Origin of the sequence: Geobacillus stearothermophilus ATCC 12980, from assembly GCF_030369615.1 — a bacterium.
Classification (GTDB): Bacteria; Bacillota; Bacilli; order Bacillales; family Anoxybacillaceae; genus Geobacillus; species Geobacillus stearothermophilus.
In genome coordinates, this window is the sequence record NZ_CP128494.1 from 1363310 (window position 1) to 1478652 (window position 115343).

The 115343-nt window shown below is 53.2% G+C and carries 107 protein-coding genes, 11 tRNA genes, 1 rRNA gene, 13 pseudogenes and 2 riboswitches (2 of these 134 running past the window's edge); of the genes and pseudogenes, 50 read left to right on the forward strand and 82 right to left on the reverse strand.

From position 1 onward, the window contains the following. The 9 genes and pseudogenes from QSJ10_RS07320 to QSJ10_RS07360 form a co-directional block, all read left to right on the forward strand. On the forward strand, positions 1–424 hold the 3' portion of the coding sequence (locus QSJ10_RS07320) for a thioredoxin family protein (protein WP_033016730.1). 140 nt of this gene lie to the left of the window's left edge; only the last 424 of its 564 coding nucleotides appear in the window; its start codon lies off the left edge, out of view; the stop codon is at positions 422–424. A gap of 259 nt (positions 425–683) precedes the next feature. Then, the gene (locus QSJ10_RS07325; RefSeq protein ID WP_033016731.1) at positions 684–1073 is read left to right on the forward strand and encodes a gamma-glutamylcyclotransferase family protein; all 390 of its coding nucleotides are present in this window, start codon (positions 684–686) and stop codon (positions 1071–1073) included. Positions 1074–1264: 191 nt separating this feature from the next. Beyond that, positions 1265–2623, forward strand: a complete 1359-nt coding sequence (gene glnA / locus QSJ10_RS07330) for a type I glutamate--ammonia ligase (protein ID WP_053532803.1) — start codon at positions 1265–1267, stop codon at positions 2621–2623. A 263-nt stretch (positions 2624–2886) separates the two neighbouring features. Next, on the forward strand, positions 2887–3774 hold the full coding sequence (locus QSJ10_RS07335) for a sulfite exporter TauE/SafE family protein (RefSeq protein WP_053532804.1): 888 nt from the start codon (positions 2887–2889) through the stop codon (positions 3772–3774). Between the two features lie 287 nt (positions 3775–4061). Continuing rightward, positions 4062–5022 (forward strand): annotated as a pseudogene (locus tag QSJ10_RS07340) (MBL fold metallo-hydrolase). Between the two features lie 355 nt (positions 5023–5377). After that, the gene (locus QSJ10_RS07345; protein ID WP_231107629.1) at positions 5378–5611 is read left to right on the forward strand and encodes a transporter suffix domain-containing protein; all 234 of its coding nucleotides are present in this window, start codon (positions 5378–5380) and stop codon (positions 5609–5611) included. Between the two features lie 17 nt (positions 5612–5628). Beyond that, positions 5629–6426, forward strand: coding sequence for an SGNH/GDSL hydrolase family protein (locus tag QSJ10_RS07350; RefSeq protein WP_053532805.1), 798 nt, complete (start codon positions 5629–5631; stop codon positions 6424–6426). Then, positions 6423–7337, forward strand: a complete 915-nt coding sequence (locus tag QSJ10_RS07355) for an ABC transporter ATP-binding protein (protein WP_053532806.1) — start codon at positions 6423–6425, stop codon at positions 7335–7337. The genes QSJ10_RS07350 and QSJ10_RS07355 overlap by 4 nt, the downstream gene beginning before the upstream one ends. Then, positions 7330–8310: an ABC transporter permease gene (locus QSJ10_RS07360; RefSeq protein WP_033016739.1), complete on the forward strand. Its 981-nt coding sequence runs from the start codon at positions 7330–7332 to the stop codon at positions 8308–8310. Before QSJ10_RS07355 ends, QSJ10_RS07360 begins: the two co-directional genes overlap by 8 nt. A 270-nt stretch (positions 8311–8580) precedes the next feature. On the opposite strand, the gene QSJ10_RS07365 is transcribed toward QSJ10_RS07360, so the two are convergent. After that, the gene (locus QSJ10_RS07365) at positions 8581–9129 is read right to left on the reverse strand and encodes a hypothetical protein (RefSeq protein WP_230581392.1); all 549 of its coding nucleotides are present in this window, start codon (positions 9127–9129) and stop codon (positions 8581–8583) included. 191 nt (positions 9130–9320) lie between these two features. Here QSJ10_RS07365 and QSJ10_RS07370 point away from each other — a divergent pair. The 11 genes and pseudogenes from QSJ10_RS07370 to QSJ10_RS15635 all read left to right on the forward strand — a co-directional run bounded on the left by QSJ10_RS07370 (position 9321) and on the right by QSJ10_RS15635 (position 13892). Beyond that, positions 9321–9397, forward strand: a tRNA-Pro gene (locus QSJ10_RS07370). A 10-nt stretch (positions 9398–9407) separates the two neighbouring features. Continuing rightward, positions 9408–9480: transfer RNA gene (locus QSJ10_RS07375), tRNA-Ala, on the forward strand. A gap of 9 nt (positions 9481–9489) precedes the next feature. Beyond that, positions 9490–9579, forward strand: a tRNA-Ser gene (locus QSJ10_RS07380). A 239-nt stretch (positions 9580–9818) separates the two neighbouring features. After that, a complete protein-coding gene (locus tag QSJ10_RS07385) occupies positions 9819–10088 on the forward strand; it encodes an AbrB/MazE/SpoVT family DNA-binding domain-containing protein (protein ID WP_023634676.1) in 270 nt (89 codons plus the stop codon). Continuing rightward, positions 10088–10417, forward strand: coding sequence for a type II toxin-antitoxin system PemK/MazF family toxin (locus QSJ10_RS07390; RefSeq protein WP_033016743.1), 330 nt, complete (start codon positions 10088–10090; stop codon positions 10415–10417). Before QSJ10_RS07385 ends, QSJ10_RS07390 begins: the two co-directional genes overlap by 1 nt. A gap of 186 nt (positions 10418–10603) precedes the next feature. Beyond that, a pseudogene (locus QSJ10_RS07395) lies at positions 10604–10804 on the forward strand (pirin-like C-terminal cupin domain-containing protein); the annotation flags it as partial. Between the two features lie 95 nt (positions 10805–10899). Next, positions 10900–11649, forward strand: coding sequence for an oxygen-insensitive NADPH nitroreductase (nfsA, locus tag QSJ10_RS07400; protein ID WP_033016745.1), 750 nt, complete (start codon positions 10900–10902; stop codon positions 11647–11649). Between the two features lie 73 nt (positions 11650–11722). Continuing rightward, entirely contained in the window at positions 11723–12466 is a 744-nt protein-coding gene (locus QSJ10_RS07405) for an NAD-dependent protein deacylase (RefSeq protein ID WP_033016746.1), read from the forward strand. 27 nt (positions 12467–12493) lie between these two features. Next, a pseudogene (locus QSJ10_RS07410) lies at positions 12494–13168 on the forward strand (branched-chain amino acid ABC transporter permease); the annotation flags it as partial. Continuing rightward, on the forward strand, positions 13168–13296 hold the full coding sequence (locus tag QSJ10_RS07415; RefSeq protein WP_259463347.1) for a hypothetical protein: 129 nt from the start codon (positions 13168–13170) through the stop codon (positions 13294–13296). The pseudogene QSJ10_RS07410 and the gene QSJ10_RS07415, both read left to right, overlap by 1 nt. Positions 13297–13439: 143 nt before the next feature. After that, positions 13440–13892, forward strand: a complete 453-nt coding sequence (locus QSJ10_RS15635) for a multidrug resistance efflux transporter family protein (RefSeq protein ID WP_053532807.1) — start codon at positions 13440–13442, stop codon at positions 13890–13892. A gap of 425 nt (positions 13893–14317) precedes the next feature. Here the strand turns inward: QSJ10_RS15635 and QSJ10_RS07425 are convergent, their stop codons facing one another. After that, on the reverse strand, positions 14318–14824 hold the full coding sequence (locus tag QSJ10_RS07425; protein ID WP_033014176.1) for a QueT transporter family protein: 507 nt from the start codon (positions 14822–14824) through the stop codon (positions 14318–14320). A gap of 549 nt (positions 14825–15373) precedes the next feature. On the opposite strand from QSJ10_RS07425, the gene QSJ10_RS07430 reads away from it, so the two are divergent. The 3 genes and pseudogenes from QSJ10_RS07430 to QSJ10_RS07440 all read left to right on the forward strand — a co-directional run bounded on the left by QSJ10_RS07430 (position 15374) and on the right by QSJ10_RS07440 (position 19700). Continuing rightward, entirely contained in the window at positions 15374–17491 is a 2118-nt protein-coding gene (locus tag QSJ10_RS07430; RefSeq protein WP_049625462.1) for a YhgE/Pip domain-containing protein, read from the forward strand. Between the two features lie 298 nt (positions 17492–17789). Continuing rightward, a complete protein-coding gene (locus QSJ10_RS07435; protein WP_080997640.1) occupies positions 17790–18917 on the forward strand; it encodes a nitric oxide synthase oxygenase in 1128 nt (375 codons plus the stop codon). Beyond that, positions 18914–19700: pseudogene (locus QSJ10_RS07440) on the forward strand (ABC transporter ATP-binding protein). The gene QSJ10_RS07435 and the pseudogene QSJ10_RS07440 overlap by 4 nt, the downstream one beginning before the upstream one ends. 152 nt (positions 19701–19852) lie before the next feature. Here the strand turns inward: QSJ10_RS07440 and QSJ10_RS07445 are convergent. Continuing rightward, positions 19853–20059: a hypothetical protein gene (locus QSJ10_RS07445; protein ID WP_033014172.1), complete on the reverse strand. Its 207-nt coding sequence runs from the start codon at positions 20057–20059 to the stop codon at positions 19853–19855. A 153-nt stretch (positions 20060–20212) separates the two neighbouring features. Here QSJ10_RS07445 and QSJ10_RS07450 point away from each other — a divergent pair, with 153 nt between their 5' ends. Further along, complete coding sequence (locus tag QSJ10_RS07450; protein WP_033014171.1) at positions 20213–20479, forward strand: hypothetical protein; 267 nt, start codon at positions 20213–20215, stop codon at positions 20477–20479. Positions 20480–20509: 30 nt separating this feature from the next. Beyond that, positions 20510–20752 (forward strand): hypothetical protein, encoded by a 243-nt coding sequence (locus tag QSJ10_RS07455; protein ID WP_049626149.1) that lies wholly within the window; start codon positions 20510–20512, stop codon positions 20750–20752. A gap of 180 nt (positions 20753–20932) precedes the next feature. Here the strand turns inward: QSJ10_RS07455 and QSJ10_RS07460 are convergent, their stop codons facing one another. From QSJ10_RS07460 to QSJ10_RS07470, 3 genes are all read right to left on the reverse strand, one after another. Next, entirely contained in the window at positions 20933–21760 is an 828-nt protein-coding gene (locus QSJ10_RS07460) for a serine/threonine protein kinase (RefSeq protein ID WP_033014158.1), read from the reverse strand. Next, complete coding sequence (locus QSJ10_RS07465) at positions 21760–21957, reverse strand: hypothetical protein (protein WP_053532404.1); 198 nt, start codon at positions 21955–21957, stop codon at positions 21760–21762. The genes QSJ10_RS07460 and QSJ10_RS07465 overlap by 1 nt, the downstream gene beginning before the upstream one ends. A gap of 120 nt (positions 21958–22077) precedes the next feature. Further along, positions 22078–24171, reverse strand: a complete 2094-nt coding sequence (locus QSJ10_RS07470) for a DNA topoisomerase III (protein ID WP_033014155.1) — start codon at positions 24169–24171, stop codon at positions 22078–22080. A 216-nt stretch (positions 24172–24387) separates the two neighbouring features. On the opposite strand from QSJ10_RS07470, the gene QSJ10_RS07475 reads away from it, so the two are divergent. The 5 genes from QSJ10_RS07475 to QSJ10_RS07495 all read left to right on the forward strand — a co-directional run bounded on the left by QSJ10_RS07475 (position 24388) and on the right by QSJ10_RS07495 (position 28142). Next, positions 24388–25761 carry a sensor histidine kinase gene (locus QSJ10_RS07475; RefSeq protein WP_053532405.1) on the forward strand — a complete coding sequence of 458 codons (1374 nt, stop codon included), beginning with the start codon at positions 24388–24390 and terminating at the stop codon, positions 25759–25761. Between the two features lie 2 nt (positions 25762–25763). Then, a complete protein-coding gene (locus QSJ10_RS07480; protein ID WP_033014152.1) occupies positions 25764–26444 on the forward strand; it encodes a response regulator transcription factor in 681 nt (226 codons plus the stop codon). Between the two features lie 31 nt (positions 26445–26475). After that, positions 26476–27033, forward strand: a complete 558-nt coding sequence (locus tag QSJ10_RS07485) for a TVP38/TMEM64 family protein (protein WP_033014150.1) — start codon at positions 26476–26478, stop codon at positions 27031–27033. Positions 27034–27159: 126 nt separating this feature from the next. After that, positions 27160–27726, forward strand: a complete 567-nt coding sequence (locus QSJ10_RS07490; protein ID WP_033014148.1) for a YdhK family protein — start codon at positions 27160–27162, stop codon at positions 27724–27726. A gap of 227 nt (positions 27727–27953) precedes the next feature. Next, positions 27954–28142 carry a hypothetical protein gene (locus QSJ10_RS07495; protein WP_236930948.1) on the forward strand — a complete coding sequence of 63 codons (189 nt, stop codon included), beginning with the start codon at positions 27954–27956 and terminating at the stop codon, positions 28140–28142. Positions 28143–28193: 51 nt separating this feature from the next. Here QSJ10_RS07495 and QSJ10_RS07500 read toward each other — a convergent pair whose 3' ends face one another. Continuing rightward, positions 28194–29558 (reverse strand): amino acid permease, encoded by a 1365-nt coding sequence (locus QSJ10_RS07500; RefSeq protein ID WP_033014144.1) that lies wholly within the window; start codon positions 29556–29558, stop codon positions 28194–28196. 159 nt (positions 29559–29717) lie between these two features. Between QSJ10_RS07500 and QSJ10_RS07505 the strand changes: the two are divergent. The 5 genes and pseudogenes from QSJ10_RS07505 to QSJ10_RS07525 all read left to right on the forward strand — a co-directional run. Beyond that, positions 29718–30308: pseudogene (locus QSJ10_RS07505) on the forward strand (PH domain-containing protein); the annotation flags it as partial. Positions 30309–30442: 134 nt separating this feature from the next. Then, entirely contained in the window at positions 30443–32647 is a 2205-nt protein-coding gene (gene katG, locus QSJ10_RS07510; protein WP_053532406.1) for a catalase/peroxidase HPI, read from the forward strand. An 857-nt stretch (positions 32648–33504) separates the two neighbouring features. After that, complete coding sequence (locus QSJ10_RS07515; protein ID WP_289493487.1) at positions 33505–34383, forward strand: IS982-like element ISGsp1 family transposase; 879 nt, start codon at positions 33505–33507, stop codon at positions 34381–34383. A gap of 60 nt (positions 34384–34443) precedes the next feature. Further along, entirely contained in the window at positions 34444–35040 is a 597-nt protein-coding gene (locus QSJ10_RS07520) for a hypothetical protein (protein ID WP_230847148.1), read from the forward strand. Positions 35041–35203: 163 nt separating this feature from the next. Beyond that, a complete protein-coding gene (locus tag QSJ10_RS07525; protein ID WP_015374844.1) occupies positions 35204–35629 on the forward strand; it encodes an NUDIX hydrolase in 426 nt (141 codons plus the stop codon). Positions 35630–36068: 439 nt separating this feature from the next. Here QSJ10_RS07525 and QSJ10_RS07530 read toward each other — a convergent pair whose 3' ends face one another. The 7 genes from QSJ10_RS07530 to hmpA form a co-directional block, all read right to left on the reverse strand. Continuing rightward, positions 36069–36263: a hypothetical protein gene (locus QSJ10_RS07530; RefSeq protein WP_053532746.1), complete on the reverse strand. Its 195-nt coding sequence runs from the start codon at positions 36261–36263 to the stop codon at positions 36069–36071. Between the two features lie 229 nt (positions 36264–36492). Then, positions 36493–37731 carry a DHH family phosphoesterase gene (locus QSJ10_RS07535; RefSeq protein WP_053532747.1) on the reverse strand — a complete coding sequence of 413 codons (1239 nt, stop codon included), beginning with the start codon at positions 37729–37731 and terminating at the stop codon, positions 36493–36495. Positions 37732–37748: 17 nt separating this feature from the next. Next, positions 37749–39659, reverse strand: coding sequence for a nitric oxide reductase activation protein NorD (locus QSJ10_RS07540; RefSeq protein ID WP_053532748.1), 1911 nt, complete (start codon positions 39657–39659; stop codon positions 37749–37751). A 9-nt stretch (positions 39660–39668) separates the two neighbouring features. Then, positions 39669–40544 (reverse strand): ATP-binding protein, encoded by an 876-nt coding sequence (locus tag QSJ10_RS07545; RefSeq protein WP_033014130.1) that lies wholly within the window; start codon positions 40542–40544, stop codon positions 39669–39671. A 198-nt stretch (positions 40545–40742) separates the two neighbouring features. Continuing rightward, positions 40743–41117 carry a replication termination protein gene (locus QSJ10_RS07550; RefSeq protein WP_033014127.1) on the reverse strand — a complete coding sequence of 125 codons (375 nt, stop codon included), beginning with the start codon at positions 41115–41117 and terminating at the stop codon, positions 40743–40745. A 109-nt stretch (positions 41118–41226) separates the two neighbouring features. Continuing rightward, complete coding sequence (gene purU / locus QSJ10_RS07555; protein ID WP_033014125.1) at positions 41227–42129, reverse strand: formyltetrahydrofolate deformylase; 903 nt, start codon at positions 42127–42129, stop codon at positions 41227–41229. Positions 42130–42341: 212 nt separating this feature from the next. Beyond that, positions 42342–43577: an NO-inducible flavohemoprotein gene (gene hmpA / locus QSJ10_RS07560; protein WP_049624284.1), complete on the reverse strand. Its 1236-nt coding sequence runs from the start codon at positions 43575–43577 to the stop codon at positions 42342–42344. Positions 43578–43749: 172 nt separating this feature from the next. Here hmpA and nsrR point away from each other — a divergent pair, with 172 nt between their 5' ends. The 3 genes from nsrR (at position 43750) to speE (ending at position 45490) form a co-directional block, all read left to right on the forward strand. Continuing rightward, positions 43750–44196: a nitric oxide-sensing transcriptional repressor NsrR gene (gene nsrR, locus QSJ10_RS07565; protein ID WP_033014120.1), complete on the forward strand. Its 447-nt coding sequence runs from the start codon at positions 43750–43752 to the stop codon at positions 44194–44196. A 161-nt stretch (positions 44197–44357) separates the two neighbouring features. After that, positions 44358–44567, forward strand: a complete 210-nt coding sequence (locus QSJ10_RS07570; protein ID WP_033010925.1) for a hypothetical protein — start codon at positions 44358–44360, stop codon at positions 44565–44567. Positions 44568–44596: 29 nt separating this feature from the next. After that, the gene (gene speE, locus QSJ10_RS07575; RefSeq protein WP_033014118.1) at positions 44597–45490 is read left to right on the forward strand and encodes a polyamine aminopropyltransferase; all 894 of its coding nucleotides are present in this window, start codon (positions 44597–44599) and stop codon (positions 45488–45490) included. A 102-nt stretch (positions 45491–45592) separates the two neighbouring features. On the opposite strand, the gene QSJ10_RS07580 is transcribed toward speE, so the two are convergent. The 5 genes and pseudogenes from QSJ10_RS07580 to QSJ10_RS07600 all read right to left on the reverse strand — a co-directional run. Continuing rightward, the gene (locus QSJ10_RS07580) at positions 45593–46783 is read right to left on the reverse strand and encodes an acyl-CoA dehydrogenase family protein (protein ID WP_053532749.1); all 1191 of its coding nucleotides are present in this window, start codon (positions 46781–46783) and stop codon (positions 45593–45595) included. A 71-nt stretch (positions 46784–46854) separates the two neighbouring features. Next, on the reverse strand, positions 46855–48354 hold the full coding sequence (locus QSJ10_RS07585; protein ID WP_053532750.1) for an aminotransferase class V-fold PLP-dependent enzyme: 1500 nt from the start codon (positions 48352–48354) through the stop codon (positions 46855–46857). Positions 48355–48476: 122 nt separating this feature from the next. Beyond that, positions 48477–48920 carry an acyl-CoA thioesterase gene (locus tag QSJ10_RS07590; RefSeq protein WP_033014112.1) on the reverse strand — a complete coding sequence of 148 codons (444 nt, stop codon included), beginning with the start codon at positions 48918–48920 and terminating at the stop codon, positions 48477–48479. 184 nt (positions 48921–49104) lie between these two features. Then, complete coding sequence (locus tag QSJ10_RS07595) at positions 49105–50517, reverse strand: Na+/H+ antiporter NhaC family protein (protein WP_049626147.1); 1413 nt, start codon at positions 50515–50517, stop codon at positions 49105–49107. Positions 50518–50738: 221 nt separating this feature from the next. Further along, a pseudogene (locus tag QSJ10_RS07600) lies at positions 50739–50989 on the reverse strand (alpha-amylase family glycosyl hydrolase); the annotation flags it as partial. A 175-nt stretch (positions 50990–51164) separates the two neighbouring features. Between QSJ10_RS07600 and QSJ10_RS07605 the strand changes: the two are divergent. Next, positions 51165–51884, forward strand: coding sequence for a MerR family transcriptional regulator (locus QSJ10_RS07605; RefSeq protein WP_033014107.1), 720 nt, complete (start codon positions 51165–51167; stop codon positions 51882–51884). A 200-nt stretch (positions 51885–52084) separates the two neighbouring features. Here QSJ10_RS07605 and parC read toward each other — a convergent pair whose 3' ends face one another. The 5 genes from parC to QSJ10_RS07630 all read right to left on the reverse strand — a co-directional run bounded on the left by parC (position 52085) and on the right by QSJ10_RS07630 (position 60002). Continuing rightward, positions 52085–54529: a DNA topoisomerase IV subunit A gene (gene parC, locus QSJ10_RS07610; protein WP_033010911.1), complete on the reverse strand. Its 2445-nt coding sequence runs from the start codon at positions 54527–54529 to the stop codon at positions 52085–52087. Between the two features lie 61 nt (positions 54530–54590). Continuing rightward, on the reverse strand, positions 54591–56528 hold the full coding sequence (parE, locus tag QSJ10_RS07615; RefSeq protein WP_033014105.1) for a DNA topoisomerase IV subunit B: 1938 nt from the start codon (positions 56526–56528) through the stop codon (positions 54591–54593). 175 nt (positions 56529–56703) lie between these two features. Next, a complete protein-coding gene (locus QSJ10_RS07620; RefSeq protein WP_053532751.1) occupies positions 56704–57123 on the reverse strand; it encodes a CoA-binding protein in 420 nt (139 codons plus the stop codon). Between the two features lie 851 nt (positions 57124–57974). After that, on the reverse strand, positions 57975–59651 hold the full coding sequence (locus tag QSJ10_RS07625; RefSeq protein ID WP_053532827.1) for an ABC1 kinase family protein: 1677 nt from the start codon (positions 59649–59651) through the stop codon (positions 57975–57977). Positions 59652–59702: 51 nt separating this feature from the next. Further along, positions 59703–60002, reverse strand: coding sequence for a phasin family protein (locus QSJ10_RS07630; protein WP_033014101.1), 300 nt, complete (start codon positions 60000–60002; stop codon positions 59703–59705). A 180-nt stretch (positions 60003–60182) separates the two neighbouring features. On the opposite strand from QSJ10_RS07630, the pseudogene QSJ10_RS07635 reads away from it, so the two are divergent. Further along, positions 60183–61031: pseudogene (locus QSJ10_RS07635) on the forward strand (MBL fold metallo-hydrolase). A 229-nt stretch (positions 61032–61260) separates the two neighbouring features. Here QSJ10_RS07635 and QSJ10_RS07640 read toward each other — a convergent pair. The 9 genes from QSJ10_RS07640 to QSJ10_RS07680 form a co-directional block, all read right to left on the reverse strand. After that, positions 61261–61334, reverse strand: a tRNA-Ile gene (locus tag QSJ10_RS07640). 18 nt (positions 61335–61352) lie between these two features. Further along, positions 61353–61434 (reverse strand) — tRNA-Tyr (locus QSJ10_RS07645). Positions 61435–61444: 10 nt separating this feature from the next. Next, a tRNA-Thr gene (locus QSJ10_RS07650) sits at positions 61445–61517 on the reverse strand. 148 nt (positions 61518–61665) lie between these two features. After that, positions 61666–61758 (reverse strand) — tRNA-Ser (locus QSJ10_RS07655). Between the two features lie 17 nt (positions 61759–61775). Further along, positions 61776–61858: transfer RNA gene (locus QSJ10_RS07660), tRNA-Leu, on the reverse strand. Between the two features lie 6 nt (positions 61859–61864). Further along, a tRNA-Ala gene (locus QSJ10_RS07665) sits at positions 61865–61936 on the reverse strand. Positions 61937–61940: 4 nt separating this feature from the next. Next, positions 61941–62015: transfer RNA gene (locus tag QSJ10_RS07670), tRNA-Val, on the reverse strand. A gap of 9 nt (positions 62016–62024) precedes the next feature. Continuing rightward, a 5S ribosomal RNA gene (gene rrf, locus QSJ10_RS07675) occupies positions 62025–62141 on the reverse strand. Positions 62142–62483: 342 nt separating this feature from the next. Then, positions 62484–62573 carry a putative holin-like toxin gene (locus QSJ10_RS07680; RefSeq protein WP_021322622.1) on the reverse strand — a complete coding sequence of 30 codons (90 nt, stop codon included), beginning with the start codon at positions 62571–62573 and terminating at the stop codon, positions 62484–62486. Positions 62574–62937: 364 nt separating this feature from the next. On the opposite strand from QSJ10_RS07680, the gene QSJ10_RS07685 reads away from it, so the two are divergent. Further along, positions 62938–63123: a hypothetical protein gene (locus QSJ10_RS07685; protein WP_033014099.1), complete on the forward strand. Its 186-nt coding sequence runs from the start codon at positions 62938–62940 to the stop codon at positions 63121–63123. Between the two features lie 52 nt (positions 63124–63175). On the opposite strand, the pseudogene QSJ10_RS07690 reads toward QSJ10_RS07685, so the two are convergent. The 4 genes and pseudogenes from QSJ10_RS07690 to QSJ10_RS15570 all read right to left on the reverse strand — a co-directional run. Further along, positions 63176–64851, reverse strand: a pseudogene (locus tag QSJ10_RS07690) (DUF6044 family protein). A gap of 229 nt (positions 64852–65080) precedes the next feature. Further along, positions 65081–65311: pseudogene (locus QSJ10_RS07695) on the reverse strand (hypothetical protein); the annotation flags it as partial. A 52-nt stretch (positions 65312–65363) separates the two neighbouring features. Then, positions 65364–66011, reverse strand: a complete 648-nt coding sequence (gene pcp / locus QSJ10_RS07700; RefSeq protein ID WP_033014097.1) for a pyroglutamyl-peptidase I — start codon at positions 66009–66011, stop codon at positions 65364–65366. A gap of 72 nt (positions 66012–66083) precedes the next feature. Beyond that, positions 66084–66511: pseudogene (locus QSJ10_RS15570) on the reverse strand (5-oxoproline transporter, DUF969 family subunit); the annotation flags it as partial. 310 nt (positions 66512–66821) lie between these two features. Between QSJ10_RS15570 and QSJ10_RS07715 the strand changes: the two are divergent. Beyond that, positions 66822–67436: a sulfite oxidase-like oxidoreductase gene (locus QSJ10_RS07715; protein WP_033014096.1), complete on the forward strand. Its 615-nt coding sequence runs from the start codon at positions 66822–66824 to the stop codon at positions 67434–67436. Between the two features lie 42 nt (positions 67437–67478). Here QSJ10_RS07715 and QSJ10_RS07720 read toward each other — a convergent pair whose 3' ends face one another. Further along, on the reverse strand, positions 67479–68063 hold the full coding sequence (locus tag QSJ10_RS07720; protein WP_053532826.1) for an ECF transporter S component: 585 nt from the start codon (positions 68061–68063) through the stop codon (positions 67479–67481). A 560-nt stretch (positions 68064–68623) separates the two neighbouring features. Beyond that, positions 68624–68756: riboswitch (FMN riboswitch) on the reverse strand. A gap of 82 nt (positions 68757–68838) precedes the next feature. Beyond that, a pseudogene (locus QSJ10_RS07725) lies at positions 68839–69078 on the reverse strand (threonine synthase); the annotation flags it as partial. A 195-nt stretch (positions 69079–69273) separates the two neighbouring features. Between QSJ10_RS07725 and pepT the strand changes: the two are divergent. Continuing rightward, positions 69274–70509, forward strand: coding sequence for a peptidase T (gene pepT / locus QSJ10_RS07730; RefSeq protein WP_033009995.1), 1236 nt, complete (start codon positions 69274–69276; stop codon positions 70507–70509). Positions 70510–70838: 329 nt separating this feature from the next. On the opposite strand, the gene QSJ10_RS07735 is transcribed toward pepT, so the two are convergent. Next, on the reverse strand, positions 70839–71264 hold the full coding sequence (locus tag QSJ10_RS07735; RefSeq protein ID WP_033009997.1) for an OsmC family protein: 426 nt from the start codon (positions 71262–71264) through the stop codon (positions 70839–70841). 195 nt (positions 71265–71459) lie between these two features. On the opposite strand from QSJ10_RS07735, the gene plsY reads away from it, so the two are divergent. Both plsY and QSJ10_RS07745 read left to right on the forward strand, forming a co-directional pair. Next, positions 71460–72053, forward strand: a complete 594-nt coding sequence (plsY, locus tag QSJ10_RS07740; RefSeq protein WP_053532657.1) for a glycerol-3-phosphate 1-O-acyltransferase PlsY — start codon at positions 71460–71462, stop codon at positions 72051–72053. 29 nt (positions 72054–72082) lie between these two features. Further along, positions 72083–73447, forward strand: coding sequence for an RsmF rRNA methyltransferase first C-terminal domain-containing protein (locus tag QSJ10_RS07745; protein WP_033014088.1), 1365 nt, complete (start codon positions 72083–72085; stop codon positions 73445–73447). 127 nt (positions 73448–73574) lie between these two features. On the opposite strand, the gene QSJ10_RS07750 is transcribed toward QSJ10_RS07745, so the two are convergent. From QSJ10_RS07750 to QSJ10_RS07835, 18 genes and pseudogenes are all read right to left on the reverse strand, one after another. After that, the gene (locus tag QSJ10_RS07750) at positions 73575–74150 is read right to left on the reverse strand and encodes a YpmS family protein (RefSeq protein WP_033014084.1); all 576 of its coding nucleotides are present in this window, start codon (positions 74148–74150) and stop codon (positions 73575–73577) included. Positions 74151–74187: 37 nt separating this feature from the next. Further along, complete coding sequence (locus tag QSJ10_RS07755; protein ID WP_033014083.1) at positions 74188–74958, reverse strand: SGNH/GDSL hydrolase family protein; 771 nt, start codon at positions 74956–74958, stop codon at positions 74188–74190. A 74-nt stretch (positions 74959–75032) separates the two neighbouring features. Beyond that, entirely contained in the window at positions 75033–75605 is a 573-nt protein-coding gene (locus QSJ10_RS07760; protein WP_049624106.1) for an SCO family protein, read from the reverse strand. 53 nt (positions 75606–75658) lie between these two features. Beyond that, positions 75659–76519, reverse strand: a complete 861-nt coding sequence (locus QSJ10_RS07765; RefSeq protein ID WP_053532656.1) for a DegV family protein — start codon at positions 76517–76519, stop codon at positions 75659–75661. A 106-nt stretch (positions 76520–76625) separates the two neighbouring features. Beyond that, positions 76626–76877, reverse strand: coding sequence for a YpmP family protein (locus tag QSJ10_RS07770; protein WP_033014079.1), 252 nt, complete (start codon positions 76875–76877; stop codon positions 76626–76628). A 96-nt stretch (positions 76878–76973) separates the two neighbouring features. Beyond that, positions 76974–78245 (reverse strand): threonine ammonia-lyase IlvA, encoded by a 1272-nt coding sequence (ilvA, locus tag QSJ10_RS07775; protein WP_033014077.1) that lies wholly within the window; start codon positions 78243–78245, stop codon positions 76974–76976. A gap of 262 nt (positions 78246–78507) precedes the next feature. Beyond that, entirely contained in the window at positions 78508–78951 is a 444-nt protein-coding gene (locus tag QSJ10_RS07780; RefSeq protein WP_033014076.1) for a YndM family protein, read from the reverse strand. Between the two features lie 90 nt (positions 78952–79041). Further along, positions 79042–79542 carry a dihydrofolate reductase gene (locus QSJ10_RS07785; protein ID WP_033010007.1) on the reverse strand — a complete coding sequence of 167 codons (501 nt, stop codon included), beginning with the start codon at positions 79540–79542 and terminating at the stop codon, positions 79042–79044. Positions 79543–79555: 13 nt separating this feature from the next. Beyond that, entirely contained in the window at positions 79556–80350 is a 795-nt protein-coding gene (gene thyA, locus QSJ10_RS07790; RefSeq protein WP_033014075.1) for a thymidylate synthase, read from the reverse strand. A gap of 125 nt (positions 80351–80475) precedes the next feature. Continuing rightward, positions 80476–81723, reverse strand: coding sequence for an RNA-guided endonuclease InsQ/TnpB family protein (locus QSJ10_RS07795; RefSeq protein WP_289492944.1), 1248 nt, complete (start codon positions 81721–81723; stop codon positions 80476–80478). Between the two features lie 157 nt (positions 81724–81880). Then, a complete protein-coding gene (locus QSJ10_RS07800) occupies positions 81881–82585 on the reverse strand; it encodes an anthrax toxin lethal factor-related metalloendopeptidase (protein WP_053532307.1) in 705 nt (234 codons plus the stop codon). Between the two features lie 91 nt (positions 82586–82676). Further along, positions 82677–83267, reverse strand: a complete 591-nt coding sequence (locus tag QSJ10_RS07805) for a YpjP family protein (RefSeq protein ID WP_033014071.1) — start codon at positions 83265–83267, stop codon at positions 82677–82679. A 15-nt stretch (positions 83268–83282) separates the two neighbouring features. Continuing rightward, positions 83283–84466: pseudogene (locus QSJ10_RS07810) on the reverse strand (LL-diaminopimelate aminotransferase). A gap of 252 nt (positions 84467–84718) precedes the next feature. After that, positions 84719–84850: a YuzL family protein gene (locus QSJ10_RS07815; RefSeq protein WP_080706497.1), complete on the reverse strand. Its 132-nt coding sequence runs from the start codon at positions 84848–84850 to the stop codon at positions 84719–84721. A 71-nt stretch (positions 84851–84921) separates the two neighbouring features. Further along, positions 84922–85359 carry a BrxA/BrxB family bacilliredoxin gene (locus QSJ10_RS07820; RefSeq protein ID WP_033010047.1) on the reverse strand — a complete coding sequence of 146 codons (438 nt, stop codon included), beginning with the start codon at positions 85357–85359 and terminating at the stop codon, positions 84922–84924. Positions 85360–85657: 298 nt separating this feature from the next. Next, positions 85658–86287: pseudogene (locus QSJ10_RS07825) on the reverse strand (HEAT repeat domain-containing protein); the annotation flags it as partial. A gap of 23 nt (positions 86288–86310) precedes the next feature. Beyond that, on the reverse strand, positions 86311–86787 hold the full coding sequence (locus QSJ10_RS07830; RefSeq protein WP_033014177.1) for a glutathione peroxidase: 477 nt from the start codon (positions 86785–86787) through the stop codon (positions 86311–86313). A gap of 59 nt (positions 86788–86846) precedes the next feature. Then, a complete protein-coding gene (locus tag QSJ10_RS07835; RefSeq protein ID WP_049624522.1) occupies positions 86847–87362 on the reverse strand; it encodes a hypothetical protein in 516 nt (171 codons plus the stop codon). A gap of 119 nt (positions 87363–87481) precedes the next feature. On the opposite strand from QSJ10_RS07835, the gene metA reads away from it, so the two are divergent. The 3 genes from metA (at position 87482) to QSJ10_RS07850 (ending at position 88965) form a co-directional block, all read left to right on the forward strand. Beyond that, entirely contained in the window at positions 87482–88390 is a 909-nt protein-coding gene (gene metA / locus QSJ10_RS07840) for a homoserine O-acetyltransferase MetA (RefSeq protein WP_033014069.1), read from the forward strand. Positions 88391–88562: 172 nt separating this feature from the next. Further along, positions 88563–88661, forward strand: coding sequence for a YjcZ family sporulation protein (locus QSJ10_RS07845; protein ID WP_011231280.1), 99 nt, complete (start codon positions 88563–88565; stop codon positions 88659–88661). Positions 88662–88815: 154 nt separating this feature from the next. After that, on the forward strand, positions 88816–88965 hold the full coding sequence (locus tag QSJ10_RS07850) for a hypothetical protein (protein WP_011231282.1): 150 nt from the start codon (positions 88816–88818) through the stop codon (positions 88963–88965). A gap of 41 nt (positions 88966–89006) precedes the next feature. Here the strand turns inward: QSJ10_RS07850 and cobO are convergent, their stop codons facing one another. The 21 genes from cobO to QSJ10_RS07955 all read right to left on the reverse strand — a co-directional run bounded on the left by cobO (position 89007) and on the right by QSJ10_RS07955 (position 107735). After that, a complete protein-coding gene (gene cobO, locus QSJ10_RS07855; protein ID WP_049624523.1) occupies positions 89007–89552 on the reverse strand; it encodes a cob(I)yrinic acid a,c-diamide adenosyltransferase in 546 nt (181 codons plus the stop codon). After that, positions 89533–90303 (reverse strand): uroporphyrinogen-III C-methyltransferase, encoded by a 771-nt coding sequence (gene cobA, locus QSJ10_RS07860; RefSeq protein WP_033014067.1) that lies wholly within the window; start codon positions 90301–90303, stop codon positions 89533–89535. The genes cobO and cobA overlap by 20 nt, the downstream gene beginning before the upstream one ends. After that, a complete protein-coding gene (cobT, locus tag QSJ10_RS07865; protein ID WP_049624525.1) occupies positions 90300–91355 on the reverse strand; it encodes a nicotinate-nucleotide--dimethylbenzimidazole phosphoribosyltransferase in 1056 nt (351 codons plus the stop codon). Before cobT ends, cobA begins: the two co-directional genes overlap by 4 nt. A gap of 236 nt (positions 91356–91591) precedes the next feature. After that, positions 91592–93094 (reverse strand): cobyric acid synthase, encoded by a 1503-nt coding sequence (locus QSJ10_RS07870; protein ID WP_053532308.1) that lies wholly within the window; start codon positions 93092–93094, stop codon positions 91592–91594. Then, positions 93087–94451, reverse strand: a complete 1365-nt coding sequence (locus QSJ10_RS07875; protein WP_053532309.1) for a cobyrinic acid a,c-diamide synthase CobB — start codon at positions 94449–94451, stop codon at positions 93087–93089. Before QSJ10_RS07875 ends, QSJ10_RS07870 begins: the two co-directional genes overlap by 8 nt. Next, positions 94397–95581, reverse strand: coding sequence for a cobalt-precorrin 5A hydrolase (locus tag QSJ10_RS07880; RefSeq protein ID WP_033016960.1), 1185 nt, complete (start codon positions 95579–95581; stop codon positions 94397–94399). The genes QSJ10_RS07875 and QSJ10_RS07880 overlap by 55 nt, the downstream gene beginning before the upstream one ends. A 1-nt stretch (position 95582) precedes the next feature. Beyond that, a complete protein-coding gene (cobM, locus tag QSJ10_RS07885; RefSeq protein WP_049624529.1) occupies positions 95583–96356 on the reverse strand; it encodes a precorrin-4 C(11)-methyltransferase in 774 nt (257 codons plus the stop codon). Beyond that, a complete protein-coding gene (gene cobI, locus QSJ10_RS07890; RefSeq protein ID WP_033016964.1) occupies positions 96353–97054 on the reverse strand; it encodes a precorrin-2 C(20)-methyltransferase in 702 nt (233 codons plus the stop codon). Before cobI ends, cobM begins: the two co-directional genes overlap by 4 nt. Then, entirely contained in the window at positions 97051–98256 is a 1206-nt protein-coding gene (locus QSJ10_RS07895; protein ID WP_033016966.1) for a bifunctional cobalt-precorrin-7 (C(5))-methyltransferase/cobalt-precorrin-6B (C(15))-methyltransferase, read from the reverse strand. The genes cobI and QSJ10_RS07895 overlap by 4 nt, the downstream gene beginning before the upstream one ends. Then, positions 98222–99340, reverse strand: a complete 1119-nt coding sequence (locus QSJ10_RS07900) for a cobalt-precorrin-5B (C(1))-methyltransferase (RefSeq protein WP_033016968.1) — start codon at positions 99338–99340, stop codon at positions 98222–98224. The genes QSJ10_RS07895 and QSJ10_RS07900 overlap by 35 nt, the downstream gene beginning before the upstream one ends. A gap of 6 nt (positions 99341–99346) precedes the next feature. Further along, positions 99347–99994: a precorrin-8X methylmutase gene (locus tag QSJ10_RS07905; protein ID WP_033016969.1), complete on the reverse strand. Its 648-nt coding sequence runs from the start codon at positions 99992–99994 to the stop codon at positions 99347–99349. Between the two features lie 56 nt (positions 99995–100050). Next, positions 100051–100827: a precorrin-6A reductase gene (gene cobK / locus QSJ10_RS07910; RefSeq protein WP_033016970.1), complete on the reverse strand. Its 777-nt coding sequence runs from the start codon at positions 100825–100827 to the stop codon at positions 100051–100053. Positions 100828–100849: 22 nt separating this feature from the next. Then, positions 100850–101674, reverse strand: a complete 825-nt coding sequence (locus QSJ10_RS07915) for a sirohydrochlorin chelatase (protein ID WP_033016971.1) — start codon at positions 101672–101674, stop codon at positions 100850–100852. Positions 101675–101711: 37 nt separating this feature from the next. Further along, positions 101712–103493 carry a precorrin-3B C(17)-methyltransferase gene (gene cobJ / locus QSJ10_RS07920; RefSeq protein ID WP_080997631.1) on the reverse strand — a complete coding sequence of 594 codons (1782 nt, stop codon included), beginning with the start codon at positions 103491–103493 and terminating at the stop codon, positions 101712–101714. Between the two features lie 21 nt (positions 103494–103514). Beyond that, positions 103515–104354, reverse strand: coding sequence for an energy-coupling factor ABC transporter ATP-binding protein (locus QSJ10_RS07925; RefSeq protein WP_033016974.1), 840 nt, complete (start codon positions 104352–104354; stop codon positions 103515–103517). Continuing rightward, entirely contained in the window at positions 104351–105076 is a 726-nt protein-coding gene (locus tag QSJ10_RS07930) for an energy-coupling factor transporter transmembrane component T family protein (RefSeq protein ID WP_011231297.1), read from the reverse strand. The genes QSJ10_RS07925 and QSJ10_RS07930 overlap by 4 nt, the downstream gene beginning before the upstream one ends. Beyond that, a complete protein-coding gene (locus QSJ10_RS07935; protein WP_011231298.1) occupies positions 105060–105353 on the reverse strand; it encodes an energy-coupling factor ABC transporter substrate-binding protein in 294 nt (97 codons plus the stop codon). The genes QSJ10_RS07930 and QSJ10_RS07935 overlap by 17 nt, the downstream gene beginning before the upstream one ends. Positions 105354–105357: 4 nt before the next feature. Continuing rightward, complete coding sequence (locus QSJ10_RS07940) at positions 105358–106074, reverse strand: energy-coupling factor ABC transporter permease (RefSeq protein WP_230581405.1); 717 nt, start codon at positions 106072–106074, stop codon at positions 105358–105360. 27 nt (positions 106075–106101) lie between these two features. Beyond that, a complete protein-coding gene (locus QSJ10_RS07945) occupies positions 106102–106500 on the reverse strand; it encodes a (2Fe-2S) ferredoxin domain-containing protein (RefSeq protein WP_033016979.1) in 399 nt (132 codons plus the stop codon). 185 nt (positions 106501–106685) lie between these two features. Further along, positions 106686–106879: riboswitch (cobalamin riboswitch) on the reverse strand. A gap of 60 nt (positions 106880–106939) precedes the next feature. Beyond that, entirely contained in the window at positions 106940–107425 is a 486-nt protein-coding gene (gene rraA, locus QSJ10_RS07950; protein ID WP_033016984.1) for a ribonuclease E activity regulator RraA, read from the reverse strand. Positions 107426–107663: 238 nt separating this feature from the next. After that, a tRNA-Gln gene (locus QSJ10_RS07955) sits at positions 107664–107735 on the reverse strand. Positions 107736–107908: 173 nt separating this feature from the next. Here QSJ10_RS07955 and QSJ10_RS07960 point away from each other — a divergent pair. Together QSJ10_RS07960 and QSJ10_RS07965 are read left to right on the forward strand one after the other, a co-directional pair. Further along, positions 107909–108790 (forward strand): glycerophosphodiester phosphodiesterase family protein, encoded by an 882-nt coding sequence (locus QSJ10_RS07960; protein ID WP_196332688.1) that lies wholly within the window; start codon positions 107909–107911, stop codon positions 108788–108790. Positions 108791–108946: 156 nt separating this feature from the next. Further along, the gene (locus QSJ10_RS07965; protein ID WP_011230510.1) at positions 108947–109825 is read left to right on the forward strand and encodes an IS982 family transposase; all 879 of its coding nucleotides are present in this window, start codon (positions 108947–108949) and stop codon (positions 109823–109825) included. Between the two features lie 54 nt (positions 109826–109879). Here the strand turns inward: QSJ10_RS07965 and pflA are convergent, their stop codons facing one another. The 3 genes from pflA to QSJ10_RS07980 all read right to left on the reverse strand — a co-directional run. Beyond that, complete coding sequence (pflA, locus tag QSJ10_RS07970) at positions 109880–110629, reverse strand: pyruvate formate-lyase-activating protein (protein WP_033016988.1); 750 nt, start codon at positions 110627–110629, stop codon at positions 109880–109882. A gap of 58 nt (positions 110630–110687) precedes the next feature. Then, entirely contained in the window at positions 110688–112937 is a 2250-nt protein-coding gene (pflB, locus tag QSJ10_RS07975) for a formate C-acetyltransferase (protein WP_033016989.1), read from the reverse strand. 288 nt (positions 112938–113225) lie between these two features. Continuing rightward, positions 113226–115343: the 3' portion of a DNA topoisomerase III gene (locus QSJ10_RS07980; RefSeq protein ID WP_049625997.1), read on the reverse strand. 39 nt of this gene lie beyond the right edge of the window; 2118 of the gene's 2157 nt are visible here — the last part of the coding sequence; the start codon falls outside the window, past its right edge — the gene reads right to left on this strand; the stop codon is at positions 113226–113228.

Consider the following 115343-nt stretch of genomic DNA (forward strand, 5'->3'; position numbering starts at 1 on the left):
TCACTGCCCATTTGTCAAGCATGTCCAGCACGAGCTTGTTCGCCTCGCGAACGATTATATGCCCAAAGGGGTGTCGTTTGTCGCCATCAACTCCAACGATGCGGAACAGTATCCAGAAGATTCACCCGAAAACATGAAAAAGGTGGCGGAAGAGCTCGGCTATCCGTTTCCGTATTTGTACGATGAGACGCAAGAGGTGGCGAAAGCATACGACGCCGCTTGCACCCCGGACTTTTACATTTTCGACCGGGATCTGAAATGCGTCTACCGCGGCCAGTTGGACGACTCGCGCCCGAACAACGGCATCCCGGTCACCGGGGAGTCGATCCGCACCGCGCTGGATGCTTTGTTGGAGGGCCGCCCGGTGCCGGAAAAGCAAAAGCCGAGCATCGGCTGCAGCATTAAATGGAAACAAACACTGTAACAATGTGCTTGACTTTTCATTGTGAAGCGGGTATGATGGAAAAAGCATCATTCGTTCGTTGCGGAATCGCCACCGCCGTGCCGTTGGCTTGCGAGTGCAGCCGGCACGGCATTTTTGTGGCCGCGATCTACTGAACAAATTCACACTGGCGCCGCCTCGGAGCGGCAAGGATGGATGAGAGGAAGGGCTTCCATTGTTTTTGTTTCCTTTCCTTGAGTTTTCGTAATTTATGTTATGTAAACAAAAGGAGAACGAGGAGATGGCGGAAGGGCGATATTGGGTGTTTGTGTATGGAACGTTGCTGACTGGCGAAGAAAACCATGAAGTGGCCGCTCCATACTTTCGCGCCGCGTGTCCAGGGAAAGTAAACGGCCGCTTATACAATGTCGGTCCGTACCCCGCGCTTGTGCTTGGAGAAGAGGGGGAAGTGGAAGGGGAGTGGCTGACGGTGACGGAAGAAGGGCTCAAGGCAATGGATGAGCTCGAGGATTACGTTGAAGGGCGGTGCGATAACGAATACGAACGGGTGTGGGTTCGCGACGCGTGCAAACCGATCGAAGGATATGTGTACGTCTATCCGCCGGAAAAAGCGGCCGGCTTGCCGCTTATTCCGTCCGGATCATGGCGGCGGCGTGAGGAGAAAATGTAACATCTAGAAACAGCCTGTGAGGAACGGTCATCCTCTGGGCTGTTTATTTTTTACATGAATATGAAAACGGTTGTAAAAAATCGTTATAAAAATACAGAAAAATTGCTAAAAAAGTGTTGCCAAACGGCCACTCTTTTTCTATAATAAAAGCATGTTAGAAAAATAAACGTACGAATGTGAGGTAATGTTACATGTCGAAAACGTTCGTTTCCTCCACCCAAACGGGATTGCTCGAACAAATTAAAGAAACGATCCAACAAAAGAACGTTGAGCTTCTTCATTTGCAGTTTGTCGACATTGAAGGGATCTTAAAGCACGTGACCGTGACGGCTGAACAGCTTGATGATGTTGTCGAAGGGAAAATCATGTTTGATGGTTCGTCGATCAAAGGCTTCTCGCCGATCAACCGTTCCGACTTGTATCTTCTTCCGGATTTGAATACGTTTGCTGTTTTGCCGTGGACGGTCGAGGAAGGCTATGCGGAAGCGCGCTTTCTCTGCTCGGTGACCAATCCGGACGGCACGCTGTTTGAAGGCGACCCGCGCAACGTGCTGAAAAAAACGATCGAGCGGGCGGCGGAAAAAGGATATACGATCTCGGTCGGTCCGGAGCTGGAGTTTTTCCTGTTCAAAGCCGATGAAAACGGCAATCCGACGCTCGAGCTCCATGATGGCGGCGGTTATTTCGAACCGTCTCCGAAAGACTTGGGCGAACGCGTTCGCCTTGAAATTTACCGCGCCTTAAAAGCGATGGGCTTTACGATTGAAGCGTCGCACCATGAAGTGGCGGAAGGCCAGCATGAGATCAACTTCAAATATGCCGATGCGCTCGGTGCGGCTGACAATGCGACGACGTACAAATGGGTTGTCAAAACGATTGCCAGCAAGTTCGGCCTCCATGCGACGTTTATGCCAAAACCGGTGTTTGGCATCAACGGTTCAGGCATGCATGTCAACATTTCCCTCTTCAAAGATGGGGAAAATGCGTTCTTTGATCCGAACGATGCGAACCAGTTGTCAGAAACAGCGTACCAATTCATCGCGGGCTTGCTGAAAAACGTAAAACACTTCGCGGCGGTTACGAACCCGCTTGTCAACTCGTACAAACGGCTTGTGCCAGGGTATGAAGCGCCTTGCTACATCGCTTGGTCCGCTTCCAACCGTTCGGCGCTCATCCGCATTCCGGCCAAACGCGGCGTCGCGACGCGCGTTGAGCTCCGTTGCCCGGATCCGTCGGCCAATCCGTATTTGGCGTATGCCATCATCGCTGCCGCTGGCCTTGACGGTGTCGAAAAAGGTTTAACCGCTCCGGCGCCGATTGATGAAGACATCTTCCATATGTCGGAAGAACGACGTGCGGAGCTTGGCATCGACAACTTGCCGGAAAACTTGGGCGAGGCCATCGCAGCGCTAGAAAGCGGAGAAATCGGCCGCGCGACGCTTGGCGAGCACGTATTCAACGAATATGTCGCGTTGAAAAAAGAGGAATGGAACAGCTACCGCACGGCGGTTCATGCTTGGGAAGTCGAGCGGTATCAAGGAAAGTTCTGATCGAAAGCCAGCATTCAAAAGGTGTCCCGTCGCCATATTCGGGGCGCCTTTTTTCTGCAGGCAGCTGTTTGTCTTGATGGACGGCCGCGCGGCGCCTTCCGCCCGTCGGCCGCCAAGCTGCCGGCGTTCGCAACGTCATCTTGCGCGTGGGGAGGAAAAGATGACTGCATTTTTTTATTTTTTAAATTCATAGTTGACATCTATGAATAATGGGATTTAAATTATAAGTAACACGCTCAACTATTGCAAGCGGAGGGAAACCAATGAAAAAACTGATCGTTTTTGTGTTTGTAGGATTTATCGCCCAGTTGATCGACGGATCGCTCGGAATGGCGTACGGCGTCACCTCGTCGACGCTGCTGTTGACGTTTGGCATCGCTCCAGCTGTTGCCTCGGCGTCCGTTCATTTGGCGGAAGTGGTGACGACAGCGGCGTCCGGCGCCTCTCACTGGAAATTTGGCAACGTCGATCGCGCCATGGTCGGGAAGCTCATTATTCCTGGGTCGGTCGGCGCGTTTATCGGAGCATGCTTTTTAAGCAACTTGCCAGGGGATTTGATCAAACCGTATGTATCGTTGTTTTTATTGGCGCTTGGCTTTTACATTATTTATCGATTTTTAGTGTTGAACGGCCGCGCGCCGTCGGCGTCAGGAAAACAGTGGTCCAATAAGCAGCTCGTCCCGCTCGGCTTGGCGGCCGGTTTTCTTGATGCGACCGGCGGTGGGGGCTGGGGGCCGATTGCGACGCCGGTGTTGTTGGCCAATAAAAGCACGGAAGCGCGCAAGGTGGTCGGCACCGTCGATACATCCGAATTTGCCGTCGCGCTGTCGGCGACGCTAGGATTCGTCATTTCGCTTGGTTGGGAGCAAGTGAACTGGCACTGGGTGCTGACGCTCATGGCTGGCGGGGTCGTCGCTGCACCGATCGCCGCTTGGCTTGTGCGCAAACTGCCGTCCCATTTGCTTGGAGTGTTGGTTGGCGGATTGATTATTTTGACAAACGTTCGCACGCTTCTGCACGCTTGGGAAGCCCCGGCGCCGGTTTATCCTGCTGTGTACGGCCTCATCGTCATCGGCTGGGCGGCGGCAGTATGGGTGGCGATCAGAAATGGACGGAAAGGAAAAACAGCTAGTGGGGAGTTGGCGTCGTAAGCATTAGGGGGCGCTTGGCAAACGACAGTGTCTTTCCGTTGGCGGCAGCGTTGGATGCGATCGGGTTGAGCATCAGGGAGCTTGTTCGTGCTGCAAAGGGCAACGGTCGACAGCGCCTGCCCTCAAAAATAGCGCGCGGATCAGTTGTTGCCCCGTTGACGACAGTTGAAACGAGAAGGTGGCTCTTGCCCTCTGGGCAGGGGCTGCTTTTTTATCAACCCCTGTAGCGGGAAGCCGGTTTCTATGTTAAAATATTCTGCATCATCAACCAAAGGGGGAGAGGGAACATGGCACAGCCGCTTGATCTCGGCCGCCGCATTTCACTCATCGATTTGTATGATTTTCGCATGCCGCGGCGCACCGGTACATACGTGCTTCACGAAGAGAACTTGGCGATCGTGGAAACAGGGCCAAGTCCGTCGGTGCCGCATTTGCTTGCTGGGTTGAAAGCGCTTTATATTGATCCGTCTGATATTCGCTATATCATCGTTACCCATATTCATTTGGACCACGCCGGCGGTGTAGGGCTACTTCTTCAGCATTGCCCGAATGCGATGGTTGTCGTCCATCCGAAAGGGAAGCGGCATTTGGCTGATCCATCGCGCCTCATCGCCGGGGCGAAGGCGGTCGGTGTACGGCGCGCAGTTTGAGTCGCTCTTTGATCCGATTCTTCCGGTGCCAGAAGAGCGATTGATTGTGAAAGAGGACGGGGAAACGTTGGCGTTGAGTGTGGAGCGGACGCTCACGTTCTATGATACGCCGGGGCATGCGAACCATCATGTTTCCATTTATGATTCGTACAGCCGCGGCGTGTTCACCGGCGATACGATCGGCGTTTTTTACCCGCAGCTGCAAGAAGCGGGGCTTACGTTTTGCCTGCCTTCAACATCTCCGAACCAATTTGACCCTGAAGCGATGGAGCGGTCGGCTGAGCGGCTCGAGAAGTTGAATCCGTCGCGCATCTATTTTGGTCATTTTGGCATGCTCGATGACCCGCAGGAGGCGTTCCGCCAGCTTCGCGTTTGGCTGCCGAAGTTCGTGGCGGCAGGAAAAGAAGCGATCGAGCGAAATCCGGAAGCATCGCCCGCAGAGCAGGCGAAAGTCGCTGCACAACGGTTGCGCCGCGATGTAGAAGCGTTTTTGAACGAATATGGCGTCCCGTCTTCGTCGCCGGTGTATGCGGCGATCGAGCTGGATTTGCAAGTGTGCGCGATGGGGTTGATCGATTACTGGCATAAGCGGCGGTGATAGGGGTGAATGAACGGTGTCCCAAGCATAAAAGGGACACCTTTTCTTTGTTAATACGTATAACGATGATGATGACGAATCCGTCTGCTTGGTTTCATGCCATGAGGCCGGTTTTTCTCCTTCCAAACGGTGCGTTTTGCGGTTCAAGACAGGCGTTGGTTGGCGGCGAAACGCACGGCTTCAGGCGCGCCGTTTCGTGAACGGGAGATGGATATGGTAGAGTGGGAGTGCAGAATCCCAATCTTCGTTCTCAACCACGACGCCATAAGGAGGTGGGGACGCGAAGCAAGAGAAACCGTTTCTGTATCGCATTGGCATTGACCTCATCATCGCCTCGTTCGTCGTTTGGGTGGCGGTGCCGATCGCGCCGTTTCTGCCGTTTTCAGCCGCTGTCAAGGCAACGATTGTCGCCACGGTCATTGCGGCGGCGGAAGTCATGTTTTGGCTTGGGGTGCTGCTGGCTGGAAAAGAAGCAGCGAGGAAGCTGAAAGCGTATTGGAATCCGAAGCATTGGCGCATAAATCGGCAACGGTTGGATCAAACCAATGATGTTAAGCAAAAAGAGGAACGGTTGGAAGAAAGCCAATAAAGAGATGAGGTGGTGGCATGAGACGGAGAGCTGTTTCGTTTCTCATCGTTGTTGCCGCTCTGTCCGGAGCGCTTTGGCTTGGCGGCCTGGCATTGGCGGTGCAAGACCAGTTTTTTTCGGTCGCCAAGCCGCCGACGAAAGAACAACGGCCGCCGACGGCTGAAACAAGGCAACATGACGAGAAAATGGATATTGTTGCTCTTGGCGATTCGTTGACGAGAGGAACGGGCGATGAAAGCGGAAAAGGGTATGTCGGCTATATGGTCGATGAGCTTCGCCGGAAAACGGACAAACCGATCCGTGTGACGAACTTGGCCATCCGCGGCCTTCGCTCTGACGGACTGCTTCGCCAGCTTGGCCAGCCTGAGATTCAGCGGCAAGTCGCCATGGCGGATCTTATTGTGATGACCATCGGCGGCAACGACTTGTTTCAAGGCGGGGAAGCGTTGAAACTGGATCGAAAGCAGCTGAATGAGGCGAAACGGCGATATGTAGCCAACCTAGACCGCATTTTCGCCGCGCTGCGCCGCTTCAACAGCGAAGCGGTCATTTTTGCGATCGGTTTGTACAACCCGTTTGGCGATTTAGACGATGCCAAACGGACGTCGGCGGTTGTGCGCGATTGGAATTTTGCATCAGCGGAAGTGGCGGCCCGCTATCCGAACATCGTCGCGGTGCCGACGTTTGATTTGTTTGCCCTCCATGTCAACGACTATTTGTACAGCGACCATTTTCATCCAAACGCGGCAGGCTACAAGCGGATTGGAGAGCGCGTCGCCTCGCTCATCACGTTGACGGAGGAGGGTGAGCAATGACCAAACAGGTGACGTTAGCGGTCAAAGAGCTGCGGAAAACGATTCGCGGCAAGGAAATTATTAAAGGCATTTCGTTTGAGTTGCATGAGGGGGAAGTATTCGGTTTTTTAGGGCCGAACGGCGCGGGAAAAACGACAACGATCCGCATGCTCGTCGGGCTCATTCGGCCGACGTCGGGGACGGTGGCGATTTGCGGGTATGATCTTCACCGCCAGTTTACCGACGCGATCCGCCAGATCGGCTGCATCGTCGAAAACCCAGAAATGTATCCGTATTTAACAGGATGGGAAAACCTTGAACATTTCGCCCGCATGATACCGGGAATTGGTGCAGATCGGATCATGGAAGTGGCGAAGCTCGTCGGCCTTGAACAGCGCATCCATGACCGAGTGGGCACGTATTCGCTCGGCATGCGGCAGCGGCTCGGCATCGCTCAGGCGCTGCTTGGAAAGCCGAAGGTGCTCATTTTGGACGAGCCGACCAACGGCCTTGACCCGGCCGGCATTCGCGAAATGCGCGCCTTCATCCGCTTTTTGGCGGAAACGGAAGGGTTGAGCGTCCTTGTTTCATCGCATTTGTTAAGTGAAATTCAATTAATGTGCGACCGCGTCGCCATTATGGCGAAAGGACGGCTCTTGGCCGTGGACACGGTTGAGCGGCTGTTAAACCAACAGGCGCGCGTCGTCTGGAAAGCCGCTCCAACGGATCGGGCGCGGGCGCTGTTAGCGGCGGAAACCGAGGTGTTGCGCGCCGATGAAGAGACGATCGTCACGCCATATGAGCCGTCGAGACTAGCCGCTTGGAACGCCAAGCTTGTCCAAGCCGGCGTCTCGGTTTCGGAAATTGAACCGCGGCTGCCGACGCTCGAGGACTTGTTTATCGAGCTGACAGGGGGCGAAACGATTGAGTAAGCTCGTGTATAATGAAATGTTGAAAATCGTCCGCAAAAAGCGGCTATGGGTGATCGCCGCCATCATTGTGGTGCTCGTCGCCTTGTTTACATACGCCCAATACCGCGAGACGGAAGAGTTGAGAAAACGGCTTGGCACGACCGACTGGCGGACGCAGCTGCAGCAGCAAATCGTCGATTTGCAAAACCGCTTGCAGTCGCCGAGCATGTCTGAGGAATGGCAGAAATACTTGCAAATCCGCCTCAAGCAGCAGCAGTACTACTTAGAGCACAACATTAATCCGTCCGCCCCTGGAGCGCCGACGTTTATGCGCACGTTTATCGAAAACGCCATCGACTTGTTTTTGCCGCTTTTAGTGATGGTGGTTGCGGCCGATTTAGTGTCGTCCGAGGCAAGCGCTGGAACGATCAAGCTGCTTCTCGTTCGGCCGGTGAAGCGGTGGAAAATTTTGTTGAGCAAATATATCGCGTTGCTCCTGTCGGTGTCGCTCATTATGCTGATGGCGGCGGTGCTGTCGTATGCCATCTCCGGACTCGTGTTTGGATATGGCGGCTTCCGTCTGCCGCTATTGACCGGATTTGTCCAGCAAGGAGAGGATCTCAATACAGCGAATGTCCACATGATTCCGCAATGGAAATACATTTTGATCGAGCTCGGGCTGGCAGCGTTTGTGAGCGTTGTCGTCGGCACACTGACGTTTATGTTTTCCGTGCTGCTTAGGAGCACGGCGGCGGTGATGGGCATCATGCTGGCAGCATTGATTTCTGGCGCGATTTTGTCGAACATGGTGTCGTCGTGGCATTCGGCAAAATATTTGTTTATGGTCAATTTGCGGCTGACGGATTACATAAAAGGAGCGGCTCCGCCGATTGAGGGGATGACGCTTGGCTTTTCGATGGCCGTGCTGGCTGTCTGGGGGCTTGCAGGGCTTCTTGTCGCTTTTTTTGTCTTTATGCGGCGAGATGTCTATTGAAAACGGCAGAGCGGCGAAAACCTGAGGGGGTGTTCCCTCGGGTTTTTTAGTGAAAGGGGATGAAATGCCTATCTATTCGGCTGCTTGTCGTGAACGCCGGCGAGTCCAAGCGCGTGATGGCCCCGCAGCAACTGTATAGATGCAATTTAAAGCTTTAACATTTTTCGTCTTTGCCGGTCATTGCATCCGACTGTCGAGTGACCGAACAACGCTGCTTAAAGACCCATGAATGGGTCTGTGAAGCGAGTCGTTGTTCGGTCTTCCGTCACGCTAAGGCGTGACGGAGGCAAGCCACACGCTTGCCTTCGACAGTCGAAAATGGGCAAACCACTTTTCTGTCAAGGATATGTTAAACTTCTTTGTTGCATCTATATGCTCCACGGCCGGCCATTGCTGTTCATCGCAACGGATGAGAAGCACGATCCCATTCGGTATGGAAGAGATCGGCGCATCTTCGCGGTCGGCGAGCAAATACAGCTTGTTCATGTCGACTGAGCCGCGGTAGCTGTCCCAAATGCTGTACATGTAGATGGCCACATAAAACATGAGCCATCGTTCGTCAAGAACGGCTTTTGCCTTTTCAAAATCGCCAAGCAGCGAGTATAATATACCTGTATTGATATGGGCTTTTGTGTTGATAAACAGCTCCCAGAGGATTAACATAAAGGCCGTGGCGTAGCGTTGCTGCATCAAATTGCCGAAACCCGGAAACGAAAAGGAAAAAAAGGCGACGACAAGCGGATGACGCAAATGGAAATGGGTGGTTGTCAATTGCGACAAATGCGCCCGTTTGCGCCGCGCCGGCGGAATGAGTTTCACAAAGCGCCCCCTTTCCTTTACACGGTTGCTGTGTTTTTAGTAGTAGAAAAAAAGGAGCGGCAGCTATGCAGGTCGTTTCAGAAAAAAGATCAATTTTCATCCGTTATGGCGAAAAAAAGATAAAAAAACTATTGACTTTCCTTTGAGGTTCATATAGAATATGAATTGTCGCAAGGTAAACCAGCATATGTCGGGAAGTAGCTCAGCTTGGTAGAGCACACGGTTCGGGTCCGTGAGGTCGCAGGTTCAAATCCTGTCTTCCCGACCATTATAGACATGGGGCCTTAGCTCAGCTGGGAGAGCGCCTGCCCCGCACGCAGGAGGTCATCGGTTCGAATCCGATAGGCTCCATTTTCATACGGAGGAATACCCAAGTCTGGCTGAAGGGGGCGGTTTCGAAAACCGCTAGGGGTGTCACAGCCCGCGGGGGTTCGAATCCCTCTTCCTCCATTTCTAATATCCATCCTGTCAAATTGTAAATCATGAACCCCTTGATACGACTGCGTTGGCAGTCGTTTTTTCATTTTTTCGGAATCCTTTTGACTTTTCTTCAAATCTTTTAACATGTTCAGCGTCTTATCATCAATCGTAATCGTTCGTTTCGAATCGAAAACACCGTCTCGATGGCATCTTTTTTTTTGAATTTATGTATATACTATGTATATACGAAATGAAAGGAGAGAGGTATAGTGGAATTAAACAAACAGAAAGGAGTGTCAATCATGACAATAACAGTTCAAAAATGGGGAAACAGCCTTGCGGTTCGTATCCCAAGCGTGATTGCTGAACGTTTAGCGCTTCATCAAGGATCAGAAGTGGAGGTGATCGTTGAGAACCAAGCGATCAAGTTGATCCCGAAAAAGAAAAAGCCGACATTGGAGGAACTTTTGGCTAAAATCACGCCGGAAAATCGCCATGCTGAAATTGATTTTGGAACAGAAGGGAATGAATTGTTCTGATGCAAGCGCCGGATCGTGGGGATCTTGTTTACGTCAATTTCAATCCACAAGCAGGGCATGAGCAGGCAGGAAAAAGGCCCGGCATCGTTCTATCACCAAAGCGGTTCAATCAATTGACAGGGTTTGCGGTGCTTTGCCCGATCACCCAGCAACAAAAAGGATATCCATTTGAAGTGGAATTGCCATCAGGCTTGGCCGTTGAAGGCGTGATTTTAACCGATCAGGTCAAAAGTTTAGATTGGCGCGCCCGACAGCTTCAAATAGTAGGACGGGCGCCCAATGAAGTTGTTTCGGATTGCTTGGATCTGATTCATACTTTTCTTTCGTGAAAGGCCATTTATATTGGCCTTTTGTTCACTTTTAGCATACTTTTTGCGTACATTTTTGCCCTTCACGCTCCTTGAGGCGGGAGACTTCCTTCGGATGTTTTGTTAAAAAGGCAGAATCGAGCAACGAAAAGAAGGCGGATCGTCCCGCTTTTTTGCATGGATTGACACACTGGAGATTATTTTGCACAAATGCTGTTTTTCAGCCGCCACAACCGCGGCGAGGAAACGGAGCTAAACGTGACCGCCCGCGAAAAACTCCGCCTTCTTCTTTATGCCGGCGAGCCGGTGAACGAACCGGTCGTCGCCTACGGGCCGTTCGTCATGAACACGCCGGAACAAATCCGCGAGGCGATTCGCGATTACCAGGAAGGGCGGTTTGGGCGATAATGGAAGGGAAAGAGCCGATTCGTTGTATGGCTCTTTCTTTTTTGTTATCATGTTCACAAAAAGAAGCCGTTGGGTTGTTCAAGGAGGACATAGTCATGAACCAAGTCATCGAAACGATTCTCCAGCACCGTTCGATCCGCCGGTTTGAAGACAGGCCGCTCACGGATGAACAAATCCGCACGATCGTCGAATGCGCCCAGGCGGCATCCACTTCAAGCTATGTTCAAGCGTACTCGATCATCGGGGTGAAAGATCCGGAGAAAAAACGGAAGCTCGCCGAGTTGGCGGGAAATCAATCCTATGTCGAGCATAACGGCCATTTCTTTGTCTTTTGCGCTGATTTTCACCGCCATGAGCTCATTGGCGAGCTAGAAGGAAAAGACGTGCTTCCATCGCTTGAGAGTACGGAAAAGTTTATGGTTGCGCTGATTGACACGGCGCTTGCGGCGCAAAACGCCGCCATTGCCGCGGAGTCGATGGGGCTTGGCATCTGCTACATTGGCGGGCTGCGCAACAACTTGCCGGAAGTATGTGCGCTGCTAAATGTGCCGAAGCGGGTCATTCCGCTGTTTGGGCTTGCCGTCGGCTATCCTGCACAAACGCCGGATCAAAAGCCGCGGTTGCCGTTTGAACACGTTTATCATGAGGACGAATACAACCAAGACCGCGCCCGATTCCTCGAACAATTGCAACGCTACAACGAAACGGTTTCGGCGTATTATGAGCAGCGGACAAACGGCCGCCGCCGCGACACATGGACCGGGCAGATGGCCGATATGCTCAGCCGCCAAGTCCGGATGTACATGAAGGAGTTTGTGGAAGGGAAAGGGTTCAATTTACGGTAGCCTCGCTGCAGGCGGGAGCCCCCAGCTCCCATTCCCGAAGTCCAAGAGGTTCGTAAGAAAGGAGAGAACGAGAGTGGACAAAATCCGGCAACTGGCGCAATGGATCAAAGAGGCGAATACAATCGCCGTCCTGACCGGGGCCGGGATGAGCACGGAGTCTGGCATTCCTGATTTTCGCAGCGAAAACGGCCTTTACGCCCAAGAGGACCATGTCGAATATTATTTGTCAGAGCATTATTACAAAAAAGATCCGATTGATTTTTGGCGTCGATTCAAGCGGATGTTTTCATTAAAAATGATGGGCGGCTTTGCCCCGAATGACGGGCATCGGTTTCTCTGCTGGCTTGAGGAGATGGGCAAGACGGTGACGATTTTGACGCAAAATATTGACGGGCTGCATACGAAAGCAGGAAGCACGAATGTCATTGAGCTGCACGGCACGCTGCAGACGGCGACATGCCCGTCATGCGGCAACAAGTATGATCTGTCGTTTATCAACCGTCACGAGGTGCCGCGCTGTGAAAAGTGCCAGACGATTGTCAAACCGGATGTCGTTTTGTTTGGCGGGCTCGTGCCGCGCATGGAAGAAGCGTTTGCTGCGGCGGCCGCCAGCGACTTGCTTCTGGCGATGGGAACAAGTTTGGAAGTGGCGCCCGCGAATCAAATCCCGTTTTATGTCGCCGCCGAATCGCCGGCAACAAGGAAAGTATTGATCAACAAAACAGCGACAAGAATGGACGGGATGTTTGACCTTGTCATTTATGGCGGAATCGGGGAAACGGTCGCTAGCGTGCGCAAGCAAATACAGGCGGAATAGATCGATAGATTCCATGACACGAAAGAAATGCCGATCGTCGCATCGATGGCGGCGGTCGGGCTGCTTGGCGTCTTGATGGAGCGGCTCGTGTTTTATCCGCTTCGCGACGCATCGCCGCTCCATGACAAAATTGCGGCGATTGGCATTTTGTTGTTTTTGGAGGCATTCGCCCAGTTCGTCTGGGGGCGGACTATCAGACGATGCCGACTCCGTATGGCGATGTCGTCACGTTGTTCGGATTCACATTGACCATTCAACGCATCCTCATCATCGCATCCGCTGTCATCATCATGATCTTGTTTACCTCTTCTTGAAAAAGACGTTCATCGGGTCTTCCATCATCGCGATGGCGCAAAACCGCGAAGGGGCGAATTTGGGCGGCATTAACACGAATAAAGTCGCCATGCTGACGTTTTTCCTTTCCGGCAGTTTGGCAGCGCTCGCCGCGTCGCTCGCTTCGCCGATCAACCTTGTGTTTCCCGGCATGGGGCATCTCGTCATCTTGAAAGCGTTTGGCATCATCATTCTCGGCGGCATGGGAAGCATTCCCGCGCCATTGTCGGCGGCTATATTTTGGGATTCAGCGAAAGCTTGGGAGCGACGTATGTGTCGAACGACTACAAAGACATTATCGCTTTTGCCATCCTCGTCATCATTTTAACGGTCAAACCGAACGGACTGTTTGCCAAGGAGGGACATTGATGGCTGTATTCGCCAACCGGCGCTTATGGATCGCCGTTCTTGCGGCGCCGGCTGACATCGTTCGCATTATGACGTTTTTTGATTCGTTAATGATAGAATTGCCGCCTGGAAGCACTGTTTCGGGTTGATCAATTCTTATTGTGTACTTATTATCATAAAAAACTATGTTCTAAATAATCAAATAAACAAATAGAAAAATTTTCAATAATGAAATAAAATAAAACTGCCCTGCCACATGATGAATCTAATCACAGGAGAGGAGAGACCGACCATGCGGGAAATGGCCCTCGGCCTTGCCGCCTCGTTCTTTTTTGCCGTTACGTTCATATTGAACCGGTCTATGGAACTAGCTGGCGGGAGTTGGACATGGAGCTCGTCACTTCGTTTTTTCTTTATGGTTCCGCTGTTGTTTGTCATTCTTCTTGCCCGCCGCAATCTCGGTCCGGTTTGGCGCGACATGAAGCGCCATCCATGGACATGGATCGTCTGGGAGACGGTCGGTTTCGGCTGTTTCGAAGGCCCAGCCTTCGTATCGGGTGGAGGGAGAGCGGTGAAAACGAGCATCTATATAGATGCAACGAAGAAGTTTAACATATCCTTGACGGAAAAGCGGTTTGTCCATTTTCGACTGTCGAAGGCAAGCCTATGGCTTGCCCCGTCACGCCAAGGCGTGACGGAAGACCGAACAACCACCTGCTTCACAGATCCATATATGGGTCTGTGAAGCGGCGTTGTTCGGTCGCCTGACAGTCGATAAAAGCTGCAAATGGTAAATCTTCAAATTGCATCTATATACGCGCTGCTGGCCTGCCATGCGGCTGTGATTTATCTCTGGATTAGCGACTGGGACGTGCTTATGACGCCCGTGGGTCTTGTCGTATGGGGCGGAGGGGTTGCTGTCAGCCTCACCATCCTTCACTTTCGCCCCCGTATTCATCCCAGTTTGCCGCCTGCTTCCTTCAGATTCTGCGTCGCCGCAGACACCCTTGCGTTAAGCTAACTGCTACTTCTGCCTTCGCAGTTCGGGACTTTCACCCTATAGACTGCACCCGTGCCGGGCGCACACGATGACGGCGGCGTCGATGCTTGCCGCCGTCTGTTCATTGATCATCGAATGGGCGGTGCGCTCGATGCCGTAGGAACACTTGGTTAGTCGTTGCGGCCGTCAGCGGCCCGGAAGGCTTCTGGAGCGATCCGGCGGCCAACCGCATACATGATCGGTGCGCCGATCGCCATGACAACAAACTCGCCAATGGCCGTCGTCAGCCATGTGAGCCAAAACGGAAAGCCGAGCGCGAGCTTTAGTTCAAAGGCGATGATGGCCATGGTCACGGTAAACGACAACGTATTGATCGCCATACGCGCCCAAATGTTCTCGACATAACGCATAGAAACAATCGTGATGAGAAGCGCCAGCACCGACTGGCCGACGCCGAATACAAGATCATACGCGACAATCGGCGAGAAAAACAAATTGGCCAAAAAGACGCCGAGCACGATGCCCACGGCGTATGTTCGGCGGAATACGACTAGGTGGTTTAACATTTCTGAGACGCGAAACTGAATGTTCGTAAAGCCAAACGGCTGGATGAACGCCGTCACGGCGATATACACGGCGGCGATCAAACCGTTTGTCGCCATCGTTCGAACGTTCATGGTATTCTCTCCTCTCGTGCATGATGATATGATTGTAGCATACCACTCTCGTGAACGAAAGGAGCGGGATCCATGGCTGCAAAGAAACAAGCAGCAGACCGATACGGTTCCGTCTGGGAGGTCGCAATTACGGCGCTTCGCCTCGGCTTGACGTCATTTGGCGGACCGGTCGCATAGGTTGTAATAAAGAATTTCCGACCTCCATGTCCCGTCTTTACTTTATCACCTAACAAGCTGGCACGGTGACAAGAAGAGCGAACAATGCCATGTAAAACAAAATTGCAACTTATATAGATCGATCAACAGCAGCGCCAGCCAAGAGAAACGCTATGAGAAAATGGATGGTCACAATAGCAGGCGGGAGGTCAAACCAGACAACAAGGGGCCGAGTGCGATCTGCGCCGCAAGCAATCCAGCCGCCGCCGACCATCGTGGCGAGCACGATGGCGTCGATCGTCAACCTCGTTAGGACTGGCCAAGTTGGTTTAGTTTTCCGTGATCCGCTCATACTAACAACAGCATGATCGACTTGAAAGGAAGTGGATCAAAGTGAAACAGGCATGGCGCATTTATATGAGCGATTTGAAACATCTCACGACCAACTGGGCCGCATCCATATTGGCTCTCGGTCTGATCGTTCTTCCATCGCTTTACGCTTGGATCAATGTAGAGGCTTCGATTGACCCTTATGCCCATACAGAGGATTTACCGGTCGGCGTCGTGAACGAAGACCGAGGGGCGGAGCTCGCCGGTCACCGGTTTCACGCCGGCGATGAGATCGTCAAGACCTTAAAAAACAACCACCAGTTGGGATGGCGATTTGTCACGCGGAAAAAAGGAATGGAAGGCGTTCGGAGGGGAGACTACTTTGCGACGATCGTCATTCCGGCTGATTTCTCGGCTAAATTAGCCACTGTAGTGCAGAAACGTCCGAAAAGGGCGGTTATTTACTATTATGAAAACGACAAACGGAACGCCATCGCTCCCAAAATCACGGAGCGCGGAGCAAGTACATTGTCAGCGCGAGTCAGCGATGAGTTTGTGAGGGTGGTCAATACCGCATTGTTTTCCTTGTTCCACCAAGCGGGAGTGACGCTCGAACAGCAGCTTCCTACCATTCGCCGCGTTGAAGCGTTCGTGTTTCGTTTGGAAAACGAATTGCCAACGATTCAACGACAATTGAAAGCCCTAGATCGCGATGTGGGAGAGGCAAGATCACTAGTTCGTACAGGCCGCGAGCTTCTGCCGGCTGCCAAAACAACGGTGCGGCGCGGTTTAGAATGGACAGGCCGCGTTGAGAAGTTGTTCATGCAAGTCAATGCTTCATCGCACTTATGGGAAAAGCCGGTGGAAATGGCGGTTCATGCGCTCTATTCCTTTGCAGAGCAGACGCCACAGTCCCTCGATACACCGGAAAAGCAAGCGCGTTGGGCGGCTCTCATCCAACAGGCGGCAACAGACGCGAGCCCATTGGTTCAGCAATTGCGCCGAACGTTGAGAACATGGGAGGGGACGATTGATTCCTCTTCGCTTCAACCTGTGCAACGCACAGTCAGCCGTATCGAGCAGACGCTAGCGTCTATTCAAGAAACAGCGGCGCTAGTGAAACAACATCCAACAGGCGTCGAAGGGAAGATCACTCACCTGCGTGAACAAATGGCCTTATTGGACGCACAGGCGCAGCAACTTGATCAAGCATATCGCCAACGGCTGCTACCTATGCTGCGGGCAAAATGGAATCAAACAGGGGAACAGGTGCGCCAAGCGAAACAAACGCTTCTTCGCATGGATCAAGCGTTACATGAGGCAGAGCAATGGTTGTCAAACACAGATCGTGATTTAGCGGCCGCGCAACAAGCGCTAAAGACCGCACAGGCTCAATATCCATTTCTCTCCCGCCAGGTCCGCGAGCTGGCCGCCTTCCTATCGAAAATCAAAAGAGAAACCGACATCGACGAACTGATTCGCTTGTTGAAACAAGATCCACAGGCGAAAGGGGCGTTTTTTGCTCACCCGGTTGACGTCAAAACGTTCCGCCTTTTCCCGCTGCCGAACTATGGTTCGGGCATGAATCCATTTTACACGGTGCTGGCCATATGGGTAGGATGTTTGTTGCTTGTTTCCGTCTTGTCGACCGATCCTTCTTCGTTTTCGGAAGCGAATGAGCGGGAACAATATGTCGGACGGCTGTTGACCTTTTGGACGCTGAATGCTTTGCAGGCGATGGTCGTGACAGCTGGAGCGGCTTTCATCTTGCCGAATATTTTCGTCCGTGAGCCGGGATGGTTCATGACGTTCGGCCTTTTGTGCAGCTTTGTCTTTATGGCGGTGGTTTTTTCGCTTGTTTCCTTGTTCGGCAATGTGGGAAAAGCGATGGCGATTGTGTTGCTCGTCTTGCAAATTGCCGGAGCGGGAGGCACGTATCCGATTGAGCTGATTCCTCCGTTCTTTCAGCAATTAAACCCTTGGCTGCCGTTTACCTACGCCATTGACATCATGCGCGAGGCAGTCGGCGGGATCGTATGGGAAAATGTTGAGCATGACGTCAAGCGGCTTCTCTTGTTTGCCGTTGCCGCCCTTTTGGCTGGGCTTGTGTTGAAAGGCCCGTTAAGCACGTGGATGCGCGTGCTGAAGGAAAAAGCTGTTCAAAGTGGTTTGTTTCATTGAAAATTGTCTGTTCTCTTTATGGAAGCATCTGTTACAATAGGGACGAGAGCGTTGCTTCATTCTCAATTGCCCCGTAGGATAGACGTCTCCCAAGCATTGTTCACTGCTGCTTTTGCGCGATGGGAGAGCGCTCGATGGCGGGGAAAAGGGGAGAGAATCATGTCGATCCGTCGACTGCTTGGTTTTGCGCTCATTTTTTTGGCGATTTCGATGTTTATCGAGCAAATGTGGTGGGTCGGGGGAATTTGCCTCTTGATTGGAATTGGAATGACGGCGAAGTGGAGGAAAAGAAGCATATATGGTAACGATCGAGAGCGATAAGCTCAGACAGCACGATGAGCAGTTGATGACAAAAGCAGAACAGTTTATCATAGCAAGCTATCGGGAGCTTGGAAAAAGTGAGCAAGAAATAAAGCGGCGGGTGAATGAAATCCGTTGGGAAGTGGAACAAACCGGAACATACCGCCATACGTACGAAGAGTTAAGCTATGGGGCTAAGATGGCTTGGCGCCACAGCAACCGCTGCATCGGCCGCTTGTTTTGGCAATCGCTCCATGTCATCGATGCGCGAGAAGCGGTCACCGAGGAAGAGGTGTTTTCGTATCTATTCCATCATATTGAGGTTGCAACCAATGGCGGGAAAATCCGACCGACGATCACGATCTTCCGTCCCAATGGGGAAGTGCGCATTTGGAATCATCAACTGATTCGTTATGCCGGTTATGAAACCGAAGAAGGGATTATCGGCGACTCATCCTCCCTCACGTTCACCCGCGCCTGTGAACAGCTTGGGTGGAAGGGGGAGAAAACGCCTTTTGACGTGTTGCCCTTGGTGATCCAGGTAGGCGGCCAGAAGCCTGTTTGGACGCCGATCCCTAAAGAATTGGTGCTTGAGGTGCCCATTGAACATCCGGAGTTTCCGTGGTTTCGCGATCTGCAGTTAAAATGGTACGCGGTCCCGATTATTTCAGATATGTGTCTAGAAATTGGCGGTATTCGCTATATGGCAGCACCGTTTAACGGGTGGTACATGGGTACGGAGATTGGAGCCCGCAATTTTGCCGATGATTATCGCTACAACATGCTTCCGAAAGTGGCCTCTTGCATGGGGCTTGACACCAACTCCAACGCATCATTATGGAAAGACAAGGCGTTGGTCGAATTGAATATCGCTGTTTTGTATTCCTACAAAAAGGCGGGCGTCAGCATCGTTGACCATCATACCGCCGCGCGCCAATTTCAGTTGTTTGAACAGCAAGAGAAAGCAGCCGGCCGCCATGTCACCGGCGATTGGACATGGCTGATTCCGCCTCTTTCTCCGGCAACAACGCACATTTTTCATCGGTCGTATGACAACACGATGATGCTGCCCAACTTTTTCTATCAGGACCGTCCATACGAACCACAAAGGGGAGAGGAACAATGACCGTCATCATCCGCATGCGCGATGTGTCATGGGCAAGAGGAGAGCGCATGATTTTGCGCGATATAAACTGGGAAGTAAAAGAAGGCGAGCAATGGGCGATTCTTAGACTAAACGGCTCCGGGAAAACATCGCTTCTCAATATCGTCACCGGCTATCAGTACCCGACGAGCGGGGATGTTGAAGTATTGGGCTATCGGTTTGGACAGGCGAGTCTGCCGGAGTTGCGCCGGCACATCGGGTTTGTCAGCAGCGCGCTCCTTGATCAATTTCACGACACGCTGCAAACGGAAACAGTTGAAGATGTCATCATCAGCGGCAAGTTTGCAACGATTGGCCTGTATGATGCAGTAACTAGCGAGGATCCGGGATCAAGCGGAGGCATTGATGGAATCGTTCCGCCTGCAAGCGGTAAAAGGGAAGCGATACGCGACGCTGTCGCAAGGAGAAAAGCGAAAAACATTGATCGCCCGAGCGTTGATGGCGAATCCGAAGCTGCTGATCTTGGACGAGCCGACCGTTGGCCTAGACTTATTGGCGCGTGAAGAAGTGCTTTCCTTGATCGAACAGGTCGTGTCCCGTCCGTGCCATGTATTATACGTCACCCACTATATTGAAGAGATTGTGGGATCGATCACCCATGTGCTGCTCTTGCAAGACGGGCGCATTGCCGCCGCTGGGCGAAAAGAGGATGTGCTGACCGATGAGCGGCTTTCAGCGGCGTTTCGCCTCCATATGCGCGTTCATTGGGAGAACGGGCGGCCGTGGGCGTCTGTGCGCCGCTGAGCCGGCCGATTCCTCCACCGCTAGGAGGTTGGTGATTTAGTACAAAATAATGGTAGCTCCACCTGTTTCTCAATTTTCAACCCGCATAGCGCCATCAACGCATAGAGGATGTCCGCCAAGCAGCGTGACATCCTCTTTTGTGGCTCGACGTTTCAAAACGCCCGGTCAACGGGCGGAAAATCGATATCGTCCGCTTGTTGGCGGCCGTCAGCGGGCGTGATTTCAATGACCGGCGGCCGTCCGTTTTCAAAGCCGCGGGCGATATCGCGAATCGGACTCATTTCATCGGGAACGCCGATTCCCGGGGTATAGCGCGGCAGGTTGGAAGCGGCGCTGCGTTCTTCCCAAGGTTCTCTCATGAACCAACACCTCCATATTCTCAGTATGGCCATTGATGGATGCCGTACAAATGGAAATCAAATCCTTTCCCGCCAATTTCTTTTGTGGAGCCCTGTCATCTGTTGTAGGCATACTATGGATGACAATATGGGCAACAGGAGGGAAGGAACTCAATGCAATTTGGGAAAGATGCGATCGAAGCGATTTGGCGCCGCCAGTGCGGAGCGTGGGAGTGGAGCGATGTGGCATGTGTCCAATCATTTTTGGTGGAATGTTTACAACATAACCTTGATCCGCAAGACGGGCTCAATTGGATCATTGAGCACCGCACCCAGCTTTCTGACGCCGATGCAGTGGTGGACGCGGCACTCCGTTGGGTGAATGAACATACGTCCACTGGCTCCCCGGTGTCAGGAATCGGGGCGGAACAACAAGAGTGAGGCGGCGAACAGGAAAGGGCGGAACAAAGGATGGTATGGGTCATCAAAACAAAACACGAAAATGACCAAGGGGAGACGGTCGGGCTGGAGCTCGAGAGCGAAGATGGGTGGCTTGACGCCAACGTTCGCTGGGACGGATGCATGGAAATTCACTTGTACTTGGTGACGGAGGAAGGCCGCGAACTGAGCGATACGCTCCATACGTGCGATTTGCAGGGGCTGATCGAGCGGTTGCAGTCATTGGATTCCGTGTGTCGATCGTTCTTTTTCTAAATTTCAAGACAGGGGAGATGATGAAGGCCGAACCACCAGTAGCGCCGCTGACCTTATCGATGGATAAACGAGGAGCCAAAACTGCGGCTCCTCTTTTTTCCTTAACAGCATGGTGTTGAAACAGCCCCCTTTCCAAATGGGGAAAAGGGGTGGCTGGTCGGGGAACGGTGCGATCAAACGTCAAAGCGCCCCTGCTTGATTCCGGATGGGTTCTGCGAGCAACTGATCCACGTCGTCGATCAACTCGTCAACATGGTCATACGGCGCATCCAGCTGCAGCATTTTCCGCAAGATCCGACGAGCGTTTGGCGATAAATCGAGCTCTTCTTCCCAGCTTTTTTCCTCGTCACTTGTCGGTTCATAGGCAGAATACAATAAAAACAAGGTGAAGTGTCCAAGGGCATAGAAATCGCTTCGTGGATGCGGTTCGCGCCGCAGCCGTTTCTCAAGCGGGTCGTCATCGCGGAAATCCACCGGTTCGCCGATGCGGCAGGCCAAGCCGAAATCGATGATCGCCGCCGTTCCATCGCGCCAAATGATGTTCGAGATGCGCAAATCGCGGTGGACGATGCCGAAAGCATGGACGTGCCGGACGACCTCAAGCACCTTCTTTAACAATCGAAACGCCTCTTGTTCCGTGTACTTGGCTTCCAGCTTGAAAATCTGGTCTTCCACCGTTTCTCCGTCGATATACTCCATCACGAGATGCGGCTGTCCGCGCTCCACAAACCGATCATACAGCCTCGGAATTTGCGGGTGGCGCAGGTGGGCGAGCACGTCAGCTTCGCGTTGAAGCAAGCGGCGGCCGTCTTCGCCTTTTGTCCGCCGCGCTTGTTTGATGACGACAAGACGGCCTGTCAGGTGATCGCGCCCTTTGTAGGCGATGCCGTAGCTTCCCATCCCAAGCTCTTCGATGATTTCATAGCGGCCCAAAAGCACCTTCCCGCCCCGATGCGGCCGATCAACCCAGCGGGAAACGAACGGATGGCGTTCAAAAAACCGTTTCATCAGCTGCCGAAAAAGCTTGAGAAGAAGCTGCCGCTATGATGTTTCTTTTTGTAGTGATGATGCCCGTACTGGGACGGGTAGTGGTGCGAATGATACGTCGGGTTGTAATAATGGTGGTCGCTGCTGCTGTAATGTTTATGGTAGTGCGACGGATGATGGGGATGGCCGAAAAGGGATTTTAGCCATTTTTTCAACATCGTGATCGCTCCTTTGTGATAGATTTATCTATATATACGAGGCAATGAGAGGGAGGTTTCAGATTCAAAGATGAAAAAGAAACCGCCAGGGGCATTAGCCCCTAGCGCGGTGCGGCAACCTCATTCCTTTTTTTCGTTCAACGCCTGCTTGAGCAGCTCCCCTAAACTCGTGCCAAACGATTCGTTGGCCGGGCTGTATTTTTTCAGCAGCGCCCGTTCGCTGCCTTTGGCGGCAATGCGTTTGGTCTCGTCCGCTTTTTCGACAATATTGCACGGGCGGCATTGGAAATAAAGTCCTGCTTTTCCTTCATGCATTTCCATACGCCGGTGGCATTGCGGGCAACGGCGGTTCGACAGTTTCGGATCGCGCCGACGGCGGTAGCGGCATTGTAAGTTCGAGCAGACAAGCATCCGTCCGTCTTTCGTTTTCCGCTCTTTTAAAAGCGCGCCGCATTCTGGACACGTCAGATTCGTGAGGTTTGGCGCTTTGTATACCTGCTCGCTTTGCTTAATTTCGGCAACGAGCTGCTGCGTTTGCCGGCGGATGTTGGCCAAAAATTGTTGTGGATTTCCTTTCCCGCGGGCGATCGCCTCCAGCTCCCGCTCCCAGCGGGCGGTCAATTCCGGCGATTTCAGCTCTTCATTGACGAGCTCAATCAGCTGTTTCCCTTTTTTCGTCGGATAAAACCGTCCGTCTTTTCGCTCGACCACTTCGGTTTCAACCAGCCGTTCGATGATGTCCGCTCTTGTCGCCGGCGTGCCGAGCCCGTATTTCTCCATTTGCGCGAGCAAGTCAGCTTCCGAATAACGGGCAGGCGGTTCCGTGAACGATTGTTCCAGCTCAAGTTGCACTGATGGGAGCGTCTGGCCTTCCGCGAGATGCAGCAACGTTGGTTGGGCCTTGTTGTCTTCTTTGCTGAGAACGGCTTGAAATCCGGCGTTGACAACCGCCGTCTCCTTGGCGACAAACGTTTCGCCGCCGATGTCAAAGACGGCTGTCGTCGTTTCGGATTCATGCGGCGGGTAGAAAAGCGCCAAAAAACGGCGGGCGATGAGATCATACAGCTTGCGCTCATCAGTGGACAGCCTGCTAAGGTCGAGCCGCTCATCCGTTGGAACGATGGCGTGATGATCGGTCACTTTGTCATCGTTAAATACCCGCTTGGCTGCTTTGGCTTTGCCTTTGGCGAGAAGCGGAGCGATGACGTCCTCATAACCGGATTTCATCGCCAACAACCGCTCGGTCATCGTCGCTTCCATATCGCTTGGCAAATAACGCGAATCGGTGCGCGGGTACGTGACAAGCTTGTGTTGTTCGTACAGTCGCTGCAACACCGAGAGCGTCTTTTTCGCCGAAAAGCCAAACCGCTTGTTTGCGTCCCGCTGCAGTTCGGTCAAGTCATACGGCAACGGGGCGGACTCGCTTTTTCGTTTCCGTTTGATCGATGTGACGCGCGCCGGCTGGCCTTTGAGACGAGTCATCAGCCGGTTGGCCTCGTCTTGGTCAAACAGACGATGTCCGCCATGCCGCTCCCATACGGCTGTGATGGACCCGATCTTGGCCCGAATTGTCCAATATGGCACGGGAACGAACGATTGGATCTCGCGTTCGCGCTCGATGATCATCGCAAGCGTCGGCGTCTGCACCCGCCCGGCTGAGAGCGGATCGTTGTATTTGGTCGTCAAGGCGCGCGAGACGTTTAACCCAATCAGCCAGTCGGCTTCCGCGCGGCAGACGGCCGATTGATACAGGCGTTCAAACTGCACCCCGGGCTTGAGTTGGCGGAAGCCGTCGCGGATGGCGCGGTCGGTTTGCGACGAAATCCATAGCCGCCAAATCGGCTTCGTCCAACCGATCATCTCTAAAATCCAGCGCGCCACCAGTTCCCCTTCGCGGCCCGCGTCGGTCGCGATGATGACATCTTTCACATCCGGTCGTTTCGCCAACCGTTCAATAGCGCGAAACTGGTGGCTTGTTTGCCGAATGACTTTCAAGCCCATTTTCTTTGGGATGATCGGCAAGTCCTCCATCCGCCATGTTTCGTATTTTCGGTCGTAGTCTTCCGGCATCTTCAGCTCCACTAAATGGCCGAGCGCCCAGGTGACAATGTGCTGCTTTCCTTCAAAATAATGTTTATGTGCTTGCTTGCAACCGAGCACGCGGGCGATGTCGCGGGCGACGCTCGGCTTTTCCGCTAACACGAGCGATTTCATCGATAAACCCCTTTCTGTCGTCTCTACATGAGCATAGTCTGCTTCTTAAGTATAAAGGAAGAAGGAAAAAGACGCATCCGTCAAGGTTTGTCTCCTTGGCGGGACAAGACGCCTTGGCGTGGCGCAAAGCTGCATCTCCACACTTTCTGCACATTTGCCAAATAAAATAGTAAAATTGAAATGACACTCGGACTTGACGGATGAGGAGAGGAATCCGTGCGAAAACTGTCATGGAAACTCGGAATGCTGTTTTTTGCCTTTGTCTTGGCCATTGAAATGGTGCTGTTCGTTTCCCTCTACGCTACGCTCGTCCATGCGCGCATCGAGGAAGAATTCGCGCAACTGATAGCGCGGGGAAACAGCCACCGCAACGTCTTGGAGAAAAATAACGATCGAACGACGTTGGCGCATGTCGTGATGATGGAATCAGAGGCGGAAACCGATGTCGCCATCACTGACGCCCGGCGCCGGATTGTATCGGCTTCTAGCGGCATTGTTCCGTTTGCCAAGCGCATCATTCCTTTAACGAACGGTCGCCATATTCCCCGCCGGGGAATGATGGTCGAAACCGACTGGAAGCGGGCATCGCATATCGCTGCCGTCAGCCCGATTCAAATCGGGGGGGAAACAAGGGGATATGTGTATATGTTTCAAGACACTCGCTCGATCCGGACGATGGTGTATAAACTGAAGCATCATTTTATTGTCGTTGGCGTGCTGTCGGTGGCGATCACCGTGTTGACCATCGCCTTTTTCTCCCGCGCCATCACGATGCCGCTCCTTCGCATGAAGCGAGCGACCGAAGCGCTCAGCCGGGGGGATTTTTCCGTCCGCCTCGAGATGAAAGGCAACGACGAGCTGGCGCAGCTCGGGAGAGCGATTCAAACGCTGGCCAACGATTTGGCGTATTTGAAACAAGAGCGGAGCGAATTTTTAGCGAGCATCTCTCACGAATTGCGCACGCCGCTGACGTATGTGAAAGGATACGCCGACATTGCTAGGCGTCCGCATCTGTCTGAGGAGCAACGGGCGAACTATATGGCGATCATTTACGAAGAAGCGGAAAAGATTGAAAAGATGGTCAAAGATTTGTTTGAATTAGCCAAACTGGAGCAACACTCGTTCCAGATTGAAAAGCAGCCGACGAATCTTTGTTCGTTTTTGACAAAATTGTGTGAAAAACTGAGCCCCGCGTTTCAGGAAAAATCGTTGTCGCTTGTGTGCCAGTGCCCCGGTTCGGTCATGGCCGCGATCGATCGGCAGCGGTTCGAGCAAGTGATGATCAACGTGCTTGACAATGCACGAAAGTACGCGTTTTCCGGCACGACGGTGGCCGTCGCCGTTCACCTTCAAAAGCAAGGAATCGTCATTGCCGTGTCCGATGAAGGAACCGGCATTCCGCCGGAAGATGTGCCCCGGATTTTCGAGCGGTTTTACCGGGTTGACAAATCGCGGTCGCGGACAAGCGGCGGGACCGGACTCGGTTTGGCGATTGCCAAAGAAATCGTCGAGGCGCACGGGGGAACGATCGCCGCTAGAAGCGAACAAGGAAAAGGAACGACCATCCTCATTACGCTGCCGGAGGGATAACGATGTATACCCTGCTGTTGGTTGATGATGAAGAGCGGATGCTTGATTTATTGGAATTGTATTTAGCGCCGAACGGCTACCGCTGCGTGAAACGGCGTTCGGGGGCGGAAGCCATTGACTATTTGCGGCGCCATCATGCCGATTTGGTGCTGCTTGATGTCATGATGCCAGAACTCGAGGGATGGGAAACGTGCCGCCGCATCCGATCGTTTTCGAATGTGCCGATCATGATGGTCACCGCTCGCGATGAGACGGCGGATATTGTCCAAGGATTGAAAATCGGAGCGGACGATTATGTGACGAAACCGTTTGACGAGGCGGAACTGCTTGCTCGCATTGAAGCGGTGCTGCGCCGTACAGCCGGCGGTCGTTCCGCCATTCGCGCGGCCGGGCTTGTATGGGACGAAGAGGAACATACGGTCCGCTACGAAGATAAGCCGATTGCGTTGACGCCGAAAGAATTTGCCATTTTGGGACTGCTGTTAAAGCACCCGAATCAGGTGTTCAGCCGCGGGCAAATCATCGCATCGCTATGGGGCTATCTCGCTGATACGGAAGAGAGAACCGTTGACTCCCACATGAAAAACATCCGCGAAAAATTGCGGAAAGCGGGGTTCCCAGTGGACGACTATTTGCAGACGGTCTGGGGCGTCGGCTACAAATGGGAAGGGCGCAAGTCATAACTATTTTCGGAAAGAGAGGCGTTTGGGCCAAATGGAAGAACGGATGATTGAGTTCCTTCAAGCATACGGCGGAGCGGCGTACTTCTTGAGTCTAGCCTGCAATGTGGTGATCAGCGTGCTCGGAGTCGTCCCAAGCGCCTTTTTAACTGCCGCCAATTTGACCGTTTTCGGATTTTGGCCCGGCTTTTGGGTGTCGTTTGCCGGCGAGGCGATCGGAGCGGTCGTCTCGTTTGTCTTGTATCGAAAAGGACTTCGCCGATGGAGCGAGACGACATGGCTTTCCCATCCCAAGGTGAAGCCGTTGCTTCATGCAAGTGGCAAGGAGGCATTTGGGCTTATTTTCGCGCTTCGACTGTTGCCGTTTGTGCCATCCGGGGCGGTGACGTTCGTTGCTGCCATCGGCCGCACGTCTCTTTCTGTGTTTGCAACGGCTAGCTCACTCGGCAAGCTCCCGGCTTTATGGTTGGAAGCGTATGCCGTCCATCAATTCCTCGAGGCCGCCTGGGCGGGCAAACTGATGCTCGCTGTTGCATCGATCGTTCTTTTGTGGTTCGTCTGGCGAAAGATAGGGCAAAAAGCAGCGGGGTGAAACAGCCCCCGCCCAAAAGGACAGTCAGCCTAGGCGCCATACGGCCTTTAGCGGCAAATCCAAGGCCATCTCCATAAAATCTGCACAAATGCCGGGTATGCTAACAAGGCAAGGAGGGTGAAAACGATGAAAAAATTAAAAATGTTGCTAGGCACAACTTCGGTCATGGCAGCGCTCTTGCTATCGGCCTGCACCGGTGCAGACGACAACAAAGTGCCAAAGGAAAATACGGCTTCTCACACCGGTCATGAGGGAATGAACCACTCGGGTTCAGGAGAGGTGCCGGCTGGATTGAAGGAAGCGAAACAACCAAAGTATCCGGTTGGAAGCCAAGTCATCATCCATGCCGACCATATGCCGGGAATGGATGGAGCCAAGGCGACTGTCACCGGTGCCTTTGACACGATCGTCTATACGGTCACATACACCCCAACTACAGGCGGGGACCCAGTGAAAAACCATAAATGGGTCATTCACGAAGAAATCGAAAACGCCGGAGACAAACCGTTCCAGCCGGGCGATGAAGTCGTCTTGAATGCCGATCACATGGAAGGGATGAAAGGGGCCAAAGCAGTCATTGATTCGGCGAAACAAACGACGGTGTATATGGTCGATTACATCGATACGGAAACTGGTCAAAAAGTGACCAACCACAAATGGGTGACCGAAGACGAGCTGTCGCCGGCCAACTAACGAATCATCATCGGTGTTTCCGCAAAATTTCAAAAAATAGACAATATAGGCGGCTTCGCCTGAGTCTTACGGAGCGATCCGCGCAGCCATTTCCCTTGGAGCATAGGGGAATGGCTTGTTTTTTTCGGCTCATTTGTGAAAATTGTGGTATAATTATACGAAAATCCCCTATTGGGAAAACGGGAGAAAGAAAGGGAGAAACGATGCGGAGATTTTGGTTGGGAGTTATGTGGTTTTCAGTGGTTTGGGTGCTTTACGGCATCGGAGCGGCAGGGCATCACTTATGGACGGAACACCGGATGGACGGACAGGCGCTGATTCTCGCGCTCGGCATGGCGATCATGGCCTGGCGGGCATGGGACGAATATCGTGGGAACGGTTGGACACGAAAAAAGGAAGACGGGCGCCGTCTATGATGAAAGGACGCCCGTCTCTAGCTGTCGCCCGAGCGAAAAGAGGCGGTTTGGTTACGCCGTTCGCCCGGGCGCTTTTGTTGCTTGATGCTGCTTTTCTTTGACAGTGGAATAGATGAATAAGAGAACCAAGACGGCCACGCAGAGAAGCGAACCGATTCGATGCTCTCTTTGAAGCAAAAAGCCAAGCCAAATCGCCCCGAGCGCCCCGACCGCCGCCATCGTTGTGTACGGAAACCCTTTCGTTCGGAAAAACGGCTTCGTTTTGTAGTGCGGCCGCAGCTTCAGCTGAGCGGCGCCGATCATCATCCAAACGATGAGCACGGTAAATCCAGGAATCGTCATCAATTCCTCGATGATCCGCCCGGGCGCCAAGTAGGCGCCGATCACGCCAGCGGCGATGCAGATGGCGACCATGCCCATCCCGTACAGCGGAACCCCGTGTTTCGTCGTCCGCTGCAAGCGGCGGCTTGCTTCTCCTTGTTCAGCCATGGTGTACAGCAACCGAGAAGTCGCATAGACGCCTGTATTGGCCGCTGATAAGACGGCAATGAGCAACACCGCGTTCATGACATGGGCCGCGCCGGGCAACCCGATCGCTTCTAACACTTGGACAAAGGGACTGTTCGTTTCCGAAACGGTGTTCCATGGCATAATGCCGCAAATGATAGCCATTGGCAAAAGATAAAAGCCGACAACCCGCCAGATTGTGGTGCGAATGACGCGCGGCAGCACCTGCTCGGCGTCTTTCATCTCCGTCACCGCCACCCCGATCAGCTCCGCTCCGCCATAGGAAAACATCACGATAAGCAAGGCGCTGAGCGTTCCGGCAAACCCGTGCGGAAACCATCCGCCGTCGCTGGCAGACGGAAACGAGCCGCTTATGCCGCTTGGGATCACGCCAGCCCATACGCCCGCCCCGAGCACGATAAACACCACTAGCGCCGCCACTTTCAGGCCGGCCAGCCAAAATTCCGCTTCCCCGTAATACTTCACAGGGAAAAGATTCAACCCCATGATCAGACACGCGCACAGGAGGGCAAGCAGCCATAACGGCGTAGACGGAACCCAATAGTTCAGAAAACTGCCGGCAGCCAGCAGTTCGACAACAGTGACCAACGTCCAATTGATCCAATACAGCCAGCCGACGATCCATGACAGGCGAAAGCCAAACGCCCGGCGGATCAAATGTTGAACGTTCGAACCCGGATACGCGATCGCCATCTCGGCCAGTGCAGCCATAATCCAAAACAACAGCACGCCGCCGATCAAGTACGTGAGCACGACGCTTGGTCCAGCGATATGAATGGCCTCGGCGCTTCCTTTAAAAATGCCGGTGCCGATCATCCCTCCTAACGCGATCAGCTGAACGTGGCGGGGCAATAGTCCTTTTTGCAGCTGAGGACGGGATTGTTCCATGTTGACAACAACCTTTCTGCTCTAATGTTGATTCATAGATGTGCTTTTTTGCTTTTATGCGGTTAAGCAAAAAAGATAATTTCAGAATATAATAGTTCAGTTGTTCTGTCAACGATTGTCGAAAAAAGGCATCGCCAACATGGAAATTGGTGGATGAAGATGACGCCTAGACGCTGCCTTCATCCCGTTGCGATTATGGCGGGAGTCGGAAAAGAACTGAAAAACATGGTCGTTCCGCTCCTTGTGATCATGGTGGCGGGCAGTCTGAACCGCTTCTCTTGGCGGGATTTCATCGTGCCGCTGGCGGATGTCGTATACAAGGTGGTGATGGGGGTTCTGTCTTGGCTCCGCTTTACCTACGCTTGGGATGAAGACCGCTTGCTCGTGGAGGAAGGCGTGTTTGTCCGCAAAAGACGTTCGATTCCGTTCGAGCGCATCCATGGGATTTCAGTGACAGAGGGGATATGGCAACGGATGGCGGGAGTGGTTCAAGTACATGTTGAGGCGGCGGGTGATGCCCTCGGTGAAGCAGAAGTGACGCTTCGGGCCATATCAAAGGAAGAAGCCCGCTGCCTGCAACGATGCGTGGAACAGGCGAAACACAAGGTGGGAGCCGCCGCCCATCCAGAACCATCCGCGAACCGTCCACATCGTGCTCTGTTTGCCTTATCGGCGAAAGAAATAGGGGTGGCTTCGTTGACAAGCGGTGGAGCGCTTGGCGTGGTTGCCGCTTTATGTGGGTTTTTGTCGCCCAAGCGCCAGCCGCAAACAAATATTGTATGTAAAAAAAATATTTTTTATACTTTACTACTAAATATTAATTTATTATAATTCTAATGTACTAATCATTATCAATTATAGAAAGATAGAAAGGGGAAGAAATAATGGGGAACCAACAAAATGCTTCCAAATGTCCATATCACGGCAGCGTCACAAGCTACAACTCAAATCGAACAACCAATAAAGACTGGTGGCCGAACCAGCTGAACTTAAGCATTCTCCATCAACACGACCGAAAAACGAATCCTCATGATGAAGAGTTCAATTATGCCGAGGAGTTTCAAAAACTCGACTACTGGGCGCTCAAAGAAGATTTGCGCAAACTGATGACAGAAAGCCAAGATTGGTGGCCGGCCGACTATGGTCATTACGGACCGCTGTTCATTCGCATGGCGTGGCATTCGGCGGGAACGTACCGCATCGGCGACGGTCGCGGCGGCGGTTCGACCGGCACGCAGCGCTTTGCCCCGTTAAACAGCTGGCCGGATAACGCCAACTTGGATAAAGCGCGGCGGTTGCTGTGGCCGATCAAGAAAAAATACGGCAACAAAATTTCTTGGGCTGACTTGATGATTTTGGCCGGCAATGTCGCCATCGAATCGATGGGCGGCAAAACGATCGGCTTTGGCGGCGGCCGGGAAGACGTATGGCATCCGGAAGAAGACATTTATTGGGGCGCGGAAAAAGAGTGGCTCGCTTCGGAACGCTACAGCGGGGATCGCGAACTGGAAAATCCGCTTGCGGCTGTGCAGATGGGGCTGATCTATGTCAACCCGGAAGGCCCTGACGGCAAGCCGGATCCGAAAGCGGCAGCGCGCGACATTCGCGAGACGTTCCGCCGCATGGGGATGAACGACGAAGAAACGGTCGCCTTGATCGCCGGCGGCCACACGTTCGGCAAAGCGCATGGCGCAGGCCCTGCTTCCCACGTCGGCCCCGAGCCGGAAGCCGCTCCGATTGAAGCGCAAGGATTGGGATGGATCAGCTCATACGGAAAAGGAAAAGGCCGCGACACGATCACGAGCGGCATCGAAGGCGCGTGGACGCCGACACCGACGAAGTGGGATATGTCGTATTTCGATATGCTGTTTGGCTATGACTGGTGGCTGACGAAAAGCCCAGCCGGGGCATGGCAATGGATGGCGGTCGACCCGGATGAAAAAGACTTGGCTCCGGATGCCGAAGATCCGTCGAAAAAAGTTCCGACGATGATGATGACGACCGATTTGGCGCTTCGGTTTGACCCGGAATACGAAAAAATCGCCCGCCGATTCCATGAAAATCCGGATGAGTTCGCGGATGCGTTCGCCCGCGCTTGGTTCAAACTGACGCATCGCGATATGGGGCCGAAAACGAGATACTTAGGTCCGGAAGTGCCGGAAGAAGATTTCATCTGGCAGGACCCGATTCCAACGGTCGACTATGAATTGACCGATGCCGAAATTGAAGAAATCAAAGCGAAGATTTTGAACTCGGGTCTGACGGTTAGTGAACTCGTCAAAACCGCTTGGGCCTCAGCCAGCACGTTCCGCAACTCCGATAAACGAGGCGGAGCCAACGGCGCCCGCATACGCCTTGCGCCGCAAAAAGATTGGGAAGTGAACGAACCAGAGCGGCTCGCCAAAGTGCTTTCGGTGTATGAAGACATCCAGCGCGAGCTGCCGAAAAAGGTGAGCATCGCCGACTTGATCGTCCTTGGCGGCAGCGCGGCGGTTGAAAAGGCGGCGCGCGACGCTGGCTTTGATGTCAAAGTGCCGTTTATTCCAGGACGGGGTGATGCGACGCAAGAACAAACTGACGTCCAGAGCTTTTCCGTACTGGAGCCGTTTGCCGACGGATTCCGCAACTATCAAAAGAAAGAGTACAGCGTCGGTCCGGAAGAATTGCTCATCGACAAAGCGCAGCTTCTAGGGTTGACCGCACCTGAGATGACCGTGCTCATCGGCGGCTTGCGGGTGTTGGGCGCGAACTATCGCGATCTCCCGCACGGGGTTTTCACTGATCGCGTCGGGGTGCTGACGAATGACTTCTTTGTCAACTTAGTCGACATGAACTACGAATGGGTGCCGACAGACAGCGGCATTTATGAAATCCGCGACCGGAAAACGGGCGAAGTGCGGTGGACGGCCACCCGGGTTGACCTTATTTTCGGAGCCAACTCAATCCTTCGTTCGTACGCCGAATTTTACGCCCAAGATGACAACCGAGAAAAATTCGTCCGCGACTTTATCAACGCTTGGGTGAAAGTGATGAACGCCGACCGCTTTGACATTCGTTTGAAACAAGCCAAAGAGTCGGTCACAGTTTAACCAGGCAAAAAAAGCAGCTTGTCCGTTTAAGGGGCAAGCTGTTTTTTTATATTTCTTAGACTTGTTGTGGATCAAAAGGGAAAGATTCGTTGAAAGGAAACTAGAGCGCTCAATTACCTGTTTTTATGCTTATGTGTCAGAGATTTGCAGAGAGAAAAGAGCCTTTGGAGAATCTTTGAGAATAGTATGTATTTTATTGACAAATTATGTGTTTTTCAGTATGATTGCGGCAGAATCAAATCAAGATCAAATAGCATAGGGAAAGGGACAGGACAAACGTTCACGTCAAAATAAAAAGACAGCTCAGCCCTGCCCAACGGCGGCGGGGAAAACAACACCTTCTTTTTATGATTGTAAGGTATAAACGTGTTTTAGTCAACACAAAATGAATTTATGTATGGAAAGTAAAGGAGTTTACTTTAAATATGCACTACTTAATCTATTTTGATGAGAGCAATAAACTCGACCAGTTTAACGCTAACTATTCTTACTATGGGGCTTACGGAGGAACCGATGCCGCAATGGCAAGGGTTGTTAAGCAAGTTCGAAACATCTTTAAACAGTGTAATTCTTTTAGTGAACTTCATTTTCGAGAGTATACGAAAGACAACCTTGTCAAGAAATATTTTCAAACTCTTCATACGGTTATTAATGAGAATGTACAGATTAATATTCTAACCGTTAATAATAGGGATGCTTTGTATGCGGCACAGAAAATCGGATTAACGGCGACTGAACTAAGAAACTTATTCTACCCGTGGTGCTAGATAAACTTGATCAAGCATAAAAATAGCCCTTGCTGGCGGATCTCCAGTAGAATGAAAGTGTCACCCAACATTCGAAAGGAGAGATCCCCCATGCAAGAGCACTTTCATTTTACTACAGATCCAGCCAAACTTCAAAAACAATATGCCGCTATTTTCTGTTTTGTTTCTGCCCAACTGTCGTTGATTCAAATGTATCTTCATCGCCGCAACCGTCACTTGGTCAAGCAAGAAGACGAAGTGGTCATGGCGGTTCACCTTTTGGGGAAGCTGCTGGGCTTTTCTTCCGAACGAGCCTGGCATCGTTTTGTCACGGGAAATTTGTTCACAAACGGCTCGTTTCTTGAACGCTCCCGATACAACCGCCGCTGCGGGGCGCTTGGTTTCGCCATCAAATGGATCCGTCATGAGCTGGCGAAACGTGGCCAACACCATGCTTATGCGGTCGTCGACAGCTTGCCTCTTCCGTTGTGCCATCCCGCAAGAATGCAGCGCGTCAAGCGATTTCGAGGGATCGCGGATATGGGGTATTGTGCTTCCAAAAAGCAATGGTACTACGGTTTCAAGCTGCATCTTCAAGTGACCAATCAAGGGCTGGCCATGGGCTATGTCGTGACGGAAGCGTCCTGCCACGACGTCAAAGCCGCTGAAACGGTGATGACTCAAATCCCTCATCCCTACAACTTTGGGGACAAAGGGTACATCAGCCGCGCTCTTCGAGAAAAGCTGTACGAAGAACACCAAGCCGCGTTCTGGACACCGTCTCGACACAATCAAAAGCACGGCCCATCCAAGGCATGGGAAGAATGGATCAGGAAAAAACGCAAAGTCATCGAGACGGTGTTTTCGATTCTCGTAGACCAATACCGGATCACCGACATTCGAGCGAATTCCATTACCGGGTTTGAAGTGGCACTCGATGGCATCTTGTTGGCGTATTCCCTGGTCACACTAGGGCTAGTTGAGCGCTGACGCTCAACTAGCACCACGGGTTTATTCTATATCAAAATACCGGAAAGATTATTTTATGGAATGACTCGGGATTTATCAAGTCAAGAATCTGGAACGATTAAGGTGAAGATTAAGGTAGACCAGAATGATGAGTATGATAAGCTTTTTCTTGAAACGAAAATCATTGAACAGATGAACGCACATTCGGCTTATCGCAATAAAAATTACCGCGTTGTTAATGTTCTTTCTCAAAACTCTGTTAAATCAATACCTTTGCAAATAGTGGATACATTTATGGGGATGGTTATATTTTTGTTGGAACAAAATTATCTTGAATCGTCCAATACTGCCAAGATAAAAAGTGATTTAATATACCGGTTCCTTATTGAAGGAAATAACTTAATGAAGTTTCAACAGCAAATCAAACTATATAAATGGACGGGACACGAAGAACTCACCTTTGTCAATATCAGCGACTATGTATCACCTTTTATGGCTTATAAAGCAGCATATGATTCACAAGAAATAATACGAATTCAAAAGATCATGGTTGAGAATCCAGCGATGCCTCTAAAAGAGCTTAGACTCAAGACAGGCTATCCGAATACCATGAAGAACACACTGATCGGATACAAGGATCAGATTGAAGGGCGGGGTAGGAATTATTCTATTTTATGATTCTCTTAGTTAGTTTTTTTATCAATAAATATGAATCTTTGACACACAAAGAAAAGAAGGAGTTTTCCCATCATGGACGTTCGAATTCGGGCCATTTATGAAACCCGAGTTCGGCAGTCATGGCCGGCTGCATCTGTAAAATAGATCTGGAAAGGAGCGCCCGATGAGGATACGCAAATGTGCTAGAGCAGTGATCATCAATGAGCGAAACGAAATTCTTCTTCAGCAATTTGAATTTCGGGATGTAGTAGGGAACAAAGTGTTATGGGTTACTCCAGGAGGGGGCATTGAAGAAAACGAGACCCCAGCTGAAGCTTTAAAAAGGGAATTATACGAAGAACTAGGCATAGTGGTTGATCTTCTCGGTGGCCCCATATTCCAACTGGATGTATGGATTGAAGGAAAACAAGGTTCTTTTATTAGCCGGGAAATTTATTATCACGTTACGATCCAATCCGATACGGTGTTGTCTATCGAACATATGACAAAGAACGAAAAAGACACACTGAAAGGACTCAAATGGTGGAGCAAAGACGAATTGCAGAAAATCGACAACTTTGCGCCTCGTGAAATATTGAACTACATATAGTTTTCTGCTTTTCACTGCGCTGCGGTTGCAGCGAGTCGAGGGGGGAGTAGAGGGAATCGTGACGTTCCTTTCTCTCTTTTTCCCATCTTAAGTTAACATAATATAAATTATAGGAAGTTATATTCGGTTTTGTCTCAATAAAAAGTAATCTTTTGATAGTGAGACAAAAAACAAAAAAACAACGACATCCGTCATGAATGAGCGCTTTTGCAACATACGCATGCAGCGGACATGTATGTGTTTCACCGCAATCCTTCCTGATCGTTTGACAGTGGCTGGGCTTGTCCCTTTCTCCTGCCGAGTTGAATGGCGTGCGGATGCAAATAAAATAAAAACGTGCAGTGTTCCTAAGTGGTTCATGAAACACTGCACGTTACCCGCTGCGTGTCGATTGTCGCAGGAAAGGCATGCTCCCATCCTTTCTTTTTAACTTTCAACGTTATGCAATGTCGGTGTGGCGATAGCGGACGCCTTTATACCGAACGCGAACCGGTATGCCTTTCTCTTGTTTGTACCTGATGAGCAGCCGTCGAGCTTTTGAAAAGGCTTCCATCATCCCAGATGCCGAAATCGCCTCATCCCAGACAGACGTTCTTCCTTGTTCTGTGTAAAAGGAAAAGACGTACTGTTTCACCCTTCTTCACCTCCCTAAGTACTTATTATAATCAGAGACTGTTTTTTCTAAACACAAAAACTGTTACAATTATGTTAACATTTTCTGTGCCGCGGCACTATGAAAAAATGGCTGGCGGAATGGGCCGCCGTGTCACGTAGTATGTTCGTTGTCACCGTCGGAATCAGCCTGCCGCCATGCTGCAAAGCCAGCGATCTCTCCTCTTGTCGCCGCAAAGAAAACCGGCACCTTATTCGATGCCGGTTTGATGTTTGTATTGTTTGACAGCCGACGGATAGTCGGCTTGGATGGAGTCTTTGTCCCGCCCAAGCCGCACACTTAAAAACTCTAGCACAGCGGCGTCGTAGGCGAGCCCTGCAGCAAACTGCCGCTTTAACCATCGCTCGCCCGCGGCTTCATCGGGAAAGGTGCGAGCCTCTCCCCCGTCGGCATACCATGTCCATCCCTGTTCCGTCTGGCGGCTTAACCACCACTGGCCCTGATGATTCGTCCAAAACACGCCTTCTGCCTCTTCCCGCTTGTTCAGTTGGTTTTGTTCCGCATCGCCATAAACAGGCGCAAGCGGGAACGTCTCGATGACAAACAGCGGAAAGGTCGTGTCATCCACAAAACAACCCGATGCCTTCGGGTGGCCGCCGCCGCCAAACTGCTTCGCGAATTCGGCGACGTTGACATTGTCATGGATGGTGCGAAACCCGATATGTTTTGTCCCGAGATTGACTAGGGCGATCAAATCTAGGTGCGGATGCCGTTTGGATAAGGCGTTGCCAAGCTCCGACAGATGGCGTTCAGCGAACACGACGCCGATGCAGTAATCGCCGATCCAGCGCTGAACGAGCTGCTTTTGCTTCTGTCGGATGTAGCGTTGAATTTTCTTTTCTTCCATATCCAGAAGCAACTCTTCCGTCTCCGTCAAGGCGAACGCCTCCCCGGAGGCGAGCCGCTCGCTCATCGTCTCCCAAAAGCCGTCGAGCCCGAGAATGGTGAACAAATCGTTGAGCCGCTTCGCTTGCAAATTCCCATTTTCTTCCCATTCCCACGTGTCGTACTGGCGGACGAGCTCGACAAACGCATCCAACGTTTCGTTAGGCGCCAGTTTTCCTTCGCGGACGAGGTAATCGTAAAAGAGCGAGGTTGCACATGTTTTTTTGCCGTCTTCCCGTTCGGGCGCGACCCATCCCCATGGATAGCTGTTGAAATGAAGCGCGGTCACGTGGTGGTCGATGACTTGCACATGGCCGCCGCGCTTCGCCCGCTCGGCGAGCTGCTGCTCCACCTCCTGGCCGACGGCTAGGTCGGTGATAAACAGCATGGCGCCATTCGCTTCCTCGCTTTGCAAGAACTGGCTGACCCGTTCATCCAAGTTCCGGTACGAGCAAAACGAAATGTTCACCTCGGCAAACGCCAGCTTGGCGAGCAATCCACAGCCGATGCCGTCTAAATCGCTGTCGGTAAATAGTTTGATCATCGATTCCCATCCTTTTGTTACAAGCTTTTTTGCAGCCACGTTTTCAAAAGCGGAAGCAGTCGGTCGGGCAGCTCGCTCACTTGTGGAACGAAAACGCGAAAGCGGCCGTAAATGTTTTCAATCGTCCGCCGCGTCGATTCGTCATCCGCCCCGCGGCCTAAAAAAAGGTTGACAACCTCAATGCCGCGCCGCCGCGCTTCGGCCACCGCTTCATGCGTATCGATAATGCCGTTTTGTTCGTAGCCATAGGCGGCCGGTTCCCCGTCAGAAAAGATGAGCAACACTTTTTGCGTTTCCGGGCGGCGGAGAAGTTGCTCAGTCATCCAGCGGATCGCCAGCCCGTCGCGGTTGTCTTCGTGGGGCTCAAGCTGCATGATCGCCGGGCCGCTTGATGGGTTCAACGACTCGCGGAACGAAACAGCCACTTGCAAGTAATTCGGCTGTCTGGCCGCGGTTGCCTCGTTGGCGTCTTCCCAAAACCCGACGATCTGGTGCGGCACACGCAACGTTTGAAGCACGTTGTGGCAGAGAACGAGCCCCGTTTTCGTTTCATCCATTTTATCGTGCATCGACGCCGAGCAGTCGACAAGCAGGCCGAACGCTGCGTTGAACCGCCGCGCTGGCTCGCCTTTTTTGTAAAACAGGTGAGGCCGCTCGTCGGTGAAAAACGGTATGAGCTGTTTGCGCAGCCGTCCGGCCGGCAAGTTCGTGCGCCACGTGCTGCGTTGGTGTTCGAGCCATTGCTCCATCACGCGCACAAGCCGCTTCCGGTATGGCGCGGCCGCCGCCTGTTTGCTGCGGTATTCGTCCCGTTCGTCACGACTTGGCGGCGGGGAAGAAAAAACAATGATGGCTGCCTGGCGGTTCGCTTCCCCATATGGAGCACCGCCTCCGGCTAGTCGATGTTCCTGGAATGCGGCTGCCGCCTCGAGGCCGTATTCGTTTCGCTTCGCCGGCCGGGACGTTCCTTGGACAATGGCGAGCGCCTGGTCGCCATCGTCCCCCGGCCTCGCCCCGTCGCCAAGCATGCCAGTGCGGGTGCCGCGTTCCAACTCAAAGCGGAGAAAATTCCCATTCGGACGGCTTGTTTCCCGGTGCCACGTCGACAGCACTTCCTGGTGCGCTTTGCCGTTTGACGGATTTTCCGCTGCATCGCGGTTTTCCAACGGATCGACCCGCTTCAAATCGCGAACCGTCACCTTCGGTTCATCGTCCCCGTCATCGACAAATGGAAGCGAGGTGTAAGCGTTCACCATGTCACCGGCAAGCGCCTCTTCCATCAATGCGACGATGGCTAACGCCCAGCGGGCCGTATCCGCGGTGGACATCGCGTCAAACCATTGCGGCCACAGCGCGTCAAGGCGCGCCTGCACCGTTTCATCCGCCATCGGAGCGAGCGGAACGTCATCAAGCGGCGAGTCGGCGGTCAGCCGCAAATACATCGCCGCCAAAAATTGATCGGCGGCGGCGCCGCGGGTTTGGTTTGCCTGCCATTGCTGGGTGAAGTAGCGACGGTAAAGGCGGCGGCGCGTGCGAAACCAACGTTTCACCCCGGGCCGTTCTCGCTCGCAGAGGGCCTCAACACGAAGATCCTCAGCCAACGAAAACAGCTGTTTCGCCAGTTTCGGCCATGGGTGCGCTTCGGCTGCTTGCCGAAATGCGCGGACCGCCGCTAGGTCCGTATGCCGCCGCGTGCCGATGACGCGCAAGGCGACATCGCTTTTCATCGCCGTTTCTTTCTCCTTTGGCGGATACACATCCCAAAACTGACTGACGTACACCGTTGGCTTAACCGGATGCATCCCGGAATGGGCGGCGAACTCGACCGTCATGTCAGGACGGCGGGCGAGTGTTCGGGCGAGATCGGCGAGCTGCATCACCAAAAACGGATCGATCGGCCGATCGTTGAACATCATAAACCGTTCCATGGCCGCCTCCTACTCGTCAAACCATGTTTCCGCGATATTGCGCACCGCCGCCCGCTCCCGTTCATCGTCGAGCTTGTCGATGATGCTTCGTTCAATGGCGCGCAGCGGCGGGATATGCACCGCCAGATCGCACGCATCGAGCAAGGCGCGTACGGAAGCCACTTCTTCTGCCACTTGCCCGTTTCGCACCTGCGCCAGCAAGTCGGCTGACAAGGCGACGAAACGGTTGATCAACGCATCGTCTGTTAATGTAGTTTGTGCCATGATGACCGATTTTAACGTCTCCCCCTGCACATATGGGACATCGATGACGACGAAGCGGTTTTTTAACGCTTCATTGAGCGGCACGGTGCCGATATAACCTTCGTTGATCGCCGCAATGACGCCAAACGTCGGCTTCGCCTCGACGACCTCGCCAGTGAGCGGATTGGTGAGGCGGCGCCGATAGTCAAGCACGCTGTTTAAGATTGGCAGCGTCTCAGGTTTGGCCATATTGATTTCATCAATGTATAGCAAATGCCCCTTCTCCATCGCCCGGATGACCGGACCGGGCACATATTCGATCACCGCTTGGCCGTCGCGGTGCACGATCGTTTTAAACCCAAGCAGCGCCTCGGCATCAAGGTCCACAGAGCAGTTGATGCTGTGCATCGGCTGCCCGAACAAGGCGGACAACGTTTCCGCTAGCCGCGTTTTCCCCGATCCGGTTGGACCTTTTAACAGTACGTTTTTTCCAAGCGCCAGGGCGATGGCCGCATCGTGCACGATCGCTTCGTCTTCCGCCGTATACCCGCCGGAGCCGATCAGCGCGTGATCTGGATCATGGCGGAATAACGCTTTTCGTGTTTCCATTTCCCTTATGACAACCTGTGGCCATGCCAACATCCTACGTCTTCCTCTCTGTTGTCGTGTCCTTCTCCCATTCTACTAAATCGTTCGGTGGGATGCAAAACAAACAGAATTCACCATAAAAATGTTATGTAAATACACACAAAAAACATCCATGAGTAAGCTTTTACTCGCCACCCAAGCATGAAAATAGCCGCTCATGGATTCATTATTTTCATAGAAAAAGAGGCGCCCTCAACTGAAGTTGTCCTCAATCGCCTTGCGAATGAGCGCCGCACACCGGTCCAGCTCCGCTTTCAGTTGGCGTTTGTACAATTTCGCCTTTTCCTGCCCCCCTTCCGCGAAGCGGTAGTACACAACTTCTTGGTACTTCATGCCTTCTTTTTTCTGCTTGACTTGCTTTAAAATGCCGTCTTCAATCAAATCGTGGAGCGCTTTGTACACTTCGGAATGGTTCGGCTGGTAGCCGAACGGTTTAAACTCTTGGCGCAGCACATCAAGCAGCTTCAGTCCATACAACCGTTCTTGTTCCGTTAACGTGATTAAATACAGTTTTAAAAACGCACGTTGTTTTAACAGAAAACCGCTGGGCGTCCGTTTTTCTCCCATAGGCTTTTTCCCTCCTTCCCTACGGATGAAATTTCGCTCTTTGGGCGGCCAAATCCTGCTTATCTTCATTATACCATGCGGGAAAGGAAAAATCCTCTCCCGCTTGGGTTCAATAAAACACGATCGTTTTGTTTCCGTGGATGATGACCCGGTCTTCCAAATGCCATTTGAGCGCCCGGGCGAGCACGGTTTTTTCGATCAGGCGGCCGATCCGCTTTAAATCGTCGGGATGGTGGCGGTGGTCCACGCGGGCGACGTCTTGCTCGATGATCGGCCCTTCATCCAAATCGTCGGTGACGTAGTGCGATGTGGCGCCGATCAATTTGACGCCGCGCTCATACGCCCGCTCATACGGACGCGCACCAATAAAGGCGGGCAAAAATGAGTGGTGGATGTTGATGATCCGTCCCGGGAATTCAGCGACAAACGCCGGCGACAAAATTTGCATGTAGCGGGCAAGCACGATGGTGTCGATCTGATAGTCGCGAAGCAGACGGATTTGTTCGGCTTCGGCGTCCGCTTTCGTTTCTTTCGTCACCGGAATATGCACATAAGGGATGCCAAATGACTCGACCGTCTCGCGCAAGTCGGGGTGGTTGCTGATGACAAGGGCGATGTCGGCGATCAGCTCTCCCGCCTGCCATTGCCAAAGAAGTTCAAGCAGACAATGCTCAGCTTTGGAGACAAAAATCGCGATTCGCCGAATGTCGTTGTGCAGCCGAAGCTGCCAACGCATCTGAAATTCAGCGGCGATCGGGGCAAAGGCCGCTTCGATCTGGTCTTTTCGTTCCGTGATGTTCGGGCAGTCAAACTCCAAACGGAGGAAGAACGTACCCCCTTTCGGATCGGTCGAGTATTGGCTCGATTCGACGATATTGGCGCCTTGCTCATACAAGAAGGACGTGACCGCGGCGACAATACCTGGACGATCCGGACAGGAAATGAGCAGGCGGGCGCGATCTTCATAGCCTTGCAAAAATGATTGCCAGCGATGTTGGCGAAATGTCGTCATGTTGTTCTCTCCCTTTTCTTTCCGTCGTTTGGTTTTCATCATACAAAAAAATCATCCGCTTGCCAACTGCACGGTCCATCTTTTTTGCAAGAAAAGCCGCCTTTGCCCCTGCGGCGGAAGGGGCGATATTCAAAAGAACATCTCCCCTCGAGTAAAATGGCAGATCAAAGGGTGTCTCGTTATGTAGGAGACACCCTTTGGTCTGCCCGTGATCAGTCTTTCGTCAAATCGCCGGCCGGGCCGAAAAATTCGTAATGGATGCGTTCTTCCGGCACGCCCCACTCTGCTAAGGCGCGGTAGACCGTTTTCATAAATGGCACTGGGCCGCAGAAATAAAAGTCAGCGTCGCGAGTCGGAATGACCGTTTTCATCCAAGCAAGGTCGATCCGTCCTTCTTTGCCGAAATGCGGATGACGGCGGTCGTCTTCAGACGGCGATTCGTAACAGAGATGGTAGGCAAACGACGGGCGTTTGGCCAATGCCCGCAACTCTTCGTCAAAGGCTTGCACGCGGCCGTTTAGGGCAGCTTGAAGAAACGTCACCGGACGATTCGGCTGACGGATGGCCAATGTATTCGCCATGCTTAAAAGCGGAGTGACCCCAACGCCGCCGCTGATCAGCACAACCGGCGTTTCGTGTGTCAAGTCGAGCGTAAAGTCGCCGGCTGGAGCGCTTAACTCGACGACATCGCCTTCGTGAATGTGGTCATGCAAATAGTTCGACACGATGCCGGCTGGTTTTTCCGCTGTTGCTGCTTCCCGTTTGACACTGATGCGGTAATACCCTTTGCCAGGGGCGTCCGATAAGCTGTATTGGCGAATGTGCGTATACGTTTCACCAGGGATGTCCAGTTTTACGCTCACGTATTGACCTGGTAAATAGTCGCTGATGGCGTCGCCGTCTTCCGGCTCGAAATAAAACGACGTGATGACGTCGCTTTCCTTCACCTTTTTTGTGACGACAAAGCGGCGGAAACCGCGCCAGCCGCCGTGCTTGGCCGCAGCTTCATCGTAGAGCTCCTTCTCGACTTGAATGAAAACAGCGGCAATGGCTTCATACGCTGCCGCCCAAGCCGTTATCACGTCATCAGTGGCAGCGTCGCCGAGCACGTCTTTGATCGCTAGCAGCAAGTGCCTTCCGACAATCGGGTATTGTTCCGGTTTAATGCCTAAACTCCGGTGTTTATGGCCGATTTGCCGCACGACCGGCAAAATGGCGTCCAATTGATCGATATAGCGCGCTGCCGCGTACACGGCTGCCGCCAAGGCGCGTTGCTGCCGCCCTTGTTTTTGGTTGGCATGGTTGAAAATATTCAACAATTCTGGATGGTTCGAAAACATCAATTGGTAAAACCGTTTGGTAATCTGTTCGCCGTGCTGCTCCAACATCGGTACGGTCGATTTGACGATTTCAATCGTTTTTGGGTGCAAAGCCGTTGTCTTAGCCATGTTTCATCTCCTCTCATAAAACATGTATTTTAAATACATGTTTTATTCAATCATACGCATAGTGAAAAAGCAACATTTCAAATACATCTTTAATAAATTGTTCACAATTCCCTCGCACAGACAGGTGTGATACAATGGAAGCAACCATCTTGTCTAAAGGTTGTGGATGACCATGCAGCTGACGAACTATACAGAATATGCGTTGCGTGTGCTGCTGTTTTTAGGAACGCTCGATGAAGGCGAAAAAACAAATATCAAAGAAATTTCCACTGCGTTTTCCCTCTCTGAGCATCATTTAAGCAAAATCGTCCATGAGCTCGGCAAGCTTGGCTACATCGAAACGATCCGCGGACGCAACGGCGGGATTCGCCTGGCGAAACGGCCGGAGGAGATTGTCATCGGTGCGGTCGTTCGCGAGACGGAAGACAATTTGTCGCTTGTGGAGTGCTTCGCCGCTCACGGTAATGAATGCGTGCTGACGCCTTCATGCCGGCTCCGTTTTGCGCTTCGCGAGGCGTTAGAAGCGTTTTTGCGTGTGCTCGATGCGTATACGCTCGCTGATTTGCTTGAAAACCGTACGTCGCTTCGTGCTTTGCTTGGAAAGCGGCGCGATCGATAGACACTCTCCGGCCGGGTGCCGGGGAGTGTTATTTTTTGCCGAACAGGCACACTATAAGCAAGCATCGCCGCATGAAGGGAGACGGAACGATGGAATCATACGATGTCGTGGTCGTCGCCCGCCGTCTCAGTTTATGATGGAAACGAAAGGAGGAGGAAAAGATGCGAAAACGATGGATGATGCCGCTTGCCGCCATTTGCGCGTTAGCGGTCAGCCTTTGTGCCGGCTGCGGCGGCCAAGACGAGGAGCGGCCGGAAAAACGCAACCAGTCGTCGAACATGGGCGGCGGGATGAACACGTCCGGCACCGGCCGATCACATCCCCTTTGTTTGCCACAAGACGAAGAATATATTAAGATTAGAAAGGTGTGAAAACATCTGCATGACTAAAGGAGGTCACAATGAAACACGAAGGAAGCGCTTTACCCCCTTACTTGCATATGGACAACGGAGAGCTTTGGCTCACCGAAGATGACCGCGACAATTTGAAAATTAGCTACCGGATCAAAGAGGTGATCTTTGCCGAGCCATCCGAGTATCAGCATGTCATGATTTTGGATTCGTATGATTTTGGCCGCATGCTCGTACTGGACGGCGTCGTGCAAACGACCTCGATTGACGGCCATATTTATAATGAGATGATTTCGCACGTGCCGCTTCAGTTTCATCCGGAAGCCAAACGGGCGCTGATCATCGGCGGGGGAGACTGCGGGGCAGCCAGAGAAACGGCTAAGTATGCCCGCCTCGAGGCGATCGAGATGGTGGAAATTGATGAGAAGGTCGTCCGGGCGTGCAAAGAACATTTGCCGGCTGTCTCCGGCAATTTGTCCGACCCGCGCGTCCACTTCATTTATGGCGACGGTGTCGCCTTTGTGCGCGGAAAGGAACGCGAGTACGACGTCATCATGATCGACTCCTCCGACCCGGTCGGCCCGGCTGAGGCGCTGTTTTCACCGGAGTTTTATGCCAACGTGCACCGGGCATTAAAAGAGGACGGGCTCATGGTGTGCCAAAGCCAGTCGCCCATTTTCCATCTCGATATTTTGAAGCGGACATACCGCAACATTCGCGAATTGTTCCCGCATGTGCTCGTGTACACGGCGGTTGTGCCGACGTACCCGGGCGGATTGTGGAGCTTTACAATCGGCTCGAAACGGCCGCTTGAGCTGCCGAAGCAAACAGCGATTCCCGAAGATACAAAATACGTCAATGACGCTGTATTCCGCCAATGCTTCGCGTTGCCTTCCTTTTTGCGCGCTGCGCTGGAGGCAGAGAACGAAAACACGGGAAAATGACCGTTAAAAAACCGCTGTCCCTCGCATTTAGGGACAGCGGTTTCGATTTGTCTGGAAAACACACGTTGAATGTTCTTGAGTCAACCTGCATTGGTTGGCTGCTTAGGCGTCATCTTTTGCGCGCGTTCGACTGCCGGCAAGCGCCCGCTTGGCGAGCCACGCGATCGTCAAGTCGTCAGCCGGCGGGTTATGGAGTCCGGCGCGCACGTCGCGGTAATAGCGCCCAAGCGGACTATCAGCATACAAACTTTGTCCCCCGACGATGCGCATCGCCCAATCGACAACCTCGAGCGCGGTATTCGTCGCAATGAACTTGGCGGTTGCCAGTTCCTCTTTCATTTCATGACGTTTGTCAGGGTATCGATCCCATAAATCGGCGATGCTATACAGAAAATGACGGGCGTGAACGAGGCGCCACTCCATCTCGGCGATTTTCCGCTGCACCTCCGGCGTCGAGGCGATCGGCTGCGACAACGTGTTCGGTTGGTACGTTTGGGCAAAGCGGAGCGCCTCATTGCGGGCGGCGATGGCGATCCCTAAGTAGCATGCCGGAACATGCAAAAGCCATCCTTGTGCCGGAGTGGCTTCGTTCGCTTCTCCAAGCGTCTCTACGAGCGCCTCTTGGTCGACTTCGACTTCTTCAAGAACAAGATCATCGCTGCGCGTCGCCCGCATGCCAAGCGTGTTCCACGTCGGCTCGATGCGGATGCCTGAAGCAGACATCGGAACGAGAAATTCACCGACCCGACCATCTTCCATCGTGGCGGAAATCAATACGTAATCGAGCGCAGGGGCTAACGATGCAAATGTCTTTCGCCCCCGAAGCACCCAGCGGCCATGGCGAAAGACGGCCGTCGTTTCCGGTTTACCGCCGCGCGCCGGGCTGCCGGTTGCCCGTTCAGAATGGGCGCTGTTTATCAACACATGGCGTTCCGTGATCTCGCTGGCCAGGCGGATGAGCACCGCTTCCGGCCAGCGGCGCAGCAAATACAGGCGCATGACAATGCTTAAATGCCAACCGAGTGACAAGGCGGTGGCGCCGTCGCCTTGGGCCAGCGTCTCTTGCACGAGCACGAGCTCGTACAGCGAGGCCCCGCCGCCTCCGTATTCGGCCGGGACGGTCAACGACAGAAATCCGGCTTCTTTTAACAGAGCGAAGTTGGCAAACGGAAACTCGGCCCGCTCATCATAATGCGCCGCGCGGGCGGCAAACTGTTCAGCGAGGCGCCATGCCCGGCGGTGAAGCTCTTCTTCCCGTTCGGTCCGCACAAGCAGATGGTACAATTCGTTCATCGTTCTCCCCTTCTTTTTTCCAGGATGCCTCTATTGTACCGGTTTTGCATTGATGAGGAAATGAAAATGCATTACAACAGAAAGAAATGGCGGACATATCGGTCATCGTGGCGATGGACAAACTCGTTTTTCGCCGCATCGTATACATACTCCTCTTGCCAGCGGCGGCCATAGCGGGCGATTTGGCGGACGGCATGAAGGATCGTATACACTTCTTCATTCGTCATCGTCGGATGAAGCGACACGCGCACCCAGCCCGGTTTTGCCAACAAGTTGCCGCTTTTGACTTCGTTGAGCAAGGCGGCGGACTGCTCTTGATCGATGCCAAGCAAATAATGGCCGTACGGCCCGGCGCATGAACAACCGCCGCGCGCTTGAATGCCGAAGCGATCATTCAGCAGTTTGACAACAAGGTTGTAATGCAATCCATCTATGACAAATGAGATGATGCCAAGACGGTCGTCCCGATGTCCTTCAAGCACGCGGACGCCGGGAATGTCTTTTAACGCCGGTAATAGGAGCGATACGAGCTCCTGTTCGCGGGCGCGCATTCGTTTTATGTTCATTTGCTCTTTCAGCTGGATGGCGAGCGCTGCTTTGATCGTTTGCCAAAACGGCGGCGTTCCCCCGTCTTCCCGCTCTTCGATTGCCTCTACGTATTCGTAATGCCCCCACGGGTCGGTCCAATACACCGTTCCGCCTCCTGGATGGTCAGGCGCCTTTTGGTCATACAGCCGGCTGTCAAAGAGAAGCACTCCTGCGCTTCCCGGTCCGCCAAGAAATTTGTGCGGCGAAAAATAAATGGCATCTAGCTGTTCCATCGGGTCATCCGGGTGCATATCGATGCGCACATACGGGGCGGAAGCGGCAAAGTCGACGAAGCAAAACCCGCCATATTCATGCATCAGTTTCGCCAAGGCATGATACGGCGTTTCGATCCCAGTTACGTTCGAGCAGGCGGTGAATGCGCCGATCTTTTGCGGCCGATCGCGGTAGCGCTCGAGCAGCTCCCGCAAATGGTCAAGATCGACATCCCCGTTTTGGGTCGGCCGAATCGTCACGACTTCAGCGATCGTTTCCACCCATGGCAATAAATTTGAATGGTGCTCCATATGGGTGACAAAAACGACTGGCCGCTCCTCATCATGAAGGGACAAGCGGCGCTTCCACCGTTCCGGTACGCGCAAGCCAAGCAGACGCTGCAGCTTGTTGACGGCGCTTGTGGTCCCGGCGCCTTGCATGATCAAGGCATCGTTTTTCCCGGCATGAACGTGCTGTTTGATGATTTCTTTTGCATAGTGATAGGCAAGCGTCGTTTTCGTCCCGGTCACGTTCGACTCAGTATGGGTGTTGCCGACGAACGGGCCGAGTTCACGGGCCATTTTCTCCTCAATCGGGCGATACAGCCGTCCGCTTGCCGTCCAGTCGGCGTAAAGAAGCCGCTGCTCGCCAAACGGGGTGGAAAACGGATGAAAGCGGCCAATCGTTCCGTCGCGAAACGGCTGAAAATACGTCTCGAGCTCACCGCGGCACGTATACGTCGCATGGCCAATCGTCGCCCGAATCATCATCACTGCTCCCCCTTTCCGCAATCAGCCTATTCTCAATACAGAGTATGTATCCTTTTGACGATTGGTCCAGAAAAAACAACAATCCGCCGGGTGGGCGGATCGTTCAAACAATCTAAAGAGGATTATACATTTTTGGGCGGGTTGCACGGCGCGGCTTGTTCAGTGGAAACAAGGTACTCCGCCAGCCGCGCCCGCAGCTCGTCCGGGAGCGGTTCGCTTGTTTGGGTATGGAAGTTAAAATGGACGACGACCGCCTCTCCGAGGGCAATGAGCGTACCTGTTTCCTCCTCGACGATGCGATGGATGCATTGAAAGCTTTTGTTGCCAATGCGGGAGACATTCGTTTCCACCCGCAACCGCCGCCCGAAAAACGCTTGGCGAATAAAGTCGCACTTCGTAGACGCCAAAATAAAGTGCCATTCGTCCGTACGTCCGCCGTGGCTCAGCTCATCGAACAAACGGGTGCGCGCTTCTTCCAAATAAATAAAATAGCTGATGTTGCTTAAATGTCCGAGCGCGTCTGTTTCACAAAAACGCGGATTGACCGTAATCGTGTGCGTTTTCATTCGTGTTCCCTCTCCCCTTTTTGACGGCAGACACAGCAGTGTGTTTACCAACTAGTCAGTATGTTGTTTTTATCATAGCTTGATTCGCTTATGGATGCGACTGTTTTGTTTTTTGATATTTGATGATTTAGAACATAGTTTAGATAGAGGTGAGGAGCAGGGAGAGCGAAGCGTTCACTTCTCCTCACCCGGCCCAAAGCGGAAGCAGCACGTACCCGGCAAGCGACAGCCCGGCGCCAATCAAGGAAATGCGCAGTTTGTATTTCGCATAGTTCATCAAGTCCATATCCATGATGGCGGCTGTCGTGATGGTCGTATCGCCAAGCGGCGAGGCAAACGCGCCGAACGTTCCGCTCGCAAACACCGCGCCGACCGTCATCTCAAGCGGCGCTCCAGTCGCGTGCGCGAGCGTGACGCCAAGCGGCATGAAAATGCCCCATGTCCCCCACGAGGACCCGATAAAATACGCCAAAAACGATCCGGCCAAAAACACTGCCGCGGGCACAAACGTCCCGGGAAGCCATGTCCCAAACGTCGAAGTCACGTAAGCGGTAAAGCCGAGCTCCCCCGCCACCGCGGAGACGGCCCAAACAAGAACGAGCATGCCGATCGGCGCCATCAACTCGTTGCCCCCCGCGAAAAAGTGGTAAATCAACTCCGACAGCGACTGCCTGCGCCATACATAAAACCCCATCGAGAGAAGAAGGGTCACAAACAGCGCCAACAGCATCGCCCATGTTGCATCCGCTTGCGAAAACGCTTCTAGCCAGCCGTGCGCCCCGCGCCGCCGACCATCATAGGCAAAAAAAGCGAACGTTAGCCCGAGCAGCAACGCCAGCGGGACAAAAAGGTGAAGCGGCTCTCCTGTGACAAGGGACAATTCTTTGCGCAGCCCGAGGCCGTGCAGTTCGTTTGTTTTCTCCTCTCCTTTTTTCGCCCGCGGCTTGCCGATGCGGATGTTCAGCATCGTCGTCAGCAGCCCGATTATCAGCGCGATAATGGCAAACAGATTGTACGGCAAGCTGCGCAAAAAAACGCCATACGCCGGTTCATGAATATCGTTTTGCGCCAGCGCCGCCGCTACAACAGACGTCATAAAGCCGACAAACGCCGTTGCCGCCGGCAGAAGCACGATGATCGGTTCAGTGGACACATCGATGATGTACGCCATCCGGCGCCGGTCGATGCGAAACTGGCGAAGCACCGCCTTCATCACCGGACCGAGGAGCATAATGCGGAACATCGGCATAAAAAACGTCACCGGCACCGTCAACCAAACGAACAACAAAAGCCTGCGCTTCGTGCGGATGCGCCCAGACAGCTTCTCGACAAACCCTTTGATCCCACCGGTGATTTGCATCATGCCGACAAGCGAGCCGAACAAGTACAAAAACGCTGCCACCTTCATGTGTTCAACATCGCTGAGCGAATGAACAATGGCGGACAGCGCCCGCTCGATGCCGCCAACAAGCGACCGCTCAAGGCAAAACGCCCCGACAAGCAGCCCGGCTATAAGACCGGGCAAAATTTCTTTCAGCCAAATGGCGAGCGGAATGATCAAAAGAAAAGGCAATAGCGACCACCATGTTCCTTCCACACCGGCATCCCCCTTTGCGATCTTGCTGTTAACAAGGATAGCCATAATGCTGTTCGTTTATGATTTTGTTGATTATTTAGAACATAGTTTTGTTTATTAAATAACCATCGGACGCCATAAAAAAAAACGCCGCGGCCCAAAGGCGCAGCGCCATGCGATTCGATTCGCGGCCCAGGCCGCCGCCGTCATTTCCGGCGCGCAAAATCGACAAATATAAGAATCACCATTTCCATCACTTCTTGCTCACTTTTGCCTTGTTCAAGCAAAATCCGGTACATATTGAGCGACTCGACGTCGCGGTAATCGCGGATATCGGTGAATTTCGGATCCGTCATGCCGATTTCTTCGCCTTGGTAGTCGTCGCCAACATTTTGGCTGATTCTTTCCAATACGTCCCGTCATCGCCATAGCGCGACACGATGCGCGGCTGATCGTGGTTGCACCAAAAGAGCGCATTCCAGCCCCCGCCTTGTTTGTCAACATCTTTCGATGACCACCTTCATTTTTCGACAATAGTTGTTGTTTTTTTGCTAACTTCCACTTCTTTTGTTATGTTTTGTCAAGCGGCAGGAAAATCAATGACCGAGTAGGAAAATAAAACATAACGCAAATCAATGCCAAAAGACGAGAAAGGATGAGGAAATGCGATGAAAACCTATACACTCCGCGAAGCAGCGAAAAAAATCGGGACGACCGCCCGCGACTTGAAACAGTGGGAAAAGCAATTCACTCAATGGATCACCGTTCCCCGCACCAGCCAAGGGGCGCGCATTTATACCGACGAGCTGATCCATCGATTTCGTCAAATCCGTATGTTGCTCGAGGAAGGCCGCCATCCGCGCGAAATCGCGGATCTCATCACCCAGATGAACGGGCGGCCCGCCGATCCACCTGCTCCGGTGGAACCCGATGTGATGGAAGGGGAAATTATTGACGTGCCCCGTTTGTTGCGCCATGGGGCCCCGTACATAGCAGAACAGCTCGTCGCCCGCGTAAAAGACGAGCTCGTCGACGCCGTCAAGCGCGAGGCAGCCGACACCATCCAACAGGCGATGAGGGAGGTCAAAGGGCAACTCGACCACCTCGGCGAGCAGACGAGCGCTGCGGCGGAAACCGTGCGCCGCTCCCTTCAAGACTACCAAGAAGCGTGGCAGCAAAAAACCGAGCAGCTGCACGAACATTTGGAAACGGTCGTCGCCTTTTGTCACGAAGAAAAAGCAAGGCAAGAACAGGAGCGAAAACAGCTCGAACAGCGCATTATCGAGCGGGAAAAAGCTTTCCGGGAACTGGTGCTTTCCTTTCGGCAAACAGCAGCCAACACCAACGCCGGCCGCTCCCGGACGAACAAATGGTGGAAGTTTTGGTAATTCCCGAATGGAAAGGCCGCAATCGAAAAAGGGGCTCCATGAAAAGGAGCGCCCTTTTTCGTTCCCTATTTTGTTGATCAATCTCCAACATGGACTTGGCGGCAAACAAGCGTTGGTTTGAAAGCGCGGGGCTTTCGCCCGCGGTTTTCCGCCCTCAAACAACGCGCGCCGACCGGCAGGCACATCCGAACGGTCCGCCCTCATCCTTCTTCTCCTTTGCCAATCCCCTTCGCCGGTTCTTTCCAGACGTCCACCACTGCTCCCGCTTCATCCGTATCGATGACAAACGAGCCGGTGGCGTAGCGGTCCGACAAGCGAAGCGACGCAGTCTCCACCATCTCCGTCGCCCCTTTTTCCGTCCGCAGCCCGACCGTCCCCTCGCTCTCGCCGACCAAAACCGCTCCGGCCACGCAGTGCGGGTTTGATTTCACTTCGCGCACGATTCGCACACCCCGCTTGGCGCGCGAGGATGGCTCAAACTCGCCTAGCGCCATTTTTTTCACCGCCCCGCGCTGCGTCGCGACAACGAGAAAACCGCGGTCTTCAGGGCGAAGCGGGCAGGCGGCGGCGACAAAGTCTCCTTCTTTTAGTTGAATCCCTTTCACCCCAGCAGCGCGCACGCCGACCAGGCTGATTTCTTCTTCGGCAAACAAAAGTGCATAGCCATCATGCGTCGCCAGCCAAAGGAGGCCGCGGCCGTCCGTCGCATAGACGGCGGCGACCTCATCATCGTCTTTCACATGGACCGCAACAAGCGGGCGCGTGTAGCGCTGCACTTGGTATTGGGAAAGCTCGGTCCGTTTCACCATCCCTTGCCTCGTGACGAAGACGAGCTGTTCGTCCGTCTCAAACGAGGAAACAGGGACAGCGGCGATGAGCTCATCGTCGCGTTCCAGCGGAATCAAGCTTGAAATATGCTGGCCGACCTCTTTCCAGCGGATGTCCGGCAGCGTATGAACCGGGCAATACAAATAATAGCCGCGGCGGGTGAACAGCAAGAGCACATCGGTCGTATTCATCTCGAGCTGGGCGAGCAGACGGTCGGTCTCCTTCATGCCGATGTCCTGACCGTTCGATGCGCTGTACGAACGGTAGCTCGTTCGTTTCACGTATCCTTCCTTTGTCACGGTCACGATCACATCTTCAGCCGGAATGAGCGCTTCAACGTTCACTTTCAGCTCTTCGATCTCCTCTTCAATCGCCGTCCGCCGCTCGTCAGCATATTGCTTTTTCATGGCCTTCAATTCTTTTTTAATGACCGACAACAGCTTGTTCTCATCGGCCAACACCGCGCTCAGCTCGGCGATCGTTTTGTCGAGCTCTTCCGCTTCCTGCCGAAGCGCGGCGATATCGGTGTTTGTCAGCCGGTAAAGCTGAAGCGTCACGATCGCTTCCGCTTGCGCCTCGGTGAACCCGTAGCCTGCCATCAGCCGATCTTTCGCATCGCGCTTGTCACTCGACGCCCGAATCGTCGCGATCACCTCATCCAAAATCGAGAGCGCTTTGATCAACCCGTCGACAATATGCTTCCGCTCGTTCGCTTTTTTGAGCTCAAAATGCGAACGGTTCGTGACGACGTCCTTCCGGTGGGCGATGTAGGCATCCAACAGCTCCGGCAAGCTCATCAGCTTCGGCCGGCGTTCATGGATCGCCACCATGTTGAAGCTGTATGGCACTTGCAAATCGGTGTTTTTGTATAAATAGTTAAGGATCGCCTCGGCATCGGCGTCTTTTTTCAGCTCGATGACGATCGACAGCCCGTTCCGGTCCGTTTCATCGCGGACGTCAGCAATGCCGTCGAGCTTTTTGTCCAAACGAAGCTCGTCAATTTTTTTCACCAAATTCGCCTTGTTCACTTCATACGGCAACTCCGTGATGACAATCTGCTTTTTCCCGCCTCTCGCCTGCTCGATGGCGGCTTTGGCGCGGATGATGATTTTCCCGCGGCCGGTCTCATACGCCTTGCGGATGCCGTCTTTCCCCTGGATGATGCCGCCGGTCGGAAAATCAGGGCCGGGAAGGACGGTCATCAGCTCCTCAACCGTGCAATCCGGCCGGTCAATCCGCATCAGGACAGCATCGATCACCTCGCCGAGCGCATGCGGCGGAATGTCGGTCGCATAGCCGGCCGAAATCCCGGTCGAGCCATTCACCAACAAGTTCGGAAACATCGCCGGCAAGACGGTCGGCTCCTCCGTCGTATCGTCAAAGTTCGGCACAAACGCGACCGTTTGCTTGTCAATGTCGCGCAATAACTCAGCGGCGATCGCCGACAAGCGCGCTTCCGTGTAGCGCATCGCCGCCGGCGGGTCGCCGTCGAGGCTGCCATTGTTGCCATGCATTTCAATCAGCACGTTGCGCAGCTTCCACTCTTGGCTCATCCGCACCATCGCCTCGTACACTGACGAGTCGCCATGCGGATGAAAATTGCCGATCACGTTCCCAACCGTTTTCGCCGCCTTACGAAACGGTTTATCGGCCGTGTTGCCATCGATGTACATCGCATACAAAATGCGGCGCTGCACGGGCTTCAGCCCGTCGCGCGCATCGGGCAGCGCCCGGTCTTGGATGATGTATTTGCTGTAGCGGCCGAAGCGGTCGCCAAGCACGTCTTCTAACGGCAATTCCAACAATCGCTCTGCCATCATACCTCTCCTTTCCTACAAGACATCGGCGCAATCATGGCGGCGTCTTTTCGCGCCGCCATCAGCCGATCCACCCTGGCTCTTCCTCAAGCCCAAAGGCAACATGCGTTTCAATCCATTTGCGGCGCGGCTCGACTTTATCGCCCATCAGTGTCGTCACCCGCCGCTCGGCGCGAGCCGCATCTTCAATGCGCACGCGGATCAACGTGCGCGTTTCCGGATTCATCGTCGTTTCCCACAATTGATCGGCGTTCATTTCGCCAAGCCCTTTGTAGCGCTGAATCGTATAGCCGCGGCCCATTCGTTTCGTGATTTCCCGCAATTGCTCATCCGTCCATGCGTATTCGATGACTTCCTTTTTGCCGCTTTTTTTGCTGATTTTATAAAGCGGCGGCAAGGCGATGTACACTTTTCCCGCTTCAATGAGCGGACGCATGTAGCGGTAAAAAAACGTCAAAAGCAGCACTTGAATATGGGCGCCGTCCGTGTCGGCGTCGGTCATAATGATCACTTTGTCGTAGTTGACATCATCGAGCGAAAAATCAGCGCCGACGCCGCCGCCGATGGCGTGGATGATCGTATTGATTTCCTCGTTTTTCAAAATATCGCCAAGCTTCGCCTTTTCCGTGTTGATGACTTTCCCGCGTAGCGGAAGGACCGCCTGGAAGCGGCGGTCGCGCCCTTGTTTCGCCGAACCGCCCGCCGAATCGCCTTCGACCAAATACAGCTCGTTTTTTTGCGGATTGCGCCCTTGCGCCGGCGTCAGCTTGCCGCTTAAGAGCGCCTCTTTCCCTTTCCGCTTTTTGCCGCTTCTCGCCTCTTCGCGCGCTTTGCGGGCCGCTTCGCGCGCTTGGTACGCCCGGATCGCTTTTTTGATGAGCATCGTGCTCACGTCCGGATTTTCTTGCAAAAAGTACGTCAATTGCTCGGAAACAACCGCATCGACGGCTGAACGCGCCTCGCTCGTCCCGAGCTTGCCTTTCGTCTGCCCTTCAAACTGAAGCAAATGCTCCGGGATGCGCACCGAGACGATCGCCGACAGCCCTTCGCGAATATCCGTTCCTTCTAAATTTTTATCCTTTTCCTTAAGCAAGCCGACGCGGCGGGCGTATTCGTTAAAGACGCGCGTCATCGCCGTTTTCGCCCCGGCTTCATGCGTCCCGCCGTCTTTTGTGCGCACGTTGTTGACAAATGACAAGACGTTTTCCGAGTAACCATCATGGAACTGAAACGCAAACTCGACCTCAATGCCGTTTTGCTCACCAGAAAAATACACAACCGGGTGGAGCACATCTTTCTCCTCATTCAAATAGGCCACAAACGCTTCAATCCCGTTTTCGTAATGGAACACCTCCCGCATGCCGGTCCGTTCGTCAACGAGCTCAATTTTCAGCCCTTTTAACAAAAACGCCGACTCGCGCAGCCGTTCACTCAAGGTTTCGTAATTGAACACCGTTGTGCTGAAAATCGTCGGATCCGGCTTAAAGTGAATGATCGTCCCGGTTTTGTCCGTCGTCCCGATTTTTTCAAGCGTTGTCACCGGCCTGCCGCCATGCTCAAACCGTTGGCGGTACATGAAGCCATCGCGGTGGATCGTGACGACGAGCCATTCCGACAAAGCGTTGACAACCGAAGCCCCGACCCCGTGCAGGCCGCCGCTCGTTTTATAGCCGCCCTGGCCGAACTTGCCCCCGGCATGGAGCACCGTCAAAATGACCTCCGGCGTCGGCTTGCCAAGTTTATGCATCCCAACCGGCATGCCGCGCCCTTCATCAAGGACGGTGATGCTGTTGTCTTTATGTATTTGCACCAAAATGTAATTTCCATATCCGGCCAACGCTTCATCGACCGAGTTGTCGACGATTTCATAAACAAGATGATGCAACCCGCGGCTGTCGGTGCTGCCGATGTACATCCCCGGCCGCTTCCTCACCGCCTCAAGCCCTTCTAACACTTGAATGGCATCTTCGTTATAGTCATGTATCGCTTGCTTTGCCACAAGCCCACCCCTTTCTGCCAAAACAAGAACATCTGTTTCTGTTTTATTGTATCATAAAATGACCAGCTGTCCATTGTCTTTTGACACCGCTTGACAAAATCGGACAACGGCGCCTGAAAAACGAAAGGACCATCTTAGAGAAGATGGCCGTTTCGTCAATGGCGCGCTTTGCCTGTTACGGGCGTTTCGTGAGCGCGTGTTCTACTTTAATGCAGCGATCCATAATCACCGTATAGCCTTTTTCCTTTAAAAACGCGTATGCTTCTTCATTGACGACGCCAAGCTGCGCCCAAAATACGTCCGCATCGATTTGCACAAACTCGCGGGCGAGCTCCGGTAAATGTTCGGAACGGCGAAACACATCGACGATATCGACATGTCCTTCGATATCCGTCAGTTTGTCGACCGCTGGAATGCCTTCCCATTCCTCGATCATCGGATTAACCGGAATGATTTCGTATCCGGCGTCTTTCATCGCCTTCGCCACCATATACGACTCGCGCTCGGGATTGTTGGACAAGCCGACAACGGCAATCCGCTTCGCCTTGCACAAAATGTCGCCGATTTCTTCCCGGCTTGGGTTGACAATGGGCATCGGGTTCTCTCCTTCCCTCTTTGGTTTTGCAGTACTTGTTTCGCGATCGAGAAAGAAAAATCCTTCTATGAGACAGAAAATGGTTTAGCCCTTTTTAAAACAGCTCCATTTCGGTTTTGGCTACAAGCCGCTTATACGCAGGCCCCATCCCGCATACACGCCCGCTAAAAAAACAGTCGTCATGGCCATGAGGTGGACGACAATCCATCCCCATCGCCCGTAGCGGAATGAGGAAGCCGCAAGCGGAGAGCGCGCGTTTTGGGGACGATTTATTTCCCACTCCCTAAACGCTGTCCTTGACAGCACTGTTATATAGATGCAACGAAGAAGTTTAACATATCCTTGACGGAAAAGCGGTTTGTCCATTTTCGACTGTCGAAGGCAAGCCATAGGCTTGCCCCGTCACGCCAAGGCGTGACGGAAGACCGAACAACCACCTGCTTCACAGACCCATATATGGGTCTGTGAAGCGGCGTTGTTCGGTCGCCTGACAGTCGATAAAAGCTACAAATGGTAAATCTTCAAATTGCATCTATCCTGAAAATACCCGAACTCCAAAATGTGTAAAGTTGTAAAATTCAACATAGGAGGTCTTTTCATCCTTCTGATGGTGACGAAATTTTTTTGTCATGAGAGTCTATATAGTATAATCCAAAGCATGGCATTTATTCCCGCGCCCTCACCGGCTTTCCTCTCCATCAGGCTGCCTAGCATGGCTTAACAAACGTGCTTCGCGCAAATGGATGATGGATGAAAAAAGGTGTCCCGCTGTTTTTGGGACACCTTCCATCGATCGGACTGCATCAACCTTTCAAGAATTTCTGAACAAAGAGATCATTGTGCAACAAACGCTAAAACTTTCCCGAACGAAAAATCGAGTAAAGCAGCCAACCAAAAAGAAAAGCGGACACACCTAATCCGATTTCAACAGCAGGAATTTTCCATAGCAGCATCGACTGCCGTCCGAACGATGAAGCGATCATCATGCCAGCCATGACGATGCTCCACGAAAGAAGAACGATGCTAATGGACAGTCGGTTCGTAATCTGATCGAGCTTCTTTAGCAGCGTTTCCAAATCAGGCGCCGTGATTTCCAATCGAAGCTTGCCATGCCGCATCATTTTCGTCCATTCCTTTACGCTGTCCGGCAAGCGAAGCAGCCATTCACCGTAGTCGAAAATCCGTTTCCACGCCGTTTCCGCCACCCGGTCAGGCCGAAGACGGTCTTTCAACAGCTTCCGCCCAAACGGTTCGGCCACATCCATGATGCGAAACTGCGGATCAAGCATTTCCACCACCCCTTCGACCGTCAACAGCGCTTTCCCTAACAGCGTCAAATCGCTTAGGATGCGAATGCCATGGCGAAATGCCACCGAAAGCAAATCCTCGACGGCTTCCCCAAGACTGATCTCACCGAGCGGGACGCGGTAGTATTTCTCCCGCAACTCGTCAATATCATCGCGCAATTTTCCTTCATCGACTCCGTCAGGAACAATTCCTAAACCGTAAATCGCACCCAACACCCCATCCGTGTTTTGCCGCATTAAGGCGATGATGAGTGAAGAAAGATGAAGTTTGACATGAGGTCGAAGGCGGCCCATCAAGCCAAAGTCAATGAAGGAAAGCGTTCCATCGTCAAGAACAAATACATTGCCAGGATGAGGGTCGCCATGAAAAAATCCATGCTCAAACATTTGTTGAAAGGTTGCTTCAGCCAAACGCTCGGCGATCGTTTTTAAGGAGTGACCGTTCGCTTTCAACCGCTCGATCTCCCCGAGTTTGATCCCTTCGACATATTCCATCGTGAGCACTGTTTTCGTCGTATAATCCCAAAACACCTTCGGGACATACACCGACGAATCGCCGGCAAACTGCCGTGCAAACCGTTCCGCATGGCGCGCCTCGACTGTATAATCCAGCTCCTGCCGTAATGAACGCGCCAGTTCATCGACAATCTCAGACAATTGGTAAGTTGCCGCCCAATCGAGACGGCGTTCCGCCAGCACGGCCAAATCTTGCAAAATTTCCAGATCCGTCTCCACCCGCGCAACGATGTGCGGGCGCTGCACTTTCACCGCCACGGCCTGTCCGGAAGGAAGAACCGCCCGGTGCACTTGTCCAAGCGAAGCGGCAGCGAGCGGCATTTCCTCAAATGAACGAAAGAGTGTTTCCAGCGAACTTCCAAACTCCGCTTCGACAATCCGGCGGACATCGGCAAACGGAAACGGCGGAACTTGGTCTTGCAGCTTTTCGAGCTCACTGATGATCGGAGCGGGAATCAAATCCGGCCGTGTGCTGGCAATTTGCCCGAGCTTCACGAACGTCGGGCCGAGCTCCTCGAGCACAAGGCGGAGCCGCTCCCCAACCGTTTTTCCTTCCTTTTTCCCTTGCTCCGCTCTCCATCGCGGCGGCAACGAAAGAAACGACGAAAAGCCGAGCTCATCGACGATCATCCCGAATCCGTGCCGAAGCAAGGAGGCGGCGATTTCGTGGTACCTTCCGATATGGCGCACCCGTTTTCCGATCATCGAGACATCTCTCCTAAGGCGGTAAAAAGCGAGCGGACAGGCCGCATCGGTTTACTGCCCGCTTTGTTCCTTTTCTTCAAGACGGCGGATTCGCTCCTCGAGCTGCCGCACGTCTTCTTTCGTCGCCAAGTCGAGTTTATCGATCACCTGCTTGATTTGCTCGCGTACAAGCCGCTGTACTTCCGCTTTCCGCGCTTCGGTTTGCTGCTTCCATTGATCGATCACTTCCTTCGATTCATCAAGCGACAACTCTCCTTTTTTGACCAACTCATCGATCAATTTTTCCGCTTGTTCTTTGCTGGCGATCGCAAGCCCAAGCCCGAACGCCAATCCTTTTTTCAAAATGCTCATCCTGTTTTCCTCCTTTCCTTCTTTCCTTTATAGTACCATTATTTGGCGGGGCATGTCGAGCAAGCGGCCAAAGAGGAAAATGCGGAAGGTGTTTTCCGTTCGAACCTAGCGTTGCATATCCCACTTCTCGATAAGGAATCCTATCGATGGGCTATCCATTCGTGCAAGGAGGGAGTTCCCATGGCAGAGGAACAACTGCACTACGGAGAAGACTATCGTTTCATACCTGCGATGTCAGCAGCGAGCGGCCTCGGAGTCAGCGTGCTGCCCGATTTGTAATGCCATACGATCCAAATCGTGAACATTTGTCTTGTCGGCCGCCCGGATGACCGCGCGTTTGTATTAGTCGACGCTGGCATGCCGGGATCAGCCGATGACATTGTTTCAGTCGTGGAAGACCGCTTTGGCAGCGGCAGCCGCCCGCAAGCCATTGTTTTAACCCACGGCCATTTTGACCACGTTGGAGCGATTGTTGAGCTTGTCAAGCATTGGAATGTCCCGGTGTATGCCCATCCGGCTGAACTGCCGTATTTGACTGGAAAGGCGAGCTATCCTGAACCTGACGCTTCCGTCGAGGGCGGCTTCATCGCCAAAATATCACCGTTTTTCCCAAATGAACCGATTCAACTGGGCGATCGCGTTCATCCGCTGCCAGAGGACGGCACTGTTCCGCACTTGCCGGAGTTCCACTGGATCCACACACCGGGGCACACGCCAGGCCACATTTCGTTATTTCGGCCGCGCGACGCCGCTTTAATCGCCGGCGACGCGTTCGTCACCGTCCGCCAAGATTCACTGTATAAAGTGTTGACCCAACAAATCGAAATCAGCGGCCCGCCGCGCTATTATACCATCGATTGGCGCGCCGCCCGCGAGTCGGTGCGCAAGTTAGCCGCACTCTTTCCGTCAGTCGCCATCACCGGACACGGTGCTCCTGTCGCCGGCAAAGAGCTGCGTGAAGGGTTGACAAAACTCGCCCGTAATTTTGACCGTATCGCTACCCCTGATTATGGGAAGTACGTCCATTAGGCAAACGGACTATCGTTCCGTGAACGGCTTCTAGTTTTGTTTGAAGCGGAAGTTTCTCTGCTAAAACCACTTTCAAGTAAAAACCAAGGGAGGGTGTCTGAACGGGGGCACCCTTTCGTTGACATGTGAAAGTCAGAGGATTCTCCATGGAGATGGTAGAGCACATTATGCCTTTAGCGACAACGCAAAAAAGACGACAAGAATCATTCTTGTCGTCCATCATAAGTGATGGGCCTAAGTGGACTTGAACCACCGACCTCACGCTTATCAGGCGTGCGCTCTAACCAGCTGAGCTATAGGCCCGCTTATAAGAAATAAAAATGGAGGGGGACGGATTCGAACCGCCGAACCCAAAGGGAGCGGATTTACAGTCCGCCGCGTTTAGCCACTTCGCTACCCCTCCGTAATCGTGATGCCGACTGCAGGACTCGAACCCGCAACCTACTGATTACGATTCAGTTGCTCTACCAATTGAGCTAAGTCGGCATGATAGAAGTAGACCGTGACTCCTTGGCTTCTGTTGTGTCCCTTCCTCTCCCAGCCAATTCGAAGACGCTGGATGCGTCGGGACAACTCGAAGCCGACTCGACGAAGCAGGTGCTCGTCTCTACCAATTGAGCTAAGTCAATATTTATGGCGGAGGAGGAGGGATTCGAACCCCCGCGGGCTGTGACACCCCTATCGGTTTTCGAAACCGACCCCTTCAGCCAGACTTGGGTACTCCTCCATAACTGTTTGGAGCGATGCGGTCGAGAGGACTTGAACCTCCACGGGGTTGCCCCCACTAGGCCCTCAACCTAGCGCGTCTGCCATTCCGCCACGACCGCATACAATGGAGCGTAGGGGATTTGAACCCCTGACCTCTTCGCTGCCAGCGAAGCGTTCTCCCCCTGAACTAACGCCCCATGATGGTGGAGTATACTGGGATCGAACCAGTGACCCCCACGCTGTCAACGTGGTGCTCTCCCGCTGAGCTAATACTCCACGTTGTTTGCCTAGCAGCGACCTACTCTTGCAGGGGCGCTGGCCCCAACTACCATCGGCGCTGGAGGGCTTAACTTCCGTGTTCGGGATGGGAACGGGTGTTTCCCCTCCGCTATCACCACTAGGCAATGGCGACGATTTCTATTATAAAGCAATCCAAAACTTTGTCAAGTTTTTTTGTATCTTTATATTTCAGTTCCTTCAGAATCGGAACGACAATGTAAAATTTACTATAAAAAAATGAAAGAGTCAACCCTCTTTTTCATTTTTTTCGATCTTCACTGTCCCTTTCTCTAAAGTTCTTGTCATCCCCTTCTTTATACGCGTATAATAAAGAAGAAGGAACGTACAATAAAGCAGGGAATTGGCGGCCACCAATGCCCTGTCCATACACAGCCGCTGCAAGAAGCGTAGTGGCCCAAGCCTCGGGCATCGTAACCTACCCTCGCCTCGGCCTAGCAGGGTGGGTTACTTTTTGTCTTTGGATACGGCGATCACCGCGACGATGAGTGACGCAAACGCAATCATGAGCGTCAGCGCGTCGGCAATCGACATCATCAGCACCACCCCCTTTCGTTCAGGGAGTGGCCACTGCCCACCCTGCATTTGGCTGTGCATGTTTCATTATACCATCAAATCAATCAAATGCGAATATACATTCGCATCCTCGTTGAAAATTAGGAATGTTTCCCTATCCATGGAGGAAACGCCTCTTTTCTCGCTGCTTCCACAGCAGCTCCTATAACCGCTGAAACTCCGGCGTTTTCATCAGACATTCGAAAAACTGTTGTTTCGCTTGTCGATATTCTTTTCAACACAAACCCGTTCTGCCCCTTCTCCGTATGAAATTCATTTGTATAAAATCCGCGTTTTTCCGAATAATGACCATAGACAAATCTCGCTGTTCCAAGGAGGAAAAAAGGTGGAACAAGCAAGGCAAACCCGCATTCATGGTCTGTTGTTGCTGATCGTTGCTGCTGTATTCGTTTGGTCGGCCATTCACCCAGCCAGCTACGCAATGGGATACGGTATGCACATTGATTGGGACACTGATTGCCCTATGGCTGCTCTCGAGGTGGCACGACCGGCAGCTTGCGCGGTTGAATGAGCACTAAATCAAGAAAACAGCGGTTCCCCCTTTCAAAAGGGAGCCGCTGTTTTTATTTCACCTTGTACAAGTAAATCGTCCACGCCGACTCATCGGACGTGAATACACGGTCCAACACGAGTCCATTTTCCGCCGCGTTATCGATCGGAACCGCCGAGAAAATATAGCGGCCGCCCATTTTTTCAACTGTTCTGTATTCAGCTGCAAGTTCTTCAGCCGCTTTTTCGAATGTTTTGTGAACATGTACCGTTTCCCAAGTTCCGCTGTAAAAATATAGCATCGCCCGCCCCATTCGTCAAAATATGTGCGGATCGTTTTGCTTTTTTCCAGTTCACGTTCAATGATTTTGCGGAACTCGTATTTATATGACAGCGGATAAAAGTTGTTGTACGTATCGAGCGTATAAAACCCGTTGTATTGCGCGATGGCGGGGTGAATGCCGATGCTGACGACGCGGTAATCGGCTACGGGAAGCCCGATGTATTCTTTGATTTCTTGGAACTGTTTTTCCGCGTAAAATTGCTTCACCGTCGGCTCGTAGCGGAAGACGATTTCTTCGTTAATCAAAAACACGAAGATCACTTGAGCCGCTAGCAGCCGCTTCGCCCACCTTCTCCCGTTTTCGCTATATTGCCACATGATTTTCAACGCCAGCGCAAACTGCACATAAATGATCATCGGGCGCAAAAAATGAAAGCGGGCAAAGTTAAACGTGTCTAAAAAATGGAACCGCTCCGTAAGCGGCAGCCACCCTTTATAAAACCAAAAGGCATACCACGCCGACAGGACGAAATTCAGTCCGAATAGGAAAAGGAATAGCCGTTCTTGCTTCCACCGTTTTTTCACGAAAACGAGATGCAACGCCACCAACCAGCTTGGCAAAATAAAAAACGTATGCTCGGTCATGACATGATGGTGCCCGAGGAGAAAGTTTTTCCACGTCAAGCGGACGCAATGCCAAAACGTCAGGCGGGCATGGAAGTACTCATCCCGGCTTGTCGGCTCGTCTTCCCATAAAAACGAGTAGACAAGCCGGTACTCGACAAGCAAATACAACAGCGTCATGTAAGCGATGGAAGTCAAAAAGCGGATGTTCCACCCCTTACCGCGCAGCACATCAGCGAGCCAGAGAACACCCATGGCGGCAAGAAAGAAAAAGAACCCGAGCACAAAATTGGAATAAAACGGGAGAAGCGTAAGCGCGGCGTAATGCTTCCACTTCCCCTCGCCTTTTCGGATGCTCAAAAACGCCCAAAGCGCAAGCGGCATGCCCATCGTGCTTAACATCCCCGACGGCCAAAACAGTGTCAGCGCAAATGCGAGCGCCACGCCGATGCGGACGGCCATCCAGCGTGGATCAGTTAAAAAATGCGTCTTTAACAGCAAATACATACCCAAAAACGCCACAACCCTTGTGATCGTTTGGCTGAGCGCATACGCAGTCATCGTCGGAAATAACGCGTGCAGCCAGACGATGCCGGTCAGCTCCGAGCCGAAGGCGTTTCTTGACAACTGGCCGTTAGCAATTTGCGGAATGTTCGCGTCAAGCGGCCCGGTGATTTTTCCACTTTCGGAGAGCACCTTATACCAAGCGATATTGGAATCCAAATTATCGTGGACGCGAATATGGGCGTTTTCGCCAAGGAGAAAGAGCGGGGACACGTAAAGGGCGATGACGCCAAGCGCCAAAAGGAAAAACCATCGTTCTCGTTGTTCGACCATCGGCATAACGCTCCTATTTCCAAGTTTCTATTGGATACGATGTGCAATGAGAAGAAAATTATTCCTATCGACGAAGGGGGTAGTGATTTTATGAAGGTGGCTGCATCCTTCTTAGTCTCTCTCTTTATTCGCATTTTTCACTCTTTCTCTACGTACACCTACTTAAAATATCTAGACAATGTGATGAAGAACTTTTCTATTACAGTAGAAATATACAAAAAACAGCGGCCCTCTCTTACAAAGCCGCTGTTGACGATCTTCTTTTCTTCTTCTTCGCCCTTGATTTTTCCTTTAATCCGATCCTATGATGATCCTCCTCATTCATCCGGCTGAAAATCGCCGCGAGGATCGATCCAGATATGTTGTGCCACACGCTGAAAATGGCGCTTGGAACAGCCGCCAAGGGTGAGAAATTGGCTGTGGCGATCGCCACGCCCAATCCGGAGTTTTGCATTCCGACTTCCATTTTCCTGCAAAAGAACTGATTTTCTCTATGATCGCCATAAACGGAAACCTCCTTAACAAATGTGCCCGCCAACCGCTTGGATATCTTCTTCACGTTCGACCGCTACGTCAATGGCAAGACGCAGCCCTTCCACGATCGTTTCTAATGCCATGCTGGGCTGCCCGGGATGCCGGGCGGCTTGTTCCGGCAAATACGGAATATGGATAAATCCGCCGCGAATGGGCTTCTTCGATTGGGTGATGTAATGCATCAATCCATAAAACACATGGTTGCAGACGAACGATCCCGCTGTATAAGAGACAGAGGCTGGTATGCCGTGACGCCTCAACGCCTCGACAATCGCTTTGACCGGCAAGGTTGACCAATAGCCGACAGGCCCGCTTGGAACAACAGGTTCGTCAATCGGCTGCTGGCCTTCGTTGTCGGGAATGCGGGCATCATTGATGTTCACCGCCACTCTTTCAACAGAAATATCCGCTCTCCCTCCTGCCTGTCCGACGCAAATTACCACATCGGGGTCCACTTGCATGATTGCGTCATGCAAGATGACTAATGATTTGCCAAATACGGTTGGAAGCTCCCGAACTTCAACGATATACCGATCCGTTTTCCATCCGGCTGCTTGCTTGACCGCCTCCAGCGACGGATTCACCGTTTCTCCTCCAAACGGATCAAATCCGGTCACGAGCACTTTTTTCATCGCATCTCCATCCCTTTTTGATGATGAAATTTATAAATTATGAGTGTAATCACATACATTGCAGCGATGTTGAACGCCAACAGAATCAACGCTGTCGGCACTTGCACGCAAATCCGCCGCTCCTTCTGCCATAGGAGCGACGAGCGGACGAACCATTTGAGCATGGCCGCCGATGGAAGTAAGCCCAGCCGCGGCTGCCGCTTCCCGGTTAAATAGACCATCAAGATTCTCCCTGTTGTCGCCGCCTTGATTTTCGCCACGACACTCTCCGCCTGTTCCCGCAGCCCAAAGCGTTCCAAAAGGCCGATGACGGGTAATGTAGCAATAAACACCGCCATATACCGGTTGGTCGTAAACGCCGTTCCAAACTGTTCATTAATGTCATACAGCGATTGATGAGCGAGCAGTCCTGTCGCCAATCCAGCCGCTGTCACGACAAGAAGCGGATTAATGCGAACAATGAAGCCGATGATGACGATCAACACGCCAATGAGCACCATATTTCTCTTCTCCTCTCCAAACATCGTATTGACATTGTGGTTCATTCATCTCGCTTCCTTAATTTCTTCACTAGCTTTTTCTTCCCCCTTTCTTTCGGTTGTTCCGTATTTCAGAACAATTATTCCAATTTCATCATTTTTATTATATAATTAAGAAAAATCGAAAATCAATCAATATTTGGGGGAATTTGTCCTCTCTCAACAATGCCGCCGCAGCAACTGAACCGAGCCCCTTTTTATTGCATCCCCTTTCCCTATTTTGTATCATGAATGATTAAGAGAAATTTAGCAGAAAAAGGAGTGCCTCCCCATGACCAAACAACTTCCTCCCGGCCAATTCGAAACGGAAAAATGGCCGATTTTGCATGAAGGCGATGTGTACGAATTCGATGAAGCGGCGTGGAATTTCCGATTGTTCGGCAATGTGAAAGAGGAAGTGACGCTGTCGTATCAGGAAGTGATGCGGCTGCCGAAGACGATTTCGACCGTGGATATGCACTGCGTGACGACGTGGTCGAAATTTGATACGACGTTTGAAGGCATCGCTTTCCGCGAGTTTTTGCGCTTCGTCGATCTCGATCCCGACGTGAAATATGTGAAAATTTACGGCTACTTAAACGGCGACCGTTTCGGCTATTCGGCAAACTTGCCGCTTGACGCGCTGATGGGCGACGATGCCTTGTTTGTTTATCGATGGAAAGACAAGCATCACGACTGGCAGGACATCTCGCCGAAGCACGGCTATCCGCTCCGGTTCATCCCGCCGGCGACATTTTATTTATGGAAAGGGGCGAAATGGGCGTCCGGCATCCGCTTTATGAAAGAAGATGAGCCGGGCTATTGGGAGGAGCGCGGCTATTCGATGACCGCCAATCCGTTTAAAGAAGAACGGTTTGCCGAGTGGGTGCCGCGGATTCGCTTTTGACAAACGCAAAAAAGCGAGGGAAAAACCCTCGCTTTTTGTTTCTCAAGCGGCTTGGCGAGATGCCGCCTGTTTGTCAAGCCAAGCACGAAGACGCCAAAAGAGAAGCTGAAATACGATGGCCGCCATCGCTCCTTTGACGGCGTTAAACGGCAAAATCGCCGATACCACCAACGCCTTCGCTTCCGGTGCGCTCATCTGCGGAGCGCCGAGGAAAAGCGTATACGCCGGCAAAAAGACGTAGTAGTTGAGCACGCTCATGACGAGCGCCATCGTCAATGTTCCCGCCGCCAGCCCCAGCAGCAAGCCTTTTTTCGATGCGGATTTCCGATAAATATAGGAAACCGGCAAAAGGAACGCCACCCCGGCAGTGAAGTTGGCGATCTGGCCGACCGGAACGCCGGTCGCGCTGCCGACGAACACGTAGTTCAGCACGTTTTTCAATAGTTCGACCGCCACACCGGCGAGCGGGCCGTACAACAAGGCGGCGATGAGCGCCGGGATGTCGCTGAAGTCAACAAGCAAAAAGTTCGGAAACGGCGGCAGCGGAAAGTTGAGCATCATGAGCACATGCGCCATGGCGCCCAACACTCCGATGCTGACAAAGGCGCGGATGGAAATGCGTTTCATCCTATTTCGCGCAGGAGACTCCCACTTCAACGACCAAAGGGAGTAAGTGGGAGAGGAATGCGCGTCCCCCCCTTTCTTTTGTGTATGATATAATAAAGGCGTGGAGAAAACCGTTCAATAAAGGCACTCCAATCACGGCTACTCGATGTATGGAGTTGGTTACAGGAAACGTTGTAACCGTAAAACATCGAGCGTAGGTCCGTCTGTTGTGTGTGGAAGCCAAGTACTGCCAACAGACACACCGAGAGAATCGGTAACGATGCAGGCATGACCTGCGTCGTTGGGTAGTCGTCAACCTGCCCCCTGATGCAACCCCAAGTCAAGGAAGGAGGACGAAGTCCGTTTGCACTTCTGGGGAGTTGCAAGCCCCCACTTCAAGCGTTAGCGAAGTGGGGGTAGTTGACGCTTGTTCTCCTCCCCTTCTCGTGATTCATCCTCACAAGAAGAAGGCTGCAGCTGCGAGCGCCAACAAAAACTCCCTTAAACCGAACAAGGCTTAAGGGAGAAAAAGGGTGTGCGCAACTAGACGTTCGCATGCGCCAAAACGAACGCCGGCAAACCTTCATCTTCTCCCATCCAGACTATACTGTCGGCTCCGGACTTGCACCGGATCCTGCCTTGCGGCTCGCGGGCTGAGAGGCGAAGCGCCTCATCACCGCCGGTCGGGAATTTCACCCTGCCCCGAAGATGAATCGTTTTTCATTTTTAATTATTCTGATGAGTTTAGCATACAATACTGTTTTCAATTTGTCTATGTTTTTTGCTCACAGCTTGATTATTCCCGCATCGAAAGAGAATCTCCCGGTTCAAGCACCGGTGGGGCGACTTGAACCAAATCGGCGTATTTCAATCCCGTCCCCGTGTTGAGCACGACGACCGTCTCCCCGTCGCGAATCCAGCCGCTCTCGCGCAATTTTCGGACCGCCGCAAACGCCGCCGCTCCTTCCGGGCAAACGAACGCCCCTTCGAGCTCCGCCACCGTCCGCTTCTCGGCCAAAATCGCCTCATCGCCAATGGTTTGACGCCCAATTCCTTCGCTTTCGAAATCCCAACCGCCTCGCCGGCCGCGGAAAACTCGTGCACCGCATGGCGCTCCCTCTTTCCCTGTTGGAGATCGCATATGATAAAATAAACACGGAACCGCTCCGCTGCATTGGAGAAGCGATTCACGCATTCACCCAACACTCATACATAAAAAGGAGATGAACAAATGAAACAAGAATTGATCGAACGCTTCATCCGCTACGCCAAAGTGAATACCCAGTCCGATCCAGAAAGCAGCACATGCCCGTCGACTCAAGGGCAATGGGAGCTGGCGAGAATGCTCGTCGAAGAGCTGAAGTCGATCGGCATGGAAGACGTCACAGTCGACGAAAACGGCTACGTCATGGCGACGCTGCCGGCCAATACGGACAAAAACGTGCCCGTGATCGGCTTTTTGGCTCATATGGACACCGCTCCGGAGTTTACGGGAGCCAACGTCAACCCGCAAATCATCGAACAGTACGACGGTGGCGACATCGTGTTGAACAAAGAACAAGGCATCATCTTGTCGCCAAACGATTTCCCGGAGCTCGCCGGCTACAAAGGGCATACACTGATTACAACCGATGGGACGACGCTGCTTGGCGCCGATGATAAAGCCGGAATCGCCGAAATTATGACCGCGATGAACTATCTCATCCAACACCCGGAGATCAAGCACGGCAAAGTGCGCGTCGCCTTTACCCCGGATGAGGAAATCGGCCGCGGACCGCACAAATTTGACGTTGCCAAATTCGGCGCCCAATTTGCCTATACGGTCGACGGCGGGCCGCTTGGCGAATTGGAATACGAAAGCTTTAACGCCGCGGAAGCAAAAATGACGATCAAAGGAAAAAACGTCCACCCAGGCACGGCAAAAGGAAAAATGATCAACTCAATCAAAATCGCCATGGAGTTCCAACAGCAACTGCCAGCCGATGAGGCGCCGGAACATACCGAAGGATACGAAGGGTTTTACCATTTGCTTTCATTCCAAGGGAGTGTAGAGGAGACGAAACTTCACTACATTATCCGCGACTTCGACCGTGAACAGTTCGAGGCTCGCAAAGCGAAAATGAACGAGATCGCCGCTTCGCTTGCACAAAAATATGGAAACGACCGAATCACACTCGAAATCAACGACCAATATTACAACATGCGCGAAAAAATCGAGCCGGTGCGCCACATTGTGGACATCGCCCACGAAGCGATGACGAACTTGGGCATTGAACCGAAAGTGAAACCGATCCGCGGCGGCACAGACGGGTCGCAGCTCTCCTACATGGGGCTGCCGACGCCGAACCTTTTTGCCGGCGGCGAAAACTTCCACGGCCGCTACGAATACATTTCCGCCGATACAATGGTGAAATCGGCCGAAGTGATCGTGGAGATCATCAAGCTGTTCGAGCAAAAAGCATCTTGATCTACGGAAAACCTTTCTTGAACGATCTTTTTTCGATCGTCCAAGCACAAGCGGCTGCAAGCCCGCCCGTTAGGAGTAAAGAAAAGGTGTCCCGAGTCTTTTGGGGACACCTCCGCCTCCCGCTGTTTCAAATAGGCAGCCAAATAATCAGCCCGTCCGAACGCGAAGAAAAGCGGGACGGCAAGGCGTCTATCCAAACGACTGATCGCCGTTATTCGTTCGAACACAAAAAAGGTGTTCCGCCAACGATCGGAACACCTTTTTCATCGTTTTGCCATTCCGTGCTATGCCACGCGAAACAAACATGAACGCCACGTTCTTTTCTTTGGTTAGATCGTCTCCTTCCCGCGCACGCCGTTGATCGAATAGCTCGCTGTAATGGCGGCATTTAACGAATGGGAAACGGAACAATATTTTTCTTTTGACAACCGAATGGCACGGGCGACTTTGTCTTCCGGCAAGTCGCCTTCGAGCGCATAATGAATATGAATGTCGGTAAACCGCTTCGGGTGGTCATCGGCGCGCGTTCCTTCGACTTCCATCGAAAACGCGCGGACGTCAAGCCGCATTTTCCGCAAGATCAAAACGATGTCAATGCCGGTGCAGCCGGCCAAGGCGTGAAGCAACAGTTCCATCGGCCGGGCGCCGGAATCGTTGCCGCCAACGTCTTTCGCGGCGTCGATCGGAATGGTGACGCCGGAAGCGCTTTGGCCGCTGAATGACATGTTTCCGTTCCACGTGACGGTCGTTTTCATCACAGCCGCTCCTCTCTTCTCTGCGTTTGCTGCGGGACGAATGAACTCGTCCGTCCCTGCCTGCTTTTCAGTTTACCGGTTATCATGTGGAAATGCAAAACAACCGCTTTTCTTCATTTCCAGTCTACCGTTTTAACCGGCGCATGATAAAATAGAAACATGCACAAACTTGTTGAGTAAAGGGTGTTTGATTCGATGACCGCACTCATTTTGCTTCTTTCTTATCTTCTCGGCTCGATTCCGTTTGGCCTTCTTGTCGGGAAAATCGGCTACGGGATCGACATCCGCGAACATGGAAGCGGCAATCTCGGGGGAACGAACACGTTCCGCGTGCTTGGGGCGAAAGCGGGCACGATCGTCATTGTCGGGGATATGTTGAAAGGAACGCTGGCGGCGAGCTTGCCGATGTTTTTTTCCGTCCCCGTGCATCCGCTTTTGGCCGGAGCGGTGGCAGTCGTCGGCCATATGTATCCGGTGTTCGCCAAGTTCCGCGGTGGCAAGGCGGTGGCGACATCGGGCGGGGTGATGCTGTTTTATTCGCCGTTGTTCTTTTTGTCGCTCATCGCCGTGTTTCTTGTCGTCTTGGCTGTTTCACGCTACGTCTCGCTGTCATCGATGGCCGCGGCGCTGTACGCGGTCGTGTACACCGTCTTTTTCACGGACGACATTCCATTGACGGTGGCAGTGTTGTTGCTGGCTTCGTTTATCTTTTATCGTCATCGCGCCAACATCAAGCGCATCTTGAACAAAACGGAGCCAAAAGTGAAATGGTCAGGCAAAGCCTCATGACAACGGACGGAGAAAGGAGATTTGCTGCGTTGAGATTGCCGGAAGCATTTGTCGCGAAAATGAAGAAGCTGCTTGATGAAGAAGCAGACGAGTTTTTCGCTGTGTATGAAAACGAAAAAATCAACGGCTTGCGCGTCAATCCGTTGAAAACCGACCCGGGCGCATGGGTCAAAACGGCGCCCTTTTCCCTTTCCCCGGTGCCGTTTTGCCCGACCGGGTTTTATTATGAACCGGACGAACAGCCGGGAAAGCATCCGTACCATGCGGCCGGCCTGTATTACATTCAAGAACCGAGCGCGATGGCGGCCGCCGAGGCGCTGCAGCCTGAGCCGGGGGATACGGTGCTTGACTTGTGCGCCGCCCCTGGCGGGAAAACGACCCAGCTTGGCGCGATGATGAAAAACAGAGGGCTGCTTGTCGCCAACGAAATCCACCCGAAACGGGTCAAAGCGCTTGCAGAGAACGTCGAACGGTTCGGCTTGACGAACACCATCGTCGTCAATGAAGCTCCCGAAACGCTTGCCGAGCGGTTTCCGGGCTTTTTTGACAAAATTTTAGTGGACGCTCCGTGCTCGGGGGAGGGCATGTTCCGGAAAGAAGAAGAGGCCGCCTCGTTTTGGAGCCCGGCCTATGTGGAAGAATGTGCGGCAAGGCAGCGGCGCATTTTAGAAAGCGCCTATGCGATGCTGAAAGAAGGCGGCATTCTTGTCTATTCAACATGCACGTTCTCTCCGGAGGAAAACGAGCAAACGATAGAATGGCTGCTCGAGACGTACGATGATTTGCGGTTGCTGCCGATTGCGAAAATCGGTGGCATCGAGCCGGGACGGCCGGAATGGACGAAAACCAATCGATCCGATCTCGTCCACGCCGCCCGCCTTTGGCCGCATCGCCTCAAAGGGGAAGGACATTTTGTCGCCAAGCTGCAAAAACAGCGGCCGACTCCACCTTGGAGCGGGCGGTGGGCGAAAGCGAACGCGCCAAAAGCGGCCGTCCGATTGTACCGCCAATTTGAACAGCAATCGTTGCAAACCGTGCAGCACGGAACAATCCTCTCGTTTGGCAGCCATTTGGCCATGCTCCCGGACCGATGCCCGGATTTGTCCGGCTTGAAAGTGGTGCGCGCTGGCCTTCATCTTGGCGAGGCCAAAAAGGAGCGGTTTGAGCCGAACCATGCCCTTGCCTTGGCGCTGCGGACAGAGGAAGCGAAACATGTGCTTGACCTATCGAGCGCAAGCCGCGAAATCGTCCAATATTGGCGCGGCGAGACGCTTTCCACTGGCGGCGACCGCGGCTGGCTGCTTGTGACGGTCGACGGGTTTCCATTCGGCTGGGGAAAAGAAGTCAAAGGGACGGTGAAAAACTTTTATCCGAAAGGGCTGCGCCTGATCTAACGGCGGGGCCGCACGAGGCTGGAACGGCCAAAAAAAGGTGTCTCATTGCCTTTGAGACACCCTTTTTCTTCCAAATAGACGCCGACAAGATTCACGATGTTGCACGGAAACGTTGACGTCAACGTTTTTACCGCGGACGGTTTGTCGGGATCGTTAAGGTAAATACGATTTCATCGGCCGCCAAATCGATTTTTTTCGCCGCTACTTGATACCCGTTGCCAAAACGAATCTCATGGAGCGCCACATAAATGCGGGCCCGTCCCGGATCGATGATGACTTCATCCGGCAGCGGCGCATGCTTTTGCAAGTAGCGAAGCACGTACGTCACCGGCAGCTTCCAGTCGCCGAGCGAAATGACCGGTTCGACAAGTTCGACGTTCCCGCCTTTCACGACTTTCGGCACAAACGAGACGACGAGCTCGACGTTGCGCCCAAAGATCGGAATTTCACTCGAGACGTAAACGCGGTCGGCGAGCCAAACGTCATAGCGAAGCGGATGGTCTTTCGTTTTTTCCGCCAAATAATCGTTAATGACAGCGTTCAAGTGCGCTTTTTTGGAGTACACCGTAAACGAAGCCCCTTCCACATCCAGGCGCTCCGGCCGTTTCACCGGCGGAGACGGCTGCAGCAGCCAAACAGCGGCAAGAATGAGCACAACAGCATTCACAGCCGCCAAAACGAAAAACGATCGTTTCCAATTCATTCCAACATACTCCTTATGCTGCTTCATTTCGTTTCCATCAGTTCGCCCACCACTCTTTTCGCGCATCGAGCGACTCATACACCCGCACTGCCATTTGCGCATATCCCTCGGCGTTCGGGTGAAATTCATCGCGGTGAAGCAAATCATCGCGGTTGGCAAACATGTCTTGAATATCCACAAAGATCGTGCGCGGATAGCGGGAAACCACTGCTTGGCTTGTGCGGTTCCATTCGGCGATGACATCATCGATTTCCGGGATGTTCGGCAACGTGGCGGAAAACGGATTGTACAAGCCGATCAGGACAACGACCGCATCCGGGTTGATCGTGCGCAACAACATCAACAAATGATCGAGCCGCTCGGCAAATCGTTGGCTCTCGTTCGCAAACCGCTCGTATGATAAGTCAAAAAAATGAGCGCGGACGACATTCATCACGTCATTGCCACCGATCGTGATCATGACGATATGAGCCCGCTCAAGCTCCGCCTGATGGGCGCGAATAACCGGTTCAAGTTCGGTGATGCGCCGGCCGCGCTTTCCGGCATTCGTGACGGTCACCGTCCGCACCCCATCCTCCGCCGCCAAAAGCGGGACAAGGCGGCCGACATAGCCGCCTTTCCTTTCACCGTCTCCGACTCCTTCGGTCAATGAATCGCCTAACGCGACGAGGTGAATGTCTTTCGGCAACGGCTTTGCTTCCGTCTGCTTGACGGCGGCTTCATGCGGGCGCTCCGGCTTTCCGCCCGCCGAAAGCGCCACGCATCCGGCGAGCAGCCAGCAGCACAACAACCATCCCCACCGTCTCATTGTTTGACACCTGCCTTTTGCTGCAACAAGGGGAAAGACGAAAAGAAGGCAAAAAGGCGGTAGCCGTTTTTGCCTCATTGCGACGACTGCACGATTTTGATATGCTCTAAAATTGTTTCGTATGGCACATCTTGCACGCCGCTGTACGTCTGAACCACTTTTCCGTCTGGTCCGACCAAATAAAAACTGGTGCCATGCACGACTTGGTCGTCATTGGCCGGCTTTTGCACGATCATTTTAAAGCTTTTTTGCGCCAACTCGCTGATCTCGGCCGGGCTGTATCCAGTCAGCAAATGCCAGTTTGCTAGATCATCTGTAAATTGCTTCGCATAAGCCGCAAGTTTTTCCGGCGTGTCAACTTCCGGGTCGACACTGAACGAAACAAATTCAACATCGAGCCCCTTTTCTTCCGCCTTCTCTTTCAGTTTGGCCATGTGGGCGGTCATCGGCGGACACACCGTTTCGCAATTGGTAAAAATAAAATCGGCGACCCACACTTTTCCTTTCAGATCGCGAAGTCCAAACGGCTTGCCGGTCTGATCGACAAACGTAAAGTCAGCGACCGGCCAGTTTTTGGCATCCGGAATTGTTTTTCCGCACGCCGCCAGCAAAAGAACAACGAGAAAAAGTGCGATTCGTTTCCACATCGATAGGTCCTTCCTTTTCGACCAAAATATGTTGATGCCGCCAATAACGGCGTTTATTCATCAAGCGGCGCTTCCTCGGCGTAGTACATGAGCGCCAGCGCCCCGGGACCGGTGTGAATGGAAATGACCGGCGTTGTTTCAACGATGTCAATCGGCGAATAGCCGATGATGTCTGTCACCGCTTCCTTGAGCCGCTCCGCCCACCGAGGAGCATCGGCATGGGCAATGGCGACCGCGCGCACCGGCGCTTCCGCCTTCTCCTCAACCAACCGGCCCGCTAAATCGGCGATGGCTTGCGAAAAGCTGCGCACGTTCGACACCGGTGTATACAGCCCGTCAACAAGCGCAGCGATCGGCTTGATGCGCAGCAACGAGCCGACGAGCGCTTTGCCGCGGCCTATGCGGCCGCCTTTCATCAAATGCTCAAGCGTATCAAGCACAACATACAGCCGCGTGCAACGGCGTATTTCGTCAAGCCGCCGGATGATATCGGCGACGCTTCTGCCCGCCTTGGCCAAACGTGCTGCTTCGAGCACTTGAAACCCCAACGCACAGGAAATAAATTGTGAATCCACGACGGTGACCGCTGCCTCTGTCAAAGCGGCCGCATGCTCAGCCGAACGGACCGTGCCGCTCAGCTCGCCGGCCATATGGATCGATATGATCTCGCTTCCGTCCGCCCCGAGCCGGTCATAGACAGCTAGAAACTCACCGATCGACGGTTGCGAGCTTTTCGGCAGTTCACGCGCTGCCTTCATCTTCGCCATAAACTGCCCTGGTGTGATCGTCACCCGGTCGATAAACGCCTCCCCATCCACTGTCAAATGAAGCGGAACGACTTCAACGCCGTGCTCGGCAAGCACCGCCGCCGGCACATCGACCGTTGAGTCAGTTACAATTTTGATTGATTTCATTCGTTCACTCCTAATACTGATGATCTCGTTTCCATTATATAATGAAACCGGCGAAAATCCCACCAAAAAAAAAGTTGTTTTGCCGCCAAGGGCAAAACAACAACAGTCATGCATTATGCTTTAACGCCGTTTCTTTAAAGATCTGTTCATATACAGGCCATTTCAGCACTTTCTTCAAATGTTCGCGGAACGAATACACAGAACGGCTCGTTCTCGATCGGTACACCTTTGCAATAAACGCCTCCAAGCGCAGTTGGATCATGAATCGGTATGTGTTCTCTTCCTCCAATACTGGGATTTCGATAATCTTGACCTTCTGCCCATACACGTTTTGAAACTCGAGGCTTTTGAATAGCAAAATATCAATCCTCTTTTTCACCGATTTACTTTTATTATACACCAATCCGGTGAAAAAGTTTGTCGAAATGCGGCGAATTTGTTCCGACTTTTTTCGTCAAATCAATAGATGGAACAAGTTCGGGTCTTTGTTGACCTCTTGGAACGGGAAACCTTTTTTCTTCATCCGCTCGATGAGCGGTGCGTAGTCTTCGCGCCGTTTCAGCTCGATGCCCACAAGCGCCGGTCCGCTTTCTTTGTTGTTTTTCTTCGTGTATTCAAACCGGGTGATGTCATCCGTCGGCCCAAGCACTTCATCCAAAAACTCGCGCAGCGCCCCGGCCCGCTGCGGGAAGTTGACGATGAAATAGTGCTGCAGCCCTTCGTAAATCATCGAGCGCTCTTTGATTTCCTGCATCCGGTCGATGTCGTTGTTGCCGCCGCTCACCACGCAAACGACCGTCTTGCCTCGGATTTGTTCCTTGTAAAACTCGAGCGCGGCGATCGGCAGCGCCCCAGCCGGCTCGGCGACGATGGCGTTTTCGTTGTACAGCTCCAAAATCGTCGTGCACACTTTCCCTTCTGGAACGACGACGATGTCATCAAGCACTCCGCGGCATAAGGCGAACGTTTTTTCCCCGACCGTTTTGACGGCGGCGCCGTCCACGAACTTGTCAATCTCCTCAAGCGTGACGACACGTCCATGCTCGAGCGCCGTTTTCATCGATGGGGCGCCGGCCGGTTCGACGCCAATCACTTTAGTGAACGGGGAAATGCTTTTCACATACGTCCCCAGCCCAGCCATCAATCCGCCGCCCCCGATGCTGGCAAACAAAAAGTCAATCGGCTCATCGCAGTCGTTGAGCACCTCGACGCCAATCGTCCCCTGTCCGGCGATGACGTATTCGTCATCAAACGGATGGATGAACGTCCGCCCTTCCGCCTCGGCGCACTTCACCGCTTCGTTGTAGGAATCGTCAAACGTGTCGCCGACAAGCACGATCTCAACCATGTCTTTGCCAAACAGCTGCACTTGCGACACTTTTTGCCGCGGCGTCGTCGCCGGCATATAAATTTTCCCATGCACGCCAAGCGCTCGGCATGAATAGGCCACCCCTTGGGCATGGTTGCCGGCACTGGCGCATACCACCCCGTTTCTCCGCTCCTCATCCGTTAAATGCTTCATCCTGTTGTACGCCCCGCGCAGCTTAAACGAACGCACGACTTGCAAATCCTCGCGCTTTAAGTAGACATTGCATTCGTAGCGCTCGGATAACAGCGGATTTTTTTGCAGCGGCGTATGGAACACAACATCCTTCAACGTATGATACGCGATCAAAATGTCCTCGACGTATACTGCCCCTTGCTTTCGTTTCAGCTGTTGTTCCATGTTCTCGTTCCCTTTCTTTTCTAAGTTGTCTTTGATTTGTAGATTATATCACAAATTCGTAAAAAGAAAAGGGAATTTTCGAAAAGTTTTTGAGTGAAGAGGGGCTGGCTCACGATCATCGCGATAATCCCGCTTTACCGGACGCTTCCGAGGTCCTAGCTTGACGTCATCGGATGAGCTTCTAGAAACCTCTTCCACTCGGCCAATACAGGCATAGCGAACGGCTCGTTCATGCGCAAGCGGACCGAAAAAACGACCGGCGCTATGTCCGGTCGTCCTCTTTTTTAAACTCTTCTTCCTCGGCAAATTCCGTTGCCCATCTTCCTTCATCATACCAGCGGTGCTCTTCTTCCCTCCTTGCCTCTTCGAGAACATGGCTTTCCATATACAAGTGGAAAAACGCTTCAACCGCCCCGATCGCCAAGGCGCTGAAAAATGCGCCGTATGCCACGTTGACGGACGGGGCAATGAGGGCAAAGCTGGACGGCCAAATCAACAAAAAGGAAAGCGGCACGTCAAGTGCGGCAGCAACAAAATGGCCGACGCGCGGCAAGATGAACACATCGCCGATGACGTAAGACACGAGCGCCGTGATGACCGTCATGAGCGAAATCAACGAAAGCGGGACGTTGAAGATCGTAAACATGGAAAATAAGACGACGCTCCAAGCGGCGAGCTTGACGATAAAAGGAACGATATGCTTCATTTGTCTTCCTCCATTTCCATTGTTGGGTCTTACTTGTTATCGTTCCTTGTTCGCCCCGCTTCTATGCAAAAAGACGCGCCCAGCCAAAAGCTAAGCGCGCCCTGTTTTTCGCTCATAAATGAGAAAGGCGTGATCGTATCGGTTTTTTTCATCGATCGTTCCTTGCGTATATGAAACGATCTCCCACTCTTGCTCGGAAATCGGCGGATAAAACGTATCGCCAGGGAACGAGGCGAAAATTTTCGTCACATACAGTCGGTCGGCAAGCGGCATCGTCGCCTGAAACAGTTCCGCTCCTCCGATGATAAACACCTCTTCATCGTTGCGGCCGGCGGCCCACTGTTTCACCTCGTCGAGCGAGTGAAGCACAAGGCAGCCTTCCGGGCGAAACGAACGGTTGCGCGTGACGACGATGTTTTCCCGGCCGGGAAGCGGCCGGCCGATCGCCTCAAACGTTTTTCGCCCCATCACGATGGCATGCCCCATCGTCACCCGTTTGAAATACGCCAAATCAGCCGGCAAATGCCAAGGCAAACCGTTGTCTTTGCCGATCACCCGGTTTTCATCCATCGCCACAATGTGCGACATCATCGCGCTCTCCCCTTCACACCGCCACCGGCGCTTTAATCGCCGGATGCGGATCGTAGCCGACGATTTCAAAGTCGTCGTATTCATAGTCAAAGATAGACGGCGGCTTCCGTTTGATCACGAGCTTCGGCAGCGGGCGCGGCTCGCGCGTCAGCTGCAGTTTCGCTTGTTCCAGATGATTTTTGTACAAATGGACGTCGCCGCCGGTGAAAATGAGTTCGCCGACATCGAGGTCGCACTGCTGGGCGATCATATGCGTCAACAACGCGTAGCTCGCGATGTTAAACGGCAACCCTAAAAACGTATCAACGGAGCGCTGCTGCCACATGCATGACAACCGGCCGTTGGCGACGTAAAACTGGAAGGCGTAATGGCACGGCGGCAGCTTCATCTCGTCCAATTCCGCTACATTCCAAGCGCTCACCAGCAGTCGGCGTGAATGCGGATTTCGTTTGATCTCTTCGACAACCCATGCGATCTGGTCGATGGTTTTCCCGTCTGCTCCCTTCCACGAGCGCCATTGCGCGCCGTAAATCGGGCCGAGATCGCCGTTTTCGTCCGCCCACTCGTCCCAAATCGTCACGCCATTCTCCTGCAAATAGCGGACGTTCGTATCGCCTTTTAAAAACCAAAGCAGTTCATAAATGATGGAGCGGATATGCAATTTTTTCGTTGTCACGAGCGGAAATCCATCTTGTAAGTTGAAGCGGAGCTGGCGGCCGAACACCGACAGCGTGCCGACGCCCGTTCGGTCTTCTTTTTCGACGCCGTTTTCCAAAATATCCTCCAAAAGCTGTAAATATTGCCGCAATGTCCTCACCTCACGCTCTATCATACCATAAAGCAACGCATGGTGAACCACTTGTCCGTGAACTACCCCCACTTAATTTTCTAGCGAAAATTTGAAGTGGGGGCTTCCAAAGAAGTTTGACTGCTTCAAGCAATCCTTATTCTTTGAGGCGTGTCCACTTCGCCGCTAGAGCATAAGACACTCAGGTCTACAGCTTTACTTTTCTTTAAGATGTTTAATGCGCCATTGACATCAGCATTAATTAGTTTGCCAGACTTTGTTCGATACAAGCCGCGCTTAATACGTTTGCCGCTGAACTTATATTCTTTTGGATTGTCGGCATTATATTCAGGAATCTCATCGCCGTCAAAAAAGCTGGCTTGAGACGTATAGGATTCTTCCTGTTTCAAGAATTCAATGCCGTAAAATTCACAAAGATATTCTAGTTTTTCTTTTATGTTACCGAGAGGAATATTGACAAAGTTTTGATTTGTCTTTTTTCCTAGATTAATATTGCGTTGCCATGTTTCCGCATAGCCAATGACAAGTTTGCCAATTTGATTTTCAATACAGTAGTTAATGATGTAACGGCAAGTCTTGTTGATATAATCATTCACTTTATTATTGCGATTCATAGCAAGCAAAGCCTGTTTACGAGTGGTGCCTTTGATTTTTTGCTTATCTTTTATGCTTTGAAGTCTGGCATTTTCTTTGTTAAACCATTGATTTATACTTTTTAATCTCCGCCCATCAATGATGAATGATCTGCCGTCTGATGTGACACAAGTGGCAACATTGTTTAATCCTAAATCAATTGCCAGTGCTTTTTGGTCATTTAATTCTCTTTGATCTTCAGGCATTTCATATTTGTACTGAATCTCAAAGAACCTGGCATGATGCTTAGGAATGATTTCAATCTGCTTAATCTTTTTGTCCAGTAACACAGGCGGAATCGTTATCGTGATAGGCTTGTGAGTCTTTTTAAATAGGCGAGAATACGGTATCGTGAATTTGTTGCCGTCTATACGAATCTGGCCAATGATCAGTGAATGAAAGCCATCTTTTTTAAGATATTTTGGAATACTGATAGCCTTGTGGTCATATTTTCCTTGTTTGGCAAGACTGATCAAACCAAAGAAAGATTTAAAGGCTTCATTGACCTTTTTTAAAATTTGCTGTACCATGTTGCTGTTTAACAGCTTATAGTTTTCGTTAGTTTTTGCAAGATGATAGTTTTTCTCATAATTAAGAAATTCCTTGTGTTTAAAATAGTATTGTCTGACATTGTACAATCCGACGTTGTACATGTTCTTGGCAATATGGCACAGTTCTCGAAGAGTCAAGTATTCTTCTTTGGTCAAACCATTTAGCTGTTGTTTGATACAAAAATACATTTTTTCACCTCCCATTTAACTATATTATACTATATTTTACTGAATCTATCCTATTTTCAGCAAAATATAGTTAAGGCGATTCATCTCCCACTTACTCCGCTTCGCTTCGTTGAAGTGGGAGTCTTCTCGCCTAATTAAGATAAAAAAAACGAGCCTTTTACGAGGCCCACTCCGCCAATCCACGGATGAATGCGTATGTGTTCGGCGCTACCGCCCGCAGCGTGTGCCGCGTCTCTTCACTTGCGTAATAATAGGCAAACGACTCGGCAAAATACTCTTCTGGATAGGTCAAAAAATAAGATTCGCCAGGAAAAAGCCGCGGCGCCTCCTCCCGCCAAATCGCTTGAAATTCGTCCGTTTCATGAATGCGGTCAAATACGATGTAATCGAGCGAATGAGCAAACTCATGCAGCTCCAAATTGACCGAGCCGTGTCCTTTCCCTTTTTCGCTATGGCCGAGACGGACGAGCACCAAATGCGACCCGCCGATGCCCGGCACGTCATCCCATGTTTTGGATCCCGGCGCATAGCCGCGCGGGGTTTTCCCACGCAAGTGGCGAGCTGTCGGTTCATTCGTAATAGGGCCTGTCAACAGCTGAATGTAAATATGATGAGCAGCCGCCTGCTCTAAAATGCTGCGATCTATGCGGGCAAGCGTCTGAATGGTCTTGTTCGCCTCCGCAGCGGGAAACGCTGTCTCGGGCACGATCACAATGCGGCCGAGCACGTCACGGGACGGAATGTCCCGAAGATCAAGGCCGCTTTCTTGAAGCAGCACGCCGTGGGCGGCCGGGTACGGCGAAAGCGATAGAAGCGGAATCGCGAACAGCGCTGCCAACAAACTAGTCCACAATCGTTTCATGGTATTCCCCCGCTTCTTTTATTCTATGAAAATGATATCATAGAACGAAGCAGGGAAAAACGCGCAAAATCAGGAAAGAACCGCAAGCGGTTTATGTGCGCCAATTCGGCGGCGTATTTTTGGACCAGTAGATTTTCCCGAGTTCATAGTGAGCTTGAAAGCCATCATCGCAAGTATGATAGTGAAATTGAAACCAGTACCCGTCCTGCGGCGGATGTTCGCGGCGGACGTGGAAGCGAATGACATCTTCTGCCGTATCGGCGCGGTAAATATGGAAAATGCGTTCCCCTTGCCCGCCGGACGGATTTTCCGATACGGCCAAATAACGGAGCTCTTCTTCCGGACAGCGTTCAGCCAGCCCGGCAATCACCTCTTCGATGCGCGGCAAGATGACGGTGCGAAATTCATCTTCAATAACCGGGGCGATTTTGCGGCCAAACTTTTCGTACGACTGCGCCACTGCCTTTTCCATCGTCTCTTCGATAAACTGTTCACGAGTTAACGAAACAGAAACAGCTTCTGCCGCATGGTCTGCTTGGGAATGCTTCCAATCGGGAGACGGGGCGTCATCTGACGGCGGCTCTTTGGCCGCGAGCAGCGAAGCGGGCGGTGTGACGAGTCCAAACGTGCAGACGGTAATGGCGGCAACAAGCGTTTTTCGAAGCCAAGACGGCAGCTTCATCGCCTTCACCTCCCACTACCGCCGATCAGCGGCTAAAGACGCAAACAAACCGGTCGCTTTTAATTTGGCGACCGCCCGGCGCAACACCGCCTCCGGCTGGACGAGGGCGATGCGCACATAGCCCTCGCCGCTTGGCCCAAACGCGTGCCCGGGCGTACGACGACGCCCGCTTGGTCGATGAGCGCCTTCGCAAACGAAAGCGATGTAAAGCCGTCCGGAATTTTCGCCCACACGAACATACCGGCTTGCGGACGGTCAACCGCCCAGCCGATGTCGGCCAACCCGTCAACGAGCGCATCGCGGCGCGATTGATAGATCGCGCGGCTTTCGGCGCAAAAGTCGGCCCCATGACGCAGCACTTCGGCCGCCGCTTTTTGAATCGGCCAAAAGACGCCATAATCCAAATTCGACTTAAACTCGGCGAACGTGCGAATCACCTCGGCATTTCCGCACAAATAGCCGACCCGGCAGCCGGCCATGTTGTAGCTTTTGGACAACGAATTGATCTCCACGCCAACGTCCTTTGCGCCTGGAACAGAAAGAAAACTCACCGGTTTGTTTCCGTCATAATACAGCTCGCCGTAAGCAAAATCGGACACAACGAGAATATCGTACCGCTTCGCAAACTCGACCACTTCGCGATAAAACGATTCTGTCGCTATAGCTGGAACTGGATTTCCAGGGAAGTTGATAAACATGATTGTCGCCCGTTTGGCAATGTCCTCCGGGATCGCACGCAAATCCGGCAAAAAGCGGTTTTCCTCCCTCAGCGGCAGAAAATACGGCTCCGCTTCCGCCATTGCCACCCCCGCCGCATACGCCGGATACCCGGGATCCGGCAATAAAATGACATCCCCCGGGTCGGCGAACACCATCGGCAAATGCACGAGCCCGTCCTGTGATCCGATGACGTACGTTACTTCCGTCTCCGGATCGAGCACGACGCCATGCGCCGTGCGATAATAGTCGGCGACCGCTTCACGAAACTCGCGAATGCCCCTTAATGTGTAGCCGTACGCATTCGGCTCGTTGGCGTAGCGGGCGATCGCCTCACGCACAAACGGCGCCGGGGGCAAATCCGGGCTGCCGACGCTTAAATCGATCCACTCGTCATGAAGATGGCGCCGCTGTTGGCGATACGCCGCCAATTCGGCAAAAATCGATGCAGAAAATGCGTTCATTCGTTTCGCCCTTTTCATCGTCTTTCCTCTCCCTTGCCAAAACAAAAACCGCTTTTCCTTTTCACTTTTGGTTGGTATATACTATGATTACATGAATAGTGTATCATATGTTCAAGGGGAAAACATAGACAGAAAGGCGGGAAAACAGCGATGACAACCATCTTTTTTGCGGCCAGCCTCATTACGTTGTTGTATTTCATTTACAGCTGCATCGCCAATGCCTGACGGCGGCAGCGAAAACGGAGCTCCGCACAGGAGCTCCGTTTTCTTTCAGTCGATTTTCGTTTTTTTGCGCGCAGAATCAAGCTCGTAGGCGCATGTTTCCGTTTGCGTCGTGCCTTGTCCCCTCACCTCCGGGGCGCTGACGCCCGTTTTCGAACGGTCTTTTTTCCGCTTCGGCACGCCGATCACCTCCGCCCTTATCGTTCCCCGGCGCCGGCAGTGGTATGCAAGGCCTGGGAAGGCATAAGGCATCAGTTACAATATTTGTCAAACGCAGCCAAAATGTTTTCCATCACGTCCTCCATCGAGTGAAACTCGATGTCTTCGCGCGGGATAAAATGAACAACTTCCTTTCCTTTTAAGAGCGCCATCGACGGCGAGGACGGCGCATAGCCGACAAAGTACTCGCGCATTTTCGCCGTCGCCTCTTTGTCTTGGCCGGCGAATACCGTCACAAGATGATCCGGCTTTTTCTCGCTCCTAAGCACCGCCTGCGTCGCGGCCGGGCGCGCCAGTCCGGCGGCGCAGCCGCACACTGAGTTGACAAAGACAAACGTCGTTCCTTCCACTTGTTCCATAAACTGCTCGACTTCCTCACTCGTGCGCAATTCGCGGAAACCGGCGCGGACGAGCTCATCGCGCATCGGCTGCACGAGCTGACGCATATATTCTTCATATGCCATCGACATGGCCATCATCCCTCCATATGATCATCGTTGTGCTATCAGCATACTATACTTCGCACGAAAAAATCAATGAAGACGGCTGCCAGCGGCAAGTGAAAAGCCGATGGCCGGGGGAAGACGCCCCTCCAAATCAGCGCCGGCTGGGAAACAGCCGCAAACCCGAAAATGAAGTGGCTGCCGTCAGTGACTGCAGCGTGGAACATTCAAATAGAATGAACGTATCTTGAGCACAACCGTGACGACTTAACAAGAATCGCTTTTTTGGCCAAAGAAAGAGACGCGCCGGCCGGCGTGCCTTTTTTTATTTCTCCGTCTTGTTCTCTTTTTTTCGACTTTCCGTCATTTGCTTCCAGACGGAGCCTTTCGCCTCTTCGCCGCCTTCAATCCGTTCGATCGCCATTTTCACTTGCAAACTGACCTCAAATTCCGGATCGTTTTCCGCCGCTTTTAACGCCGGCAAGGCCGATTCATCGCCGACTTCGTACAAAAACATAGCCGCGCGCCAACGAACGAGCTTGCTTTCGTCCTTGAGCGCCTCGATCATGGCCGGAATGGCGTCCGGGTCGCCGATGTCGGACAAACAGTCGCCGGCAGTGCGGCGGACAGCGACAGCCGGATCTTTTAGCGCTTTGTACAAATACGGAGGCACCTTTTTCCCGCCGATCATGCCAAGGTATGCCGTCGCCAGGCGGCGAATCGCCATTTTTTCATCCTTGAGCGCCTTGGCCAACACCGGGATATCGTCCTCGGTCGGCTCGGCCATCTGTTCGAGCGCGGCATACCGTTTGCGCCAATCCGGGTCATCGAGCATCTCGCTCGTCACTTTGAGGCTTGGACGCTTTTGCACCGTTTTTTCCTGCTCGCCGCGGCGGAACATGTTGACGATCCGCTCCAGCCGCTCGGGCGGATAGGCTGCCGACAGCTCATCGACGGCAAGCGTTACCCCTCCTTGCCTTACAGCAGCTTTTCAATTTCCTTTCTCAGCTCGCTTGGCTTTGTTTGCGGTGCGAAACGAGCTACAACCTTGCCGTTGCGGTCGACCAAAAACTTCGTGAAATTCCATTTGATCGCCTTTGTTCCCAATGCCCCCGGCGCCTCTTCTTTCAAATATTGAAACAGCGGATGGGCGTGATCGCCATTCACATCCACTTTCGCAAACAGTGGGAACGTCACACCGTAATTCAACTGGCAAAATTGTTCAATTTCCTCTTCCGTCCCCGGCTCTTGGCCGCCGAACTGGTTGCACGGAAAGCCGAGCACAACAAACCCGCGATCGCGATATTCGCCATACAGCTCCTGCAGTTCTTTATACTGCGGGGTGAAGCCGCAACGGCTCGCCGTGTTGACAATCAACAGCACGTTGCCTCGATAGACGGAAAGCGGTTGTTCCTCTCCGCGAATCGTTTTGACGCTGAATTCATACACACTCATCGTTCTCACCTCACCCCCATCATAGCCGACTTCTTCGTTTGTTTCCACTTTTTGCACCGTTACTGGCCGGCAAATGGCTGCAGCTGTTCGAGCGAGGAAATCATATACGGCACCATTTCCGGTAAATCGGCCGCGTTTTCTTCGTAAATGAGGCGGGCAAATTCGACCACGGCTTCATTTTCATACGAGCCGCGTTCATGCGGAAACGGAAAGCGGAGCGTTTGCCGAATGATTCGCTCCTTGCCCCAAATCGTCCGCAACGTTCCTTCGATAAGCGCACAAACGGACAGGCGGCGCACCGGCAAGGCGAACGAGACCGCAAGCCGGCAGCCGGCCTGGTCGTGATGGAGCCGTTCATTCACCAGTTCGGCAAAATCGATCGCAAGCCGCACCGTGCAGACGACCGGCGGTTCAGGCGCACCGGCCTGTTGAAAGGAAATGGCGTACTCGCGCGACAGGCGGGCCAAATCGGCGAGATCGCGGCGGTCGGTGACGGCAATGCGCCCTTGCAAGTCGGCATCATAGACGGCTCCTTCCAACACCGTTTTTAAATTGTCAAAGGCGGTCGGATCCAATCGGGATTCCCCCTTTTTGTTCACAAGCTGTTTTAAGGTCAAAAAATCAATTGAAGAATGTTGACAAAGTTTTTATAATTAAGGTATTTAGTAACGAGACGGAAACGGAGGGGACACCATTGCCAATCAACATTCCAAAAGACTTGCCGGCGAAAGAAATACTCGAACAAGAAAACATTTTCGTGATGGACGAAGAACGGGCGTATTCGCAAGACATCCGTCCGCTCAACATCGTCATCTTAAACTTGATGCCCGAAAAAGAAAAAGCAGAGACACAGTTGCTGCGGCTGCTCGGCAACTCGCCGCTGCAAGTGAACGTCACCTTTTTGCGCCCGGCGACCCATGAGCCGAAAACGACAAGCAAACATCATTTAGAACAATTTTACACGATTTTCCCGCACATTCGCCATCGCAAGTTCGACGGGATGATCATCACCGGAGCGCCGGTCGAGCAAATGCCGTTTGAAGAGGTCAACTATTGGGGAGAATTGACGGAAATTATGGAATGGACGAAAACGAACGTCACGTCAACGTTGCACATTTGTTGGGGGGCACAAGCTGGTTTATACTATCACTACGGCATTCCGAAATACCCATTGCCGGAAAAATGCTTCGGTGTGTTCAACCATACAGTGGAAGTGAAAAACGTAAAACTATTGCGCGGTTTTGACGATGTGTTCCGCATGCCGCACTCCCGCCATACAGACGTCAAGCGCGAAGACATCGAAAAAGTGCCGGATCTCACCATTTTGTCCATGTCTGACAAAGCCGGCGTTTGCCTCGTCGCATCGAACGACGGGCGCCGCATTTTCTTAACGGGCCATCCAGAATATGATGCGACAACGCTCAAAGAAGAATATGAACGCGACTTGGCGAAAGGGCTGCCGATTCGCATCCCGGAATCATACTTTCCCAATGATGACCCAAGCCAGCCGCCGCTGAACACATGGCGCTCGCATGCCAATTTACTGTTTGTCAACTGGCTGAACTATTACGTGTATCAAGAAACGCCTTATGAATGGGAATGAAATCAATATATGCAATCATTTCACTTGAACCATCCCGAAAAAACGCCTTGCTGAAACATATGAAAGGCGTTTTTCTCATTTTGGCCGATTGTTTTCGTGTTTCGACAATCGCCCTGTTCTTTTAGTTTTTTTTGACATACAATACGATAGATTCCACCAGGAGGTGAACATGATGGGCGCTTGGCATGGAAACAGCTTTGCGTTGATTGTCGTTCTGTTTATTTTGTTGATTATTGTTGGATGTGCCTGCTTGGGCGGATATGCCTACTAACCGAAATCACTGATTGCCTTCATCCGGCCGGCTTGCAGCGGGAACACGAACGCTTCCCGCTTTTTTTATGCTGGGCTGTAGACAACCATGCATAGGAATGAAGGCATCGTCCATGCTAAACGTATGACAACGGCAGCCAAAGGAGGTGGAGCTCATGACGAAACGCCCAAACAACGGCAGCCGCAATCAAAACGCGCCAACGCAAGATCCGATGGCCTTGCTTCGCGGCCCGGTTTCCGGCGATAACAGCAAAGGACGTCGGCAAAACAAAATCCAAAATGACAAAACCGATGAAAATGCCTAACCTGCAAAAAAGCGGCTAAAAAACGGCCGCTTTTTTTGCTTCTAAAATTCAATCCCTTTCATCGCGGTCCTTCCTTGTTCATAGTCATGCTTGACCAACTTCATTTCCGTAACGATATCGGCAGCCGCCATCAACTCCGGGCGCGCCGCGCGCCCCGTGATGACAAGATGGAGCGACGGCGGGCGCGTGCGGATCAGCTCGAGCACCTCGCTGACTGATACGATATCTTCAACGGGAAAGCGGTCAATGGCCAACACATTGTTCAGTTCATCGAGCACAATCATATCATACCGTCCGGAATACACATATTCTTTGGCCACCGCCCAGGCACGCTTCAATGCTTCCCGGTGGATGTCCGGCGTTTTCGTCCATGTGAAGCCGGCGCCGAGCTGACGGACGTCGACGCCAAGGCGCTCTAGGGCCAACTGCTCGCCGTATGTTCGTTCCGGCGATTTCAAAAACTGCAAAACCGCGACGTTCATTCCCCGACCGACGGCACGCAGGGCAAGCCCCAATGCGGCCGTCGTTTTTCCTTTTCCGTCGCCCGTATAAACGATGACACGCCCGCTACGACGAGGCGTCGGCATCGACCACGCCCCCTTGCCGCTCCGGAAACCATTGGAGCGTCTCACGCAGACGAACGACATCGCCGATGATGATGATGGCCGGATGGGAAATGCCCGCCTGTTCCACCTCGTCTGACAGCGTCGAAAGTGTCGCCGCCACGGTGCGCTGCCGCTCAGTCGTCCCCCATTCAATGACGGCCGCCGGTGCATCCGACGGCTTTCCGGCCGCCATCAGCCGGCCGCAAATATCCGACAAGTTGGCCGCTCCCATGTAGACAATGATCGTATCGCATCCTCGAGTCAGCGCCTCCCAATCGATCCGCTCACTCCGATGCCCGCTGACGATCGCCACCGAGGCGGCGTAATCACGGTGGGTGACCGGAATGCCGGCGTACGCCGGAACAGCGATGCCGGATGTCACCCCTGGAACGATTTCAAACGGAATTCCGGCTTTCACCAACACTTCCGCCTCTTCACCAACGCGGCCAAAAATGCATGGATCGCCGCCTTTTAAGCGGACGACCGTTTTGCCTTGTTGCGCATGCCAAACGAGCAGCTCGTGAATTTGTTCTTGAACGGTGTCATGTTTTCCCGGCTCTTTGCCGCAGTAAAGAACCTCAGCGCCCGGCTTTGCGTAGCGCAGCAGCTTCCGGTTGATGAGCCGGTCGTAAATAATGACATCCGCCCGCTCTAGGCATTCGCGGCCGTAAACCGTGATGAGCTTTTCATCGCCCGGCCCGGCGCCGACTAAATACACTTTGCCGATGGTCATTTCCCGTTCTTCCCTTTCGCATCAGCGGTGGAAACGCCTGCCGAAGCGAACGTCGCCATTTCGTTCACCATCGCCATTGCTGAAATCAAGAGCGGAAACGCTACCGCCGCGCCGCTTCCTTCACCAAGGCGCAGGCCAAGATCCAAAAGCGGCTCTTTCCCAAGCAAACGAAGGGCTATGCTGTGCCCCGGCTCTTCGGAACGATGGCCGGCAATCATATAGTCTGTGACGTTCACGGCAAACTGGCGGGCCACAAGGGCAGCCACCGTGCAAATAAAGCCGTCAAGCAAAATCGGAATGCGCCGTTCAGCGGCTGCCAACATCGCCCCGGCCATAGCCGCAATCTCCAACCCGCCGATTTTCGAAAGCCATTCAACTGGCTTCGCCGGATCCGGCCGATGAAGCAAGAGCGCCCGTCGGATCACGTCCCGTTTATGGGCAAGCATTTCCTCCTTAATGCCGCTTCCTTTGCCAACGATGCGCTCAAGCGGCTCCTCGGAGAGCGTGGCCAATAAAGCGCTCGCAGCGGTTGTATTGCCGATGCCCATTTCGCCGACAATAAGCGTGCGGGCGCCTTGTTCAATGATGGATGCCGCCTGCTCGTAACCGACATGAAGCGCCTGTTCGGCCTCGGACGGCGTCATCGCTTCCGTTTTGGCGAAATTGTTCGTTCCCGGGCGCACCTTTTTCTGAATGACGCGCTCATCAGCAATCGGCACGGCGACACCGACATCAATCACCTGAAGCAACGCGCCGATTTGCCGGCTGAAGGCGTTGATTGCCGCTCCGCCGTTGGCAAAGTTGTACACCATTTGCGCCGTCACTTCGGCCGGATAGGCAGACACCCCTTCTTCCGTGACGCCATGATCGGCCGCAAACACGAGCACTCCGGGCGGAGTGACGCGTGGGAGCAGCTCTCCAGTCATACCGGCAAGCGCGGCCGCCACTTCTTCCAGACGGCCGAGGCTGCCGGGCGGTTTCGTCAGCTGATTGATGTAATCACGTGCTTGTTCCACCATTTCACGGCGGATCGGTGGGATGGAAGCATTCATCACGGTCGCACCATATCCCCATCAAGCGGGAATAGGCGCTTCCTCCTTTCTCGTCTATGATTGAGGGTCTATGATTGAGGGGCGAAAAAGCAGCTTTCCCCCGTCACGCTTTAGCGCAGTGGAAGGCCGGAGACCTCCCGCTTTACAGAGGAATTCGCAGCCCCCAAACCGAGCCAATCGCTCGGCAAAAGCGGGCCATATCGGCCGTTCCTCCGCACCACCATTTTCCATATCGATCACAGCCGCTGAAATTGACGCATCATCTGTTCGATCCGTCCGACGTCGACATGCTCGCGGACATGAGCGGCAAGCCGGTCGAACGCCTTTTCTTTGAGCGAGCGAAAGAGTCGGACGCCAGAAGGAGCGATTCCTTTTTGGCGGCGAATGTTGTTGAAAAACGCGGTGCGGAACGCATCGTTATGAAACAAATCGTGCATGTACGTGCCCAGCACCCGCTCATCACTGTGCTTCGCCCCTTCATGGCGGCCGTCCGCCTCAATAAGCGGCGCATAGCCAGGAAGCGGCGCCGAGCGGCCCATATGAATCTCGTATCCTTGCACCGAAAACCGCTCGCCCGCCCACGTAAGCATCCCTTCCGTACGGATCGTGATTTTCGTCCGCTCAAGCGTCGTTTCAATCGGCAGCAACCCAAGCCCTTTGACTTCCAAAAGCGGCGTCTCGACTCCATACGGATCGCGGATGACGGCGCCAAGCATTTGGTAGCCGCCGCATAAGCCGACGACCCTCGCTTTTCCTTCATTGACAAGCGACACAATGCGGGAAGCGAGTCCTCTTTTCTTCATATAAATCAAGTCTTCGATCGTGTTTTTGCTTCCCGGCAGCACGATCACATCCGGCTCGCCGAGTTCACCCACGTGCGTCACCAACCGGACGCGGCAGTCCGGTTCGGCCAAAAGCGGGTCGATGTCGGTGAAATTGGCGATTTTCGGACAGCGGATGACGGCGATGTCAATCGCTTCCTCTCCCCCGACAGATGAAGCAAACCGCTCAAGCGACAGCGAATCTTCCGCATCGATCGTCAAATCCGGCAAATAGGGGACAACGCCGAGCACCGGCACGCCGGTGTGCTGCTCAAACCAATCAAGCCCCGGTTTAAGCAGTGACACATCGCCGCGAAACTTGTTAATGATGACGCCGATGACCCGCTTTCGGTCCTCAGGCTCAAGCAGCGACAGCGTTCCGACGAGGCTCGCGAACACCCCGCCCCGCTCAATATCGCCGATCAACACGACCGGAGCGTTGGCGAGGCGGGCGATGCGCATGTTGACGAGCTCACGGTCGTTTAAATTCACTTCCGCCGGGCTTCCCGCTCCTTCGATGACAAGCCGGTCGTATTCGTTCATCAGCGTTTCAAGCGACTGACGGATGACGGCCAGCCCTTGGTCGAAAAACTCGTTCCGGTAGGCGAACGCCTGCATATTGCCGTACGGTTTGCCAAGCACGACGATTTGCGATTCATGCTCGCGGCTTGGCTTAATCAAAATCGGATTCATCTCGACGCGCGCCGCCACTCCGGCCGCTTCCGCCTGAATGCCTTGCGCCCGGCCGATTTCTTTCCCGTCCGGCGTCACGTAGGAGTTTAACGACATGTTTTGCGACTTGAACGGCGCCGTCTTCCAGCCGTCTTGGGCGAACATGCGGCAAAACGCAGTGGCGATGACGCTTTTGCCGGCATCAGAATGGGTGCCTTGAAACATAATCGGCAGCGCCTTAGCCATTGATGGTCACCTTCTCGCATTCGGCGAGCCACCGCTCAACCATCGCCGGGGCGGACGCGAAATGAAAATGGACATAGCCAGCGACAAGCCGGTGCGTCAAATAACCGTCAGGCTTCGTTCCTTTCCGGCCGCTCGTTTCGTAGGCAAACGGCGTCTCACCGCGCGGCTCATAAACGGAGTAGTGAAACTCATGGCCGCGCGCTGTTTCTCCTTCCGGCAATAGAAAATTTCCATTTCGACCGCGCACTTCGCGGTAGCCAAGCGCCGCGAGCTTCGTCTTCATCACGACCTTCCCCGGGATGACGCCCGCCATCTCATAGGCCGAACCGTCCGTCGCAACAAGCTGTTCGGTGAGAAACATAAACCCGCCGCACTCGGCCAACGTCGGCAACCCGTGTTCGATGGCGGCGCGGATCGACTGTTTGACAGCGGCTTGCCTGGCGAGCTCGGCGGCAAACTCTTCCGGAAACCCGCCGCCGATATACAATCCGTTCACCCCATCCGGAAGCGGCTCGCCGGCGAGCGGAGAAAAGTAGACAAGCTCCGCGCCACAGGCAGAAAGCATCTCCAGATTCTCCGGATAGTAAAAATGAAAGGCAGCATCTTTGGCAACCGCCACGCGCACGCGATACGGCCGCGAAGGGCGAATGAGCGGCGCCGGAGAACAAAGGGCTGGCGCTTCTGCAATCGAAAGGAGCGTCTCCCAATCGATCGTGCGCGCCACCTTTCTCCCCAGATTGGCAAAAAACGAATCCAGTTCGCCGCGCTCCACCGACGGCACGAGCCCTAAATGGCGCTCTGGTAGCGCCAACGCTTCGTCTTGCGTGAGAAACCCGACGACCGGCACCCCGCACGTTTGCTCGATGGCCGCTTTGACGAGCCGAAAATGCCCTTCGCTGCCGACGCGGTTGGCAAATACGCCGGCGAGGCGCACATCGGGGCGAAACGTTTGAAACCCATGGACGATGGCGGCGGCGCTGCGGGCCATGCCGGAACAATCGACGACAAGCAGCACCGGGCTTTCGGTCAATACGGCGATTTCAGCCGTCGCCCCCTCGTCAGAAAGCGGCTGTTTCCCGTCAAACAGCCCCATCACCCCCTCGATGATGGCGATATCAGCCCCTTGACAACCGTTGGCGAGCACCGTTTTGACCGCTTCGCTTCCCATCATCCAACTGTCCAAGTTGCGCGCCGGCCGGCCGGTCACAGCCGTATGGTACGTCGGATCAATGTAGTCCGGGCCGCATTTAAACCCTTGCACCGTATATCCTTGCTGCCTCATGGCCGCCATCAAGCCGAGCGTTACAGTCGTTTTGCCGGCTCCGCTTCCTGGCGCAGCGATGACAAGCCGTCGCATGGCTCGCTCTCCTTTCTGCGTCTGTGATCGATCAGTGCCACCGAAATCGTCACGTTGCCCGATTTCTTTTTCACGAGCGCCATTCGATCGGCCCCGCTGTACAATTTCGCCGCCGGCTCGCTCACCCCGTGGGCGCCGGTGTAGCGAAACACGGTCTCCGACGGCGCTTCGATCGGCACCGTGTTCAGCTCTTCTGGCGTATATGCAACCAATTTCCATCGATATTTGTTGACTACCTCCAAAAGGCCTTGTTCATCCTTTTTCAAGTCAATGGTGCACACCGCTTTGACGCTTTTGAGCGAAAAACGCAGCTCATTGAGCGTCTCGCGGATGACCGCTTCGATTTCGTCAGCCGATGTGCCGCGGTTGCAGCCGATGCCAAGGGCGATCACTTTCGGGCGATACAAGACGCCGTTTTGCAAAATCGCTTCTTCTTTCGGCGCAAGCAGCCGGTGAGTGACCACAAGCGCCGCCGTCGGGCGAGCGGACAGCGCCTCCGCGATCGAGCCGTACACGATGATGTTTTTTGGCAGCGGGCGGCCCGCCGGCCACCAATTTGGTTCTCCTGACTCTTGCACAATGGCGACCGGTTCTTCATTGACAACAGCCGCGCTCACCGGCGTCAAGTTGTCATCCGACTCCCATTCCCAGCCGAATTCGCGGCCGAATAGATCAACAGCGATCGTCTGCTGCACATCGGAAGCGGTCGTAATGACCGGGCGGGCGCCCAATATGGCGGCCACACGCCGCGTCAGTTCGTTGGCGCCTCCTAAATGGCCGGATAATACGCTGATGACATGTTCTCCTTTATCATCAATGACGACAACCGCCGGATCGGTCTTTTTATCTTTCAGCAATGGAGCGATCATCCGGACGGCCGCGCCGAGCGAAATGATGCAAATGAGCCCGTCGTAGCGGGCGAACAGCTCCGGCAGCAACGTCTTCACGTTGCCGGAAAACAAGCGGATCCCGTGCTCGGCTTCATCGCCGCGGGCGAATTTCTCCGTATAATACACGTCCGCTCCAACTAGAGCGCCGCCGAGCCGGCGGGCGATCTCGACCCCGTGTTTCGTAATGGCCACGACCGCATAGACGCCGTTCCTTTCGTTGTTTATGGCAACAGCCCCCACCTTACGCCTCCCCCTTTCGATATCCGTGCGTAAACGTCCGGTCATACAGCTTCGACCGATAGCCTTGTCCATGAATATGCGGATCGAGCGCCCAGCCGGCTAAGATGATGGCGTGCTTCGTCACGCCATAGCGCCGCATATCCTCAGCCAATGTCGCCACCGTGGAGCGAATCACCACTTCATCCGGCCATGTCGCCTTATAGACGACCGCCACCGGCGTATCACCGCTCCAGTCCGCGTCAAGGAGCGCCGCGCTTACTTTTTTGGCAAGCGTCGCGCTTAAAAAAAGGACAAGGGTGCAATGATGCTGGGCCAGCTCCTGCAATTTCTCACGCGGTGGCACCGGCGTCCGCCCCTCGGCGCGGGTGAAAATGACCGTCTGCGTCAATTCGGGGACGGTGAGCTCGGCCTGCACCGAGGCCGCGGCCGCAAACGCCGAACTGACACCGGGGACGATTTCGACTTCAATTCCTTCTCCTTTCAATAAGGCGATTTGCTCGAGCATCGCCCCGTAAATCGATGGATCACCCGTATGCACGCGGACGACGAGCCGGCCTTGCCTCACCTTGTCGGCCATCATCGCCACCATTTGTTCCAAATGCATGCCGGCTGTATGAAACACCTCTGCCTCCGGCTTCCGGTAACGCTCAATCAGTTCTTCGCTCACTAACGAGTCGGTGTAAAAAATGGCGTCCGCCGCGGCCAACAGCTCCGCTCCTCGAACGGTGATCAAATCCGGCGCTCCCGGCCCCGCTCCGATGATATACAGCTTCACTTTCTCACCACCATCAATGTCAAATATTCGAGTTCCGCTCCGTCGAGCTCCTCGACCTTCCACACGACTTCCTCGCCGGACGTCACTTTCGTCACAACAGCGGCGCGATGAAGCAAATCGAGTTCCCGCAACAGACGAACCAGCAAATCGATCACTTTCGCCACTTTAAAAAAGACAACGCAATCGTGCTCAAGAAGCACTGCTTTCATCGCCTCAACATCGTCGCGGGCGGGCACGATCGCCACGGTTTCATCGCCGTCCGCAAGCGGCAGGCGAAGCCGGGCGGCGGCGGCGTTCGCCGAGCTGACGCCGGGGACGACTTCGATCGGCGCGTCTGGATAGCGTCGCTCCATCACATGCATCAAATGGATGAACGTGCTGTACAACAGCGGATCGCCTTCGGTGACAAACGCCACATCGCGCCCAGCCGACAGTTCCGCCCAAATGGCGTCGGCTGCTTCGTTCCATTTTGGTTCAAGCACGGCCACGTCTTTTGTCATCGGAAAATGAAGCCCAAGCCGGCGTTTTTCCTCCGGCGCCAAATACGCGTCGATAATTTGTTCGGCATAGCTTTTGCTTTGCCGCCCTTTTTTTGGATAAGCGATGACATCCGCTTCTTTTAGGCGGCGGTATGCTTTCACCGTCATGAGCTCTGGATCGCCCGGGCCAACACCGATGCCGTACAACGTGCCGGTCATTCGTCTCCCTCCCGCTTGGCTGTCATGATATACACTGGATTGAGCGCCTCAAAGCGCGTCAACTCTAAAATGGGCTTGCTTCGCGACACTTGCGCGAGCGTGATGTCAACATGAAATCCACGGCTACGTAGCTCGCGGCCCGCTTCAGCAAGCGTCTCAACCGTTGCCGCGTTGATCACGATGCGTCCATTTTTCTTCAGCCGTTTCGCACAGACGTCCAACAACGGCGACATCGCGCCTGACGTGCCGCCGATAAAGATGGCATCCGGGTCGGCAAACTCATCGAGCCGATCGGGCGCCCTGCCGTGCACAAGTGTGATATCGACGCGGAATTTGCGCAAGTTTTGCCGGCAAAGTTCGATATCTTGTTCATTTTTTTCAATCGCAAACACGGCACCGTCGCGGGCGATTTTCGCCGCTTCAATCGCCACCGAACCGGTGCACGTTCCAATATCCCAGACGACGCTGTCCGGGCGCAAGCGCAAGGCGCTTAGACTTAAAACTCGGATTTCTTTTTTCGTAATCAATCCTTTGTCCGGCTTGCGCTGAAAAAACTCGTCATCCTCAATGCCGAACGGCCAAACCGGGCTTGGCGCTGTCTGCCGCAAAATGACTATATTCAATGGAAGAAACTCGGCTTCCGCCATCTCTTCCAACGAAAACAAGCGGCAGCGCTCGTTCGGGCCGCCGAGCTCCTCGCCGACAAACGCCTCATATTCCGTCATGCCGTACTCGAGCAAATAGCGGGCGATGACGGCCGGCGAGTTCGTCTCATCGGTTAAGATGGCGACTTTGCGCCGCCCGTCGATCCGTTGCACGAGGCCGGTGAGCGGGCGGCCATGGGCGCTTACAAATGCGGCATCTTGCCAAGACTCCCCCATTTTCGCAAACGCCCATTGCACCGAGCTGATCGCCGGATACACCTCAATCGACAATTTGCTGGCCAAATAGCTGCCGATGCCGTAAAAGAGCGGATCGCCAGACGCCAGCACGACAGTACGGCGCGTCTCGTGCCGAAGCCGCTCCACCAGCTCCGCCAGTCCGCGGCGGATGACGATCGTTTCTCCTTTGTATTCAGGAAACATCGCCAGCTGCCGCTCGCCGCCGACAAGCAGTTCGCTTTCATCAATCCAGCGCCGATACAGCTCAGGAAGACTTGCCTTCCCGTCAGCTCCCACGCCGATCAGTTTCATCGTCCCCATCAATTTGCACCGCCTTTCCTAATCGTTGTCCGTTCAAGGTGTAAATGGACGTCGCCACCGTCAAGCCGCCTCCGACTTCGTTGAGCGCTGCCCGGCAACACTCCTCACACAACAGTTCGAAAAACTTCGTGCAGCCGGCTTCTTGCATCATGTCGCCGACTTGCGCCGCCGTGTTCGCGCCGCGCACCGCGGCCACCAACGCGGAAGAGGCGCCGGCTTGCTCAGCGAGCGCCGCCAAAAAACCGAAGTCAACCGGAGCGCTTTTCGAGTGCACCATCATCACCCCTTGGGCGACTTTCGAAAATTTCCCCATCATCCCGACCATCGACACCATCTTGATGCCAAGCCGTTTGCATTGCTTCAGCGTAAACCCGACAAAATCACCCATTTCAATAAATGCTTCTTCCGGCAAATGCGGATACTCTTGCATGGCATATTTCTCGCTCCGCCCCCCGGTCGTGATCACGACATGGCGGCAGCCGTTCGCTTTCGCCACTTGAAGCGCCTGTACGATGCTCGCCCGGTAGGCGGCGGTCGAGAACGGAACGACGATGCCGCGCGTTCCTAAAATCGAAATGCCGCCCATAATGCCAAGCCTCGGATTCAACGTTTTTTTGGCGATTTCCTCGCCGCCGGGCACGGAAATGACAACGTTCACCCCGCGATGTAAACCGTATTGCGCCAATACTTCGTTGACTGCTTCGCGGATCATTTGCCGCGGCACTGGATTGATCGCCGCTTCCCCGACCGGCACCGGCAAGCCGGGTTTCGTGACACGTCCGACCCCTTCACCGCCGTCGATATGAACGCCCGGCGACGAGGCCCACGAGACAGTGGAAACGATGAGCGCGCCGTGCGTCGCATCTGGGTCATCGCCGCCATCCTTCACGACCGAGGCCGTCGCCGTTTCGCCATCGAACGAACAAGAGGCGAGCGAAAAGGTCACCACCCGCCCGATCGGAATCCGAATCGTCGCCTCCGCCTGCACTTGGCCAGTGATGAGCGCCGTGAGCGCGGCTTTCGTTGCCGCTGCCGCGCACGATCCGGTCGTATACCCTTCACGCAGCGTTTTTTTCGTTTCCATCGTTCGTCACGCTCGCTCGGCGAGCAGCGATAACGCATTCAAGGCAGCGACGGTCACGGTGCTTCCTCCTTTGCGGCCGCGGTTGGTGATGAACGGCACATCGAGCTTCGCCAATTCTTCTTTCGATTCCGCCGCCGAGACGAATCCGACCGGCAAGCCGATCACCAATCCCGGCCGCGCCTCTCCTTCTTTGATGAGGCGAATGAGCTCCAATAACGCTGTCGGAGCGTTGCCGATGGCAAAAATGCCGCCTTCCGCTTCTTTCACCGCTTTGCGCATCGCCACAATCGCCCTCGTCGTATTCAACCGTTTCGCTTCCGCGATCACGTCTTCATCAGAAATATAGACGCGCACCGCGCTGCCGAACTTCGCCAACCGCGCTTGATTGACGCCGGCTTGCACCATTTGCACATCGGCGACGACGAGCTTGCCGCTGCGAATGGCATCAATGCCTGAGCGGATCGAATCCGGGTGGAAAATGAGGCTTTTGCCCAGCTCAAAATCAGCCGATGTATGGATGACGCGCTGAACGATTCGGTATTGTTCTTCTGTAAATGAATGCTCGCCGATCTCTTCATCAATGATTTGAAAGCTGCGCGCTTCAATTTGTTCCGGCTGCACCGTCGCCGGACGAAATGTTGTATGGAAGTCCATGACAATTCTCCTTTCTTCATGATCGCTTGCATGAGCGGCCACTAGAATCCCATTCTTTACACGGCCGGAAGCGGCGCATGCTGCTTCAACGCCTCGAGCACGCCGGCAAAATCGTGATGCACGATGCCGTATGACAACCGTGGGCGGCGGATGACGATGACATCAATGCCGAGCTCCTCGGCGGCAGCGATTTTCTCATCGACCAACCCGACTTTGCCGCTTTCTTTCGTGACGACGACCGTGACGCCAAAATGGCGGTATAGCGCCCGATCGAGCTCTTTCGTAAACGGCCCTTGCATCATGACGATCTGCTCTTGGGAAAACCCGAGCCGCTCGCATTTGTCGAGATTGTCTTTCCGCGGCAGCATCCGCGCAATCACCTTGACGTCCGGGCGACCGATGAGCCTCGCGGCGAAAATGTCGAGCGTTTTGCTGCCGGTCGTCAGCATCACGACGCCGCCTTTTTCCGCCGCCAGCTCGGCGGCTTCTTCATAGCTATCGACAAATGTCACCTTCTCGGATGAAAGCGAAGACGCCTGCCGCTCATAGCGGATGTACGGCAATTCGGCAGCGGCCGACGCTTGCATGGCGTTTTTCGACGCCTCCTCCGCAAATGGATGGCTCGCATCGACAATCGCTTTGGCTCCCTCGGCTTTGGCCAAATCGGCAAGCTGGGACGCATCCAAGCGGCCGACATAGGCGCGAATGCCGGATGACCGAAGCTGTTCGGCCGCGTGATCGGTGACGACCGTCGCCGTGACCGAATAGCCAGCTTGTTGGATCATCACCGCCAATTCGCGGGCATCGCTCGTCCCTGCCAACATCAAAATCATCAGCGCTCCCCCTTTTTGTTTTTTAGTGATGATGGTGATGATGATGGTGAGAAACGTGCAGCCGGTATTGACAGATGTCGCAATTCATCGCCACCGTTTGATCGAGCACTTCTTGCAGGCGGTCAAGCACGATATCGATCAGTTTCGGATGAAAACCGACATAATCGGCCAGCGCAAATGAGACGTGCGGGTGATCGAGGCGGTATTGCGCCACTTGCTGTTCAAGCCGCTTGATGAGCACACCGGTGAACAAAAAATACGGCAAAACGACGATCCGCTTCGCCCCAAGCATGAGACAGCGGCGGACGGCGTCATCAAGCGACGGCGTCGTCACCCCCATAAACGCCGGCTCGATGAGCGCATAGCCCGTTTGTTCCCAAAACAAGCGGGCGATTTTATACAAGTCGCTGTTCGCGTCCGGGTCGCTCCCGCCGCGGCCGAGCAAAATGACCGCTGTGCCGTCGTCTGGCTGCTCCGGCCGCTCGCCGATTTCTTGCAATCGTTCGCGCAAAATAGCAAATGTCTGCTCATGGACGCCGATCGGCCGTCCATATCGAAACATGATGTGCGGATAGCGCGCTTTCGCCTCATCGATTTCCGCCGGGATGTGCAGCTTCGAATGCCCAGCCGGCAATAAAATGAGCGGAATGACCGCCACTTCCGCCGCTCCGGCCTCAACGCACCGCGCGATCCCTTCGCTGATCGACGGACGGCCAAACTCTAGAAAACTCGTTTCAACATGGAAAGAAGCAGAAAGACGCGGCCGCAGGCGGTCGACAAACTGCTGTACTTGCTCATTTCCTTCCGGGTCGCGGCTTCCATGGCCGACAAACAAAATGGCTCTCATATTCGCTCTCCTCTCTTTTATATCGCTCCATCCGAGGTTACTCACTGCATGCCGGCGTTTCGATATTCGCCGCCGTCTTGGCCTCCTCGTACGAAAAGCGGCCGATTTGTTTCACGCGGGCAAAAAACTTATGAAATCGTTCGTTCGGGTAAGCATGTTCTTTGTACTGTTCAATGATGTCCGCCACAATGGCCACCATCTCTTCCGGCGGGATGCCTTCCGCGACGAGCTGGCCGGGATGGGCGTTGCGGCCGACCGTTTTCCCGCCCAAAAACAAATCAAATTTCCCTTTCCGGTACACAAGCCCGATGTCTTCGTGCACCGCGCCGTAGCATGCCATGCCGCAGCCGTTGATGCCAAGCTTCAACTCTTTCGGCAGCGCCATGCCCCCAAATCGCCGCGCCAATTCCTCCGCGTATGGAATCGCGTCTTTTTTCTCTCCATCGCAAAAGTCGCATGCCTTCACCGTCAGCACATCACCAACCGGCATCACCATCAGTCCGACAGCAGCGAGCCGATCGACAAGCCCTTTTGGATCCTCTGTCACCCGCTCGATTTTGATATAATGATCCGGCGTGTACGTCATTTTCCCGTCCGGTCCGACCGCTTCGGCAAGCGCGATGAGCTGCTCCGGAGTAAACTGCTTGTTGGCCACCCCTGGGCTCACTGCCGCTTCGAACAGCACGGCGGACGCCTTCTTTGTCGTTCTTCTTTCCAATGCTGCAAGCGCGTCCTCCGCTGTCTCTCTCACCCGATGCAACAGAGCGGATGACGGCCGGTTTTCCGTTTGGACGAATGGCTCCTCCGGCAGCGGAAAAGCGGAAGCTGCCGGCGCCAATCCAGCTTCCTTCGCGGCCGCGTCCACAGCTGGCGGCAAAACCGCTACGGCGGCCAAACCGCGGTCTTTCTCGTCCCCGAAAGCGGAGGCAGCCGCGGCAAACGGCCGAAACGCTTCTCCGTTTTCTTCGTCCGGCTCTCTCAGCGGCTTCGTCTGGTCGAGCGCCCATGGCTCCGCCTCTTTGCGCAGCCGCTCATGCGGCTTGAGCGGCTGGACGGCGGCAGTCAACTGGTATTTGCGCTGGTAGCCGCGCGGCGTGATCATGAGCCCATCGTAAACAAAAGTCGTCGAGTTGCCGATAATGACCGTCGTCAACATGCCGATTTCATGGTCCAGCATATGCGCCAAGTCGGTGAGGACGATATGCTGACGCTCGCGATACGCGCTTTTTACCAGACCGACCGGGGTCTCCGGAGACCGGTGGCGAAGCAGGATGCGCTGCGCCTCCACAATCTGCCGAGTGCGCCGCCCGCTTTTCGGGTTGTACAGCGCGATGACAAAATCGGCCGCCGCCGCGGCGTCAATCCGCTTTTCAATCAGCTCCCACGGCGTCAAATGATCGCTCAAACTGATCGTACAGGCATCGTGCATAATCGGGGCGCCAAGCAGCGCCGCGCACGAATGAATCGCGGAAATGCCGGGGATGACTTCGACTTCAATCGGACTCGCTTTCGTCCACCCTTTTTCGATCAACACTTCATACACGAGCCCCGCCATGCCGTACAACCCGGCGTCGCCGCTGGAGATGACGGCAACCGTTTTGCCGCGCTCGGCCCACTTCACCGCCGCTTGGGCGCGGCTCACTTCTTCGGTCATGCCCGTGCTAATGATCTCTTTTCCAGCAATGAGATCGCGCACAAGTTCGATGTACGTTTTGTAGCCGATGATGACGTCGCTTTCTTCAATCGCTTCCCGAGCCCGTTTCGTCATATGGTCGACGCTTCCCGGGCCGAAGCCGACAATGAGCAATTTGCCGCTCATCATGATCCCTCCTTTTGCCGACTAGCACCCATTTTTCACACTCCATTCGCCGCTCATGTCCCTTTCACGGCGCAACACATCGGGGACGATCTTTTCCTCTGGCCGCCATGCTTGCCAAAGCCGCACGAACAGCGGAACATCCAAGCGAATGTCCAACAGCCGCTGGCGGTCGGCGAATACGTCTTCGGGCGCCCCTTGCATCACGATCCGTCCTTCGTGCATGACTGCGACGACATCCGCCCACTGCCAGACGAAATCCATGTCATGGGTGGCGATCAACACAGTCGTCCCCGCCTGGTGAATGGCGTCAATTTGTTTGAGAAACTGCTTTGTCTGATGCTGATCCAAATAGGCGGTCGGTTCGTCCAATACGAGCAAGTCCGGCTTGGCCGCCATCGTACAGCAGAGCGTCAGCCATTTTTTCTGTCCGAGACTGAATTGATGGGTCGGGCGGTCCAGCCAAGATTGAAGGTGGTATTCCGCCGTAATCGCGGCAAGCGCCTCCCTCATTTTTTCTCGATCGATTCCGGCATGGACTAAGCTGATCGCCAATTCATCACGCACGAGCGGGGCGAGGATTTGATGCTCCGGGTTTTGAAAGACGATGCCGACTTCACGCCGCCATTGCGTCCAATCAGCGCCGCGTTCATACATGTTGCGCCCTTTCCAATACACCGCTCCTTCCTGCGCCCGCAGCAGCCCGTTCAAATGAAGAAACAACGTCGTTTTGCCGCAGCCGTTTGGCCCGATCAAGGCGCATTTTTTTCGCTCTGGAATTTCCCAATCAATCCCATTCAGCACGTACCGTTCTGCTTGATAAGCGTATTTCACTCGTTCCATTCGCAGCAGCAACGTTTTCACCCTTTCCGCCATGCCCACCCAAGCAGCAAGGCCATGATGATGCCGGCCGCAACATCGACAAGAGGCACATGCGCTTTTTCCCGCTGATGCGTATGCCCAGCCGACGCGACGCCTCCACGCGCCGCAAGCGAACGGCTGAACGCTTCATACGACTGCCACGTTTTCATCCATAGTTGGTACATCAGCATCCCGCCATGCCGCCAATGCGTTCCCCCGCTGCGGGCCCGCAACGCCAGCATCAGCTCTGCGGCCGCCTGCTCGAGCAAAAAGATAAAGCGATACATAAGAAAGCAAAGTTCCACGAGCGCCGCCGGCAGCCGCATTCGCCTCAGCACCGCAATCAAGTCCGGCGCCGGCGTCGTAATGAGAAGGAAAAACAAGCACGACCAGGCGGCAAGGGAGCGGACGGCGAGCTTTGCAGCCGGTTGCAGCTGGCTGTCGATGAAAGTTATTTGAAAAGGAACCGACACGGACACAACGAGCGTCAGCAGGCTGAGCCCTAAAAAAACGGAGGCGGCGAGCATCGCTTTTCCATACACGGAAAACGGCACTCGTGCACGAGCGACAATCCAATACGCCATTCCGATGAGCACAAGCCATTGTTCGCGCCAGCCGCCCATCATGACAACGGCAAGCATAACAAACGCCACGATCAGCTTCCACTCCGCCCGCCATGCCCGCAGCCGGTTGTCATACGCCCAACGGTCAAACTCGCGAATCATGGCTGTTTTTCCGCTCCGAACGCCCTTTGTACAACCCGACGACGTAGCCGATCACGCCGGCGCCAAGCGCGGCTTGCAGCGAGAACAGAAGCGTTTCGACTTCGCCGCCTGGAGGGGTGAAGATCGACTCAAACCACGGCCGATAATGCGGGTTGAGCGTTTGAATGGCTTTTTCCGCCTGATCGTCCGTTCCACCGAATTCCGATCCGCGCGCCCACCAAAGAGGAATGATGACAAGCAAAGCAGCCAGCAACACGAGCAAGCCATTTTTCTTCATCGCATTACGCCTCCTTTTCCTTTTGGAACAGCGGAGAAGCTTGATAGGAGGAAAGCCAGTTCCAGACGATTACCGTTATGATGCCTTCCGTCACCGCCAACGGCACTTGAGTAATGGCAAAAATGCCGGCGAATTTCAAAAACGAGGCGGTGACTCCCCCATCAGGAGACGGAAACGCCAGGGCAAGCTGCAGGGACGTCATGACATATGTAGCCAAATCAGACAAACAAGCGGCAAGAAACAAAGCCGCTCGATTGGATACCGCCCCTTTTCGGCACAGTTGATACACTCCGTACGCGACGAACGGGCCGACGATCGCCATCGACATCGCATTGGCCCCAAGCGTCGTCACTCCTCCGTGGGCAAGAAGCAGCGCTTGAAAGAGAAGAACGACTGTGCCGATCACCACCATCACCCATGGTCCAAACAAAACCGAGCCGAAGCCGATCCCGGTCGGATGCGAGCTGCTGCCGGTGACGGATGGAATTTTCAACGCCGACAATACAAATGTAAACGCGCCAGCTAACGCCATCAGAAGCTTATGTTCGGGGTGCTGCTTCAGCGTATGCACAAGCCGCCGCAATCCGAACACAAAGAACGGCAAAAACAACAGCCACCAAAACAGCGCCCATTTGACAGGCAAAAATCCTTCCATAATGTGCATGGCATACGCTTCATTTTCATTCGTCAACAAAAAATAGGAAACGAACAAAGCCGCCATTTTGCTCCATCGAACCGCTCTCTTCATTTATCCCTTCACTCCTTTCGCAGCATGTTCCGTTTTCCGTTTTCCGCTTGGCGCCTCCCGTTCGCCGGCTGGCGTCAACACCAATTCGCCTTCGTATTCATACGTCGCCCACTCCCGCATCGGAACCCCCTCACCCAAATGAGCGCGCACAACCTCCTTCGCCCGCTCCGGCGTTATCTGTCGATACCAGACGCCTTGCGGATAGACGATCATCACGCACGCGTCTTGGCATCGTCCGTTGCAGCGCGTCCTTGTTGTATGGACAGCGTCGTCAAGCCCGAGACGGGCGATCTCCTCGCGCACCGCCGTTGTCACATCATCCCCGCCATGGCGGAGGCACGTCCCTCCGTTGCAAATGAGCACATGATGCTTCATTCCCCGCAAATCCCATGTCGCCACCGAATCCCCCCTTTTTGGCTAGAATGATAGAATTTAGACGCAGACAGACGGGCAGGTTTTCGGCAAAAGAAAAAGCACCTCTACAGCAGAGGTGCAGAAAAATGTATACGAAAGCCGTAAACGGCCCAAACAGGCCCAATGCAGCCATCATTCTCCCGCACGTCTGCCTATAGTCCCGTAGGCATCCGTCCGATCCAAACAAGGCAGGTCTCCTGACTTAGGATCATCGCTTGACGGCGTCTTCCCGAAGCATCCTTCAGTGACTTGTTGCCGCAAAGCTCCCCATCACAGTGGCGGGCACCGTGCCGGATTTTCACCGGGCTTCCCTTTTCACCCAAACCCTAGAGCAGGCTTAGGCACCTTGTTTGTCTTACCGCCATATATGCGCTGTCATGGAACAAGCATCCGTTTTCATCGTAGTACAACCAATGCGTTGCCGTCAACCGTTTTTTGCCGACCAATCTTCGCGGGCGACGACAACGCCGTCGGCATCGGCGTACACGTATGCGCCCGGCTCCCAGCGGACGCCGCCGAACTCGAGCACAACGTCGCGGACGCCTTTTCCTTCTTTTTTGCTTTTCACTGGGCACGTGCCGATCGCCATGACCCCAAGCGGCATGCGGCCGATTTCCGCCGAATCGCGAATGCAGCCGTGGATGATGACGCCGGCAAGCCCCCGGTCGCAGGCGATTTGCGCCAACCGGTCGCCTAATAGCGCCACGCGGCGCGAGCCTTTTCCATCGACCACGAGCACCGTCCCCGGCAGCACCGTCTCGAGCGCTTCACGGACAAGGACGTTGTCCTCAAACACGTCGACCGTCGCGATCGGCCCGGAAAACATCCGTTTTCCGCCGTACGATTGAAACGAAAGTTCGCACACTTGCAACTCATCTAAACATTGATCGCATAAATCAGCTGTTTTCATGATCCTCTCCCCTTTCGTTTTTTTTCATTCGCCACCATTCGTCAAAATCCTGCCGACACCACATTTTTTTGCGGCGCTGCTTCTGCTCGGGCATCGGATGCGTGTCCTTGCGGGGCCGCTGAAAACGATAAAAAGATGTTCTCGTCCCCGCTTTCCGGCGAACGAAAAAACGGCCCCGCACAACATGGCGGAAGCCGTTTTGGCCGCCGGGACGTGCGGACCCCGTCCGGCGATTCAGCTGGGCTAGCTGGATTCGAACCAGCGCATCACGGAGTCAAAGTCCGTTGCCTTACCGCTTGGCTATAGCCCAACGTTTTGTTGTCGTTTACAGTATGCGTCATGATGGTGCACGTTATGCATCAACCTGAATATTCTTTTGCTTGATGTGCGACACTATCGGTACAAACATCCTTTCCCTGCTATATCCCCTCGTTTTCTCTCGCACTTGTTTTTCCGATATGATACTGGAAGGGAGAGATGTCTATGCGCCGGATCACGGTTTTTCGCATCTATCTTTGCGCATTGTTTTTGTTATCGCTGCCGATCGTCTTAGCGGCCGCGGCTGCCTGGCAGCCACCCAGCCAGCCGAAAACCACCGTCATCGCCCACCGCGGCGCGTCCGGACACGCGCCGGAGCATACGCTCTCATCCTACCGCCTCGCCGCCCGCATGAATGCCGATTATATCGAAGTCGATGTGCGCGCAACGAAAGACGGGAAGCTCGTTGTCCTGCATGATGCGACGCTCGCCCGGACGACAAATGTCGAAACGGTTTACCCGCACCGGTCGCCATGGCGAGTCAGCGATTTTTCATTGCGTGAGCTCAAAAAATTGGATGCCGGATCGTGGTTCGATCCACGCTTTGCCGGCGAATGCGTTCCGACGCTTGATGAGGTGGTTCGGATGCTGAAAGCGGAACGTGTAAACGTTCCGTTGTACGTCGAAACGAAACAGCCCGGCATCGAACGGGCGGTCGCCCGCCTATTGCAAAAACACGGCGTTCTCCAGCGCGGAAGCGTCATGTTTCAATCGTTCCATCCAGAAAGTTTGCAGGCGCTCCGCCCGCTCATCCCGCGCGGCGTCCCGCTCATTCAATTGGTCGGCGAAAAGGAAGCGCGAAGTGGCCGCGACGAGCTGTTGCAACAAATCGCCGTCTATGCCGATGGCATCGGCTTGCCGCTCCCAGCCGTCACCGAAGAGTGGGTGCGCGCCGCCCATGGCCGCGGGCTCATGGTTCACGTCTATACCGTCAATGAACCACACGATCTCGCTCGCCTATGCGCCATGGGCGTGGACGGTGTGTTCACCGATTATCCAGACCGCCCTGGCCGCATTGCCGCCTGCCGTCGTTTGCCCCGTCATTGACCCGCCTTCAGGGAGCCAGGGGGAGCTTATTTTTTACATAATGTTATTATGGTTACCCGTGGTGCTAGATAAACTTGAGCAAGCATAAAAATAGCCCTTGCTGGCGGATCTCCTGTAGAATGAAAGTGCGACCTGCCATTCGAAAGGAGAACCCCCATGCAAGAGCACTTTCATTTTACTACAGATCGGGCCAAGATTCAAAAGCAATATGCCGCCATTTTCGTTTTTGTTTCTGCTCAACTTTCATGCATTCAGGTGCATCTTCATCGTCGAAATCGCCATTTGGTCAAGCAAGAGGACGCTGTCATCATCGCCATTCATCTTTTAGGAAAGCTGCTCGGTTTTACTTCTGAACGGGCGTGGCATCGTTTTGTCACGGGAAATTTGTTCACAAACGGCTCGTTTCTCGAACGTTCCCGGTATAACCGCCGTTGCCGGGCGCTTGGTTTCGCCATCAAATGGATCCGTCATGAGCTGGCAAAACGCGGTCAACATCATGCCTATGCCGTCGTCGACAGCTTGCCGCTCCCGTTGTGCCATACGGCAAGAATGCATCGCGTCAAACGGTTTCAAGAGATCGCCGACATCGGGTATTGCGCTTCCAAAAAGCAATGGTACTACGGGTTGAAGCTGCACCTTCAAGTGACCGATCAAGGGCTGCCAATGGGGTATGTGGTGACGGAAGCATCTTGCCACGATCGAATCGCAGCCGAAAGCGTGATGACCCAAATTCCCCACCCGTATAACTTCGGGGACAAAGGATTCATTAGCCGTGACTTGCAAAAAAGGCTGTACGAAGAATACCAAATGGCGCTTTGGACTCCGTCTCGAAAAAACCAGAAACATCGTGCGTCTGAGACATGGGAGCAGTGGATCCAACAAAAACGCAAAGTGATCGAGACGGTGTTCTCGGTTCTGGTTGATCACTATCGCATCACGGGGATCCGAGCCAATTCGATTATCGGATTTGAAGTGGCACTAGACGGTATATTGTTAGCTTATTCCCTGGTTACACTTGGGCTAGTTGAGCGATAAAGCTCAACTAGCACCACGGGTATATATATGTGAAATCAGAAAAAAACTCTTACATTACGTAAGAGGCGTGCTATTTTCCGTTCCATTTAAGATTTGTTGGGCCATTTGTACGCTTTCTTCCGAAGGAGGTTCAATTCCTTCCAAAGGATACTTCAATCCAAGCGCTTTCCATTTGTATACCCCTAGTTTATGGTACGGGAGAATTTCAATTTTTTCCACATTATTTAACGTACGAATAAAAGCGGCGAGACGGCGCAAGTCATTAGGGTCATCGGTAATGGTTGGAACGAGAACATGCCGGATCCAAACAGGAACGTTTTTTTCGGATAAAAACCGAGCAAATTGTAAAATGTGTTTATTTGTTTTTCCTGTCAGTTTCCGATGTTTTTTTTCATCGATATGTTTTAAATCAAGCAAAATTAAATCCGTATAGGAAAGCAATTCATTTAATTTTTGCTGGAACGATGCTTCTGTCGTGTAGCATCCCCCTGACGAATCGATTGCTGTATGAATGCCGAGTTTTTTGCATGCTTTAAATAGCTCAATTAAAAAGTCGATTTGTAGCAAAGGTTCTCCGCCGCTGACGGTAATCCCGCCGCCGGAAGCGTTGATAAACGGCAAGTACGTTTTCACGTCATCGATAATTTCTTCTACGGTCATTTCTTTTCCTTTTCCGATTTCCCATGTATCGGCGTTATGGCAATATTGGCAGCGCAATACACATCCTTGTGTAAAGATGACATAACGAAGGCCCGGGCCATCGACGGTACCGCATGATTCGATGGAGTGAATAAATCCTTTCATACGCATGTTCTCCTTCCTAAGAGAAATATACCCCCTCACAAGAAGGAGGGGGGAGAGATTACATTGTTTCATGGAACGTGCGGTTAATGACGTCAATTTGTTGTTCACGAGTTAGTTTAATGAAGTTGACGGCATATCCAGAGACGCGAATCGTTAATTGCGGATATTTTTCTGGATGTTCCATCGCGTCTAATAATGTTTCGCGATTCAACACGTTAATGTTGAGATGATGCCCGCCTTTTTCCATGTAACCGTCTAAAATAGCGACAAGATTGTGAATACGTGTTTCCTCGTCTTTTCCTAACGCTTTCGGAACGATCGAGAACGTGTTTGAAATACCGTCTAGGGCGTGTTCATACGGCAATTTTGCCACAGAGCTTAACGAAGCGAGCGCACCTTTCATGTCGCGGCCGTGTAGCGGGTTCGCTCCTGGAGCAAACGGTTCGCCAGCGCGGCGGCCATCTGGTGTATTGCCTGTCTTTTTACCGTATACGACGTTTGATGTAATCGTTAAAATCGATAACGTATGTTTTGAATCGCGATACGTTTTATGTTTTTTCAATTTCGTCATAAAGCGTTCGACTAAATCAACCGCAATTTGGTCGACGCGATCATCGTTATTTCCGTATTTCGGGAAGTCGCCTTCAATTTCAAAATCAACAGCAATGCCGTTTTCATCGCGAATCGGTTTTACTTTTGCATATTTGATCGCGCTTAACGAATCGGCGACAACCGATAGCCCGGCAATACCAGTTGCCATTGTGCGCAAAACGTGGGTATCATGAAGCGCCATTTCAATGCGTTCGTAACAATATTTGTCGTGCATGTAATGGATGACATTGAGTGTATTAATATAAAGTTCGGCAAGCCATTCAAGCACTTGATCGAATTTACGCATTACTTCGCCATAATCTAAATATTCGGATGTAATTGGCGCAAATTCAGGACCAACTTGAATTTTTAATTTTTCATCGACGCCGCCGTTAATCGCATATAACAATGCTTTCGCGAGGTTGGCGCGCGCTCCGAAAAATTGCATTTGTTTACCGATTCGCATCGCCGATACGCAGCAGGCAATTCCGTAATCATCGCCAAATTCAACGCGCATTAAGTCGTCGTTTTCATATTGAATCGAGCTTGTTTTAATCGACATTTTCGCGCAATATTCTTTGAACGCTTCCGGTAATTGTTTCGACCAAAGTACGGTTAAGTTTGGTTCTGGCGCAGGTCCTAAGTTATCTAACGTATGAAGGAAACGGAACGAGTTTTTCGTTACTAACGGACGACCGTCGATAGCGACTCCGCCGATTGATTCTGTTACCCATGTCGGGTCGCCGCTAAATAGTTCGTTATATTCCGGCGTTCTTGCGAATTTGACAAGGCGCAATTTCATCACAAAATGGTCGACAAGCTCTTGCGCTTCTTTTTCTGTTAGTGTACCTTCTTGTAGGTCGCGTTCGATATAAATATCTAAGAAGGTGGAAACGCGCCCTAAGCTCATCGCTGCGCCGTTTTGTTCTTTAATGGCGGCGAGATAAGCGAAATAGAGCCATTGGAATGCTTCATGCGCGTTTCGCGCTGGTTTGGAAATGTCGTAACCGTAGCTTAATGCCATTTGTTTCAATTCGTTTAACGCGCGAATTTGTTCAGCAATTTCCTCGCGAAGGCGGATAATGTCTTCCGTCATCGTTCTTGCGCCGGTGTTTTTCAAATCCTTTTGTTTTTCTTCAATCAGACGATCGACACCGTATAATGCTACACGGCGATAGTCGCCAATAATGCGGCCGCGTCCGTACGCGTCTGGAAGACCGGTGATGATTCCTGCTTTGCGCGCTAATCTCATTTCTTCGGTGTAAACGTCAAATACACCTTGGTTATGCGTTTTTCGGTATTCCGTAAAGATTTTTTTCACTTCGTCGCTTATTTTGTAGCCGTATGCTTCACATGATTGCTGCGCCATGCGGATGCCGCCGAACGGCATTAATGCGCGCTTAAACGGTTTATCCGTTTGAAAGCCAACGATTTTTTCCAAGTCTTTGTTTAAATAACCTGGTCTGTGGGAAGTGATGGTGGAAACAATGGATGTGTCCATATCAAGAACGCCGCCTTTTTCGCGTTCTTGCTTCGACAATTCCATCACTTGTTCCCAAAGTTTTTTCGTTGCTTCGGTCGGTCCTTCTAAAAACGATTCATCCCCATAGTAAACGGTTACGTTGTTTAAAATAAAGTCACGGACGTCAATGGACTTTTTCCATTTAGACCCTTTAAAATTTCGCCACGGGTCTAATACAGCAACAGCTTGTTTCATAACAGATCCCCTCCCAATTGTTCAGAACAATCATATATAACAGATCTCATCTCTATGATACTATATTTTTGGATGCTTAGAATCATCTATTATTGAATAGTTTGTGAAATGTTGAACAATTTTAATTTAAAGACAGTGAAAAAAGAAGAAATGACAACCAATGAACATGAAGAAGGATGTAAAAATAAAAAATCTCCATCCCTTGTTATAAATCGGGAGGTCAGATCGGCGGTCCGCCATCGGTCCGCCTTTTTGCCAAGCGCTCCATCCTTTCCTCCCCCGCCCTTGTCACCGCTTCGGAAACTGAAACGATAATTTCTTCTCGTTTTCATCCCAGACAAGGATGGCGTCAAACGTTTTTTCGCCTTTTTTAAACCCTTTGATGACATTCGTTTTCCCTTGCGCCAGCAGTTTTTTCACATTGGCCGCCGAAATCGATTTGCCGAGAATGCGTTTGGAGATCGTAAACGGGCATTTTGTTTTCGCGTACTGGTCGCAGCCGTACAACGTTCCTTTGTCGACGACGGTCCCGCCGCAAAGCGGGCACGGTCCAAGCTTCTCGCCCATCGTTTTTTTCTTCCTTGTCCGTTGGATCGAGGCGGTGTCAACCCCTCTGAAATTCCAATTCGGCGCAGCGGCGATGGCGTCAGCGACCACTTTTTGCGCCAACTTTTTCACCTGTTCCATAAAGGCAGCGGGAGAGGCGCTCCCTTCGCCGATTTCGCTTAAGCGCTGCTCCCATTTCGCCGTCATTTCCGGCGAGGCGAGAATCGTGCCGCCGAGCGCCTCGATCAATACTTTCGCCTTGTCGGTCGCATATACGAGGTTGTTTTTCACTTCAATATACTTCCGCTCTTTCAGCATGGTAATGATCGCCGCCCTTGTTGCTTCCGTGCCGAGCCCTTCCGTTTTGGCGAGCACTTTTTCCAGTTCCTCATCGTCCAAAAATTTTCCCGCCGTTTTCATCAAGGTGATGAGTTCGCCTTCTGTATACCGTTTCGGCGGCTCGGTCTTCCCTTCTTTCACCTTGACAGCGGCCGCTTCCCCCGCCTCCCCTCGCTCAAGGAGAGGCAGCGCAGCATCTTTCTCCTCCTCATGCGGACGGATGACGGCGCGCCATCCTTCCTCGACGACTTGTCTTCCTTTCGAAACAAAGCGGGCCCGGCCGTCAACGAGCGTTGTGACGGTCGTATAATCGATGACCGCCGCCTGATGGTGGGCGGCAATTAGGCGGCGGACGACCAAATCGTACACCTTCCGTTCGTCGGCTGACAGCTTCTCGGGATCCACCACTTGCTCGGTCGGGATAATGGCGTAATGGTCCGTCACCTTTTTCTCGTTTACATAACGTTTATTCTGTAAAATCGACGGCTGCGGCAGCGGAAAATACGAAGCGTACGCCGGAAACGAGGACAGCTTTTGCAAAATGGCGGGAAACGTTTCCGCTTCCCCTTTCGTCACATGCATCGAATCGGAACGAGGATACGAAACGATCCCTTTTTGGTAGAGCGATTGCAGCACATCAAGCGTCTTTTTCGGCGAGAAGCGGTACAACTTGTTCGCTGTCGCTTGCAGCGTCGATAAGTTGAACAACAGCGGCGGCTGATACGTTTTCCGCTCTGTGTGGACGTCGGCGACTTCCGCCCGTTTTCCTTGGCAAAAGGCAGCGATCTTTTTCGCCATCTCCTCGTCCCCAAGACGCGTTTGGCCGTTTTTATCCGTCCATTTTCCTTCATAACGCTTGTCGCCAATGACAAACGAGGCGACGACTTCCCAAAACGGTTCAGGGCGGAACTGCTCAATTTCCCGCTCACGCCGGACGATCAGCGCCAATGTCGGCGTCTGCACGCGCCCGACGGAAAACACATCGTTCATCCCGCGTTCCTTCAGCAAGAGGCTGTACACGCGCGAGGCGTTCATGCCGACGAGCCAATCCGCGCAGGCGCGGGCGTACGCTTCCTCATAGAGCGGGCGCGTCGTCCGTTCATCAAGCAGGCGGCGGAACCCTTCCTCGATCGCCTTCGGAGTCAAGGACGACAGCCAAAGCCGCTTCATCGGCTTGTTCACGCCGCTTAGGCGGATGAGGTTGCGCACAATGAGCTCCCCTTCGCGCCCCGCGTCGCCGGCATGGATGATTTCCGTCACTTCCGGCTTTCGCAGCAATTCTTTCACAACCTTGAACTGTTTCGCCTTCGCTTTTTCGATCTCATACTCAAACCGTTCCGGGATGATCGGCAACGTGCCGAGCGTCCACCGCTTCCACTCCGGCCGATACCGCTCCGGCGGGGCGAGCTGGAACAAATGCCCGATCGCCCATGTCATATACGCCCCGTCGGGAAACAAGTCATTCGGCAAAATTTCGATATAGCCTTGCCGTTTTTTCGTCCGAAAAATCGAGGCGAGCGT

Coding starts and splice junctions, on each gene's coding strand:
- cobA (WP_033014067.1), bottom strand. CDS start 90,303: ATGACCATCGGCAAAGTGTATTTAGTCGGCGCCGGGCCGGGCGATGAA.
- QSJ10_RS07535 (WP_053532747.1), bottom strand. CDS start 37,731: ATGATCAAACTATTTACCGACAGCGATTTAGACGGCATCGGCTGTGGA.
- QSJ10_RS07520 (WP_230847148.1), top strand. CDS start 34,444: ATGACTCGGGATTTATCAAGTCAAGAATCTGGAACGATTAAGGTGAAG.
- QSJ10_RS07905 (WP_033016969.1), bottom strand. CDS start 99,994: ATGGACTTCCATACAACATTTCGTCCGGCGACGGTGCAGCCGGAACAA.
- QSJ10_RS07895 (WP_033016966.1), bottom strand. CDS start 98,256: ATGGGGACGATGAAACTGATCGGCGTGGGAGCTGACGGGAAGGCAAGT.
- QSJ10_RS07680 (WP_021322622.1), bottom strand. CDS start 62,573: ATGATGTCGATTGCCGACGCGCTGACGCTCATGATTGCGTTTGCGTCA.
- pcp (WP_033014097.1), bottom strand. CDS start 66,011: ATGAAAAAAGTGCTCGTGACCGGATTTGATCCGTTTGGAGGAGAAACG.
- QSJ10_RS07930 (WP_011231297.1), bottom strand. CDS start 105,076: ATGATTCGCGAGTTTGACCGTTGGGCGTATGACAACCGGCTGCGGGCA.
- QSJ10_RS07800 (WP_053532307.1), bottom strand. CDS start 82,585: ATGAAACGATTGTGGACTAGTTTGTTGGCAGCGCTGTTCGCGATTCCG.
- QSJ10_RS07845 (WP_011231280.1), top strand. CDS start 88,563: ATGGGCGCTTGGCATGGAAACAGCTTTGCGTTGATTGTCGTTCTGTTT.
- QSJ10_RS07760 (WP_049624106.1), bottom strand. CDS start 75,605: ATGTGGAAACGAATCGCACTTTTTCTCGTTGTTCTTTTGCTGGCGGCG.
- nsrR (WP_033014120.1), top strand. CDS start 43,750: ATGCAGCTGACGAACTATACAGAATATGCGTTGCGTGTGCTGCTGTTT.
- QSJ10_RS07480 (WP_033014152.1), top strand. CDS start 25,764: ATGTATACCCTGCTGTTGGTTGATGATGAAGAGCGGATGCTTGATTTA.
- cobJ (WP_080997631.1), bottom strand. CDS start 103,493: ATGAGCGGCAAATTGCTCATTGTCGGCTTCGGCCCGGGAAGCGTCGAC.
- QSJ10_RS07795 (WP_289492944.1), bottom strand. CDS start 81,723: ATGTATTTTTGTATCAAACAACAGCTAAATGGTTTGACCAAAGAAGAA.
- QSJ10_RS07515 (WP_289493487.1), top strand. CDS start 33,505: ATGCAAGAGCACTTTCATTTTACTACAGATCCAGCCAAACTTCAAAAA.
- QSJ10_RS07445 (WP_033014172.1), bottom strand. CDS start 20,059: ATGAGAGAACCTTGGGAAGAACGCAGCGCCGCTTCCAACCTGCCGCGC.
- QSJ10_RS07875 (WP_053532309.1), bottom strand. CDS start 94,451: ATGCGACGGCTTGTCATCGCTGCGCCAGGAAGCGGAGCCGGCAAAACG.
- cobK (WP_033016970.1), bottom strand. CDS start 100,827: ATGATTTTGATGTTGGCAGGGACGAGCGATGCCCGCGAATTGGCGGTG.
- pflA (WP_033016988.1), bottom strand. CDS start 110,629: ATGAAAGGATTTATTCACTCCATCGAATCATGCGGTACCGTCGATGGC.
- QSJ10_RS07450 (WP_033014171.1), top strand. CDS start 20,213: ATGCAATTTGGGAAAGATGCGATCGAAGCGATTTGGCGCCGCCAGTGC.
- QSJ10_RS07540 (WP_053532748.1), bottom strand. CDS start 39,659: ATGGAACGGTTTATGATGTTCAACGATCGGCCGATCGATCCGTTTTTG.
- katG (WP_053532406.1), top strand. CDS start 30,443: ATGGGGAACCAACAAAATGCTTCCAAATGTCCATATCACGGCAGCGTC.
- ilvA (WP_033014077.1), bottom strand. CDS start 78,245: ATGGAACAACAGCTGAAACGAAAGCAAGGGGCAGTATACGTCGAGGAC.
- pflB (WP_033016989.1), bottom strand. CDS start 112,937: ATGAAACAAGCTGTTGCTGTATTAGACCCGTGGCGAAATTTTAAAGGG.
- nfsA (WP_033016745.1), top strand. CDS start 10,900: ATGAACCAAGTCATCGAAACGATTCTCCAGCACCGTTCGATCCGCCGG.
- QSJ10_RS07580 (WP_053532749.1), bottom strand. CDS start 46,783: ATGAACGAATTGTACCATCTGCTTGTGCGGACCGAACGGGAAGAAGAG.
- QSJ10_RS07935 (WP_011231298.1), bottom strand. CDS start 105,353: ATGAAGAAAAATGGCTTGCTCGTGTTGCTGGCTGCTTTGCTTGTCATC.
- QSJ10_RS07620 (WP_053532751.1), bottom strand. CDS start 57,123: ATGCCCATTGTCAACCCAAGCCGGGAAGAAATCGGCGACATTTTGTGC.
- QSJ10_RS07465 (WP_053532404.1), bottom strand. CDS start 21,957: ATGTTGAAAAAATGGCTAAAATCCCTTTTCGGCCATCCCCATCATCCG.
- QSJ10_RS07425 (WP_033014176.1), bottom strand. CDS start 14,824: ATGAACGTTCGAACGATGGCGACAAACGGTTTGATCGCCGCCGTGTAT.
- QSJ10_RS07470 (WP_033014155.1), bottom strand. CDS start 24,171: ATGAAATCGCTCGTGTTAGCGGAAAAGCCGAGCGTCGCCCGCGACATC.
- QSJ10_RS07460 (WP_033014158.1), bottom strand. CDS start 21,760: ATGAAACGGTTTTTTGAACGCCATCCGTTCGTTTCCCGCTGGGTTGAT.
- cobI (WP_033016964.1), bottom strand. CDS start 97,054: ATGACCGGCACGTTGTACGGCATCGGTGTTGGCCCGGGCGATCCAGAG.
- QSJ10_RS07715 (WP_033014096.1), top strand. CDS start 66,822: ATGACCAAACAACTTCCTCCCGGCCAATTCGAAACGGAAAAATGGCCG.
- QSJ10_RS07495 (WP_236930948.1), top strand. CDS start 27,954: ATGTGGTTTTCAGTGGTTTGGGTGCTTTACGGCATCGGAGCGGCAGGG.
- cobT (WP_049624525.1), bottom strand. CDS start 91,355: ATGAATGCTTCCATCCCACCGATCCGCCGTGAAATGGTGGAACAAGCA.
- QSJ10_RS07355 (WP_053532806.1), top strand. CDS start 6,423: ATGACCAAACAGGTGACGTTAGCGGTCAAAGAGCTGCGGAAAACGATT.
- QSJ10_RS07550 (WP_033014127.1), bottom strand. CDS start 41,117: ATGGGAGAAAAACGGACGCCCAGCGGTTTTCTGTTAAAACAACGTGCG.
- QSJ10_RS07625 (WP_053532827.1), bottom strand. CDS start 59,651: ATGATCGGAAAACGGGTGCGCCATATCGGAAGGTACCACGAAATCGCC.
- QSJ10_RS07755 (WP_033014083.1), bottom strand. CDS start 74,958: ATGAGACGGTGGGGATGGTTGTTGTGCTGCTGGCTGCTCGCCGGATGC.
- QSJ10_RS07350 (WP_053532805.1), top strand. CDS start 5,629: ATGAGACGGAGAGCTGTTTCGTTTCTCATCGTTGTTGCCGCTCTGTCC.
- QSJ10_RS07720 (WP_053532826.1), bottom strand. CDS start 68,063: ATGAAACGCATTTCCATCCGCGCCTTTGTCAGCATCGGAGTGTTGGGC.
- QSJ10_RS07335 (WP_053532804.1), top strand. CDS start 2,887: ATGAAAAAACTGATCGTTTTTGTGTTTGTAGGATTTATCGCCCAGTTG.
- cobO (WP_049624523.1), bottom strand. CDS start 89,552: ATGCCGACGCCTCGTCGTAGCGGGCGTGTCATCGTTTATACGGGCGAC.
- QSJ10_RS07870 (WP_053532308.1), bottom strand. CDS start 93,094: ATGGCTAAGGCGCTGCCGATTATGTTTCAAGGCACCCATTCTGATGCC.
- QSJ10_RS07485 (WP_033014150.1), top strand. CDS start 26,476: ATGGAAGAACGGATGATTGAGTTCCTTCAAGCATACGGCGGAGCGGCG.
- QSJ10_RS07630 (WP_033014101.1), bottom strand. CDS start 60,002: ATGAGCATTTTGAAAAAAGGATTGGCGTTCGGGCTTGGGCTTGCGATC.
- QSJ10_RS07390 (WP_033016743.1), top strand. CDS start 10,088: ATGCAAGCGCCGGATCGTGGGGATCTTGTTTACGTCAATTTCAATCCA.
- QSJ10_RS07735 (WP_033009997.1), bottom strand. CDS start 71,264: ATGAAAACGACCGTCACGTGGAACGGAAACATGTCATTCAGCGGCCAA.
- QSJ10_RS07765 (WP_053532656.1), bottom strand. CDS start 76,519: ATGAAATCAATCAAAATTGTAACTGACTCAACGGTCGATGTGCCGGCG.
- QSJ10_RS15635 (WP_053532807.1), top strand. CDS start 13,440: ATGCGGGAAATGGCCCTCGGCCTTGCCGCCTCGTTCTTTTTTGCCGTT.
- QSJ10_RS07830 (WP_033014177.1), bottom strand. CDS start 86,787: ATGAGTGTGTATGAATTCAGCGTCAAAACGATTCGCGGAGAGGAACAA.
- QSJ10_RS07415 (WP_259463347.1), top strand. CDS start 13,168: ATGGCTGTATTCGCCAACCGGCGCTTATGGATCGCCGTTCTTGCGGCG.
- QSJ10_RS07820 (WP_033010047.1), bottom strand. CDS start 85,359: ATGTCGATGGCATATGAAGAATATATGCGTCAGCTCGTGCAGCCGATG.
- QSJ10_RS07805 (WP_033014071.1), bottom strand. CDS start 83,267: ATGAAGCTGCCGTCTTGGCTTCGAAAAACGCTTGTTGCCGCCATTACC.
- QSJ10_RS07435 (WP_080997640.1), top strand. CDS start 17,790: ATGGTAACGATCGAGAGCGATAAGCTCAGACAGCACGATGAGCAGTTG.
- QSJ10_RS07490 (WP_033014148.1), top strand. CDS start 27,160: ATGAAAAAATTAAAAATGTTGCTAGGCACAACTTCGGTCATGGCAGCG.
- speE (WP_033014118.1), top strand. CDS start 44,597: ATGAAACACGAAGGAAGCGCTTTACCCCCTTACTTGCATATGGACAAC.
- QSJ10_RS07525 (WP_015374844.1), top strand. CDS start 35,204: ATGAGGATACGCAAATGTGCTAGAGCAGTGATCATCAATGAGCGAAAC.
- QSJ10_RS07570 (WP_033010925.1), top strand. CDS start 44,358: ATGCGAAAACGATGGATGATGCCGCTTGCCGCCATTTGCGCGTTAGCG.
- QSJ10_RS07915 (WP_033016971.1), bottom strand. CDS start 101,674: ATGAGAGCCATTTTGTTTGTCGGCCATGGAAGCCGCGACCCGGAAGGA.
- QSJ10_RS07965 (WP_011230510.1), top strand. CDS start 108,947: ATGCAAGAGCACTTTCATTTTACTACAGATCGGGCCAAGATTCAAAAG.
- QSJ10_RS07585 (WP_053532750.1), bottom strand. CDS start 48,354: ATGATGATTCGGGCGACGATTGGCCATGCGACGTATACGTGCCGCGGT.
- pepT (WP_033009995.1), top strand. CDS start 69,274: ATGAAACAAGAATTGATCGAACGCTTCATCCGCTACGCCAAAGTGAAT.
- QSJ10_RS07900 (WP_033016968.1), bottom strand. CDS start 99,340: ATGGAAACGAAAAAAACGCTGCGTGAAGGGTATACGACCGGATCGTGC.
- QSJ10_RS07545 (WP_033014130.1), bottom strand. CDS start 40,544: ATGTTGGCATGGCCACAGGTTGTCATAAGGGAAATGGAAACACGAAAA.
- QSJ10_RS07750 (WP_033014084.1), bottom strand. CDS start 74,150: ATGAATTGGAAACGATCGTTTTTCGTTTTGGCGGCTGTGAATGCTGTT.
- QSJ10_RS07590 (WP_033014112.1), bottom strand. CDS start 48,920: ATGAAAACGCACACGATTACGGTCAATCCGCGTTTTTGTGAAACAGAC.
- plsY (WP_053532657.1), top strand. CDS start 71,460: ATGACCGCACTCATTTTGCTTCTTTCTTATCTTCTCGGCTCGATTCCG.
- QSJ10_RS07780 (WP_033014076.1), bottom strand. CDS start 78,951: ATGAAGCATATCGTTCCTTTTATCGTCAAGCTCGCCGCTTGGAGCGTC.
- QSJ10_RS07500 (WP_033014144.1), bottom strand. CDS start 29,558: ATGGAACAATCCCGTCCTCAGCTGCAAAAAGGACTATTGCCCCGCCAC.
- purU (WP_033014125.1), bottom strand. CDS start 42,129: ATGACGACATTTCGCCAACATCGCTGGCAATCATTTTTGCAAGGCTAT.
- QSJ10_RS07325 (WP_033016731.1), top strand. CDS start 684: ATGGCGGAAGGGCGATATTGGGTGTTTGTGTATGGAACGTTGCTGACT.
- glnA (WP_053532803.1), top strand. CDS start 1,265: ATGTCGAAAACGTTCGTTTCCTCCACCCAAACGGGATTGCTCGAACAA.
- QSJ10_RS07785 (WP_033010007.1), bottom strand. CDS start 79,542: ATGATGTCGCACATTGTGGCGATGGATGAAAACCGGGTGATCGGCAAA.
- QSJ10_RS07850 (WP_011231282.1), top strand. CDS start 88,816: ATGACGAAACGCCCAAACAACGGCAGCCGCAATCAAAACGCGCCAACG.
- rraA (WP_033016984.1), bottom strand. CDS start 107,425: ATGAAAACAGCTGATTTATGCGATCAATGTTTAGATGAGTTGCAAGTG.
- QSJ10_RS07455 (WP_049626149.1), top strand. CDS start 20,510: ATGGTATGGGTCATCAAAACAAAACACGAAAATGACCAAGGGGAGACG.
- parC (WP_033010911.1), bottom strand. CDS start 54,529: ATGGCAGAGCGATTGTTGGAATTGCCGTTAGAAGACGTGCTTGGCGAC.
- QSJ10_RS07605 (WP_033014107.1), top strand. CDS start 51,165: ATGAAAACCTATACACTCCGCGAAGCAGCGAAAAAAATCGGGACGACC.
- QSJ10_RS07960 (WP_196332688.1), top strand. CDS start 107,909: ATGCGCCGGATCACGGTTTTTCGCATCTATCTTTGCGCATTGTTTTTG.
- hmpA (WP_049624284.1), bottom strand. CDS start 43,577: ATGGCTAAGACAACGGCTTTGCACCCAAAAACGATTGAAATCGTCAAA.
- QSJ10_RS07940 (WP_230581405.1), bottom strand. CDS start 106,074: ATGGCGGCTTTGTTCGTTTCCTATTTTTTGTTGACGAATGAAAATGAA.